Source organism: Salinigranum salinum, assembly GCF_009176545.1.
GTDB lineage: Archaea > Halobacteriota > Halobacteria > Halobacteriales > Haloferacaceae > Salinigranum > Salinigranum salinum.
Map to the genome: position 1 here is coordinate 734861 of NZ_VTOJ01000001.1, position 112945 is coordinate 847805.

At 67.8% G+C, this 112945-nt stretch carries 108 protein-coding genes, 5 tRNA genes and 1 pseudogene (2 of these 114 cut by a window edge); 48 read left to right on the forward strand and 66 right to left on the reverse strand.

Annotated elements, in window-relative coordinates; genetic code table 11:
- Positions 1-378: the end of a type II glyceraldehyde-3-phosphate dehydrogenase gene (locus FZP69_RS03450; protein ID WP_152039975.1), read on the forward strand. Its footprint begins 687 nt before the window's first position; only the last 378 of its 1065 coding nucleotides appear in the window; the start codon falls outside the window, past its left edge; it ends in the stop codon at positions 376-378.
- 76 nt (positions 379-454) lie between these two features.
- On the opposite strand, the gene FZP69_RS03455 is transcribed toward FZP69_RS03450, so the two are convergent.
- Positions 455-634: a hypothetical protein gene (locus FZP69_RS03455; protein ID WP_152039976.1), complete on the reverse strand. Its 180-nt coding sequence runs from the start codon at positions 632-634 to the stop codon at positions 455-457.
- 63 nt (positions 635-697) lie between these two features.
- Positions 698-1903 (reverse strand): phosphoglycerate kinase, encoded by a 1206-nt coding sequence (locus tag FZP69_RS03460; RefSeq protein ID WP_152039977.1) that lies wholly within the window; start codon positions 1901-1903, stop codon positions 698-700.
- Between the two features lie 309 nt (positions 1904-2212).
- On the opposite strand from FZP69_RS03460, the gene FZP69_RS03465 reads away from it, so the two are divergent.
- Positions 2213-2500, forward strand: coding sequence for an amphi-Trp domain-containing protein (locus tag FZP69_RS03465; protein ID WP_152039978.1), 288 nt, complete (start codon positions 2213-2215; stop codon positions 2498-2500).
- A 178-nt stretch (positions 2501-2678) separates the two neighbouring features.
- On the opposite strand, the gene FZP69_RS03470 is transcribed toward FZP69_RS03465, so the two are convergent.
- Together FZP69_RS03470 and gap are read right to left on the reverse strand one after the other, a co-directional pair.
- Positions 2679-2975: a hypothetical protein gene (locus tag FZP69_RS03470; protein ID WP_152039979.1), complete on the reverse strand. Its 297-nt coding sequence runs from the start codon at positions 2973-2975 to the stop codon at positions 2679-2681.
- Between the two features lie 214 nt (positions 2976-3189).
- The gene (gene gap, locus FZP69_RS03475; RefSeq protein ID WP_152039980.1) at positions 3190-4239 is read right to left on the reverse strand and encodes a type I glyceraldehyde-3-phosphate dehydrogenase; all 1050 of its coding nucleotides are present in this window, start codon (positions 4237-4239) and stop codon (positions 3190-3192) included.
- A 191-nt stretch (positions 4240-4430) separates the two neighbouring features.
- On the opposite strand from gap, the gene FZP69_RS03480 reads away from it, so the two are divergent.
- The gene (locus tag FZP69_RS03480) at positions 4431-4796 is read left to right on the forward strand and encodes an Hsp20/alpha crystallin family protein (protein WP_152039981.1); all 366 of its coding nucleotides are present in this window, start codon (positions 4431-4433) and stop codon (positions 4794-4796) included.
- A gap of 19 nt (positions 4797-4815) precedes the next feature.
- On the opposite strand, the gene FZP69_RS03485 is transcribed toward FZP69_RS03480, so the two are convergent.
- The 3 genes from FZP69_RS03485 to FZP69_RS22340 form a co-directional block, all read right to left on the reverse strand.
- Positions 4816-5694: an ATP-grasp domain-containing protein gene (locus FZP69_RS03485; protein WP_152039982.1), complete on the reverse strand. Its 879-nt coding sequence runs from the start codon at positions 5692-5694 to the stop codon at positions 4816-4818.
- Between the two features lie 73 nt (positions 5695-5767).
- Complete coding sequence (locus FZP69_RS03490) at positions 5768-6298, reverse strand: 50S ribosomal protein L16 (protein WP_152039983.1); 531 nt, start codon at positions 6296-6298, stop codon at positions 5768-5770.
- A gap of 247 nt (positions 6299-6545) precedes the next feature.
- Positions 6546-6704 carry a hypothetical protein gene (locus tag FZP69_RS22340; protein ID WP_192918444.1) on the reverse strand — a complete coding sequence of 53 codons (159 nt, stop codon included), beginning with the start codon at positions 6702-6704 and terminating at the stop codon, positions 6546-6548.
- 208 nt (positions 6705-6912) lie between these two features.
- On the opposite strand from FZP69_RS22340, the gene FZP69_RS03495 reads away from it, so the two are divergent.
- Positions 6913-7554, forward strand: a complete 642-nt coding sequence (locus FZP69_RS03495; protein WP_152039984.1) for a type 1 glutamine amidotransferase — start codon at positions 6913-6915, stop codon at positions 7552-7554.
- 83 nt (positions 7555-7637) lie between these two features.
- Positions 7638-8012: a hypothetical protein gene (locus tag FZP69_RS03500; protein ID WP_152039985.1), complete on the forward strand. Its 375-nt coding sequence runs from the start codon at positions 7638-7640 to the stop codon at positions 8010-8012.
- A gap of 107 nt (positions 8013-8119) precedes the next feature.
- Here the strand turns inward: FZP69_RS03500 and nucS are convergent, their stop codons facing one another.
- Positions 8120-8875: an endonuclease NucS gene (gene nucS, locus FZP69_RS03505; RefSeq protein WP_152039986.1), complete on the reverse strand. Its 756-nt coding sequence runs from the start codon at positions 8873-8875 to the stop codon at positions 8120-8122.
- A 119-nt stretch (positions 8876-8994) separates the two neighbouring features.
- On the opposite strand from nucS, the gene FZP69_RS03510 reads away from it, so the two are divergent.
- Positions 8995-10251 (forward strand): MFS transporter, encoded by a 1257-nt coding sequence (locus tag FZP69_RS03510; RefSeq protein ID WP_152039987.1) that lies wholly within the window; start codon positions 8995-8997, stop codon positions 10249-10251.
- Between the two features lie 46 nt (positions 10252-10297).
- Here the strand turns inward: FZP69_RS03510 and FZP69_RS03515 are convergent, their stop codons facing one another.
- On the reverse strand, positions 10298-11212 hold the full coding sequence (locus tag FZP69_RS03515) for a hypothetical protein (protein WP_152039988.1): 915 nt from the start codon (positions 11210-11212) through the stop codon (positions 10298-10300).
- A gap of 267 nt (positions 11213-11479) precedes the next feature.
- On the opposite strand from FZP69_RS03515, the gene FZP69_RS03520 reads away from it, so the two are divergent.
- Positions 11480-11935, forward strand: a complete 456-nt coding sequence (locus FZP69_RS03520) for a pyridoxamine 5'-phosphate oxidase family protein (protein WP_240137438.1) — start codon at positions 11480-11482, stop codon at positions 11933-11935.
- Between the two features lie 46 nt (positions 11936-11981).
- On the opposite strand, the gene FZP69_RS03525 is transcribed toward FZP69_RS03520, so the two are convergent.
- On the reverse strand, positions 11982-13622 hold the full coding sequence (locus FZP69_RS03525; RefSeq protein WP_152039989.1) for a hypothetical protein: 1641 nt from the start codon (positions 13620-13622) through the stop codon (positions 11982-11984).
- A gap of 135 nt (positions 13623-13757) precedes the next feature.
- Between FZP69_RS03525 and FZP69_RS22345 the strand changes: the two genes are divergently transcribed.
- Positions 13758-13925, forward strand: a complete 168-nt coding sequence (locus FZP69_RS22345; RefSeq protein WP_192918445.1) for a hypothetical protein — start codon at positions 13758-13760, stop codon at positions 13923-13925.
- A gap of 149 nt (positions 13926-14074) precedes the next feature.
- Here FZP69_RS22345 and FZP69_RS03530 read toward each other — a convergent pair whose 3' ends face one another.
- Positions 14075-14269: a cold-shock protein gene (locus tag FZP69_RS03530; protein ID WP_136590639.1), complete on the reverse strand. Its 195-nt coding sequence runs from the start codon at positions 14267-14269 to the stop codon at positions 14075-14077.
- A gap of 157 nt (positions 14270-14426) precedes the next feature.
- Between FZP69_RS03530 and FZP69_RS03535 the strand changes: the two genes are divergently transcribed.
- Positions 14427-15311, forward strand: a complete 885-nt coding sequence (locus tag FZP69_RS03535; protein ID WP_152039990.1) for a DUF5995 family protein — start codon at positions 14427-14429, stop codon at positions 15309-15311.
- 14 nt (positions 15312-15325) lie between these two features.
- On the opposite strand, the gene FZP69_RS03540 is transcribed toward FZP69_RS03535, so the two are convergent.
- On the reverse strand, positions 15326-16309 hold the full coding sequence (locus FZP69_RS03540; protein WP_152039991.1) for a Gfo/Idh/MocA family protein: 984 nt from the start codon (positions 16307-16309) through the stop codon (positions 15326-15328).
- Positions 16310-16418: 109 nt separating this feature from the next.
- Here FZP69_RS03540 and FZP69_RS03545 point away from each other — a divergent pair, with 109 nt between their 5' ends.
- On the forward strand, positions 16419-17159 hold the full coding sequence (locus FZP69_RS03545; RefSeq protein ID WP_152039992.1) for a DUF429 domain-containing protein: 741 nt from the start codon (positions 16419-16421) through the stop codon (positions 17157-17159).
- A 97-nt stretch (positions 17160-17256) separates the two neighbouring features.
- Here FZP69_RS03545 and FZP69_RS03550 read toward each other — a convergent pair whose 3' ends face one another.
- Positions 17257-18441, reverse strand: a complete 1185-nt coding sequence (locus tag FZP69_RS03550) for a DUF3179 domain-containing protein (protein WP_152039993.1) — start codon at positions 18439-18441, stop codon at positions 17257-17259.
- A 172-nt stretch (positions 18442-18613) separates the two neighbouring features.
- Here FZP69_RS03550 and FZP69_RS03555 point away from each other — a divergent pair, with 172 nt between their 5' ends.
- The 5 genes from FZP69_RS03555 (at position 18614) to FZP69_RS03575 (ending at position 23237) form a co-directional block, all read left to right on the forward strand.
- Positions 18614-19480 carry a class I SAM-dependent methyltransferase gene (locus FZP69_RS03555; RefSeq protein WP_152039994.1) on the forward strand — a complete coding sequence of 289 codons (867 nt, stop codon included), beginning with the start codon at positions 18614-18616 and terminating at the stop codon, positions 19478-19480.
- Positions 19481-19623: 143 nt separating this feature from the next.
- Positions 19624-20478 carry a DUF7537 family lipoprotein gene (locus tag FZP69_RS03560; protein WP_152039995.1) on the forward strand — a complete coding sequence of 285 codons (855 nt, stop codon included), beginning with the start codon at positions 19624-19626 and terminating at the stop codon, positions 20476-20478.
- A 352-nt stretch (positions 20479-20830) separates the two neighbouring features.
- A complete protein-coding gene (locus FZP69_RS03565) occupies positions 20831-21292 on the forward strand; it encodes a hypothetical protein (RefSeq protein ID WP_152039996.1) in 462 nt (153 codons plus the stop codon).
- A gap of 54 nt (positions 21293-21346) precedes the next feature.
- On the forward strand, positions 21347-21868 hold the full coding sequence (locus FZP69_RS03570; RefSeq protein WP_192918446.1) for an HXXEE domain-containing protein: 522 nt from the start codon (positions 21347-21349) through the stop codon (positions 21866-21868).
- Between the two features lie 694 nt (positions 21869-22562).
- Positions 22563-23237 carry a hypothetical protein gene (locus FZP69_RS03575; RefSeq protein WP_152039998.1) on the forward strand — a complete coding sequence of 225 codons (675 nt, stop codon included), beginning with the start codon at positions 22563-22565 and terminating at the stop codon, positions 23235-23237.
- Between the two features lie 35 nt (positions 23238-23272).
- Here FZP69_RS03575 and FZP69_RS03580 read toward each other — a convergent pair whose 3' ends face one another.
- The gene (locus FZP69_RS03580) at positions 23273-23974 is read right to left on the reverse strand and encodes a hypothetical protein (RefSeq protein WP_204959895.1); all 702 of its coding nucleotides are present in this window, start codon (positions 23972-23974) and stop codon (positions 23273-23275) included.
- A gap of 147 nt (positions 23975-24121) precedes the next feature.
- On the reverse strand, positions 24122-24757 hold the full coding sequence (locus FZP69_RS03585) for a V-type ATP synthase subunit D (protein WP_240137439.1): 636 nt from the start codon (positions 24755-24757) through the stop codon (positions 24122-24124).
- A 244-nt stretch (positions 24758-25001) separates the two neighbouring features.
- On the opposite strand from FZP69_RS03585, the gene FZP69_RS03590 reads away from it, so the two are divergent.
- A complete protein-coding gene (locus tag FZP69_RS03590; protein WP_152040000.1) occupies positions 25002-27053 on the forward strand; it encodes a glycoside hydrolase family 15 protein in 2052 nt (683 codons plus the stop codon).
- A gap of 146 nt (positions 27054-27199) precedes the next feature.
- Here the strand turns inward: FZP69_RS03590 and FZP69_RS03595 are convergent, their stop codons facing one another.
- Positions 27200-27994, reverse strand: a complete 795-nt coding sequence (locus tag FZP69_RS03595) for a hypothetical protein (protein ID WP_204959897.1) — start codon at positions 27992-27994, stop codon at positions 27200-27202.
- 453 nt (positions 27995-28447) lie between these two features.
- On the opposite strand from FZP69_RS03595, the gene FZP69_RS03600 reads away from it, so the two are divergent.
- A complete protein-coding gene (locus FZP69_RS03600; RefSeq protein WP_152040001.1) occupies positions 28448-28879 on the forward strand; it encodes an ester cyclase in 432 nt (143 codons plus the stop codon).
- Positions 28880-29057: 178 nt separating this feature from the next.
- Here FZP69_RS03600 and FZP69_RS22960 read toward each other — a convergent pair whose 3' ends face one another.
- Both FZP69_RS22960 and FZP69_RS03610 read right to left on the reverse strand, forming a co-directional pair.
- A complete protein-coding gene (locus FZP69_RS22960) occupies positions 29058-29462 on the reverse strand; it encodes a CPBP family intramembrane glutamic endopeptidase (RefSeq protein WP_240137440.1) in 405 nt (134 codons plus the stop codon).
- A gap of 1113 nt (positions 29463-30575) precedes the next feature.
- Positions 30576-30649 (reverse strand) — tRNA-Phe (locus tag FZP69_RS03610).
- A 148-nt stretch (positions 30650-30797) separates the two neighbouring features.
- On the opposite strand from FZP69_RS03610, the gene FZP69_RS03615 reads away from it, so the two are divergent.
- Entirely contained in the window at positions 30798-31133 is a 336-nt protein-coding gene (locus FZP69_RS03615) for a cupin domain-containing protein (RefSeq protein ID WP_204959898.1), read from the forward strand.
- A gap of 273 nt (positions 31134-31406) precedes the next feature.
- On the opposite strand, the gene FZP69_RS03620 is transcribed toward FZP69_RS03615, so the two are convergent.
- A tRNA-Val gene (locus FZP69_RS03620) sits at positions 31407-31480 on the reverse strand.
- A 91-nt stretch (positions 31481-31571) separates the two neighbouring features.
- On the opposite strand from FZP69_RS03620, the gene FZP69_RS03625 reads away from it, so the two are divergent.
- The 3 genes from FZP69_RS03625 to FZP69_RS03635 all read left to right on the forward strand — a co-directional run bounded on the left by FZP69_RS03625 (position 31572) and on the right by FZP69_RS03635 (position 34445).
- Complete coding sequence (locus FZP69_RS03625) at positions 31572-32090, forward strand: DUF192 domain-containing protein (RefSeq protein ID WP_152040002.1); 519 nt, start codon at positions 31572-31574, stop codon at positions 32088-32090.
- A 60-nt stretch (positions 32091-32150) separates the two neighbouring features.
- Entirely contained in the window at positions 32151-32441 is a 291-nt protein-coding gene (locus tag FZP69_RS03630; RefSeq protein ID WP_152040003.1) for a DUF7538 family protein, read from the forward strand.
- A gap of 72 nt (positions 32442-32513) precedes the next feature.
- Positions 32514-34445 (forward strand): ABC transporter ATP-binding protein, encoded by a 1932-nt coding sequence (locus tag FZP69_RS03635; protein WP_152040004.1) that lies wholly within the window; start codon positions 32514-32516, stop codon positions 34443-34445.
- 172 nt (positions 34446-34617) lie between these two features.
- Here FZP69_RS03635 and FZP69_RS03640 read toward each other — a convergent pair whose 3' ends face one another.
- Together FZP69_RS03640 and FZP69_RS03645 are read right to left on the reverse strand one after the other, a co-directional pair.
- Complete coding sequence (locus FZP69_RS03640; RefSeq protein WP_152040005.1) at positions 34618-35085, reverse strand: DUF5790 family protein; 468 nt, start codon at positions 35083-35085, stop codon at positions 34618-34620.
- A 102-nt stretch (positions 35086-35187) separates the two neighbouring features.
- The gene (locus FZP69_RS03645; protein ID WP_152040006.1) at positions 35188-35526 is read right to left on the reverse strand and encodes a dihydroneopterin aldolase family protein; all 339 of its coding nucleotides are present in this window, start codon (positions 35524-35526) and stop codon (positions 35188-35190) included.
- A 272-nt stretch (positions 35527-35798) separates the two neighbouring features.
- Between FZP69_RS03645 and azf the strand changes: the two genes are divergently transcribed.
- Positions 35799-36593, forward strand: coding sequence for an NAD-dependent glucose-6-phosphate dehydrogenase Azf (azf, locus tag FZP69_RS03650; protein WP_152040007.1), 795 nt, complete (start codon positions 35799-35801; stop codon positions 36591-36593).
- 485 nt (positions 36594-37078) lie between these two features.
- On the opposite strand, the gene FZP69_RS03655 is transcribed toward azf, so the two are convergent.
- Positions 37079-37696, reverse strand: coding sequence for a DUF309 domain-containing protein (locus FZP69_RS03655; protein ID WP_152041500.1), 618 nt, complete (start codon positions 37694-37696; stop codon positions 37079-37081).
- 78 nt (positions 37697-37774) lie between these two features.
- On the opposite strand from FZP69_RS03655, the gene FZP69_RS03660 reads away from it, so the two are divergent.
- The 3 genes from FZP69_RS03660 to FZP69_RS03670 all read left to right on the forward strand — a co-directional run bounded on the left by FZP69_RS03660 (position 37775) and on the right by FZP69_RS03670 (position 41494).
- Positions 37775-38020, forward strand: coding sequence for a DUF7564 family protein (locus FZP69_RS03660; protein ID WP_152040008.1), 246 nt, complete (start codon positions 37775-37777; stop codon positions 38018-38020).
- 140 nt (positions 38021-38160) lie between these two features.
- Complete coding sequence (locus tag FZP69_RS03665) at positions 38161-38760, forward strand: AsnC family transcriptional regulator (RefSeq protein ID WP_152040009.1); 600 nt, start codon at positions 38161-38163, stop codon at positions 38758-38760.
- A gap of 103 nt (positions 38761-38863) precedes the next feature.
- Entirely contained in the window at positions 38864-41494 is a 2631-nt protein-coding gene (locus tag FZP69_RS03670) for a heavy metal translocating P-type ATPase (RefSeq protein WP_152040010.1), read from the forward strand.
- A gap of 147 nt (positions 41495-41641) precedes the next feature.
- On the opposite strand, the gene FZP69_RS03675 is transcribed toward FZP69_RS03670, so the two are convergent.
- The 5 genes from FZP69_RS03675 to FZP69_RS03695 form a co-directional block, all read right to left on the reverse strand.
- Complete coding sequence (locus tag FZP69_RS03675; protein WP_152040011.1) at positions 41642-42328, reverse strand: sugar phosphate isomerase/epimerase family protein; 687 nt, start codon at positions 42326-42328, stop codon at positions 41642-41644.
- A 304-nt stretch (positions 42329-42632) separates the two neighbouring features.
- Entirely contained in the window at positions 42633-42917 is a 285-nt protein-coding gene (locus FZP69_RS03680) for a hypothetical protein (RefSeq protein ID WP_152040012.1), read from the reverse strand.
- A 27-nt stretch (positions 42918-42944) separates the two neighbouring features.
- Positions 42945-43187, reverse strand: a complete 243-nt coding sequence (locus tag FZP69_RS03685) for a hypothetical protein (protein WP_240137442.1) — start codon at positions 43185-43187, stop codon at positions 42945-42947.
- Between the two features lie 154 nt (positions 43188-43341).
- Positions 43342-43414: transfer RNA gene (locus FZP69_RS03690), tRNA-Ile, on the reverse strand.
- A gap of 133 nt (positions 43415-43547) precedes the next feature.
- Positions 43548-43620: transfer RNA gene (locus tag FZP69_RS03695), tRNA-Asn, on the reverse strand.
- A 148-nt stretch (positions 43621-43768) separates the two neighbouring features.
- On the opposite strand from FZP69_RS03695, the gene cca reads away from it, so the two are divergent.
- Entirely contained in the window at positions 43769-45142 is a 1374-nt protein-coding gene (gene cca, locus FZP69_RS03700) for a CCA tRNA nucleotidyltransferase (protein ID WP_152040013.1), read from the forward strand.
- Here cca and FZP69_RS03705 read toward each other — a convergent pair.
- The 4 genes from FZP69_RS03705 to FZP69_RS03720 all read right to left on the reverse strand — a co-directional run bounded on the left by FZP69_RS03705 (position 45139) and on the right by FZP69_RS03720 (position 48890).
- Positions 45139-46152, reverse strand: coding sequence for a histone deacetylase family protein (locus FZP69_RS03705; RefSeq protein WP_152040014.1), 1014 nt, complete (start codon positions 46150-46152; stop codon positions 45139-45141). The genes cca and FZP69_RS03705 overlap by 4 nt on opposite strands.
- Before the next feature lie 2 nt (positions 46153-46154).
- Positions 46155-46586 (reverse strand): histone family protein, encoded by a 432-nt coding sequence (locus FZP69_RS03710; protein WP_152040015.1) that lies wholly within the window; start codon positions 46584-46586, stop codon positions 46155-46157.
- Between the two features lie 81 nt (positions 46587-46667).
- Positions 46668-48158 (reverse strand): single-stranded DNA binding protein, encoded by a 1491-nt coding sequence (locus FZP69_RS03715; protein ID WP_152040016.1) that lies wholly within the window; start codon positions 48156-48158, stop codon positions 46668-46670.
- 219 nt (positions 48159-48377) lie between these two features.
- Positions 48378-48890: a hypothetical protein gene (locus FZP69_RS03720; protein ID WP_152040017.1), complete on the reverse strand. Its 513-nt coding sequence runs from the start codon at positions 48888-48890 to the stop codon at positions 48378-48380.
- Positions 48891-49028: 138 nt separating this feature from the next.
- On the opposite strand from FZP69_RS03720, the gene FZP69_RS03725 reads away from it, so the two are divergent.
- Positions 49029-49101 (forward strand) — tRNA-Arg (locus tag FZP69_RS03725).
- Between the two features lie 265 nt (positions 49102-49366).
- Here the strand turns inward: FZP69_RS03725 and FZP69_RS03730 are convergent.
- Positions 49367-49843: a hypothetical protein gene (locus FZP69_RS03730; protein ID WP_152040018.1), complete on the reverse strand. Its 477-nt coding sequence runs from the start codon at positions 49841-49843 to the stop codon at positions 49367-49369.
- A gap of 102 nt (positions 49844-49945) precedes the next feature.
- The gene (locus tag FZP69_RS03735) at positions 49946-50455 is read right to left on the reverse strand and encodes a hypothetical protein (protein ID WP_192918447.1); all 510 of its coding nucleotides are present in this window, start codon (positions 50453-50455) and stop codon (positions 49946-49948) included.
- A gap of 162 nt (positions 50456-50617) precedes the next feature.
- Between FZP69_RS03735 and FZP69_RS03740 the strand changes: the two genes are divergently transcribed.
- Complete coding sequence (locus FZP69_RS03740) at positions 50618-51742, forward strand: putative sulfate/molybdate transporter (protein ID WP_152040020.1); 1125 nt, start codon at positions 50618-50620, stop codon at positions 51740-51742.
- A 293-nt stretch (positions 51743-52035) separates the two neighbouring features.
- On the opposite strand, the gene FZP69_RS03745 is transcribed toward FZP69_RS03740, so the two are convergent.
- From FZP69_RS03745 to FZP69_RS03775, 7 genes are all read right to left on the reverse strand, one after another.
- Positions 52036-52410, reverse strand: a complete 375-nt coding sequence (locus FZP69_RS03745; RefSeq protein ID WP_152040021.1) for a hypothetical protein — start codon at positions 52408-52410, stop codon at positions 52036-52038.
- Positions 52411-52495: 85 nt separating this feature from the next.
- The gene (gene malQ, locus FZP69_RS03750; protein ID WP_152040022.1) at positions 52496-54019 is read right to left on the reverse strand and encodes a 4-alpha-glucanotransferase; all 1524 of its coding nucleotides are present in this window, start codon (positions 54017-54019) and stop codon (positions 52496-52498) included.
- A 58-nt stretch (positions 54020-54077) separates the two neighbouring features.
- Positions 54078-54785: an SDR family oxidoreductase gene (locus FZP69_RS03755; RefSeq protein ID WP_152040023.1), complete on the reverse strand. Its 708-nt coding sequence runs from the start codon at positions 54783-54785 to the stop codon at positions 54078-54080.
- 178 nt (positions 54786-54963) lie between these two features.
- Positions 54964-56133 carry a patatin-like phospholipase family protein gene (locus tag FZP69_RS03760; RefSeq protein ID WP_152040024.1) on the reverse strand — a complete coding sequence of 390 codons (1170 nt, stop codon included), beginning with the start codon at positions 56131-56133 and terminating at the stop codon, positions 54964-54966.
- Positions 56134-57039: an SDR family oxidoreductase gene (locus FZP69_RS03765; protein ID WP_152040025.1), complete on the reverse strand. Its 906-nt coding sequence runs from the start codon at positions 57037-57039 to the stop codon at positions 56134-56136.
- 105 nt (positions 57040-57144) lie between these two features.
- Complete coding sequence (locus FZP69_RS22350) at positions 57145-57441, reverse strand: DUF6360 family protein (protein WP_192918448.1); 297 nt, start codon at positions 57439-57441, stop codon at positions 57145-57147.
- 1 nt (position 57442) lies between these two features.
- A complete protein-coding gene (locus FZP69_RS03775; RefSeq protein ID WP_152040027.1) occupies positions 57443-59212 on the reverse strand; it encodes a nitrite/sulfite reductase in 1770 nt (589 codons plus the stop codon).
- A 488-nt stretch (positions 59213-59700) separates the two neighbouring features.
- Here FZP69_RS03775 and nasA (FZP69_RS03780) point away from each other — a divergent pair, with 488 nt between their 5' ends.
- From nasA (FZP69_RS03780) to FZP69_RS03790, 3 genes are all read left to right on the forward strand, one after another.
- Complete coding sequence (gene nasA, locus FZP69_RS03780; protein WP_152040028.1) at positions 59701-61815, forward strand: assimilatory nitrate reductase NasA; 2115 nt, start codon at positions 59701-59703, stop codon at positions 61813-61815.
- Positions 61816-62005: 190 nt separating this feature from the next.
- Entirely contained in the window at positions 62006-64087 is a 2082-nt protein-coding gene (gene nasA / locus FZP69_RS03785; protein ID WP_152040029.1) for an assimilatory nitrate reductase NasA, read from the forward strand.
- 461 nt (positions 64088-64548) lie between these two features.
- A complete protein-coding gene (locus tag FZP69_RS03790) occupies positions 64549-65847 on the forward strand; it encodes an MFS transporter (RefSeq protein ID WP_152041501.1) in 1299 nt (432 codons plus the stop codon).
- A gap of 75 nt (positions 65848-65922) precedes the next feature.
- Here the strand turns inward: FZP69_RS03790 and FZP69_RS03795 are convergent, their stop codons facing one another.
- Entirely contained in the window at positions 65923-66843 is a 921-nt protein-coding gene (locus FZP69_RS03795; protein ID WP_192918449.1) for a CBS domain-containing protein, read from the reverse strand.
- 131 nt (positions 66844-66974) lie between these two features.
- On the opposite strand from FZP69_RS03795, the gene FZP69_RS03800 reads away from it, so the two are divergent.
- Entirely contained in the window at positions 66975-67229 is a 255-nt protein-coding gene (locus tag FZP69_RS03800; RefSeq protein WP_204959900.1) for a DUF7511 domain-containing protein, read from the forward strand.
- Positions 67230-67245: 16 nt separating this feature from the next.
- Here the strand turns inward: FZP69_RS03800 and FZP69_RS03805 are convergent, their stop codons facing one another.
- Positions 67246-67695 carry a CopG family ribbon-helix-helix protein gene (locus FZP69_RS03805; RefSeq protein ID WP_152040031.1) on the reverse strand — a complete coding sequence of 150 codons (450 nt, stop codon included), beginning with the start codon at positions 67693-67695 and terminating at the stop codon, positions 67246-67248.
- A 401-nt stretch (positions 67696-68096) separates the two neighbouring features.
- On the opposite strand from FZP69_RS03805, the gene FZP69_RS03810 reads away from it, so the two are divergent.
- Both FZP69_RS03810 and FZP69_RS03815 read left to right on the forward strand, forming a co-directional pair.
- Entirely contained in the window at positions 68097-69503 is a 1407-nt protein-coding gene (locus FZP69_RS03810; protein ID WP_152040032.1) for a hemolysin family protein, read from the forward strand.
- Between the two features lie 132 nt (positions 69504-69635).
- Complete coding sequence (locus FZP69_RS03815) at positions 69636-70097, forward strand: phosphate-starvation-inducible PsiE family protein (protein ID WP_192918450.1); 462 nt, start codon at positions 69636-69638, stop codon at positions 70095-70097.
- Between the two features lie 105 nt (positions 70098-70202).
- Here the strand turns inward: FZP69_RS03815 and FZP69_RS03820 are convergent, their stop codons facing one another.
- The 4 genes from FZP69_RS03820 to FZP69_RS03835 all read right to left on the reverse strand — a co-directional run bounded on the left by FZP69_RS03820 (position 70203) and on the right by FZP69_RS03835 (position 73938).
- Positions 70203-71615 carry a dihydrolipoyl dehydrogenase family protein gene (locus FZP69_RS03820; RefSeq protein WP_152040033.1) on the reverse strand — a complete coding sequence of 471 codons (1413 nt, stop codon included), beginning with the start codon at positions 71613-71615 and terminating at the stop codon, positions 70203-70205.
- Positions 71616-71717: 102 nt separating this feature from the next.
- Positions 71718-72677, reverse strand: coding sequence for a bifunctional 2-dehydro-3-deoxygluconokinase/2-dehydro-3-deoxygalactonokinase (gene kdgK1 / locus FZP69_RS03825; protein ID WP_152040034.1), 960 nt, complete (start codon positions 72675-72677; stop codon positions 71718-71720).
- A gap of 123 nt (positions 72678-72800) precedes the next feature.
- Positions 72801-73319 (reverse strand): hypothetical protein, encoded by a 519-nt coding sequence (locus FZP69_RS03830; RefSeq protein WP_152040035.1) that lies wholly within the window; start codon positions 73317-73319, stop codon positions 72801-72803.
- A 1-nt stretch (position 73320) separates the two neighbouring features.
- On the reverse strand, positions 73321-73938 hold the full coding sequence (locus FZP69_RS03835; RefSeq protein WP_152040036.1) for a DUF7344 domain-containing protein: 618 nt from the start codon (positions 73936-73938) through the stop codon (positions 73321-73323).
- 323 nt (positions 73939-74261) lie between these two features.
- On the opposite strand from FZP69_RS03835, the gene FZP69_RS03840 reads away from it, so the two are divergent.
- The 3 genes from FZP69_RS03840 to FZP69_RS03850 all read left to right on the forward strand — a co-directional run bounded on the left by FZP69_RS03840 (position 74262) and on the right by FZP69_RS03850 (position 77296).
- A complete protein-coding gene (locus FZP69_RS03840; protein ID WP_152040037.1) occupies positions 74262-74825 on the forward strand; it encodes a hypothetical protein in 564 nt (187 codons plus the stop codon).
- Between the two features lie 487 nt (positions 74826-75312).
- Entirely contained in the window at positions 75313-75984 is a 672-nt protein-coding gene (locus tag FZP69_RS03845) for a hypothetical protein (protein ID WP_152040038.1), read from the forward strand.
- A gap of 160 nt (positions 75985-76144) precedes the next feature.
- Positions 76145-77296, forward strand: a complete 1152-nt coding sequence (locus FZP69_RS03850; RefSeq protein WP_152040039.1) for a signal peptidase I — start codon at positions 76145-76147, stop codon at positions 77294-77296.
- 26 nt (positions 77297-77322) lie between these two features.
- Here FZP69_RS03850 and mutL read toward each other — a convergent pair whose 3' ends face one another.
- Both mutL and FZP69_RS03860 read right to left on the reverse strand, forming a co-directional pair.
- On the reverse strand, positions 77323-79698 hold the full coding sequence (mutL, locus tag FZP69_RS03855) for a DNA mismatch repair endonuclease MutL (protein ID WP_152041504.1): 2376 nt from the start codon (positions 79696-79698) through the stop codon (positions 77323-77325).
- Between the two features lie 116 nt (positions 79699-79814).
- Positions 79815-80303 carry an NUDIX domain-containing protein gene (locus tag FZP69_RS03860; RefSeq protein WP_152040040.1) on the reverse strand — a complete coding sequence of 163 codons (489 nt, stop codon included), beginning with the start codon at positions 80301-80303 and terminating at the stop codon, positions 79815-79817.
- A 611-nt stretch (positions 80304-80914) separates the two neighbouring features.
- Here FZP69_RS03860 and FZP69_RS03865 point away from each other — a divergent pair.
- A complete protein-coding gene (locus FZP69_RS03865; RefSeq protein ID WP_152040041.1) occupies positions 80915-82429 on the forward strand; it encodes an aldehyde dehydrogenase family protein in 1515 nt (504 codons plus the stop codon).
- 110 nt (positions 82430-82539) lie between these two features.
- Here the strand turns inward: FZP69_RS03865 and FZP69_RS03870 are convergent, their stop codons facing one another.
- Both FZP69_RS03870 and FZP69_RS03875 read right to left on the reverse strand, forming a co-directional pair.
- Positions 82540-82968: an ester cyclase gene (locus FZP69_RS03870; protein WP_152040042.1), complete on the reverse strand. Its 429-nt coding sequence runs from the start codon at positions 82966-82968 to the stop codon at positions 82540-82542.
- A 196-nt stretch (positions 82969-83164) separates the two neighbouring features.
- Positions 83165-83938 carry a helix-turn-helix transcriptional regulator gene (locus tag FZP69_RS03875; protein WP_152040043.1) on the reverse strand — a complete coding sequence of 258 codons (774 nt, stop codon included), beginning with the start codon at positions 83936-83938 and terminating at the stop codon, positions 83165-83167.
- Between the two features lie 315 nt (positions 83939-84253).
- Between FZP69_RS03875 and FZP69_RS03880 the strand changes: the two genes are divergently transcribed.
- On the forward strand, positions 84254-85972 hold the full coding sequence (locus FZP69_RS03880; protein ID WP_152040044.1) for an acyl-CoA synthetase: 1719 nt from the start codon (positions 84254-84256) through the stop codon (positions 85970-85972).
- Between the two features lie 289 nt (positions 85973-86261).
- On the opposite strand, the gene FZP69_RS03885 is transcribed toward FZP69_RS03880, so the two are convergent.
- The gene (locus FZP69_RS03885) at positions 86262-87275 is read right to left on the reverse strand and encodes a DMT family transporter (RefSeq protein WP_152040045.1); all 1014 of its coding nucleotides are present in this window, start codon (positions 87273-87275) and stop codon (positions 86262-86264) included.
- A gap of 283 nt (positions 87276-87558) precedes the next feature.
- Positions 87559-90246: a DNA mismatch repair protein MutS gene (gene mutS, locus FZP69_RS03890; RefSeq protein ID WP_152040046.1), complete on the reverse strand. Its 2688-nt coding sequence runs from the start codon at positions 90244-90246 to the stop codon at positions 87559-87561.
- Positions 90247-90358: 112 nt separating this feature from the next.
- Between mutS and FZP69_RS03895 the strand changes: the two genes are divergently transcribed.
- On the forward strand, positions 90359-90991 hold the full coding sequence (locus FZP69_RS03895) for a DsbA family oxidoreductase (RefSeq protein ID WP_152040047.1): 633 nt from the start codon (positions 90359-90361) through the stop codon (positions 90989-90991).
- Positions 90992-91040: 49 nt separating this feature from the next.
- Here FZP69_RS03895 and FZP69_RS03900 read toward each other — a convergent pair whose 3' ends face one another.
- Complete coding sequence (locus FZP69_RS03900) at positions 91041-91847, reverse strand: HAD-IIA family hydrolase (protein ID WP_240137446.1); 807 nt, start codon at positions 91845-91847, stop codon at positions 91041-91043.
- A gap of 173 nt (positions 91848-92020) precedes the next feature.
- Here FZP69_RS03900 and FZP69_RS03905 point away from each other — a divergent pair, with 173 nt between their 5' ends.
- Positions 92021-93328, forward strand: a complete 1308-nt coding sequence (locus FZP69_RS03905; protein ID WP_152040048.1) for an acetamidase/formamidase family protein — start codon at positions 92021-92023, stop codon at positions 93326-93328.
- Between the two features lie 36 nt (positions 93329-93364).
- Here the strand turns inward: FZP69_RS03905 and FZP69_RS03910 are convergent, their stop codons facing one another.
- The 3 genes from FZP69_RS03910 to FZP69_RS03920 form a co-directional block, all read right to left on the reverse strand.
- Positions 93365-94384: a hypothetical protein gene (locus tag FZP69_RS03910; protein ID WP_152040049.1), complete on the reverse strand. Its 1020-nt coding sequence runs from the start codon at positions 94382-94384 to the stop codon at positions 93365-93367.
- A gap of 75 nt (positions 94385-94459) precedes the next feature.
- Positions 94460-94753, reverse strand: coding sequence for a MoaD/ThiS family protein (locus FZP69_RS03915; RefSeq protein WP_152040050.1), 294 nt, complete (start codon positions 94751-94753; stop codon positions 94460-94462).
- A 97-nt stretch (positions 94754-94850) separates the two neighbouring features.
- Positions 94851-95999, reverse strand: a complete 1149-nt coding sequence (locus FZP69_RS03920; protein WP_152040051.1) for a guanosine monophosphate reductase — start codon at positions 95997-95999, stop codon at positions 94851-94853.
- A 189-nt stretch (positions 96000-96188) separates the two neighbouring features.
- Here FZP69_RS03920 and FZP69_RS03925 point away from each other — a divergent pair, with 189 nt between their 5' ends.
- Positions 96189-97814: a methyl-accepting chemotaxis protein gene (locus FZP69_RS03925; protein ID WP_152040052.1), complete on the forward strand. Its 1626-nt coding sequence runs from the start codon at positions 96189-96191 to the stop codon at positions 97812-97814.
- A gap of 42 nt (positions 97815-97856) precedes the next feature.
- Here FZP69_RS03925 and ubaA read toward each other — a convergent pair whose 3' ends face one another.
- The 5 genes from ubaA to FZP69_RS03950 form a co-directional block, all read right to left on the reverse strand.
- The gene (gene ubaA / locus FZP69_RS03930; protein WP_152040053.1) at positions 97857-98666 is read right to left on the reverse strand and encodes an SAMP-activating enzyme E1; all 810 of its coding nucleotides are present in this window, start codon (positions 98664-98666) and stop codon (positions 97857-97859) included.
- Positions 98667-98786: 120 nt separating this feature from the next.
- Complete coding sequence (locus tag FZP69_RS03935; protein WP_152040054.1) at positions 98787-99524, reverse strand: CPBP family glutamic-type intramembrane protease; 738 nt, start codon at positions 99522-99524, stop codon at positions 98787-98789.
- Positions 99525-99614: 90 nt separating this feature from the next.
- A complete protein-coding gene (locus FZP69_RS03940; protein ID WP_152040055.1) occupies positions 99615-100205 on the reverse strand; it encodes a 50S ribosomal protein L15e in 591 nt (196 codons plus the stop codon).
- 284 nt (positions 100206-100489) lie between these two features.
- The gene (locus FZP69_RS03945; protein ID WP_152040056.1) at positions 100490-100819 is read right to left on the reverse strand and encodes a hypothetical protein; all 330 of its coding nucleotides are present in this window, start codon (positions 100817-100819) and stop codon (positions 100490-100492) included.
- Positions 100820-100880: 61 nt separating this feature from the next.
- Entirely contained in the window at positions 100881-103424 is a 2544-nt protein-coding gene (locus FZP69_RS03950; protein WP_152040057.1) for a bacterio-opsin activator domain-containing protein, read from the reverse strand.
- Between the two features lie 104 nt (positions 103425-103528).
- Between FZP69_RS03950 and FZP69_RS03955 the strand changes: the two genes are divergently transcribed.
- Entirely contained in the window at positions 103529-104503 is a 975-nt protein-coding gene (locus FZP69_RS03955) for a DNA methyltransferase (protein WP_192918451.1), read from the forward strand.
- 12 nt (positions 104504-104515) lie between these two features.
- Here FZP69_RS03955 and FZP69_RS03960 read toward each other — a convergent pair whose 3' ends face one another.
- On the reverse strand, positions 104516-105487 hold the full coding sequence (locus FZP69_RS03960; protein ID WP_152040059.1) for an L-lactate dehydrogenase: 972 nt from the start codon (positions 105485-105487) through the stop codon (positions 104516-104518).
- Positions 105488-105716: 229 nt separating this feature from the next.
- Between FZP69_RS03960 and FZP69_RS03965 the strand changes: the two genes are divergently transcribed.
- Positions 105717-106532 (forward strand): arylamine N-acetyltransferase family protein, encoded by an 816-nt coding sequence (locus FZP69_RS03965; protein WP_240137448.1) that lies wholly within the window; start codon positions 105717-105719, stop codon positions 106530-106532.
- A 158-nt stretch (positions 106533-106690) separates the two neighbouring features.
- Here FZP69_RS03965 and FZP69_RS03970 read toward each other — a convergent pair whose 3' ends face one another.
- Positions 106691-107596, reverse strand: coding sequence for a serine/threonine-protein kinase RIO2 (locus tag FZP69_RS03970; protein ID WP_152040060.1), 906 nt, complete (start codon positions 107594-107596; stop codon positions 106691-106693).
- 1106 nt (positions 107597-108702) lie between these two features.
- On the opposite strand from FZP69_RS03970, the gene FZP69_RS22965 reads away from it, so the two are divergent.
- Positions 108703-108966: a hypothetical protein gene (locus FZP69_RS22965; RefSeq protein ID WP_240137450.1), complete on the forward strand. Its 264-nt coding sequence runs from the start codon at positions 108703-108705 to the stop codon at positions 108964-108966.
- A gap of 81 nt (positions 108967-109047) precedes the next feature.
- Here FZP69_RS22965 and FZP69_RS03980 read toward each other — a convergent pair whose 3' ends face one another.
- Positions 109048-109533: a peroxiredoxin family protein gene (locus FZP69_RS03980; RefSeq protein ID WP_152040062.1), complete on the reverse strand. Its 486-nt coding sequence runs from the start codon at positions 109531-109533 to the stop codon at positions 109048-109050.
- A gap of 234 nt (positions 109534-109767) precedes the next feature.
- Between FZP69_RS03980 and FZP69_RS03985 the strand changes: the two genes are divergently transcribed.
- Positions 109768-110421, forward strand: a complete 654-nt coding sequence (locus tag FZP69_RS03985) for a CDGSH iron-sulfur domain-containing protein (protein WP_152040063.1) — start codon at positions 109768-109770, stop codon at positions 110419-110421.
- A 61-nt stretch (positions 110422-110482) separates the two neighbouring features.
- On the opposite strand, the pseudogene FZP69_RS03990 reads toward FZP69_RS03985, so the two are convergent.
- Positions 110483-111144, reverse strand: a pseudogene (locus tag FZP69_RS03990) (AIM24 family protein).
- Between the two features lie 258 nt (positions 111145-111402).
- Between FZP69_RS03990 and FZP69_RS03995 the strand changes: the two are divergent.
- Positions 111403-112239, forward strand: coding sequence for a lipoate--protein ligase family protein (locus FZP69_RS03995; RefSeq protein ID WP_152040064.1), 837 nt, complete (start codon positions 111403-111405; stop codon positions 112237-112239).
- Here the strand turns inward: FZP69_RS03995 and FZP69_RS04000 are convergent, their stop codons facing one another.
- Positions 112240-112821, reverse strand: coding sequence for a redoxin domain-containing protein (locus tag FZP69_RS04000; RefSeq protein ID WP_152040065.1), 582 nt, complete (start codon positions 112819-112821; stop codon positions 112240-112242).
- A gap of 122 nt (positions 112822-112943) precedes the next feature.
- Here FZP69_RS04000 and FZP69_RS04005 point away from each other — a divergent pair, with 122 nt between their 5' ends.
- Positions 112944-112945, forward strand: partial view of a deoxyribonuclease IV gene (locus FZP69_RS04005; RefSeq protein WP_152040066.1) — a 2-nt sliver only. 868 nt of this gene lie beyond the right edge of the window; a 2-nt sliver of its 870-nt coding sequence is all that appears in the window; the start codon is cut by the window's right edge — 2 of its three bases fall inside, at positions 112944-112945; the stop codon falls past the right edge of the window.

The following is a 112945-nucleotide window of genomic DNA, read 5'->3' on the forward strand; positions in this document are numbered from 1 at the left end:
GAGCGCGTCACCGCCGCCCACGTCCAGGCCCTCCTCGAGGAGGAGAACCGCCTCTACGTCATCCCCGCGGGGATGGGGATCGACGGTGTCGGCAAGCTCAAGAACTTCGCGCTCGACGCGGGTCGGCCGCGCGGCGACCTCTGGGAGAACTGTATCTGGGGCGAGTCGATCGCCGTTCGCGGCAGGGATCTGTACCTCTTCCAGGCCATCCACCAGGAGTCCGATGTCGTCCCCGAGAACGTCGACGCCATCCGCGCCGTGACGGGGCTGGAACCGCAGGACGCGTCGATGCGGCTCACCGACGACCGCCTCGGCGTCGGCATCAGCGGTGACCCGGCGGGGTTTAGCGACCAGCGCGTCAGCCACGCCGACGACTGAGTCGTTCGCCGCCGTCGACCGCCGACCCCGGTCCCAGCCCAGTCTCGATTTCGGACCTCGTTGCCGCCCGCGGGAGCTACCGGTTCTCGATCACGGTTCCGCCGGTCTCGACGGCGACCGCGGGATCCGCGCGGACGACCGCCTCCAGGTTCGCGCCGGTCGGCGTCGGCTCCTGCGACCAGCCCCCCTCCGAGAGCCGGAACACGGCGCCGCCGCCACCGACGGTCAGCCGTGCGTGGATCCCGTCGGCGGTCACGGACGTTCGCTCCGTCCGGGGTAATCGGCGTCCAGCGTAAGTGCCTTGTGACGCCCGCGACCCTCACTCCGTCTTCAACAGCTCCACCGCGACGAGTGGATCGCCAGTGAGTGCCCGGATGTACGCCCCGCCGGCGATGGAGACGTGCGAGAAGTCCTGCTCGCTCAGCCCGTACAGCTCGATGGCGCGGGAGGTGTCGCCGCCGCCCACTACCGAAAAGCAGTCGGTGTCGGCGATGGCCTCGAGCACGCCAACCGTTCCCGTCGCGAAGCGCTCGTCCTCGAACAGCCCCAGCGCGCCCTTGACGAAGACGGCCTCGGAGTCGTGGATGATGGGCTCGTACTGTGCGACCGTCTCGGAGCCGACGTCGAGATACGGGCGGTCCTTCTCGGTGATCGCGGCGACCTCGATCTCCCCGCGTTCGTCGTTCTCGTCCTCGTACGCGAGGTCGACGGCGAGTTCGATCCCGTCGCCACGCTCGTCGAGGAGCGATTCGATGGTCTCGTGGTTCTTCTCCCACTGGTCGTCGAAGAGGTCCATGTCGCCGACGTCCTCGCCCACCGGGTGGCCGGCCGCGCGGAGGAACAGCTCGCCCGCGATGCCGCCCAGACAGAACGTGTCGACCTTGTCCCCGATGGCGTTCATCACCGAGATGACGTCCGTCGCCTTCGTCCCGCCGACCACCATCGTCACGTTCCCGTCGAACTCCCGGGTGGCGATGGCGGAGTTGGCCTCGTACTCCGCGACCATCACGCGGCCGGCGTACGCCGGGAGCACGAGGGGAAAGCCGACGAGCGAGGCGTGGGCGCGGTGGGCCGCCGAGTACGCGTCGTTGACGTACGCGTCGAACTCCGGCGCCAGCGTCCGGACGAACTCGCTGTCGGCGTGTGCCTCGGGCTCCTTCTCGGGGAGCTCGTCGTCGGTCATTCGGGTGTTCTCCAGGAGGAGGACGTCGCCCGACTCGAGGCCGCGGATCGCCTCCAGCGCGGGAGAACCGAACGTCGAGTCGACGAAGTCGACGTCGACACCCGCGTGGTCGGCGAGGACGTCGGCGTGCTGTTCGAGAGAGACGAAGTCGTCGTCGCCCGGGCGACCCTGGTGGGCCATCAGTGCGACCCGGTGGCCCGCGTCGGCGAGGTCACGAACCGTTTCGGCGTGCCGTTCGAACCGGCGGTTGTCCTGGACGACGCCGTCCTCGACGGGGGAGTTCAGGTCGAGGCGGACGAGCACGCGCTGGTCGGGGTCGAGATCGTCGAGTGTCCTGAACATGTAGGTCGGTAGATGCGTGACGGGTACTTAGTCGTGTACGGATCGGCCGCACCGACCGAACCGCACCGTCGAGCGTGACCCGGCAGGTCGCCGACGCTCGACTCGCGACTCGGGACGCTCGACACTTGCCGCTCGGCTCATAGGGATTAGCAGAGCAATCCATAGTTTTCCAGCAGAACTGCTTTGGGGCTGTCAGAAAGGGCGTGTGAGATACACCGCGCGTATCTCGCACAGAACATCTGCCGATTCAGTCAAATCGGTCAGCTGGACTGCCGCATTTATCAGTGCAGGCTGTGTATTATCTCTCGTATGCCTGAAGAAGTCCTGTTCAAATCAGAAAGCGACCAGAGTCGAGAAGAAATTGCAGCGTACCTTCGAAAAGTCGCGGATAATCTTGAAAATGGTGATGCGATTACCCTGAAAGCAGGCTCCGAGTCTGTAACGCTGAATCCCCCTGCCCGACCGACATTTGAAGTCAAAGCTGAACGCGAAGGCCCAGCTGGCAACATGACTGAGCGAAGTATCGAATTCGAGCTGGAATGGGACGAGAACGACGGTGAGAAGGGTGGCGGAGGTGGTAAGCTAGAAATTGAGTAGTTACTCCCGACACACGCTCAGAACTATATTCAAAAGCATTTAGCTAAGACAAACGAAACCGATGTGCTGAACTCACCCTCTCTATCTTGCACGTCCTTTTCAATCAATATGTAATCTGTCACGTGAGAAGGTATGGACTCTTACGCCGATCCCTATCAGGACTCGCCGAGGTCGACCGTCACCGTCGACTTCGCTGCGCGCCCGCCAGCTCGAGCCGCGCGTCGACGGTCAGCGACGTCGCGCCCGCGAGCAGGAAGTCCAGCGTGAGCGTGCTCCGCTCCTGCTCGCCGAGGTCGGGGATCGAGAGCGTCGTGTCCGACCCGTCGTTCGTCCGGCCGAACTCGATGGACGGGAACGGGGCCCCCGTGGGCCGACGCAGGGACACCTCCGGCGGGACGCCACGTGGGGTCTCGTCGGTCGTGAACCACAGACGCACGGCGTCGAGTCGAGTGCCGGTGGCGTGGGGGACGCTCACACCGAACGGGCGGGCGTGCGGTCGGGACGAGCGCGACGCCACGCGGAGGCGGCGTCGACGCTGGTAGACTGTCGGTCTCGGCGTCGGTCGGGCGTGCGAGCGAGACCGTCCGCTCGGGCGGACGGGAGAGACGAAAACGAACCTGGTGGTGACGGTGCCGGCTCGATCGACGCGTCGGCGACGACGCGACCGGGAGCGGTCGACTCCCTCGTCTTCAGTAGTCGTAGACGTAGGCGGCGACGTCGAGCATCCGGTTGGAGAACCCGTACTCGTTGTCGTACCACGTCAGGATCTTCGCCTGCTTCCCGTCGGCGACGACGTTCGTCGACTGGAGGTCGACGTACGACGAGTGCGGGTTGCCGAGGATGTCGCGGGAGACGATCTGGTCGTCGGTGACGCCGAGGACGCCCGCCATCTCGCCGGCCGCGTAGTCCATGAACGCGTCGTTGATCTCCTCGGCGCTCGGCTCGCTCTCGAGGTTGACGACCAGCTCCGTGATCGAGCCGTTCACGGTGGGGACGCGGATCGCCATCCCGTCGAGTTTCCCCTCGAGCTGCGGCAGGATCTCGGTCGTCGCCTGCGCGGCGCCCGTGGAGGTCGGCACCATGTTCTCGGCCGCGGCACGGCCACGCCGCCGTTTCGACTGCGGCGCGTCGATGATGCTCTGGCTCCCCGTGTACGAGTGGACCGTCGTGAGCTGGCCGGCGACGATGCCGAACTCGTCGTCGAGCACCTTCGCGACGGGCGTGACGGAGTTCGTCGTACAGGAGGCGTTGGAGACGACGTCCTCACCCTCGTACTCGTCGTGGTTGACGCCGTAGACGATCTGCTTGACCGGCGTCTCGCCCTTCGGCGGCGCGCTGATGACGACTGTGTCCGCGCCCGCGTCGACGTGTGCGCCGGCGTCCTCGTACGTGCGGAAGATGCCCGTACACTCGAGCGCGACGTCGACGTCGAGGTCGTCCCACGGGAGCTCCGCGGGCGACTGGACGTTGAACAGGTCGACCGACGTCCCGCCGATCGTGAGCTGGTCGTCCTCGAGTTCGACGCCGTCGAGACGCGGCATGACGGAGTCGTACTTCGCGAGGTACGCCATGTCGTCGAACGCCATCACGTCGTTGATGCCGACGAGGGCGACGCGCGGGCTCTCCAACACCGCGCGGAAGATGTTGCGACCGATGCGCCCGAAGCCGTTGAGTCCCACCCTGACGACCTCCTCCGCGGGGACGTCGTCACCGGCACTCAGGTACGATTTTTCACTCATAATCGAGTTAGTTACGGTAGTGTATGCACGACCGTGGACTAAATCTGTTTCGGAACCTCGATTACTCTTTGGGTGTTCTGTCGCTCGACTGCCGGAACGTCCGCGGCCGCTCGGTTTCGTCCGCCTGGGTTGTTCTCGCAGATGATTCGTGTTACAGAAGGCTTTTGGTACGAAAAACCATACCTCCGTCCATGCGAAGAGATGACCGTGACGATCCGTTCGACTCCATCTTCGGCGAGATCGAGCGGATGATGAGCGAAATGACTGGCGGCGACACCACCGGGTTCGCCTCCGAGACCCACGTCGACGTCTTCGACGAGGGCGACACGATCCGCCTCGTGGCGGATCTCCCCGGTGTCGAGAAGGACGCGATCGATCTCAAATGTGACGGCGAGACGCTCACGGTCTCTGCGGCCTCGAACCGACGCGAGTACGACGAACGCATCCGTCTCCCCGCGCGCGTCGACGAGCACTCCGCCGCCGCGTCGTTCAACAACGGCGTCCTCCAGGTGACGCTCGAGAAGGTCGAGGACTCCGCGGCGATCGACGTCGAGTAACTCCCCCACTCGCCCGCTCTTATTCGGCCGCTCGCGACTCCACGAGCCCCGCCAGCGTGTCGTAGAAACCGTCGTCGTACTTCGCGGCGTCGTCGATGGTCGGCCGCGCGTTGGTCTCACCGACGACGACCCGTTCGCCCGAGACGAGCAGATCCACGCCGAGGTAACCGATGCCGAGCGCTTCGGCCACCGACTCGGCGAGGCGCCTGTGTTCGGGTGAGAGATCGACCCGTTCGGCCTCGGCGCCCCGGTGGACGTTGTGTTTCCACCGGCCGCGCTCCCGCGCGTCGGGCGGGAGGCGTCGTTCGACGCCGCCGTAGCAGTCGCCGTCGACGACCATCACCCGGTAGTCGCGCGCGTCGGGGAGGAACTCCTGGACGAGGTAGGACTTGTCGCCCGTCGCGCGGTAGTCGTGGACGAGGTCGAGGTAGTCGGCGACGCCGAGGAGCGAGTCCTCGTCCTCGACCCTCGTGACGCCGACGCCGCGGGTCGCGGAGTTCGGCTTCACGACCAGCGGATACGCCATACCCGAGACCGCGTCGACGAGGTCGGCCTCGGACAGAGGGTTCGAGAGCATGACGGTCTCCGGCACCGGGAACCCCGCCCGCGAGAGTTCGGCGACGACGCCGGCCTTGTTCCGCGAGGTCAACACGGCCTCGCGGTCGTTCACCCACGGCACGCCGAGGAGCGCGTCCAGCGCGCCGCCCTCCATGGTCCGCGAGGGGTAGACGAACCCGACGTCGACGTCGGGAACCACGTCGCCGGCGGGATCGTCGGCGGTGAGCCGGATGGATCGCTCTTTCGACTGGACGCCGACGACCTCGATCCCCCGATCGGCGAGCGGGTCGCGCATCCGCTCGAACGTCTCCTCCTGCGTGGTGACCGCCAGTCGGAGCATGCCCTACCCGAGGGACGACGGGAGAAAAACGGTTCGACGGCGGCCGTACGTGCGTCTCGTCCGCGACGGAGGCTCAGGCGACGAGCAGCTCTTCGCCCTTCTCGACCACGACGCGACACGGCGGCGACATCTTGTTGTACGAGCGCCGGAGCGCGTCCTTGGCGATCTCGGCGTGTTCGGGCTGGCAGTAGATGCTGAAGACGATCTCGCCGTTCTGGACGCGTGCGGCGGTGCCGACGGGCTTGCCGAACGCCTGGCGCATCCCGTCGGAGACGCGGTCCGCACCCGCGCCCGTCGCCTGTTTGTTCTCGCGGATGACGTGGTGGGGGTGTTTGTGGAGGATCATCTTGTAGTTCTCCTGCCCCACCTGCTTCAGCATGCGGCGGTTCGCCGACAGGCGCGCCGACTCGAGCGAGCCGTGGCGGATCTGGCACTCCTCCTCCACGCGGAGGCTGATGTGGACCGGGTAGTCGTCGGGGCCGGTCTGGAGGTTGCCCATGTTGAACTGTGCGATCTTCGAACCGGGGACGCCCGTGATGTACTCCCGTCGGGTGTACGCCGACGTGTCGATCTCCCGGTACATCGAGGCCGGTTTGTCTGCCATGGTTACTTGCGTTGGCGAACGTCCACGCGGGCTAAAAGGGCTTCGAAGCGTCTCCTCCGCCGTGTGGCTGTTTCGGCGGCCGACTCCGAGCGAATCGGGATCTCCTCGAAGACGACCGGTGGCTCGACGCAGCGCACGATCGTCGCGTTCCGTCGTGGCACCTCGGTTTCGCGTCCGTCCGGCTCACGGTCTCCGGGGACGTGTCACTGCGCCGATCCTGTCCCCTCCCTCTCTCCCCCGACCCCGCTCAGAGGACGAAGACGCCGAACTCGTGGCCGCAGTCACGACAGACGAGGTCGCGTCCGCGGAGCCGCTCGCCACCGCCGTCCGGGAGGATCGCGTCGAGATCGGTTCGGACGGGCTCCCCACACGACGGACACGAGAGTTCGAGCTGTTCGTACGACATACCAGACACTCACGCGCTTATGAAAGTTAGCTATGACACGACTAATCGTGTTAATCACATCCAAACACCACGCTCCCCGTGTCCGGTGACGCGCCCTCGCCGCGACGTCGCGACCGACTCGAGCCCCGACGGTGCTCGAACGTTTCCTCGCGCGACCGGGAACCGAACGTGATTTCTCCGTCGGCACGCCTCCTGTCGTCGAGAACCGATGTTCCTCGTCTGCGACACCGAGGTCGACCACGACGTGTACGGTTACCTTCCGCGCGCGCTCCGTGGACTCCTGCCCGACCACGAGCAGTACCACGTCCCGACACGGGATGAGACGCCGCCGCTCGACGGCGTCGACGCGGTCGTCGTCACCGGCAGCACGGCCGGGGTGTACGAGGCCGACGACCGCCCGTGGATCCACCGGGCGGCCGCGTTCGTCCGGCAGGTCGTCGACCGGGAGATCCCGACGCTCGGCGTCTGCTTCGGTCACCAGCTCGTCAACGACGCGCTCGGGGGTCGCGTCGGACACCGAGGGCTGACGGCGCGACTCGTCGAGGCCGACCTCGCCGACGACCCGCTCTTCAGGGGGGTCTCGCCGACGCTTCCGATGGTCCACGGCGACCACGTCACGCACACGGGAGACGGGATGGAGCCCATCGCCAGCGCGGGGTACTACCCGTACCTGGCGACGCGCCACGTCGACGCACCCGTCTGGACGACCCAGTACCACCCGGAGTTCACCGCCGACCTCCTCCCACGGATCGAGCGCGACTTCGGCTGGGAGGGGACGCGCGACTTCGCCGACGTCACGACCGAGCGGACGGTGGCGAACTTCTGTCGGCTCGCCGGTGTCGATTCGTGAGGTGACGGTCGACCAGTCCTCCCTCTCGGGCTCGTCGGTGACGGAACGATTATCCCGAATCGAGTTGTATGATAACATACACCATGGAATTCGCGTGGCAATCCTTCGTCGAACCCGACCCGGAATCCGAACTCCAGGGAGTCGTCGGGTATCTGCAGCCTTCGCGGTACCGGACAGTGCCGAGAGTGCTCTGGCATACCCGCGAGATAGAAGCACAGCTCGCAGAGTCGGGCGGGCTGGTCGGCTACGCCCTGCGCGCCAAACTACCCCAGAAGAAGTTCTGGGCAGTCGCTGCCTGGGAGAGCGACGAGTCGCTCCAGCGCTTCGTGGAGAGCGATCCGCACGCCGAGATCAGAACGACGCTCGAACGAGCGATGAAAGAGAGTTGGTTCCAGAGGTTCGACGTGAGTGGCGAGGAGGTCCCGCTGAACGTTGACGAGGCTCTCGAGCGGGTCTGATTCGCAGAGGACACTCCGCTCGGACCACTGTAACCGGAGAGATCGAACTGCCGAACACGTGCGGTGTACTCGGCAGGCCGTCTCCACCCACTCGTCGAGTGAGCGGTTCACCGACCGTCGCCGTCCTCACTCGCCTCGTCGTCTTCTCCCTCGTCCGGCTCCAGCGCCACGAAGCCGAACCCCCGTTCGTCGAGCAGCGCCGCGGCCCGGTCGGTGACCGAGGGGGCGACGAGCACCCCGCGGACGCCGACCGCGTCGTCCTCGCGGCTCACGGCGTCGACGTATCCCTGCAGTTGGCGGACTGCCGACGGCCCGACCCGCCGGCGTTTCAACTCGACGACGACGGGATGTCCCTCGGCGTCGCAGCCGAACACGTCGACCGGGCCGGCGGTCGTCTCCCGCTCTGTGTCGAGCGGTTCGAAGCCCGCCTCGACCAGCGACGGCTCCGCGAGCACTCGCTCTCTGAGGTCCTCCTCGCTCCCCACGAGCGAGAGATCGGCGCGCTCCGCGACCGAAAAGGCCGACAGTTGGTCGACGCGCTCGAACCGGACGTCGAGCACCTCCTCGGGCGTCGACCGGCGCGACTGCACCCGGAGGCGGCCGTCGCGGACGCTCGCGCGGTGTTCACTCCCCGGTGGCTGCCAGTTGACCGGCGTTCGCTTCTCGTCGGTGTGGACCAGCGCCGAGCCGTCGGGTTTCAGGAGCACGAGTCGGTCGCCCGGCCCGAGCGAACTCGACGCACGACCGTCGTACTCGACGCTGCAGCGGCCGAAGACGACGACGAGGTCGCCCCGCTCGAACGCCCCCTCCAGCGCGACGAGGGCGTCGCGGTGGGTGGGCCGGTGGAGAGTCTCGACGCTCACACCGGCGGTTGGCAGTCGGCGGGCAAAAACCGCGCGACCTCACAGCGGTTTCTGGAGCCGTGCGTCCCCGCCGCACGACTACGTGTCGGTTTAGGTTCGATCTCCCCTCGGTTCGAGCGATGACGGACCACGTTGCCGCCGACACGGGGCTCGGAGAGCGCTTCGCGGTGACGACGAAGTGGCGGGCGCTGTTCGTGCTCTCGATCGCCGAACTGTTCGCCATGGCGCTGTGGTTCTCTGCGTCGGCGGTCGCCCCCGAACTCGCCGTCGCGTGGAACCTCACCCCGGCGCAGACCGGCTTCCTCACGAGCGCCGTCCAGATCGGTTTCGTCGTCGGTGCGCTCCTCTCGGCCGTGCTGACGCTCTCGGACACGATCCCGCCGCGCTACCTCTTCGCGGGATCGGCGCTCGCGGGTGCCGCGATCACCGCACTCCTCGCGAGCGTGGTCGAGAGCGCCCTCCCGGCCGTCTTCCTCCGCTTTCTCACCGGTGTCGCGCTCGCCGGCGTCTACCCGCCGGGAATGAAGGTCATGGCCGGCTGGTTCGAGCGGGGTCGTGGCCTCGCTATCGGGGCGCTCATCGGCGCACTCACGGTCGGCTCGGCCCTCCCACACCTCATCCGTGGGGTTGGCGGGATCGGTCGGCCGGACGTCGTCCTCTTCGTCGCTGCCGGCCTCGCGGCCCTCGGCGGCGTGCTCGTGCTCCTCGTCCGCCCCGGCCCACACCAGGCACCGGCCGCCCCGTTCGACCCCCGCGCCGTGCGACGCATTCTCTCCGACAGGGGCACCCTCCTCGCCAACCTGGGGTACTTCGGACACATGTGGGAGCTGTACGCCGTCTGGACGTGGATCCCGGCGTTCCTGGCCGCGTCGTTCGCGGTCACCGGCGATCCGCTCGCCACTCCACAGGTCGCGGCGTTCGTCGCGTTCGCCACGATCGCCGTCGGCGGCCTCGGCGCGCTCGTCGCCGGCGTCGGCGCGGACCGGCTCGGTCGCACCACGGTCACGAGCGCGTCGATGATCACGAGCGGAGCCGCCTCACTGCTCGCCGGCGTCGTCTTCGGCGCGCCGCTCGTCGTGCTCGTCCCGTTCGTCCTCGTGTGGGGCTTTACCATCGTCGCCGACTCGGCGCAGTTCTCCGCCGCCGTCACCGAACTCGCCGAGGGGAGCTACGTCGGGAGCGCGCTCACGCTCCAGACCGCGCTCGGCTTCCTCCTGACCATCGTCTCCATCCAGCTCGTCCCTCGCCTGGTCGAGCTGGTCGGCTGGCAGTGGGCGTTCGCCCCCCTTGCAGTCGGCCCCGCGCTCGGGACGCTCGCGATGCTCCGCCTCCGGACGCTCCCCGAGGCGCGTCGACTCGCCGGTGGCCGCGGGTGAGTGCGACACTGGCGTAGACGCCACGAACGGAGCTCTCCGAAAGGACTCAGCTCCAAGCGCGTGCGAGCCAATGAAACGTGTACTCCGAAAGGAGCAGGGCAGCCCCACTGAGGGTCGCTGTGATCAGTACGACAGCCAGGCTCAATAGATAGATCCACCCTAATTCCGAGAACATCAATGTGTTGACTGCGAACGCTCGGCTCTCGTCCAGACTAACGGCGAGTCCAATCGTCCCGCCGGTTCCAAGTCCGATCTCGAGAGAGGACTTCAGCGTCTCCGATTCGTAGATCTTCGAACCACGGAGGTTGAAGATCGAGAGCCCTGTCAGGAGAAAGGCCCCCACGAGGCTCCCAGTGAACAGTGCCGCGATGCCGAACGACCGGAAGAGGTTGACGAGGCTGTCCCTGTCTTGATCTGGTGGAGAGGGAGTAGTGGTGCCCGGAGACGGCGTCACGGTTGACGGTGTGAGGGTCGGCCCCCCCTCGGTCCGGTCTGCTCCCCCGTGGACGACTTCTCTTCTGACGAGCCGTTTGTGATCCGTGTCACCAACAGTCACGTATCCTCTCATGTCATAGGCGGTATCGGGATCGACCTCGGTGCTGTTGAATCGAACGAGACAGGTGTCGTAACTGTTCGGCTCCAGTGTGACGTTTCTCACGAGTACGTCAGTGTCTGTCGGCAGATCGGTTTCGACCGAGCAGTTGGCGGGCAGACGCGAGTCGTTGTAGTTGATGATGGTGAACTCGACCACCACCGATTCGTTGGTCCCGATCCGTGTCGGTGGTTCGACCTCCATGAAGACGTCCTGCTCCGGTAACTCTTCGTCTGGTGGTGGAGGTGAATAGTCCATCGAGGGAGAACCCATCAGGAGAGAGCCCGTCAGGAGGAGCATGGACGAGACGATGAGACTGCCAATAGCGACTAACACGAAGAGTATCGACCACTCTACTCTCTTCTTCATTCCCTCCACCCCCTCCTATGTAGGGACCGAGAGAACATATAGAACGTGTGCCACTTACTACGTGCCCGGAGCGTCCGCTCGCGGCACGGTGAGACGATTCAGACGGGCGTCTCCACTCTGGGGCAGGTCGAGAACGAATGGACAGAGGTGGCACGTCGCCTCGCCGGTGGCCGTGGCTGAGACCCCGTCGCTCCCGTTCCCGTGATCGCTCTCGTGATTCGGGAACTGTCAGCATTCCTTATATGGGCTGGTGTGCTACCAATCCACATGAAGACGTTTGCCAACATCCAGGGGAACGAGATGGACGACGAAACCGCCCGGACGTTCCTCCACGACCAGGGGTTCGGCGTGCTCTCGCTTGCGTCGGATAGCGATGCGTACGGGATCCCGATCTCGTACGGCTACGACCGCGAGACGGAGCGACTGTACTTCGTCTTCCTCCGCCCCGGCGAGACGAGCAAGAAGGCGCGGTTCGGCGCGTCGACCGAGCTCGCCTCGTTCCTCACGTTCGATGTCCCCTCGCGCGAGGAGTGGCGGACGGTCGTCGTCACCGGTCGGCTCCGGATCGTCGACGACGACGAGTGGCCCGCCGTCCGCGACGCGCTCGACGACAACGCCTGGTTCCCGACGCTGTTCTCCGAGACAGAACCCATGCAGGACATCGTCGGCTGGGCGCTCGACATCGACGACGTGACCGGAATGCACAGCCGGGCCGCCCGGTAGGACGGTTCGCCCTCGTTCGGTTCGTCCTCGTTCGACTCGGTTCGGTTCAGCGTCGGAGCCGGAGGAGCGACCGAAGCGAGGGAAGCGAGGGAAGCGACGGAAGCGATGGACGGGTGTCGTCGAGGTCGACGTACTTCTCGATCGGCACCTCGACGGTCGCGTCCCGCAGTCGGGCGACGGAAAGGACGACGACGAGTAGTGCGGCGACGGCGAACGCACCGAAGCCGCCGTCTTCGACGGCCGTCGCGGTGTTCGTCGCGTCCGATTCGGCGGCGTCGGCCGTGGTCGCCTCACCCGCGTCACCGTCGGTCGCTCCGTCGCCTCCGCTCCCGTCGGTCGCACCCGTCTCCTCGTGCTGGTCGGTCGTCTCCACCGCGTCGGACTGCGTCGACCTCGGCACGACGTACCGTGTCACGTGTTCGGTCCCATCGGCGTCGACCGCCCGCACCACGACCGTCGTCTCTCCCTCGTCGGCGAGCGCCAACTCCTCCTCGAACGAGACGTCGTCCCACACTTCGCCGCCGTCGTACACCTGTTCGAAGTCGACGACCGTCCCGTCGCCGTCGACCGTCTCGACGGAGAGCGAACTCACGCGGCCGTCGCGTGCCGCGCCGTAGACGTGGACCGCCTCGTCGGCCACGAGGTGCGTCCGTTCCTCGTCGACGGCCACCGTCGGGACCACGTTCCGCACGTAGTCGACGACGACGAGCTGCTTGACCTCGTTCCCGCTGGTGTCTTTGGTCCAGACCGTGATCCGGTTGGGGCCCGGCACGAGGTCGACCTCCCGACTGAACGCCATCCGCTCGCGCTCGGGGTCGGCCTCCCGACCCTGGCTGACGACGATCGATCGGCGCGCGACCTCGCCGAAGACGGCGTACGACACCGAGTCGATCTGGACGTTGTCGCTGACGGTTCCGTTGACGAACACGGTCGACGACGTCGTCCGCTCCGGGACCGGGTCGAGCGATATCGACGGATCCGTGACGTCGGTGATGACGACGGAGATGTCGTAACTCCGGCTGTTTCCGAACCGGTCCTGCACGACGACGGTCAGGTCGTTCTCCCCGGGGCCGAAGAACAGCTCCTGCGAGAACTCCGTGCCGGGGTCGCGGATGACGTGCGACTCGGAGACGACCTCGTAGCCGGTCGCCCCCTCGACCTTGTGATCCCTGATAATCCGAACGTACTCGGTACCGACCGAGTCCTCGATCCGGCCGGTGAGCGTCACGCGCGCCCCCGAGACGCGGATATCCGACGGCGCCTGTCCGCGGAGGTCGCTCTCGAACGGACTGGTGAACCCGACGAACGGCGCGACGGCGTCCTTCTCGACGGTGATCCGTGTCGACGTGACGCTCCCGTCCGAGGCGGTGACCACGACCTGGATCGTCTGCGGTTCGTTCGCGAGGTCGAGTCGAACCCGTTCCGACACCCGTTCGGTGCCCGGTGCCCACGTCCGCACGGTCGCGCCGTCGACGCGGACGGTGACGCGTTCGACGGTGGTCCGTGCGCTCGCGTTCACTGCGAGGAGGGGATCCTCGGGGACGATCAGGCTGTCCCCGGCGGCCATCGGCGTCCCGTCGACGGCGAGAGAGACGGTCGGCTCCGCCGCCGCGGCCGGCCCCGCGACTGCCCCGACGACGACCGCGGCGAGGACGACGACGGCCACCGCGAACAGACCTCGCTGCATTGCTCGACTGTTGGCCGAACCGCACGTAAGCGTTGTGCGACGATTATCCGGGCTGATAACCGGGTCGGTGTCGGGGACGGAGCAGTCGGATCGAGCACCGAGGGGTTTACTCGCGCGCCGGCCCGAACGACGGCGATGGTGCGCCCCGACAGTCTCCACTGCGATACCTGTGGCGCGACCGTCAGTGTCGACGAGGCCCACCGGAGCGAGACGTACGGCGACCTCGACCCCAGCAGGTGGCAGACGCTCTGCTGTCCGGGCTGCGGGTCGCGGCTCGAGACCGTGTTCGTCGGCGACGAGTGATCGCGCGACGGCACGCCTGCCGTGACACCCGACCTCGACCGTCTGTGGCACCCGGCGCGGGAGCCGACGGCTGTTGCACTGTGTGGCGTGAAATTGGTGAGAAGTTGACTGTCGAACGCCGATTCGTCAGGTGTGCGGTCGAAACCGGTTTACAGGCGAGTCAGGTTCTTCGCGCGCGGGCCCTTCGGGGCCTGCTCGATCTCGAACTCGACTTCCTGTCCCTCCTCCAGATCCGGACCGCCGACGTCTTCCATGTGGAAGAAGACGTCTTCGTCTGCATCCTCGGTGGAGATGAAACCGTAACCGCCAGTGTCGTTGAAGAAATCAACCTTACCGGTCGCCATTGCACGTCGAGAGAGACGACGGGTGGTAATAACGCTTGCGACATGGCCGTCCGCTCGGTCACGCCGGCACTCGGTTCGCCGTGACCGGCCCGCCCCGCCCTTCGAGACGGCACGGCGCGAAGGTATTTGAGCCGCCGTGACGTACCAGATCGACGTAATGTCGACGCCTCCCCGGACGCCGTCGCGCGTGGCGGTTCGCGGCGCGCTGACGGGCGTCCGCCGTGGACGCCCACCGACCGACGGTAGCCCCGACTACGGTCGCTCCCCCGACCCCGCCGTCTTCGAACTCGTCGCCGATCCCTTCGACAGCGTCGACGACGCCCACGGCCGCCTCTGCGAACTCGAACGGCTCTTCTACGAGCGTGGCGACCGGCGCGGACCGTTCCTCGTCATCTACAGCCGGGTGACGGCCGAGGTCGGCCGCGCCATCGAGGCGGGGACGTTCGCGGACCCCGCGTGGGTCGAAGCGTACCTCGTCACGTTCGCCGACCTCTACCGACAGGCGCTGTTGAGCTTCGAGACGGGATCGCTCGACACGCTCGCCGACCCCTGGCAGGTGGCGTTCGAGTCAGCCACGCGCGGGGAGTGTCTGATCGTCCAGGACGCCGTCCTCGGGATCAACGCCCACGTCAACTACGACCTGGCGCTCGCACTGTCGCTCGTCGGCGTCGACGCCGACCGCGAGCGGAAGTACGCCGACCACTGCGCCGTCAACGCGATCCTCCGGCGGCTCGTCGACGAGGTGCAGGACCGTCTCGCCGAGCGGTACGCCCCGGGAGTCGCGCGGATCGACGAGTCGCTCGGACGGCTCGACGAGGCGCTGTCGTTCGTCGCACTCGCCGAGGGCCGCGACACCGCCTGGCGGGCCGCCGTCGCGCTCGCGGACTCCCGCTTCGGGGTCCGGCGGACAGCGGCGCTGTGGTTCCTCCGCGTCTCCTCGACCGGCGTCGCCTACCTGTTGTTGAGCCCGACCGTCAGCGACCGGCTCCGTGACCGTCTCCGCGACGTCGAACGGGGCGTCGGTGCCGCCGCCGCCGAGTGAGTCGGTGACGCTCGTCAACCCTCTCCGCCCGCGACTTCTACCGCTCGCCCCGTCGCCGCGCTCTCGGCGATCGCGTCGATGGTCCGCATATTTCCGACCGACTCCGCCCGCGTCACCCGCGGTTCGCGTCCCGTCGCGACCGCGTCGGCGAATCCGTCGATCTGGTGCCGGTACTGATCGACCGGCTCGAACGCCTCGACGACGGTCCGACCGTCGACGCACCACTCCAGTGTGACCCGCTCGTCGGGATCGACGCCGAACGCCGGTTCGGCGTGGAGCCAGCCGTCGGTCGTCTCGACCCGGTAGTACTGGCTCTCGGTCCGATCGAAGCCCGCGGCGATCCGTGCGGTCGCCCCGTCGTACGCCAGCGTCGCGGCGACGCCGGTGTCGACGCCACACCCCTGCGTGTCCGTCGTGTGTGCCGACACCTCCTCGGGGCCACCCAGGAACAGCCGCGTCGCGTTGACCGCGTAGCTGCCGACGTCCATGAGGCTCCCCCCCGCGAGGTCGGGGTCGTACCGGATGTCGTCCGTGTCCTCGAACAGGATCGAGAACGCGGCGTCGACGCTCCGGACCGTGCCGAGCTCCCGCTCGACGATCTCGACGGCGCGCACGGTTCGAGGGTGGTACCGGTACATGAACGCCTCCATCAGCGTCACGCCCCGGTCCTCGCAGTGGTCGAACAGCGCCCGCGCCTCCGCCGCGTCCGCGGTCAGCGGCTTCTCGCAGAGCACGTGCTTCCCGTGGTCGGCCGCACGCATCGACCACTCCGCGTGGAGGCTGTTCGGCAACGGGTTGTACACCGCGTCGATCTCGTCGTCCGCGAGGAGCTCCTCGTAGCTCCCGTACGCCCGCGGGACGTCGTGTTCTCGGGCCACCCGTTCGGCGGTGGTCGCATCGCGCGACGCGATCCCGAGAACGGTGTGCTCGCTCGTCTCGACGGCGGGGAGCACGGCGTCGAGACCGATGGCGGCCGTGCTGATGATGCCGAAGCGCATGGCGGTACTGTCCCCCGAGGGGGAGAAAAGTCGTCCGGGCGGCGAGCGTCCCCTCTCGGGCCCCGGGTTCCAATCACGCTTTTCACCGTGCGTCGCCGACGCTCTCACGATGACCGACGACCGGCTGTTCGTGGGGGCTGTCTGGTGTTCCGGACCGTGGCTCGCCGTCGTGTTCGAGGGGGAGACGTTCGACCACGCGGGCGTCTTCGACGGCATCGGCGACGTCTGGCTCCGATACGAGGAGACGGTCGAACGGCTCCTCGTCGACGTCCCGATCGGCCTGGTGGAGGAGGGGAGCGAGGGACGGCAGTGTGACTCGCTGGCCCGGGACGTCCTCGGAGAGCGACGGGAGACGGTGTTCCGCCCCCCGGTCCGCGAGGCGACGCTGAAGCGCCGCTTCCCCGCCGCCAGCCGGACCCACGAACGCAAGACCGGACGCGACCTCTCGCGGGCGGCGTTCGAGACGAGCGAGGCAATCGCCGCCGTCGACGAACTCCTCCAGGAACTCCCCGAGGCGCGCGACGCCGTCGCCGAATCCCACCCGGAGGTCTGCTTCCGGGCGTTCGCGGGAGAGCCGATGGCGCACCCGCGCGACATCGCCGGCGGCTACGCCGAACGTCTCCGGACGCTCGCCGAGTACGATCCGGACGGCCCGGTGACGGTCCAGGCCGTCGCCGAGGCGACCGACGGTGCCGACGTCGCTGTCGCGGACGTCCTCGACGCGGTGGTGCTCGCCTACACCGCCCGGCCCGGTCCCGGGACGCTCCGCTCGCTCCCGTCGGACCCGCCGACGGATGCCGAGGGGTTCCCGATGTGTATGTGGTACCGGGCGTCGGAACCGCTCGTGTAATCTCCCCGTCAGCCGAACGTCCCCGTCCGGCACTCAGCCGAGCGTCTCACTCCGGCGTTTCGCAACCGCGGCGACCGCAGGGACCGCCGTGACCGGGCTACTCGACCCCGTAGACGGTCGTCTCCGGGTGGAACTTCGACCAGCCGAGCCAGAACAGCGGCGGCAGGTCGTTCGCCCGCCTGAGCGTCGTGCCCTCGAAGGGGCCGTCGACGGCGACGCCCGTGCTCCGCTGCCAGCGCGATCCGCCCGCTCGCAGGTGGCTGTCGCCGTCGCCGACGAACTCGCGGACCTTCCCGTCGATCCGGCGGTCGTACGCCACGAGCGTGTCACCCGGCGCGGTCGCCACGACCACGGGACGCCCCCCGACCGTGTCGGTGACGACACCGGTCGCTTCGTCGGTGCCGTCGGGGTCCCTGCCCGTCCCCGCCGCGGCGACCACCCGCGCCGGATACGCACGCGCCACCCCGCCGTGTTCGACCCCCACGACGAGCTCCTGCGGGTGGAGTCGGTCGCCGTCACCCGTGTACCCGATGAGCACCGCGTCGTCGTAGTCGTACTTCGGGCTGAAGTAGTCGTACTGCGCGTTGCGGCCGCGGACGGTGTTCGACGCCGGCGGCGGGAGCAACACGCTCGTCGTGGGGTGGTCCGTCCGCCACTGTTTCCAGGTCGTCAGCGTCGACGGCAGGACCCGCAGGCGCTCGCCGGTCGCCGGGCCGTTGATCGCCGTCGCCAGCAACTGACTCCAGAGGCTGTCGGTCTCGCCGTCGTAGAGCACGGGATCCGAGCGCCAGAGGTAGCCCGAGACGCCGAATCGTGTGGGGCACCCGCCGACCGTCCGCTCGGCGACGACCGCGCTCCCGCACTGGACGCAGTACGTCACGAGCAACGGGCCGTCGAACGTGTCGTTGACGACCTCGTGCCAGTCGAGGATCCGGAGGGGGTACGCGCGCGCCTCGCCACCGCGCTCGACGCCGACGACCGGGGCGTCGTCGGGCAGTCGGGTCGTCTCCGCCGCGGACTCGGTCGGAAGGGACAGGTCGCCCCAGTCGGCGGCGAACGCCGGGTCGGTGATCGCGGGGATGTGGTCGCGGTGGACCGCCGCGAGCATGTCGGTCGTCGGCACCGGGAGCGTGACGTCGCCGACGCGGGTCGGTCGCGGCGTCCGCGTCGCCGTGGCGGTCGCCGAGCGCTCGCTCCCGTCGTCCCGACCGGCGCGGCCGAGACAGCCGGCGACCGCGCCCCCGGCGATCGCGAGCGCCTCCAGGTACCGTCGCCGTTCCATATGCTTCGGAGTGGGCGCACACGCAAAACGTGGCCGGCCGAGTGGTCGAGCCCGTGCACGACCGCGACGGTTACGTTGAGGGAGTCGCCCCGTGTCCGCTCGCCGAGGACCTCGCCCCGTGTCCAGGCTGCCCGCCCCAACAGTCATCGCGGCGGCTCTCCACGGGGCAGGCATGCAGATACCCACGGCCGACGACTTCGACGCGCTGACCGAGTGGGGACTCGTCGACGACCCGTGTGCGGCGCTGGACGACTACTCCACAGAGCGCGCGGCGCGGCGCGCGTCGAACGACCGTCACCGACGCGCGCGCCGCGAACAGGTGGAGAACGCCGCCCCCGCGTTCGTCGAGGACAGCCAGTCGTACTACCGGACGATGGACCGTCCCATCGACCGGACCAAGTGGACGTACCTGAAACGGCGGAAGGCCTGGTTCCAGCCCCCGGTCGGCTGGGGTACGTTCGCCGCCCCCGGCACGTCGCGGATCCTCGATCTCGGCTGTGGCGACGGCGACCAGACGCAGCGCGTGGCCGACTTCGTCGCCGGGCGGTGGCTGAGTGCCGACTACGACGGCTACCCGCTGGAGATCGTCGGCGTCGACCTCTCCGCGTCGCGCGTCGAGAACGCCCGGCGGCACGCCCGCTCGCCCCACGAGAAGATCACGCTCCGCTTCGAGACCGGCGACGCGGTCGACGGTCTCGACTACGGCGACGACTTCTTCGATCACACCCTCGCGATCGGGCTGTTCGAGGTGCTCCGTGACGAGCACGCCGAGACGGTGCTCGACGAACTGACACGCCTCACGGCCCACGGCGTCTACCTCCGTGACCTGCTCGACGACTACCCCGGTCTCACGCCACGACCGGACCTCGCCGACCGGCTAGCGACCCGCGGGTTCGACCCCGTCGAGCGGCACGAGCTGTTCGAGGAACCGTTCGTCGACGAGGGGACGCGCGATCCGCTCGGTGTCTGGCCGATGAACGTCCACCAGGTGGTGTTCGCCGCCGCGTCCGACCCGCCCACCCACGCGGATCGGTACTGAACGGCCCGCTCGCCTGTCGGATGCTCCCGCCAGACAGGTCTGTCGGAGTGAACGGGCTGGATCGTCCCCGCAGACCCCCCACGCGTGAGCCACGTTACCGTGGGACCGTCTTACTTTATATCCGTACGTAACATACAGTTGTCATGCTAGGGAGCAGATTCCTCGTTCTGACGATCGCGTTGCTGATGGTGACCGCTGGCTGTGTCGGCGGTGGGGGTGGCGACGCCGAGGCGGACGCCAGCGGGGGGACGGCCGGAGGGAGTCAGTCGGGCGACGGTGGTGATGGCGGCAGCGATGTCGGCGCGGACAGTGCAGGCAACGCCGGGAGCGACGATCTAGAACTGGCCGACACCGAGGCGGCGCTCCGCGAGGCCGGCAGCTTCACCGTCGTCTGGAGGTACAGCGGCGTCGACCAGAGCGGCTCCGAGACCGACGTCAGCCGCGAGTTCTACGCGGACCTCGAGTCCGGACGCACGCTCACGGTCATCTCGTCGATGCAGGACGGACAGAGCGACAGCGGGACCATGCAACAGTTCTTCGCCGACGGCGTCACTCACGTCCGATCGGGCTCGGAGGAGTCGCCCACGTACTTCTCGTACGAACAGGAGTCCACCGACGTCGTCGCCACCGCGATCGCCTTCTCCCAGGCGCGTGCGTACGGGTCCGACGAGAACATGGCGTTCGAGGGGACCGAGACGTTCGACGGCGTCTCCGTCCAGCGCTACGAACTCACCAGAGCCGACTCCCAACTCATCCGCGCCGGTTCCGCGGCGGGCGTCGCCGCCGGCTCGAGCAACGTCGAGATCACCGACTTCCGTTACGTCGTCCTCGTCGACGAGGACGGCCTCTCGCGCTTCGAGTCGTGGTCGTTCTCGGGAGAGACGACGGACGGACAGACCGTCCGCGGCGAGTGGGAGTACTCGCTCACGAAGGTCGGTTCGACCACCGTCGACGATCCCGAGTGGCTGGCCGAGGCCGAGGCCCAGTCGCAGGGATAGCCAGGATACCCCGTCGACGGTCGCTCGACCGTCAATGCGTCGTCGACGCCCACTCGCACACTCGGGTCGCGCCCGGCTCTCGACGAGTCGCCCGGATCGCGGGCGTGATCGGCGAGAGGTCGCCGACTCGACGAACGGCTCCATGCCCTCCCCGTAACACCGGTCGAACGTCTCGTGAGTCCGTGTCATCGCCGGCCACCCCGTCGTGCGCTGTTCGAGAGATACCGTCTGCCCGCGGACAGTTCCTTCTCGCGGTCTCTCGACGCCGGAGCACGGGCGACGGGGACGAGGGCTATATCTGTCCGATCCCCGCTCACTAACGTATTTCTCACCGGTGACACAACCGCACGACATGGACACCCACGCGGTCAGCGGGGGCGGAGGAACCGGGCTACAGGTCGCCGCGGTTGGTCCGACCGCCGTTGCGTCGGTCGTCCTCGTTCGCGGCTACTCGCAGTCACGACTCCCCTGGCGCACGCCGTTCGAGAGCGACCCGCCCGACGACCTACGGCTGGTCGCGTCCGACCTGCGCGGGGACGGTGAATCGGAGGCGCCGGTCGGTAGTGAGCCGTACCATGACCCGACTCTGTGGGCCGTGGACGCGGATTTCCGGGCAAGGGCCGACGCGCTTACCGACGGCGATCCGGTGCTCGTCCACGGCTTCGTGCCGTCTCTCGGACGGCTCTCGGCGTTCGGGCTCTCCGGTGGGCTCGAACCGGTGGTCCTCTCTCTCGTCACGTTCTCGTTGCTAGCGCTCGTAACGGTCGGTATCGCCCTCTGGCGACGGCGCGATACGACAGAGCCGTTCGGCTGAACGAGTCCGTGTCGTGAGAGACGGCTACCCACCAACCACCTGATGACGACTTCGATGAACGTACTGGTGCTGTGGCTGCTCCCCGTGAGCTGGCTGACCCACGATCTCGAAGAAATCGCTACGATCGAGGGGTGGTCTCGTCGATGGGAGCCACGAGGGAACGACGACCTGACACCAGTGCAGCGTCGGCTCGTCGGGGTGGTCGCATCGACACGACGGCGGTTCACTATCGCCGTCACGCTCGTCGGCTGTGTCGTCGTCGGCGCGACCGTTGCCGGAGTGTCAGACCCGACCGGTCTCGGGATCCGGATCTACACCACGATACTCGGCGGCTACTTCCTCCACGCGTTCGTCCACGTCGGGCAGTCGGTCGTGTTCCGTGGCTACACGCCCGGACTCGTCACCGCCGGTCTCGTCGTGATTCCAGTGTCTCTCTCCCTCTACTGGCGACTCCTCTCCGTCCAGTTCGTCGACGCCGGGACCGTCGTCGCGACAGGGCTCCTCGGACTCGTACTCTTCGTTCCGATCGTCGTCGGCGCGAGCGAGCTTTCAAAACGGATCGACCGATGGCTCTGATAACTGGTTAGTGCGATTTCGACTGGAGAAACACGTTTCAGCTCCGTCCAACGAACGACGACCGACGACGGCAGCCGAACGCCGTGGCTCGATTGACACGCCCGTCATCGTCTTCGTCCACGGTGCGGGCATCTCGCGGAGGACGTGACTCCCGCAGCTCGAGCCACTCTCGGATAGCTATCGGACTGTCGCTCCCGACCCTCCTGAGCACGGAACGAGGGCCGACGAACCGTTCCGTTTCAGGGTGGCTGTCGACTCGGTTCTGAACGCGAGTCTCTCGTTCGACGCGTAGGGCCAGGTTGGGCTGGCATTCGTCGAGAGGGACGCTCAGGAACGGCTCGTGGCGTACCCGGGTCCAGTACTCCTGGTGAACAGCGAGAACGACCGCATCAACAGGCCGGCAGCGGTCGAATGGAGCGCCGAGTTGTCCGACGTCTCTGTGGTCGTAATCAGTAACGCCGGATACCCGGTGAACCTCGAACGGCCGGGCACCTATACGAGAGTCGTTCGTGAGTTCGCCGCCGATCGGTGCACCGAGGCGTCACCCGACGTCGAACCTGACAACCGACCACCGGGGACAGTAAGCCGTCGACCGATTCAGCCAGTGAGCGCAGCGTTCGCGTGTCGCACACGACCGTCCGAGCGGTCTCGAGATACGCTTATTGAGTTATGTGCAGGCATCCTGACCGTTGTGATGACAACTCCGCTTCCGTTCGACCGACTGTTTCACACGTGGAGTCGAGACCCGATCAACCGGCTCGGATTCTGGTCGGCACTACTCGCAGCAGTGAGCGCCACCGTCTTCTCGGTCGCGACATTGCTGGAGTTGGTGGATGCGATCCCGCAGCTGCTCGGCGTTCGGTTGATCTACGCATCGTCGCTGATGCTCGCCGTTACCGTCGTGGTCATGATGAGTAGCATCCACCACACGGTGTCCGGGAACCAGCGAGTCTGGAGTTTCACGGGAGTGGCGTTCGCGGTCCTCTACGCGTCGCAGGTGTCGATCATGTACGTCGTCCAGCTGTTTGTCTACCTCCCGAAAGCCCGGCGCGGAACGTTGAGTGAGAGCGAGACGGTGCTACTCGCAGATACCTTCGGGACGTTCCTTCAGGCCGTCGACGGCCTGGGGTACCTGTTTCTGGGGCTGGCGACGCTGGCCGTTGCTCCGGTGTTTACTGGTGGTGGACTGCCACGGTGGATCCGTCGGTTCTTCGTCGCCAACGGCATCGTCACGATCCCCGTCTTTCTCACGTACTTCGTCGATCCGGGATTTCTCCCACTGGCGGGGCTGTGGGTCGTCGCCGTCCCCGTCTCGACGTTCCTCGTCGCCGTGCACTTCCGACGGCAACGCGGCACTGTCGAAGGATGAGGAGACCTCCTCCGGATCGAAGAGTGAGGAACCCCTCACTCCGAAACGGCGTCCCCGACGTGACCGGGGCGTTCGGCCCGCGCTTTGATCCCGCGCATCATGCCGCGTTCCATGACGAAGTGCGGAAGCTCGTACACGAGATACCGAACAACACGGTCGACGAACGACTGGTTCTCTGGTGTTCGTCCGCGCACGACGAACCGGGTCGTCTCCGCGTCGATCGGATCGAGGTGGAACGTCCACGTCCCACCGTCGTACCCTTGGAGGACGAGCGTTCGGCCCGGATCGATGCGTTCGACGGTCATCGTCGTGAGCGAACTCTGGAGCCAGTAGTCCTCCGTGGTCATCCGGATCGTGTCGCCCACCTCCAGCCCCTGTAACTCGGGGACGATCCGGTCGACGTTGTGGATGTCCGCTCCGGCCAGGTTCTCCAGCCAACTGTAGCTGTAGAACCCACCCCGACCCTGGCCGAGTTGTACGAGCCACGGCCACACCTCCTCGCAGGGGGCTTCGACCGTGACTGCACGGGTCGTCTCGCTGCTCGCGGTCGGCACGATGTCGTCTCCCGGCAGTCGTCGCTCGATCTCTTCGTCCGTGGCTCCCCACTCGAGATGCCACGGACGGACGAAGCGGTGATAGACCAGCAAGAGCGCTCCTGTCGTCAGAGCGGCGAGCCGGACACCCTCTCGCCGACTGGTCGATTCGGTCGGGCTGTCCGCGCTCTTCGTCTCACTCACTGCGGTGTCCTCCTGCGTGGTCCATCGCGGCCTGTCGGAATAATATCTGCTCTCTCATCGACGGAACGGCTGGCAGGGGCCGACGTCTCGCTATCGCTCTCCGTCGCGACAGTCGGGTCCCCGGAAAGGAGCGCGACGAACTGCTCGTCACCGTCGGTGTTGGTCCTTCCGTTTCTCTCTCAGTCTCTTTACGCGCAGCTGTCGGTACCGTTCCTCTCGCTCCCGCTCTGCGAGGTACCGCTGGACGTAGTCTCGGTCCGATTCGAGATCAGGTATGAGACGATGAGTGAGGTAGTTGACACGGATGCGAAGGCGGCGAACCTCCGCGAGGAGTTGCGACAGGACCGCTCGTATCTCGGCGATCCGGACGACCAGTTCGAGGAGCGCTTCGTACGACGAGACGAGTTCGTCGTCGAGAGCACTCGTCCCGACAACGCCGTACCCACGCTCGACGACTGGCGTCGTGATGTACGCCGAGAGAATGCGGGGAATGTCCATGCCGAGCAGTTTCGTCTCACCGACGATGAGTTCGGGACGGGTCGCTCTCACGTTGGCCAGTTCTCGCAGACCGATATCCCCCTCTCGTTCCATCGCCGTGACGTGGAGCTCGTTCGCCTCCCGGAACTGTTCGTCGAGCCGCGATTGGAGGACCCGCCATCGATCGATCAGGTCGAGGAGGACGAAGACGAGACCGTCACGGCGGCGTTCCAGAACGTGTTCGCCCTTCCGGGCGACGTCGAGCTGCTCCCTGATCGAGATCAGTTCGTGGTGCGTCGGTACCACGCGACTGTGCCGCCGGTGTGACATCGTATGCGTTGCCATCGGCGGGTGACTGGAAATACGTTGGTCTCGACAATCGGAGTTGATGAACTGCGTTGCGACGTGGTCCCAGCGTGTTCAGGTCCCACGCCGGGTAGAGTCTCGACGGGCGTCCGCTTTCACTGTTCGTTACCTTCGCCGGGACGTGTCCCGCGCCGGCGAGCGACGCGCGAACTGTTATGCCACTGTCGGGTGTTGGCCCGTCCGAATGAGTATCGAGGAGTTCGTCGCCCTTCGACCGAGCGACAAAGACGCCATCGTCAGCGCACCACTCGGGAACGGGACCGAAGTCCTGGCGACGGTCAACAAGTATCCCAGTGTGGGACGGCTCGGCTGGAACGGCGCGCTCATCGAGGAGACCTCGGCCTTCCGGCTCGACGTCGAGCAGTTCTACGACATGCACACGCTGTTGTGGGACGCCGGCGTCGGCCAGACCCTCGACGTGCGGAACGACGCCGTCGAGAGCGACGTCACCTACGAGTCCAGTCGCGTCCCGGAGATTCAACTCCACAACGCGTTCGAGTTCTCGGACGGCTCGACCGCGACACTCGACCAAGACGTCCTCGTGAGCGTCGACACGGCCGCACTCTTCGTCCGCAACCGTGCGCAGTTCTCCGCGCCGTCGACGCGGACGGTCTACACGCTGTTCGGTCTCGGCATCGTCGACGGTGCCGGAAGCGACGACGTCGACGAGGCGTACGTCGTTCACGACCACGGCTACGATTTCGTCGTGGCTCACGACGCCGACCGGTACCTCGCCATCGCCCAGCGCCGCCCTTCGACCGGGCAGACCACGTTCGACGGCCGGCGCGTCGGACAGCAGGGCGTCACGACCGGTCCCGACAGGAGCGCCTGGCAGGACATCTACGTCGAGAGCGACGGGTACATCGACGACAACGATCACCTCCGGGGAAAGGTCGACGCCGGGTTCGGACTCTTCGTCGACGACGCGACCGACGTGACCTGGTTCACCGCCGTGGGGTTCGGTGAGAGCGAACTGGAGGCGGTCGAACACGCGTTGCGGACGCTGTGGAACGGCTATCGCGCGGAGCAGTCGATGTTTTCGGCCGTCTGGGAGAGCTGGCACGACAACTGCACGGGCTGTCCGGTCGACGATGCGTTCGCCACCGAAACGTACGAGCTCTCGCTGACGAGTATGAAGTGCGCCCAAGACCGTCGAGGCGGCATCGTCGCCGGGGCGTTCAAACCTCAGCAGTTCGCCTACCGGTTCGTCTGGCCGCGCGACCTCGTCGTCATCATCCAGGCGTTCCTCTCGGTCGGGGCGCACGTCGAAGCACGGGAGGCGCTCGACTGGCTCTCCCACGCACAGATCACCGAGGACGTGACTGACAGTCGGGGGATCGACCGCCACGGGACGTGGTGGCAGAACTACTACGCGAACTGGGAACCACACTGGCGTGCGCTCCAGCTCGACCAGGTCGGTGGCCCCATCTACGCCCACTGGCTCTGCTGGCGTGAGACCGGCGACGACTCGCTCCTCGACGCCTACTACGACATGAGTCGGCGTGCGGCCGACTTCCTCCTCGCGTGGGACGACGACGGCTTCCCGAAACGGCATCAGGACCCCTGGGAGGAGATCTGGGGCTATTCGACTGAAGGCAGTGCCGCAGCCATCGCCGGCCTGCGGTCGATGGCCGAACTGGCTGATGCGGTGGGAGACACCGCGTACGCCGCCGACTGTCGCGACCTGGCGGCGACGTGGGCCGACAACTTCGACGAGTACTGTTTCGTCCGCGGTGGCTTCCTGGGTGATCACTACGTTACCGCCACGAGTCCCGAGTGGGCGGACAACCCTCCTGCCGACGAGCGACCGGACGCGGCGGCGTTCATGGCGTACTGGCCGTGGAACGTCGTCGACGCCGACAGCGAGGCGATGTGTTCGACGGTCGCGCACGCCGACGACCCTTCGTGGCGCGCAGACAGAAGCCCCTGTGTCGGTCGCTATCCTGGCGACGATTACACCCCAACGGGAGCGGTCGAAGACGGCGGCTGGCCGCTCTGCGAGGCGTACGCGGACGTGGTGCGCTGGCAGGCAGGCGTCGACGAGACCGCGGTCGCAGACCACGTCTTCGACCACAGCCAGACGTGGCGAACGACCGCAGGACTGCTCCCCGAACGTGTGGACGGCGGCGGGGCGGTGCGGTGGAACTCGAACCTCCAGTGGAGTCAGGCGACGTACGTCCTCCTCGTCGAGAGTCACGCTCGTGGTGAGCCGTTCGGTTTCGCGCCGCGTGGTTGAATCCCGTCCGCCCCGAAAGCCGAGGAGTCCCGACTGTGGGGCGCAGCGGACCACAGCCACGGTCTCTCTACACACCGGCTGTCTGTTCCATCCGGGTCTACACGGTAGTCGGTTCGGCGGGAACGGTTCGGGCGCTGCTGCGTCTCCTACGCGGAGGTGGCAGTCCCAGTATCGGTCGTGACCGGCGGCTCCTCGGCGGGGAGCGCGACGAGCTGCTCGTACGCCGCGGCGAGCGTCGCGAGCGTGAAGACCGTCGTCAGTGCACTCCCGATCTGGGTGACGACGACGCCGACGACGCCGCCGACGATCCCTGCAACGCCGAAGATGGCGCTCACGACGATGGCGACGACCGCGACGGCGACCCCGAGGAGGAAGAGCCGCAGGCGGTGCCCGCGGGTCAGTCCCCAGCTGTCCTGCATGGCCGCGACGAAGTTCTCGTCCTCGACGGCGACGTAGACCGTCCAGAACGCGAGCGCGACGAGCAAGAAGACCCCTGGGATGACGAGGAAGACGAAGCCGAGCGCGACAACGAGTCCAAAGACGATGGTGCCGACGAGGAAGTTCAGCCCCGGCCACACCACGTTCTGTGTGAAGTGTTCTCGTGGCAGGCGCTCGGTCTCGTCGCTCACGAAGGTGCGGAGCGCACCGATGGAGAGTACGATGGTTGCCAGGCCCGCGAGGAGGGAGACGACGGCGCCCACGCTCGGAGGGATGGCGAAGAGCGCAGCGCCCATCTCCCGTGAGATCTCAGCGTCCATCCCTCTCGAGAACGGGACGCCCATCGGGAACACACCACGGTTCGCTACCCACTGCTGGACGCCGAGGCCGACGATCGCGTTGACTGTCGAGACGACGTAGAGGACGGCCGCGAGCAGCAGCCCGTTCCGGGCGACGGTGCGGTTGATACCCTTTTTCAGAACGGTTTCGATGTTGATCGGCATAGCGTGTATAGATGAGTTGACAGGAAACTAATAACAGTATTCTGGTTCCACATTGGCGGGAATATTGTGGGCGAACGTAGTCTCGGACCAGCCGACCGTTCCACTCGACCAACGAGATGCACGGGACTCACGGTCGAGTCCAGAGAGAACCCCTCCGGTAGGGAGCGGCCATGCTGACCCAGGGCGCAGATCAGTGAGAGACACCTGGGTTCACCGTGTCTTCCCGAACGTCAATCCCCGACGAGAAACCGTTGGCCCCGTCGAAATATATTCATTTCTGATCTTCTCTCGAGACCATGCTGAATATCGAGCGCGAGTCGGTCAGTAGTTGGGGCAGATCTCACACTGTAGTAATATTTTTAATGGAAAAAGAGCAACAACTCGGGTAGCGTTCCTTCCGTGGAGACGACGGTCAGTCGTCTGCTTCCGGAGGGAGCGCTACGGGGTGTAAACATGAGTGAACACCATACATCGGGACAGAAGGACCTCGTTCGCGAACTCTATCGAACGATTTACGAACAGAAGGCGTTCGACGCAGTGCCGGACTTCTATGCGCCGGATGCAGTCAGACACGGCGGCCTGCGGGGGAGTGTCGAGGGTCACGAGGCGCTCCAGGGATACTTGGCGGCAACCCTCGGGGGTCTCTCCGAGATCGAAGTGACGGAACTGCACTGTCTCGCAGAGGACGACCTGATAGCGTACGACTTCGAGATGGCCGCGACTCACTCGGGAGAACTGCTGGGCGTCCCAGCGACGGGGAACCGTATCGAGATGACCAACACGGCGTGGTTCCGTATCGAGAACGGACAGGTCACCGACGAATGGCCCCGAACGGACATGCTGGGACTGGTCAAGGGACTCGATCTCGTCGAACTCCCGTTCTGAAGACCGAGTTCTGCCCACGTTTTTGACTGTCCCATCCGACATCTTCGAGAGCTATCCTTCCCCTCGTCACGATTGTCTTCGCGTTGCTGACCACACCCTCCGTATCTCGCACGCCACACTTGTCACGGTCTGAGGGTTTCAACGGAGACAAATAGTTCCAAGGCGAACACGTCGTCGTTCAGCCACGGGACGTATCGGTCGGCAGGAGTGGACGTGGTACGTCGCCGGTCTTTCTCAGGGTCTTCGCCCCCCAGATCACCGTGATGAGGACTGCAGTCAGGACCCAGGCCGGGTAGTAGTATTCGTCCGCGACCTCGACGGTGTTGGACACGAAGTTCACCCACCCGTGCAGGATGATGATGCCGAGGATACTCCGCGAGGTATGGTTGTACACCCACGTGAAGATGACCGACAGCGCGACGATGCCGATCATGAACAGCCAGAAGCCCCGCGTCGCGAACCCGACGAACTCGCGTTGAAACGACCCTTCGACGAAGAACAACGGGAGGTGCCAGACCGCCCAGACGACGCCCAACAGTACACTGGCGCCGAGCGCCGAGCGGTCCATCTGGAGCCGGTCCAACCGTACCCACGCCAGCCGAACTCTTCGAGGATCGGCGGGAGCGTCGCGAAGAACAGCGTCGGCAGGATCACCAGTGGATTACGACTCAGATCTCGAACGGCCTCACCCCAGGCAGCTCCCGAACCGCCCAGCAGTGACGCACCCACGGCAGCCACGATCATCACTCCGACCGGGATTAGCAGGATGATCAGGAACCACCGTACGCCGATTCGGCGGGGCTGTTTGATTCGATTCCAGAAGTCCGCGCGTCCCCGGTCATCGTAGACGAGATAGACGAATCCGATACCGGCAGCCCCGGGGCCGAGCAGTGCCAGCAACTGCAATACCACGCCCTCGGCACTCTGAAAACTCACGTCCAGAGCGATCGCCAGCAGCAAGAAAGTCCACGTAACGGCGTAGGTCACCCCGAAGAATATCCACGGGTTCCCGATCGAGATCGACATCCCACCGAGTGATATGTGCCCCGGTTCTCGCATATCTCACCCACAATTGTCGGATATTTAATGATATCGCCAGTTCCCACGTCGTTGCAAGCAGACCGCATCCGGGTGGAACTCACGTGGGCTGGGTCCGCCTGTCGGTCGCCGGTGGGCCCGAACTAGGTATCGCGAGCAGATACGTGACGGCACGCACCGTCGCGGTAGCCGCTGGAAGGACGGTGAAGGCGAGCGCGACGGGAGGAAAGCCATCGATTCACCGACCAACGACGCGACCGTCGTCCCCGCCATCTTCGGAGCGAGTAATGCGCTGAACACCAGCGCAACCCCGGCGAAGACGTACCCCCATGGGTGTCGGCACCAGAGTCACCCCCGGCAACGATCAGCGCCGATACGACGACACCGAGGTCGACGAAGTGCGACAGCAGTGCCTGTGGACCGATCGCCTCGACGAACAGTGGTGGGACCCCACTGGGGACCGCCGATTTGAACCGAGCGGCGACGAGTCGTCGCTCGTCTTCTCGGGTTCAACTCGGTCGTGGACATCTTCACTGCACACGTCGTTCGCGGGAGAAGTGTCGCCTCCGGATTATGAACCACGGTCGCTCACTGCGTTCGCTCCCTGATTCAAATCCGCTCGTGAGCGTTTTCACTGCTCACGTCGTTCGCAGGAAAATGCCGCCTCCCGGATTTGAACCGGGGACAGCTCGATCTTCAGTCGAGTGCTCTCCCAGTCTGAGCTAAGGCGGCGCGTATGGGACGAAGCCCATCGGAGAAAAAAGGATTTCGGATTGACCCGACCGTTCTCGCCGGCTTTCCGGCGTCGTCCCCGAATCAACGGAGCCGCGTTCCGCACGGGACCCGTGCACGCTACGTTCTGACGGAGCGACTGACGTCCATGGACCACACTGCCGTCCCCGAACTCCTCGACTCCATGGCCGACGATGTCGACGACCCACACTACCACGAGTTCCTGCGCCGCGACTCGCTGAGCGTCGGCGTCTACCGTCTCCCCGCGGGTGCCGTCGACCCACAGGAACCACACACGGAGGACGAAGTGTACTACGTCGTGTCGGGCCGGGCGACCATCGAGGTCGCCGACGAATCGACAGGCGTCGAGGCCGGCGACGTCGTCTTCGTCGAACGTGGCGTCGACCACCGATTCGTCGACATCGAGACGGAGCTGGTGGTGCTGGTGTTCTTCGCGCCCGCGGAGGGGATGGGGGCCGAGTGAGTCCGCCGTCCCGCTTCGGTGTCGGCTCGGGCGGATTCGAACCGAGCCGAGACCTCACTTCGTTCGGCCTCGCCGGGTTCGGAATCCCCGTCACCCACGCACTACGGATTTCAGGCGTGGCTCGCACACGCTCCGCGGTGCTCGCCGTGCGATCCGCGTAGAAGTGGGCTCGGGCGGATTCGAACCACTAGGACTTCGCTTCGCTCGTCCTCTGGGTTCAGAATCCTCCCTCGGTTCACGACTTCGTGCTCGCTGTCGCTCGCACAGAAGTAGTGGGCTCGGGCGGATTCGAACCACCGATTTCGGCCTTGTAAAGGCCGCGTCATAACCAGCTAGACCACGAGCCCGTACCCCGACGAACACGATGCGACCGAATAACGGTTTCCCATTCTGTCGAACGACGGAACCCTTACACCCGACCCCGCCCTGCCTCTGCGCATGGCTGTCGACACCCGACAACTGCTCGCCGTCGCCGTCCTCTTCATCGTCCTGACGGCCGGCGTCGTCGTTGTCCAGTCGGGCCTGTTCGCGACCGTCGACCCGCCCGAGGACGACGAGTACGACCGGACGACGGTCGAACTCGTCGACGCCTCGGGGGAGCCACTGGCTGAGATTCGGGTCCGGATCGCCGACACCCCCGAGAAGCGCTACCTCGGTCTCTCGGCGACCGAGTCGCTCGACGCACGCGAGGGGATGTTGTTCGTCCACGAGGAGGAGGGACAGTACGCGTACGTCATGCGCGACATGGACTTCCCGCTCGACATCGTCTTCGTCGCGCCGAACGGGACGGTCACGACGATCCACCACGCAACGCTCCCACCGGAGGGGACGAGCGAGTCGGATCTCACGCGCTACCGTGGCCGGGGGCGCTACGTTCTCGAACTCCCCCTGGGCACCGCCAACGAGACGGGTCTCGACGCGGGTGATCGTGTCGTCGTCCCCGAGTCGGTCGGGTGACGCGGGGGCCGAAGCCCAGACCGAAACGCTCTGGTCGTGGCACCCGTAGCTGGGTGTGTCATGACCGACGCCGATCCCTCGGTCGACGACGCCGTCGACGCGCTCGACGCACAGGAGGGCTGGCAGGCAGAGGGGTTCGCCGCCCGCGTCCACTACCGCGGTGCCGGCGACCGCTACAGCGTCGAGTACTACGCACCCTCCGACTGCGTCCTCTACTGGAAGGTGAACGGTGACGAAGAGATCGCCGTCCCCGTGGGGCGCGAGAGCGTCCCGGACCCGCTCCGCGAACGCGTCCGTCTCGATCTCGACGAGGCGGGCATCGACCCGTCGATCGAGGCGCGCGTCGTCTGACCGCGCTCCGTCCGATCTCGCCCCGAGACGGCGGCTGAAACCCTTTTACTCGCGGCCCCCTGATGAGCGGTAATGGACGTCGGTCTCGACGACGACGACCCGTTCGAGCAACAGCGGGACAACGTGCAGAACCCGATGCGCCGGCTGTTCCTCGACTACGGTCGCGAGCGCGCGGGTTCGTTCACGCTCGGGCTCTCGGCTAGCGTCGGTGCCCGCCTCCTCGACCTCCTCCCACCGCTCCTCCTGGGAGTGGCCATCGACGCGGTCTTCCTCGACAACAAAGCGTACGACCTGCCGCTCGTTCCCGCCGCGTGGCTCCCGCAGGACGCCGAGACGCAGTTCTGGCTCACGATCGGTCTCGTCGCGTTCGCCTTCTTCGGCGGGGCGGTGCTCCACTACGTCCGAAATTGGGGGTGGAACCGCTTCGCGCAGCACGTTCAGCACGCGGTGCGGGTCGACACGTACGAGTCGATGCAGCGGCTCAACATGGCCTTTTTCGCCGACAAGCAGACCGGCGAGATGATGTCGATCCTCTCGAACGACGTGAACCGGCTGGAAAGCTTCCTCAACGACGGCATGAACTCCGCCTTCCGGCTGGGGATCATGGTGCTCGGCATCGCCGGCGTCCTCTTCTGGCTCAATCCGCAGTTGGCGGTCGTCGCGCTCTTTCCCGTCCCGCTCATCGCGGTGTTCACCTACCTCTTCATCAGGATCATCCAGCCGAAGTACGCCGCCGTGCGCTCCGCGGTCGGGACGGTGAACTCCCGGCTGGAGAACAACCTGGGTGGCATCTCGGTGATCAAGGCCGCCAACACCGAGTCGTACGAGTCCGACCGCGTCGAGAGCGTCTCGCTCGACTACTACGACGCCAACTGGGACGCCATCGAGACGCGCATCGTCTTCTTCCCCGGCCTGCGGGTGCTGGCTGGCATCGGTTTCCTCCTCACCTTCACCGTCGGTGGCTTCTGGGTCTTCCAAGGGACGGGGCCGTGGATATTCACCGGGACGCTCTCTCCCGGTGACTTCGTCGTGTTCGTCCTCTTCACCCAGCGGTTCGTCTGGCCGCTGGCCCAGTTCGGGCAGATAATCAACATGTACCAGCGGGCCTACGCCAGCGCCGAGCGCGTCTTCGGTCTCATGGATGAACCCGCCCGCATCCCCGAACGTGAGGACGCCCCCGACCTCGTCGTGGAGGAGGGTCGCGTCGTGTACGACGACGTCACCTTCGGCTACGACACCGACGAGACGCCCGTGGTCGAAGACGTCTCGTTCACCGTCGAGGGCGGCGACACGCTCGCGCTCGTCGGCCCGACGGGTGCGGGCAAGTCGACGCTCCTCAAACTCCTCCTCCGACTGTACGACGTCGACGAGGGTGCGGTCGAGATCGACGGGCAGGACCTGCGCGACGTCTCCGTGTCGAGTCTCAGACGGTCGATGGGCTACGTCAGCCAGGACACCTTCCTCTTCCACGGCACCGTGAGGGAGAACATCGCCTACGGCACGTTCGACGCCTCGGACGAGGAGATCGTGTCGGCGGCGAAAGCCGCCGAGGCACACGAGTTCGTCGAGAACCTCCCCGACGGCTACGACACGATGGTCGGCGAGCGCGGGGTCAAACTCTCCGGCGGGCAGCGCCAGCGCGTCGCGATCGCTCGCGCCGTGCTCCGTGACCCCGCGATCCTCGTCCTCGACGAGGCGACCTCGGACGTCGACACCGAGACCGAGATGCTCATCCAGCGGTCGCTCGACAGATTGACCGAGGATCGGACGACGTTCGCCATCGCCCACCGCCTGTCGACGATCAAGGACGCCGATCGGATCGTCGTCGTCGAAGACGGGCGGGTCGTCGAACGCGGCACGCACGAGGAACTGCTCGCGGACGAGGGTCTCTACGCACACCTCTGGGGCGTCCAGGCGGGCGAGATCGAAGACCTGCCACAGGAGTTCGTCGAACGGGCACGTGGGCGAGGTGCCCGGGTGGAAGTCGACGGCGACGACGACTGAGCCGTCTGTCGTCCGTCACGGCCGACGCTACGCTCGAAACGACGCCACGACGGGGAGCCACCGGCGCGGATCGTTCCCTCGTGCTCGCCCCCGAGTTCGGTTCGCCCCCGATCGACGGTTCGACTCCGTCGCATCCGTCACTGTCGGGCGCTCCGCACCGGCTGTGACGGTGCTACTCTTCTTCCTCTTCCTCCTCTTCCTCCTCTTCCTCCTCTTCCTCCTCTTCCTCCTCTTCGGCTTCTTCTGCTTCCGACGCATCCTGGAGCGCGCTCCGTAGCTGTGGCATCACGCTGGTCAGGTCGGTGACCTGTTCGCGCGCCTCGGTGATCGTCTCGACCAGCTCCTCGAGCTCTTCGATCTCCGCCGCGAGGTCGTCCGCGTCCTCGAACGCGTCGGCACGGGAGCCGATGACGTACCACTTCTTCGCCTGGTGGAGCTGCTCCGTCGCGTCGCCGACGTCGAGCGACGACTTCAGCCCGTTGAGGACGCCGAGGACGTTGTCGGCGTCGGTCTCCCAGACGTCGTCGGGGGCGGGCAGCTCCGCCCGTGCCGCCTCGAGGTGGTCCTCGACGTCGGCGCGGATCTCCGCCGCCGCCTCACCGAACAGCTCGTCGTCACCGAGTGTGGCCTGGCTACTCATACCCCGAATTGGACGCCGTTCGAGTTAAACGCCTGCCGCGAAGTGAAAGTGAAGGGCGAGACATAGAGCCCGCTCTCGTGGGTTTACGACCGACCCGCTGGTTCACTCGACGCCAACGAGTTTCATCAGCGGGTAGCCGTCCTCCATCGCCATCCGTGTTCGGACGACCTGCTCGCGAAACTCGATCCGCATCTCGACCTCCATCAGGCTCCCCGTGAGTTCGGTGTAGCCGTTCTCGTGATCGATGGCGTCGGCGACGCGGTCGTCGAAGATCGTGACCGACACCGACGCGCAGTGCGGCTGGTTCTCGATCGCCTCCTCCATCGCCCGTTCGAGACTCCGCGTACTTCGAGGGGAGACGGGCGTCCCGGCGAACTGGTGGTAGAGCGACCCGAACTTGATACCCGCCTCGAAACACGCCTGCTCGACGTCTGTCGCCATGAGTACGTCCACGGTCGGATGCGGCAAGAGTTCACGGGCTTCTCCTCGTCCCCCGGCGGACCGTCGCGTTCGTCCGGTCGGCTCCAACGTCGTCTCCTCGTTCTCGTGCCCGCCTCCTACCGTCTCTGCCTCTCCTCGCTCTCGTGCCTCCCTCCTGTCGTCTCCGCCCCGCCACTCGCTCGGCGGTCCGGTGTCTCACCCCGATGCGGGGACGCGGACGCGACCACTCGAACCGTACCTTACTTACGGCCTCCACGCACACGACCACCCGAATGGACAAGCCGGTTCTCTTGACGGGGGCGGGCGGCCGCGTCGGGCAGGCCATTCTGGGCCACCTCGGCGACCGCTACGACTGGCGACTCCTCGACCGCGAACCCCTGTCGAGCGACAAGATACCCGACAACGTACCGGACGACGCCGTCTACATCGCCGACGTGACCGACGATTACGCCGTCAGAAACGCCATCAACGGCGTCGGTGCGGTCGTCCACCTCGCCGGTGACCCCCGACCCGAAGCACCCTGGGACTCCGTCCTGCGGAACAACATCGACGGCACGCAGACGATGCTGGCGGAGGCAGCGGCGGCTGGCGTCGAGAAGTTCGCGTTCGCCTCGTCGAACCACGCGGTCGGTGCCTACGAGACGGAGGACCGAACGCCCGCGATGTACCGGACTGACGACCAGTTCCGACTCGACGGAACCGAACTCCCCCGTCCGGGCAACCTCTACGGCGTCTCGAAGGCCGCCGGCGAGACGCTCGGTCGTTTCTACCACGACGACTCCGGGATGAGCGTCGTCTGCGTCCGCATCGGCAACCTCACCCGGGGGCATCCGCCGCGAAACTACGAGCGTGGCCAGGCCATGTGGCTCTCGTACCGCGACTGTGCGCACCTGTTCGACTGCTGTCTCCAGGCCGACTACGAATACGAGGTCGTCTACGGCATCTCCGACAACGACCGGAAGTACTACTCGATCGACCGCGCTCGCGAAGTCCTGGGCTACGATCCGCAGGACAACTCCGCCGACTACCACGCCGACGGCACGCCCAAGGACGCCGCGGCGGAGTAGTGGCTCTCGACACGATCCCCATTCCTCGCTCTCACGCTCCACGTGCGACTGCGCTCCCGTGCGTGCTGGGCATCCGATCGCGCCCGACGGGGGAGACATACGCACGAGGTCGGCGTCGCCACTGCGTGTCCCTGGCGGTCGGCGCGTGGGAGCGAACGCCGTGAGCGACTCGCGCGAGGGGCGACCGAACGAGCGGTGCGCGGCGCTCGCGCCGCGAGACGGCGAACGGCGGAGGCCGTGAGCCGGGCGAGTGAGGGAGCCGGCTGGGGAGGACGAGGCCCCTCGCTGCGCCCCGCGTCCGCGCGGTCGCCCTGGTCTCGCGGTGAGTTCCGTTTCGGCTCAATGCTAGCTCGATTCCCGGTTTCCCTGTCGGTTCAGCTCCCGACCGTCGGTCTCCGCCTTCCCAGTCGCTGTCGGAGCTGGATTCCGATTCGCTCTCGGCACTCGACTGCCGGCCGTTCCCTCGAAGGTACGCCGCGCGCGTGTCACTCGAACAGCCCGTCGACGTCCTCCTCTTCCCGCCGCCGCCTGCGCACGTGGTCCCGGAGACGGTCGTAGACGAGGGCCCGTCGGTCCGCGTCGTCGACGAAGTCACAGAGCAGGGCTCGAAACCGCGACCGTGCGGTGTCCGCCTCTTCGCGGGCGTATCCGACCGCCTGCTCGACGACGGCCTCGTCGAACTCCGCTCCGTGCTCCTCGACGACGACCCCGGCGGCGACGCCGAGCGCGTCGATTTCGAGGTCGACGGCGGCGAGCACCCGGCCGTCGTACCGTAACTCGAGCGGGCGCGCTCGCTCGGCGTACTCGGGGTCGTCCCCGAGCCGTCGGAGGTAGTCGCGGACCGACGCGAGGTCGACGCCGCGGTAGTCCCGGTCGAGACCGGCGAGGTACTCCCGCGCCGACCGCGCCAGCTTGCGCGCACCGCTCCAGTTCCGCCGCCGTCCGTGGTACACCGCCGCGGTGAACTGGATCAGTCCGTGGAGGAACCGCTCGTCGTCGGTCCCCGCGTCGAGTGCGAGCCACTCGTCCTCCCAGGCGTCGTGTGCCGCGTGGTGTTCACCCGCGTTGTGGACCACGATGCCGGCGGCGAGTGCCTCCTCGATAGTCGACATCGTGGTAGTTATTATCCTACTGGGTCGTTCGCCGGATATACTTATGTGTGTGCGTCGCCTCCTCGTAGTGTGGTAGCACGTCACGACCAGCAGGACCGCGGGCGACCCACCGCCGCTCGCACCTGTCTCGACTGCGGGACCCGCTACTCGTTCACGGCCACGTACAAGGGCAACTACTGTCCGGACTGTCACGAGACGTGGATCGCCCGACAGCGTGGCGAGGAATCCCCCCCACGAACGCCCTCCCGACTCCCCCCGACCCGGCCGTCGTCGACGGACGACGAGACGCCGGCCGATCCGTACGACGACGAGTGACATCCGGTCACCGCTCTGCGGGACTCACGACCGCGTTCGTCGGCCCGATGTGGTTCGACCCCCCACGGACCGCCTGGCCTCGAGGCGATTTAGTCGTCCGGTTCCGAGGCGATTTAGTCGTCCGGTGTCGATACGCCTCTATGCGCGACCTCGACGAAACCGACCTCGAAATCCTCCAGCTCCTGCTGTCGAACGCGCGTCGGCCCTACAGCGAGATCGCCGACGCCGTCGGTCTCTCGGCACCAGCCGTCTCGGATCGAGTGACCAGACTCCAGGAGATCGGCATCATCGACCGATTCACGCTCGACATCGACCGCTCGCAGCTCCGGAAGGGCCTCCCCGTGCTGATCACGCTCGACGTCGCCGCACACGAGTCGGCCCTCCCGTCGGTCAGAGAGTCCCTCCTTGAGGCGGGCGCGGTCGAACACGTGTTCACCACCGCTGAAGCCGACCTGGTCGTCGTCGCCCGTGTTCCGGACAACGACGTGGCGAGTTGGCTGACCGACACCGTCGGACGGGAGGCCGTCGACGAGTTCAGCGTGACGCTCCTCGCAGGGACCGAGTGGTCGCCGGACCTGGGTGGCACGGAGTTCGCGCTCAGCTGTGCGCAGTGCGGGAACACGGTCGACAGCGAGGGAACCGCGAGTCGCATCGATGGCACGCTCTACCAGTTCTGCTGCCCGTCGTGTGAGTCCCGATTCGCGGAGAAGTACGAACAGTTCCGGCAGGGAGCCGAGTAACCCCGCTCCCGTCGGCTGTCTTTGTTTTCGAAGGTTAGAGTCGCTATCTACCGAACGATCGAAAGGGAAACCCGGTTGAGTGTGGGGAGCGTAGTAACAGCCAATGAGCCACCGTCGAAGTCGGATCGACATCCAGGGGATGAGTTGCGCGAACTGTTCGCAAACCATCGCCGACGCCGTCGGCTCCCTCGACGGGGTCGTGGACGCGAGCATCAACTTCGCGACCGACGAGGGGAGCGTCGAGTACGACCCGGATACGGTTTCGCTCGGGCGAATCTTCGAGGCCATCAAAGACGCCGGCTACACGCCGGTCACGGAGTCGGTGACCGTCGCCATCACCGACATGTCGTGTGCGAACTGTTCGGAGACCGTCCAGGCGGCACTCGAACGAACCCCCGGGGTCGTCGCAGCCGACGTCAACTACGCCACCGACGAGGCGCAGATCACGTACAACCCAGCCGACGCGGACCGCACCGACTTCTACGGTGCCATCGAGGACGCCGGCTACTCGCCGGTCCGCGAGGACGACGGGGCCGAGGACGGTGCGGGAGGGGACGCTCGGGACGCCGCCCGGCAGGCAGAGATCCGCCGACAGCGCCGACTCACTCTGTTCGGCGCAGCCCTCTCCACGCCGCTGCTGTTCTTCCTCGTCGAAAAGCTCCTCCTCGGTGGAAGCGTCCTTCCGGAGACCGTCTTCGGCGTCACGTTCGGCTGGACGGAGTTCCTGCTGGCGACGCCCGTTCAGGTGGTGCTCGGGTGGCCGTTCTACCGGAACTCCTACAAGGCGCTCGTCAGGAACGGCCGCGCCAACATGGACGTGCTGATCGCGCTGGGTTCGACCACCGCGTACGTCTACTCCGCCGCGGTTCTCTTCGGGCTGATCGCCGGGGGACTGTACTTCGACACGGCAGCGCTCATCCTCGTGTTCATCACGCTCGGGAACTACCTCGAAGCCCGTTCCAAGGGCCAGGCGGGCGAGGCGCTCCGGAAACTCCTCGAGATGGAGGCCGAGACGGCCACCGTCGTCGACGAGGACGGGACCGAGCGGGAGATTCCGCTGGAAGACGTCGAGGTCGGCGACCGGATGAAGATCCGACCCGGCGAGCAGATCCCGACCGACGGCGTCGTCGTCGACGGACAGTCCGCCGTCGACGAGTCGATGGTCACCGGCGAATCCGTCCCCGTCGAGAAGAGCGACGGTGACGAGGTGGTCGGCTCGACGATCAACGAGAACGGCGTGCTCGTCGTGGAGGCGACGAAGGTCGGCAAAGACACGGCGCTCCAGCAGATCGTCCGGACGGTCAAGGAGGCACAGTCCCGCCAGCCCGACATTCAGAACCTCGCCGACCGGATCTCGGCGTACTTCGTCCCCGCGGTCGTCGTCAACGCCGTGTTCTGGGCGACCGTCTGGTACCTGTTCCCCGGCGTTCTCGCGGGCGTCGTGGCGTGGCTCCCGACGTGGGGGCTCGTCGCAGGCGGTCCCGTCGTGGCCGGTGGCGGCGTCTCCGTCTTCGAGTTCGCCGTCATCGTGTTCGCGTCGTCCGTGCTCATCGCCTGCCCCTGTGCGCTGGGGCTGGCGACGCCCGCCGCGACGATGGTCGGAACGACCATCGGCGCACAGCACGGCGTCCTGTTCAAAGGTGGCGACGTCCTCGAACGGGCGAAGGACGTCGACACGGTCGTCTTCGACAAGACGGGGACCCTCACGAGAGGGGAGATGTCACTGACGGACGTCGTCGTCTTCGACCGCGACGGCCACGTCGTCGGCGACGGCGGCGACGCCGCGGCCGACGGTGGGCAGCTGACGGCTCCCGATCGGCGTTCTGAGGAGTTCGTGCTCCGGCTCGCTGCGATCGCGGAGCACGGCAGCGAACATCCGCTCGCCCGTGCCATCGTCGAGGGTGCCGAAGCCCGTGGCATCGACGTCACTGCTCCCGACGCGTTCGAGAACGTGCCCGGCCACGGCGTCAGAGCCACGGTCGACGGGAGTGACGTCCTCGTCGGGAACCGGAAACTGCTCCGGGACAACGGCGTTGACCCCGCACCCGCCGCCGAGACGATGGAGCGCCTCGAGAACGAGGGGAAGACGGCGATGCTCGTCGCCCGCCTGCCCGCTGGCACGGACGGCGGCGGCCTCGTCGGCGTCGTCGCCGACGCCGATACGGTCAAGCCGACTGCGGCGGACGCCGTCGGTCAGCTCCGCGAGCGTGGCATCGACGTGATGATGATCACGGGCGACAACGAGCGGACCGCGCGCTCCGTCGCCGAACAGGTCGGCATCGACCCCGACAACGTCCGTGCAGAGGTGCTGCCCGAAGACAAGTCCGACGCCGTCGAAGCGATCCAGGCCGAGGGCCGGAAGGCGATGATGGTGGGTGACGGCGTCAACGACGCACCCGCGCTCGCGGTCGCCTACGTCGGCACCGCCATCGGGAGCGGGACCGACGTCGCGATCGAAGCCGCGGACGTCACACTGATGCGCGACGATCCGCTCGACGTCGTGAAAGCCATCCGGATCTCCGATGCGACGCTCCAGAAGATCAAACAGAACCTCGTGTGGGCGCTCGGCTACAACACCGCGATGATTCCGCTGGCGTCGCTCGGACTCCTCCAGCCGGTGCTCGCGGCCGGGGCGATGGCGTTCTCCAGCGTGTCGGTGCTGACGAACAGCCTGCTGTTCCGCCGGTACAGCCCCGACCGCGACTACGAGTTGCTCGGGCGCGTCCGCCGCTAACACGAGAGGGGGCACCCCGACAGACCGACAGCCGCAACCTCCCCGCGTCCGGTGCCGGAACGTCTGTCCTGGGCCTCCGATGCCGATCCGAGCGTGACCGACGCGGACGCTTCGATCACCGACCCGTGCTCGTCGCGACCGATTTCCTCAGGCGGTTCCTCCGTCGATTTCGCCGCCGACGCAGCGGTCGATGTCCGCGAGGGATTTCATCTCGAGCACGTTGTAGGGTGCGCCGACGCTGGCCGCGACCTCGCGGAACGAGGGGAGCGGATCGTGGTCGTCGCCGGTGCCGTCGTTGTCGTGGAGGTGGGCGACGTGGATGCGCGCTTCGAACCGGTCGACGAACGCCTCGTAGTCGACTCCGGTCGCCTTCGCGTGGCCGACGTCGAGGGTGAGCCGGAGATACTCCGCGCCGAACCCGACGTCGTCGAGGAACGACTCGAGACGGTCGGGTGTCGCCGTGTGCCGCCGCTTTCCGTCCCTGTCGCGCTGGTTCTCCACGCACAGGGGGACGTCGACCTCCTCCGCGTACCGAGCACACTCCCGCAGGGACGAGACGGCCTGTTCGCGGCTGTGTCGATTGACGCGATCCGGGTACTGCGTACGAATCGCTCCCCCGTGGACGACGACGCCGCTGGCGTCGATCGACGACGCGAGCTCCAGCGAGGACCTGACGCCCGAGACGAACGCCTTCCGATGTGTCTCGTTGAGGTTCCCGGGCGTGCAGTCGACGTGGGGCGCGTGGACCGTGTCCGTCAGCTCGTGGCGGTCGGCGAGTGCCTGCAGCGCCGCCGTCTGAGCGCTGACCTGAGGCCGCCCACTGGACCGTCGCAACCTTCCGGTGAGCGGTCATCTGTCTCCCGCTCGCTCGCGCGGTCGCCGGCGTCGCCGAGCGAACGACCGTCGTCGCCATCCGGCGGACAGGTCGCGGGGGATCGACGGGGTGAACGTCGACGTCGTCCGGGCGGACTGCCGCGGTGATGTCGTCGAAGCTCGACGGGACGGACGAGACGGAAGAGTACGCGGACTACGATTCCCCGCTCCGAGCGTCCGACGAGCCCGGGCGTTTTTTTGACTCGTGGGGCGTCGCCCGGTCGCGGGTCGAATCCGTCCGATCGGATGCCTCCGTCCAGCAGGCTCACAGCACGTCGACGATCGAGAGCCCACCGACGAAGAGGAGACACGCACCGACCGCGAGACCGACCAGTGCGCTTCGATTCGACGCGACACCGCCGAACAGAGCGGCACAGGAGAGCACGAGGATGCCGACGCCAACACCTGCGAGCGGGACGTCGAAGCCGTCGTCGCTCGGTTCGAGTGGCGTCGACGAATGTCCGACGTGTGCGGTCGCGAACCCACTGAGAGCGAGCGCGACGCCAACGAGGACCACGCCGGCGAGTAGCGCCCGTTCCTTACCTCTCATGCGCCGACCCCTCGCTGTCGCGTCGAATCATCGGACGAACTCATCGTGGAGCCACGGGAGCAGTCCCGAGAGGAAACGGTCGGTCGCCGGCATGAAGTACGAGCCGTAGTGGTACGTCGGGTCGAGGGTCGTGACGAGCGTATCTCCGGCCCACGTCGAATCGTCGGTGTACAGGACGGCACCGCCCGCGTCGTCCTCGATGAGCACGTGCGCGTCGGCTGGCGGGTCGAACGACCCGTGGAAGTGCCATCGGCAGTCGTCCGGTGGCACGTGTTCGAAGAACTCGTGGTCCGGCCGCGGAAACCGGAGACCGCTATCCCCGTCGGGTTCGAGCCACGGTCGTTTCGCTCACTGCGTTCGCTCCACTCCCTGATTCGACCCCCGCGGACAGATCTCACCGCTCACTGACGGTCGCAGGAGATCATGGGCCCTGTGGGGTTCGAACCCACGACCACCCGGTTATGAGCCGAGCGCTCTGACCACTGAGCTAAGGGCCCCGTATGCGGGCAAACACAGCGCCGGTAATAGAACTAGCGGCTCGCCGTCTCCGACTCGAGGCAGCGACTCGACTTCGGCGGTCGGTCCACGCGACGGACGCTCGGCTCCCGTTCGCAGTACCTCCGAAGAGAGCGCCATCGCCAGGACTCGAACCTGGGACCACCTCGTTAACAGCGAGGCGCTCTACCAGCTGAGCTACGATGGCTCGCGTCTCGGCTGACGCACTCTCAGCTACCGGAGGTGATTTCATAGGGCTTTCGTTTTCACCCGCCCGCGGCACGACGACACATACGCCGTGCGGACCGCCTGGAGCGATCGACACGCTTTCGCACCACGGCGAACAAGCGGAGCCGATGACCGAACTCGCGGCCGTCGTCGCCGCCGTCGACGAGGAGGTCCGCCCGGACGCGGCGGAGCGAGCGCGTCTCGCCAGCGCCGTCGATGCGCTCCGCGAGCGGATCGAGCGCGCCGTCGCGGAACGTGACATCCCGCCAGTGGTCGCCGACGCCGTCGACGTCCTCCAGGTAGGGTCGACCGCCCGCGGGACGTGGCTCTCGGGCGACCGCGACATCGACCTGTTCGTGCGCTTTCCGACGGACCTCGACCGCGCGGAGCTGGAGCGCTACGGGCTCGTGATCGGACGCGCCGTTTTCCCCGACGGGCACGAGGAGTACGCCGAGCACCCGTACGTCACCGGCACGTACGACGGGTTCGACGTCGATCTCGTGCCGTGTTACGACGTCGACAGCGCCGCCGAGATCAGATCCGCCGTCGACCGCACGCCGTTCCACAACGCCTACCTCGCCGAACGGATCGACGTCGATCTCGCCCGCGACGTGCGGGTGTTCAAACGGTTCCTCAAATCCGTCGGCGCGTACGGATCGAACCTGCGGACGCGGGGCTTCTCGGGCTATCTGACCGAACTGCTCGTCCTCGTTCACGACGGCGTCGTCCCGCTCCTCGAGGCGGCCACCGACTGGCAGCCGCCGGTCCGGTTCGACCCCGAAGCGCACGGCACGCGCGAGCACGACGACCCGCTCGTCGTCGTCGACCCGACCGACCCCGCCCGCAACGTCGCCGCCGTCTGTTCGGCCGCGAACGTCGCCCGACTCCAGCACCACGCCCGCGACCTCGTCGCCGACCCCCGGGCGGACCGCTTCCACGAGTCCACGCTCGACCCGCTCTCGGAGGCGGCAGTGGCCGATCACGTCGCCCGCCGGGGGACGACGCCCGTCGCGATCCGGTTCGACGCGCCGGATCTCGTCGACGACCAGCTCTACCCACAGCTGGAGAAGTCGCTCGGCGGCGTCGTGACCGAACTCGACCGGCGCGGCTTCCGCGTCCTCCGGAGCGAGACGTTCGCCGACGGGCACGCGGTCCTCCTCGTCGAACTCGCGACGCCGACGCTCCCTGCCGTCGAACGACACGCGGGACCCCCCGTGCACGTCCGGGAGCACGCCGAGGCGTTCTTCGCGACGTACGTCGACGACGACGACGTGTACGGTCCCTTCATCGAGGACGACAGATACGTGGTCGAGCGGCCGCGGCAGTGGACCGACGCCCGCGCCCTCCTCGCGAGCGACGCGCTGTTCGACGTCGCGCTCGGCACGGGCGTCGAGTCGACGCTCCGCGAGGAGGGGTACCAGGTGCTCGTCGGTGAGGAACTCGCGTCGCTGGCCGACTCGTTCGGCGTGGAACTGGCGCGGTACTTCCGACCGGTTCCCTAGCGCTCGTCGAGGCCGACCGCCTCGCGGACGTCCGAGATCAGGAGTTCCGTCTTCTCGTTCGGTCCCTCGTCGGGTTCGATGGGTCGGCGACCGTCGAACGTCTCGTGGACGATCGACACCCCGTCGGAGAGCGTGTCGAGCCCGTAGCCGCCCTCGAGGACGAACGCGAGCCCCGCGTCGGTCTCCCTGGCGATGTCGCGGACCCGGTCGGTCAGCACCGCGTACCCCTCGGTCGAGACGCGCATCCGCGAGATGGGGTCGTGCCGGTGGGCGTCGAAGCCGGCACTCACCAGGAAGAGGTCGGGATCGAACCGCTCGATCGCGGGCGCGAGCGTCTCGTCGACCGCGTAGGTGTAGTCGCCGTCGCCCGCGCCGGCGGCGAGCGGCACGTTGAGCGTCGTCCCCTCGCCCTCGCCCTCGCCGGTCTCGGCGACCTTCCCGGTGCCGGGGTAGAGCCCGTCCTCGTGGAACGAGGCGTAGAAGACGTCCCCACGGTCGTAGAAGATGTCCTGTGTCCCGTTGCCGTGGTGGACGTCCCAGTCGAAGATAGCGACGCGGTCGGCGTCGCCGTCGTCGATGAGCGTCTGTGCGGCGACCGCGGCGTTGTTGACGAAACAGAAGCCCATCGCGTCGTCCGCGACGGCGTGGTGTCCCGGCGGCCGGCCGAGGGCGAACGTCGTCTCGCGGCCGCTCGCGCCGGACGTCGCCTCGCGGGCGGCCCACTCGGCGAGGCCGGCGCTCGCGAGCGTCGCGTCCCACGTCGCGGCGCTGGCGACCGTGTCGGGGTCCCAGTTTCCCCCACCGTTCTCACAGAACTGCTTGATCTCGGAGACGTAGTCGGGGTCGTGGACCGCCTCGACGCGCGTCTGCTCGACGGGGTCGCTCTCGACGTATTCGACGCCGTGGCGCTTGGCGAGGGCGCGACGGATCGCCCGCAGGCGGTCCGGCGTCTCGGGGTGACGCGAGCCCGTGTCGTGTTCGAGACAGGTCTCGCTGTAGCCGAACTGCATGGCTACGCGAAGAGGGCGAAGTACGTCTCGATGTCCTCCGCCTGGATGGTGCGACGGTCGGCGTGGCGAGCCAGGGTCGCCGCGGCGCTCGCGACGTTGTCGGCGTAGTCCTCCAGGACGTCGGCGAGGGCGACGCGTGCCTCCATCGACACCCGGTATCGGTCGTCGATGCGGAGCCGGGCGATCCGGTCGACCGGTGCGACTGGCAGTTCGAGTTCGCCCCGGTCGATCACCTGTTCGACGTCGAAGTCGGCAGCCATCAACGTCTTCCGTCCGTCGGCGGTCGCGCGTTCGGCCGCGTCGACGGCCAGCGCCGATCCGTGCTGTTGGATGCGCCGAGCGAGTTCCTCCGCGGCGTCGGCGCTTACCCGGAGCTCACCCGCGTTGCGTCGGATGATGGAGTCGACCGGGGCGAACGGGAGCTCGACACTCATATACAATTATCCACGTTAGCCGGGGTATAATCCTTTCCGTCGGCTCCCGGCCGAGGCGTGCCGACGCCGCTCAAGAGACGCTCAAAAGACGTCCTCGGCGTCGATCCGACCGTCGTGGACGCGCCCGCGGACCGTCACCTCCTCGCCGAGTCGGAGACTCGCGTCGGTCTCGACGCTGTACGTCTCCGTCCCGTCGTCGAGCACGACGGGGCTTCCGGCCTGGACGACCGTCCCGGTGAACTCGATCTCGTCGGGGCCGTCGCTCGTCGCCGTCTCGGCCGCCGCCCCGCCAGACGTGGACGACCCCGCCGTGGCGGTCGCCGATGCCGACTCCGACGCCGAACTCGACTCCGACGACGTGTCGAACGACGCGAGACTCCCCTGTCCGTCCGCCCCGCCGGACGCCGACCCGGCGGCCGGGGCGGAGGCCGAGGCCGACTCGTGCGTCGGCGCGTTCTCGGGGCGCTCGTCGAGGACCGAGACGGTCGAGCGCCAGTTCACCGAACACTCGAGCGCTTCCTGCCAGCCGTCTTTCACCTGGACGTCGGTGAGCACGACGTACTGCCCCAGGTCGACGTCGATGTCGGCCTTGTCGCCCCAGAGCGCCACACGAATATCGCCCGTGTCGTCCTTGACGCGGATGTTCCTGACCTGCCCCTGCGAGCCGTCGTCGCGGTCGAACGTTCGCTTCTCGTCGAGTTCGATCACGCCGCCGCCGACGTCGGCCGTCTGCCCGATCTCCAGGTCCGAGATGGCGTCCGTCTCGGGGACGTACTCGATCGACTCGTCGATCCGCTCGACGCTCCCCCGGTCGCCGACGTGCAGTTCGAGGTCGCCGTCGCGTTCGCGGACGTAGCCGTCGACGACCTCGACCGACTCGCCCACCGCGAACTCGTCGGCGAGGTCCGCCCGCTCGTCCCAGAGCGTGATCCGGACCCTGCCGGTGGGATCGCCGAGGACGAGGTTGGCGACCCGCCCTTCGGAGCCGTCGTCGCGGTCGAACGTCCGGACGGCGTCGGTGGCCAGCACGCTCCCCCGGAGGTTCACGTCCGAGAGGCCGAGCGAGAGGTCCTCGACGCGGTAGGTGTCGAGCACCTGGACGTCGACCTCCGTGTCCGAATCGGGTTCGACGCGGTCGATGTTCACCTCGACGCCGTTGTACCCGTCCTTGGGACGACCGGCGATGCGGAGCACCTGCCCGACGTCGAGTTCCTCGACGGCGGCCTCGGCCGCCTCGTCCCAGAGCGCAGCCCGGATCCGGCCGGTCTCGTCGGCGACCTCGACGTTCACGACCTTCCCGTCCTCGTCGTCGCCGTCGCGCTCGAACGTCCGGATTTCACCGACGCTGACCACCTTGGCGACGAACTTCACCTCGTCCATCCCGGGCTCGATGTCGGCGATCCCCGACACCTCCCCGCCGGCGTCCGCCAGCTCGTGCGCGACGAGCATCGCGGCCGTCTCCTCGTCCGCGAGGCCACCCATCTGTTCGACCTTCTCCTCGACGGCGGCCTCGAACGCCTCGAAGTCGACGTCGGGCGCGGCGTCCTCGTAGACGTCCTCGATGACACCCATAATTTCGTTCACGTCCAGGGCAGAGCCGCGCTTAAGGCTTGTTGTTGCTCGCCGAGAACGGCGACGATAGCGCTTCCGTCTCTCGATTTCGACTGTTTCGGTCGGCTCGGCATCGACCGGAGGTGGGGGCGGCTTCGTACTTGAACGTCCGCCCGCCTGAAGCCGCCGTTCGCCGCTCCGACGCCACCCGATCGGTTCGACCGACCGACGGCAGTCGCGTCACCGGCTCGTTCGAGCGACCTCGCGCCGTCCGTCGACGTCGTCGTGAACGACGCGCACGTTCGGCGGAACCATCCCGTCCATCTCGACCCGGACCTCGTAGCCCAGCGGCAACAGCGCCTCCGTACACATCTCGTCCTCGCCGCGCTCGACCTCGCTGGCGACGACGACGGTGAGGAGGTCCTCCTCGACGGCGTACGACACGTCGTCGAGGACGGCGACCGCACAGCCGTTTCGCCCGTGTGCGCAGCCGGTGACGGTGACTCCCGCGTCGTCGAACTGGACCGAAGCCGTCCCGGGGTTCTCACACCGACCCGTGCTGGTGAGCGACGTTTCGGTGAACCGGGGGTGAGTTCCCCCGCCGCCTGCGGCCCCGTCGCCGTCGTCGCCATCGTCCGGGCCGTCGCCGTCGCCGTCGCCACCGTCGCCAGTGCCGGGTGCCCCGCCGAGACAGCCGGCGACCGTCACCGCCAGTGCGATACCGAGACCGGAGAGGAGGGTGCGTCTGTGCATGGCAGATACTCGTCGTGTCGACCCATATTCTTTGGCTAGGCACAAGGCGGCGTTTGTGTCACGAACGGTGTGGGACTCCCTGCCGTCGACCGGGTGAACCGTAACCGTCTTAACCCGGACGGGCCTCTCCTGATACGAGTCCTGGTAGGGTAGTGGACTATCCTCTTGGCTTGCGGAGCCAGGGACCGGAGTTCAAATCTCCGTCAGGACGCTCACTTCGTCACCGGAAGCGACGCTTCCGGTTGCTCGCGGGACCGGAGGTCCCGCGCTGTTCGCGCCCTGACGTGCCCCCGCTCGCTTCGTCACCGGCGCTCCGCCGCCGGTTGCAAGCGGGATCGAAGATCCCGCCCTGCTCGCGTGGGACTCCGTCAGGACGTCATTCTCACGAGGCAACGCAGCGAGCGACCGCCGTGTCGCTCGCTCCTGCCGAGTGTGCTGACTCTCGGACGTGATCTGCCCGGGGCGGACGCGCTCGTTCAGGCGTCGAACAGCTTGTGCGCGATCTTCGTGGCCATGCTCGACTCGGTCTCCGACTCCCACTCCGTCGTGACGCGCAGTTCGAGCGACTCGCACACCTGCCGCACGTCCCTGAGGACGGTCCCGAACCGACCCGCCTGGCCGACCGACTCCTCTCCCTGGAGGACGCGTCGCATCGAGACCTCCTCCAGTTTGAACGGTCCGCGCCCGCCGCCGCCGACGAACACGACGACGTTGCCCGTGTGGTCGTCGACCTGTTCGACGAGGATCGAGACCATCACCCACGACGGGTCGTGCGCCGATCCCCGCTCGTACGCAACCTCGGTGAACTCGCCGTCCGTTCCGGCGTACGTGTGGATGTTCCGGACACCGCGTTTGTTGAGCGATCGCTTGCTCTGCTCCGCCTTGGACTCGACGAACGCCGTCGCGAACCGATCGACACGTTCGCCACTGATTCCGAGCCGTGTCGCCTCCATGACTCCGTGCACGGCGTCCCGACACAAAGGCGTTCCACGCCGACGCGTCGGGACGGAACGACGGCACACCGCTCTCTCGCCCGCCGCCGTCGCCACTGCAGATCACTCGACTTCCTCACGGACGACGCTGTTCTCGTCGAGGTAGTAGCGGACCGTCCACGGCGGGAGATCGGCGTGCTGGGTCCGTGTCGTGTTCCCCGGTGCGGGCTCGTTCACGTAGGCCGTACACCGGACCGTGACGAGATAGCCGCTCGCCTCCCGCGTCGTCGACTGGACGCCACAGGACGCCTCGGACATCCCGACCTCGGTCTCCGGACCGTCCCAGAGGCGGTTGTAGCTGTACCGGTACTCGTGGGTGATCGCGTACTCGCCGGCCGTCTCGGCCGTTATCTCTCCCGGTAGAGCCGGACGCGACTTCGGCCCGTCGGGGAACGCCGCCGTCGAGTTCGGATAGGGAGTGGTCGTCGCGGTTGTCGTCGCGGTCGCCGTCGCTGTCGCCGTGGGCTGCCGATCGGTCGGCGTCGATGCCGGAGACGCCCCGGGACCACCGCCAGTACACCCGGAGAGCACGACGAGGGCGATGATCAGTACGAGCCCGTAACGCATAGCCACGGCTTCACGCCCACGTGAAAAAGAGACCCGGGAGACTACAGCCGTCGTTTGATCGACGACCGCGAGCAGTGAGATAACCAATATAAGTTATCGCTCGTGGTCCGCGTATCCGTCCAGGGTTGCTCCGAAGATTGATGTAGGTCGAGGTTTAGACTTCTCTGAGTGGCGTTTTCGACGGAAAATCCACACGACTGGTCTATCCGAATCTCGGTCGACGAGCTGACCGGCGCGATAGGTGATTCGGTTACTGTGCTCCCGATCGTCGTCGCGGTCACCGCGTTGACCCCGCTGTCGCTTCCACGCGTCCTCCTCGGCTTCGCCCTCTTTCAGGCCGTCTGGGGCCTCCACTACCGCCTCCCGCTGTCGGTCGAGCCGATGAAGGCGCTCGCCGCGCTTGTCATCGCCGGATCGCTCACGGTCGACGAACTCGCCGCGGCGGGACTGCTCGCCGGCGTCGCCCTGCTCGTCGTCGGGCGGACGGACGGGCTCGCACGCGTCCAGCGGTTCGTCTCCCGTCCCGTCGTCCGCGGCGTCCAGCTCGCCGTGGCGCTCGTCCTCCTCCGGACCGCGTTCGACCTCTCGTTCGGTGCGCCCGCGCTCGCCGTCGCCGCGGTGGTCGTGGCGTGTGCGACTGCGCTGGTCGTCTCGGGCAACGCGAGCACGCTCGTCGTCCTCGGTCTCGGCGTCGTGCTCGCGTTCAGCCGCGCGGGTCCGACGGCGCTCTCCTTCGCGGTGCCGTCCCTCGCGCCGACACTCCCGCCCGCGTCGGCGCTCACCGGCGCGACCGCCGACGGCGTCGTCGGCCAGCTGGCCATGACGGTCGGCAACGCCGCCGTCGCGACCTCGCTTCTGCTCTCGGAGTACTTCGACGCCGAGGTGAGCCCGGACGACCTCGCGACGAGCATGGGCGTGATGAACCTCGTCGCCGTCCCGCTCGGCGCGCTTCCGATGTGTCACGGGAGCGGCGGCGTGGCCGGGAAGTACGCGTTCGGTGCTCGAACGGCCGGCGCGAACCTGCTTCTGGCCGCAGGCTACGCGCTCGTGGCGGTGTTCGCGGTCGGGATCTTCCCGTCGTTCCCCATGGCGGTCCTCGGCGTGCTCCTGGCGCTGGTCGCGGTCGAACTCGGCCGCAGCGCGCTCCGGACGGAGCGGCTCTGGCTCACGGTGGCCGTCGGACTCTGTGGGCTCGTCACGAACGTCGGCGTCGCGTTCGTCGCCGGCGCCGCTCTCTCGCTGTTCCTCCGCCGGCTCCGTCCCATCGACGGCGTCTCCGTTGCCGGGTCGTGATCTGTCGATCGGTCACACGCGCCGGAAGCCGAGGTACCCGCGGACGCGACGACCCCGGCCGCTGCGTGGCTGGTCTCGTTCCGACCGATCACCGTCCCCTGTCTCCGCCGTCCGTTGGTCGCCCAGTCTATCGTCGTCCGCCGCAGAGCGTCCCCCGTGCCGGTCGATCCCGTGGCGTCTCACCGCCCACCGATCCGATCGGACGGGGACGGGTCGCTCGCTCGAAACGTATCCGTCCGGTTGACCGCACGCGTGGATTATCGGTGGCGACGGGCGGAACGGAGGTGACCTGATCAGCCCGCGCAGACCGTCCTAACGTGCTCGATCAGCGCCGAGAGCCTCGCGTCCTCTTCGAACGTCTCACACACCGCGTCGGTGCCCATCGGGAGCACGTACGCCGGCCGACCCTTGCCAACCGCCGAGGTGTCGCCGACGTCGGCCCGTTCGACCAGACCGGCGTCTTCGAGCTCGTTGAGCGCCCGCGCGACGTCGGCCTCGGAGACCTTCCCGAGGACGTCGCCTCCGATCTCGTCGACGTGGTCGATACAGACGCTCACGACCTCGCCCGCGTGGGCGGGGACGTCGTCACGGCCGCTCAGCTCCGCGACGCCGAGCAACACGACCCGATGGGTGAGCGTCGTCGACTCCAGCCCGGACAGACTACTCATACCCGTTCCGTTGCAAAGGTGTGACAAAACGGTTGTGAAACCCGGCTCTCGTGCTCGTCGCGGGCCCCGAACCGTCGCGCGTCGTTCACCGGCCGGCCGCCCGCGTGACGTCGGCCAGCCAGTCGGCACGCTCGTCGGTCAACGCCGCCGCGCGGACGCGCCACGCCCAGTTGTCCTCGGTCGTCCCCGGGACGTTGAACCGTGCCTCGCTCCCGAGCCCGAGCACGTCCTGCAGTTGCGCGAGCACCAGCGACGCGTCCGACCGCCACGCCGCCTCGACGAAGACCTCGTGGACCGTCTCGGCGATCGCCGGGTCACCGCCCGCGTCGACGCCGACGTAGTCGTGGAGACACGCCCGCTCCTCGGGCGAGAGCGACTCGTACGTCCCGCGTGCGGTGTCGGAGTCGTGCGTCGAGGTGTAGCCGACGGTCGCGTCGGTCCAGCGGTGGGGCATGTGCGGGTGGTCGTCGTCGCACCAGCCGACGAACGGGAGGAGCTTCAGCGACGCCAGTCCGTACCGGCCTCGAAGCTCGTCGACCGCGTCGGTGAGGTGGCCGATGTCCTCGGCGAACGCACGGGTCGAGAGGTCGCCGAACTCGTGTTCGAGGCGGTCGAAGAACGCCTCGCTCGGCACGTCGCGCCACTCGCCCACGTTCGGGTCCGGCTCGTCGGCCGGGATCGCCCAGTACTGCTCCAGCCCGCGGAAGTGGTCGATCCGCACGAGGTCGCAGCGGTCGAACAGTCGGTCGAGCCGCCCGACCCACCACTCGAACCCCGTTCGCTCCAACTCGTCCCAGTCGAACAGCGGCATCCCCCACCGCTGGGCCGAGAACACCTCGTCCGGCGCGTCGGGGACGCCCGCGACCGCCGTGGGCCGCCCCTCGGCATCGAGCTGGAACACCGCGCGGTTGGCCCAGACGTCCGCGCTGTCGCCCGCGACGTAGATCGGGACGTCGCCGACCAGCGACACGCCCCGCTCGTGGGCGTACGAGCGCAGCGCGTCCCACTGCTGGGCGAAACAGAACTGGCAGAACTCCCGGAACGCGATCTCGTCGGCGAGGTCGGCCCGGGCGGCGGCGAGCGCGTCCGGGTCGCGGTCCCTGTGTTCGGCGGGCCACTCGGTCCACGCCACGCCGTCGTGGTCGCGCTTGAGCGCCCTGAACAGCGTGTAGTCGTCGAGCCAGTCGTCCGCGTTCGCCTCGCGGAAGGCGGTAAACGCCCGGCGTTCGGCGGCGGTGGCGTCAGTCTCGAATCCCGCGTGAGCCTGCCGGAGGTGGCGCTCGACGTGGGTAGTGACGCGACCGTACGCGACGCGGTCGGGATCGGCGTCGACCCCGGCGTCGTCGACGTCGTCCAGCCAGCCCCGCTCGCGGAGGTCGGCGAGGTCGACGAACAGTGGGTTGCCGGCGGCCGCCGACAGGGCCGAGTACGGCGAGTTACCGTACTCGACGGTGGTGGGACCGATCGGACAGAACTGCCACGCCGACTGGTCGGCCCGTGAGAGGAAGTCCACGAAGCGCCGGGCCGGATCACCGAGGCTCCCGATCCCCTGTGGGCCCGGCAGTGAGGCGATGTGGAGAAAGAGACCGCTCCCTCGCTCGAGTGTCATGCGAACACTCACTCCGCCGACACACAAGAAGTCGCGGGTCCGTGCTCCCGCCCCGGCCTCAGGCCTCGCCGTACACCGGCACTGCCGCGCCGCTCGTCACGCCAGCGCCGTCGCTACAGAGGAACAGCACCACCTCGGCGATCTCCGCGGGGGTCGGCCACGCGTCGTGGTCGGCGTCCGGCATCATCTCGCGGTTCATCTCCGTGTCGATGACGCTCGGCATGATGGCGTTGGCGCGTACCTCTCCCAGGTTCTCCTCGGCGACGCTCTCGGTGACGATGCGGACGCCCGCCTTCGTCGCCCGGTAGACGCTGTCGCCCTCGCCGCCCTCCAGCGACGAGCGCGCCGAGACGGAGACGACAGCTCCCTGATCGGCGGCGGAGTCGCGGAGGTGCGGGAGGGCGTGTTTCGACGCGAGGAACATCGTCTTGAGGTTCACGTCGAACAGGAAGTCGAACGTCTCCACGTCGGTCTCGTCGACCGGCGTCCCGCCCCGCCAGGTGCCGGCGATGTTGGCGAGGAAGTCGATACCGCCGTGGTCGGCGACGACCGCCTCGACGGTGTCGGCGACGGCCTCCTCGTCCGTGAAGTCGCCCTGGTAGTAGGTCGCGCCGTCGGGGAGGTCGACCTCGTCGGGGTCGACGAGGTCCGCCGCGGCGACGGTCGCGCCCGCGTCGACGAACGCCGCGACGACCCCGCCGCCGAGCGCGCCCGCCGCGCCAGTCACCAGTGCCACCCGTCCCTCGAAGTCGTACTCGACTGACATACTCTCACCTGGGCCCCGACGAGTATAAACGATGTGCGGGTGCGGGCACGTCTCGCTGTCCACGGGGACGACTCCCGGTCGCCCGCGGACGACGCGAGCGGACGGAGCGACTGGCGGATCCGAGGAGACCGACGGGATCGATGTGACCGACGACACCGACCGCAGTCGACCGTCTTTCTCAGTCGACCGACGTCGCGTCGGTCTCTCGTTCGGCGTCGTGTCCGCTCTCACGCTCCCCCTCGCGCTCGGCGTCGGCGTCGAGCGAGGCCAGGAACGCCGCCGCCTGCTCCTCTCCGAGGTCGATCAGCGACCGGACGAACGACGGCGTCCGATCGAGTTTCGTCGAGTAGTGGTACTGCTCGCGCATCTCGATCTTTCTGATCTCGGTTCGCGAGTAGCTGTCGGCGGGCAGGTGACCGGCGTCGATCCAGTCGTTGACCCACCCGATGAACCGCAGCTCCTGGTTGAGCGAGAGGTTCCCCGAGAGTTCGTTGCGACGGTCGGCGATCTCTTCGAGGGTACGGGGGTTCTCCGCGCGCTCCTGTGGGTTGATCTGGATCACCCAGAGTTCGTCGGGTTTGCGGCTCGCGGCGACGGTCATGAGGTCCATCACCGGTGGATTCTGCGAGAAGAGGCCGTCCCAGTGGAGGTGACCGTGGAGTTCGACACCCCGAAACAGGTCCGGCACGGCCGCCGACGCGAGGACCGCCTCCGCGGTGACGTCCTCGTTCGTGAACGTCTCGAACACCCCGCCGTTGACGTCGACGGTCCCGACGACGAGCTCGGGGTGTTCGTGCTCGCACAGCTCGGGGATGGCGTCGAAGTCGATGTGCCGCTCTAAGATCCGTGCGATGCGACGCTGTCCGTACTCGGCTCCCGGCACGTCGTACGGACTCACCCGGGGTGTCGGCATCCCCGCCTCCCGCAGCCGCGTCGTCCAGACGCCCAGATCGTTGAGCCACCGATCGGTCGGGTCGGTCGCTGCGAGATCCGCCCAGAGGGCGTCGAGCGTCTCGCAGGCCGTCTCCGCGTCGCCGGTCACCAGTCCGTACCACGCCGCGAGCGCGTTGAACGCGCCGCCGGAGGTGCCGCTGATCCCGACCAGTTCGTGCGTCTCCCGGTCCCACGCGCCGAGGAGCCGCTTCAGGACGCCGGCCGTGAAGGCGGTGTGGCTCCCCCCTCCCTGGCAGGCGATGGCTACCTTGATCCGGTCGCCGTCGCCGAGATGGTAGTGGTCGTGATCGTGATCGTGATCGTGATCGTGATCGTGATCGTGACGGTGGTCTCGCCCGTCGTGACCGACTCCTCCACCGTCGGTGCGTTCGCCCGCGTGGTCGTACGGGCTCATCTACTCGTACGTCGTCGTGTAGCCGCCGTCCCAGAGCATGTCGCCGCCGTTGAGGTGCTTGCCGTGGCGGGAGAAGCCGAAGGTGAAGAGGTTCGCCACCTCGGCGGGCGTCATCATCTCCTTCGTGCGCGCCTGTCCGAGGAACCGCTTCTCGATCACTTCCTCGGGGCTCATCCCGAGCTCCGCCGCGGTGTCCTCGATCTGGTTCACCATCAGCGGCGTCAGCACGTAACCGACGCTGACCGAGAAGCCACGGAGCGTTCCTCCTCCCTCGGCCGCGATGGCTTGCGTCAGCCCCCGCAGGGCGAACTTCGCCGTGATGTACGCGGGCTTGGCCTGCGTCGCGTAGTGGCCGTGGACCGAGGACATGTTGCCGATCGCGCCGACGCCGTCACCGGATCGCGTCCGGTCGCCCGACGTGCCGGAAGACGCCTCGCTGTCGCCCGCCCTGATGTGTGGGATCGCGTGTTTCGTCACGAGGAACGGGGCCCGGACCATGATGCGCTGCATGAGGTCGTACGTCTCCATCGGGAACTCGTCGATGGGATCGATGTGCTGGAGGCCCGCGATGTTGGCGACGTACCGCAGCTGGCCGCGGTCGGCCGCGGCCTCGACCATCGCCGCGACGTCGTCGTCGTCCGTCAGATCCGCGACGACGCTCTCGACCGTTCCCGGCGCGTCGAGCTCCGTGGCGATCTCCTGGGTCTCGGCCAGCCCCGCCTCGTCGACGTCGGTCGCCACGACGGTCAGGCCGTTGAGCGCGAGGCCGACGGCGGTCGCCTGGCCGATGCCGCTCGCACCGCCGGTCACGATCGCGACCGACTCGGTCGAGAAGCGGGGGTCGTCGACGGTGAGGAAGGCGTCACGGCTCGGTTCGGGGGTCGAGAGGTCGAAGTCGCTCGTCATCGTCGAGTGGAGGGACGCGCCCGGAGAAAATAACATAGCCGTCGTGACACGAGGACGCACGACCGCGGCGATCGGCCCCGGAAGTGCCGTCCTGCGACGATCCGCTTACCTCGACAGTCGACGTGGCCGACCGCTGCCGTCCGAGTCGATCGCCTCGTCCAGCGCGTCTCGCAACTCGCGTGCCTGCTCGCACGACAACCGCACCTCGTCGGCGTGCGACGCGACCCGATCGGTCGCCGTGGGATCGACTTCGAACTCGACGACGACCCGCTCCGGGGCGTCCTTCGGCGTGTAGACGTCGAGCACCCCGGCTCCCTCGTCTTCCCAGTCCCCCCCTCGGATCGCGGCTTCGACGTACCCCAGCGTCGTGTGCGACGTCACGTCGAGCACTCTCCCGGCCATCTCAATCACCCGAGGCCGACGTCTCCTCTGCCTCGGCCTCTGCCACTGCGGGATTCTCTCCGTCGTCGAAGGGGTACCACGACTGCTTGGCGTCGTAGAGACAGGGGTCGTCGTATCCGTCGACTTCCTCGGGTTCGGCCAGTTCGACGATCGTCTCGTGACCCGTCGCGTCCACCCACTCGCGGAACGTCTGGCCCTCCTCGCGGAGCGCGGCGAACGCCTCGACGAGGTTGCGGATCATCCCGGGTACCTCGTCGGCGGGCACGCGCTGGCGGACCCACTCGATGAACGACGGGTCTTCGCCGATGCCACCACCGACGCCGATATCCAGCGCCTCGACCATCTCACCGTCCTTGCGGCCCCGCATTCCCTGGATGCCGATGTCCGCGGTCATCGCCTGGCCACAGTCCGCGGTACACCCCGAGTAGTGCAGCTTGATCCGCGAGACGTCGTCGGGGAGGTCGACGTTCGCGCCGAGCCAGCGGAGCATCCTGGCGGTCCGTGCCTTCGTCTCGGTGAGCGCGAGCGAGCAGAACTCCGTGCCCGTACAGGCCATCGCGCCCTGGACGAAGGGGTTGGGTTCGGGCTGGTACGTCTCCAGGAGCGGCTCGTTCAGCAGGTTCGAGAGGTTTCCATCGGGAACGTCCATGATCAGCGGGTTCTGTCGACGGCTCAGCCGAATCTCGCCGGAGCCGTACGCCGCCGCTAGGTCGGCGAGGTCGATTGCGTCCGTGGCGGGCATCCGCCCCACGGGGACTGAGAGCCCGACGTAGTTCGTGCCGTCCTGCTGGTCGTAGACGCCGACGTGGTCGTGGGGACCCTGTTCGGTCGGTTTGCCCGCGTTGTACGTGTACTCCCGCCGAAAGTCGGTTCCAGCACGTTCGAGCTCGAAGTCGAGGCGCTCGTCCATCTCCTCGCGGATCGCGTCGGTCCCCCACTCGTCGACGAAGAAGCGGGCCCGGTTCTTCGAGCGGTTCTCCCGGTTGCCCTCCTCGTGGTAGAGTTCGACGAACGCCCGCACCGTGTCGTACGCCTGCTCGCGGGTCACGAACAGGTCGAGTGACCGTGCCCGCCGGGGTTCCCGTCCGCCGAGACCGCCACCGACCCGGACGTTGAACCCTTTCACCTCCTCGCCGTCGACGAACTTGTGAGCGGGTTCGAGCCCGATGTCGTTGATGGAGTCCTGTGCACAGCCCTGCCGACAGCCCGTGACCGAGATGTTGAACTTCCGGGGCATGTTGCACAGGTCGTCGTCGCCGCGGATCCCCGCTTGAATCTCGTCGAGCAGCGTGCGGCTCTCGACGTACTCTCTCGCCTTCCCGGCGACGGGACACCCCGAGATGTTGCGCATCGTATCGCCCCCGGCAGAGCGCGACGAGACGCCGACGCCCTCGAGCTTGTCCCAGATCTCGGGGATGTCTTCGAGCCTGAGCCAGTGCAGCTGGATCGACTGCCGGGTCGTGAAGTCGATCCAGGCGTCGCCGAACTCGGGGTTCTCGACCGGTCCCGTGGCATAGTCGCGGGCGACCTCACCGATCGCCTTCAACTGACCGGGTTCGAGCACCCCACCGCAGTTGGTGAGGCGCATCATGAAGTACGACTCCTGCCCGCTGCGGTGGTGGAACACCCCCCAGAACTTGAACCGAGAGAACCACTCGTCGCGCTCCGCCTCGGGGATCGAGTCGAAGCCACGTTCGGCGAACTCCTCGATCTTCTCGCGGACCGCATCGCCGTACAGTTCCCCTTTCCACGCCTCCTTCTTGTGTGGCATCGGTCACCACCCCCACGTCCCGAGCGTGGATTCGAGACCGCACCTGGTGTTCGATTGATTCGTTTGCATGGTCAGAAGTTTTCATAGCGACATAAAGATGTTCTCATTTGAGAAATACGGAAATTCGAGGGGAGAACCGAACGGACACGCACCCGGGTCCCACGCGGTGGGTATATTGCACCAGTGACGTCCTGAATTTATCATCCTCTCGCGACGGCACCGACAACTGGACGATTCTCGCATCGTTCACGAGAGTTCGCCGCACGCCGTCCTCCTGCGCGCCACGCGTGTACGAACGCACATATGTATGTTATATCTCGGAAAAACTGTGCATAGTCGCTATCGAAACGGTTATAGTTCTCTTTATTAAACCATATGTCCAGAATGAGAGCGTATACGTCCGGTCGACTCGACTCGCCGACGGTGGCGTCGGGTGCGTCGTCGGCAGGCGGACCGTGCACGTCGCAGGAACCGGTGGTGGCAGGGAGATGAGCGAGTGGACGCCGACGACGTGTATGCGGTGTGCGGTCGGCTGTGGGCACCTCCAGCAGGGCGTCGATAGCGGCTACGGGCTCGACACCGTGCGTGGTGACGCGACCCACCCCGTCAACCAGGGTCTCGCCTGTCAGCGTGGGGTCGACGAGACCGCCGATCCGAACGGCGAGTGGCTGACTCGTCCCCTCGTTCGAGAGGGCGGTGAGCTGGTCGCGACGAGCTGGGACACGGCGCTCGACGTCGTCGCCACTCGGTTCCATGAGGCGCTCGCCGAGACGCGAGACGGCGTCGCGGTGCTCGGGAGTGGCCAGCAGACGAACGAGGCGGCGTACGCGCTGGGAAAGGTCGCCCGTGGTGGGTTCGGGACCCGGTACTACGACGCGAACACGACGCTGTGTATGGCGTCGGCCGTCACGGCGTACTACCAGGCGTTCGGGAGCGACGCCCCACCGCCGACGTACGACGACATCCCCCAAGCACAGACCCACCTCGTGTGGGGGGCGAACCCGGCCGTCGCCCACCCGGTCATGTACCGCTGGATCGTCGACAGCGCCAACGATTCCGACGCCGAACTGATCGTCGTCGACCCGGTCGAGAGCGAGACGGTCGACGACGCCGACTGCCACGTCCAGCTCGATCCCGGAACCGACCTCGCGCTCGCACGGGCCGTCCTGGCGGCCCTCGTCGAACGCGACGCGCTTGACCGTGCCTTCGTCGAGGCGGCGACGACGGGGGTCGATGCGTTGCTCGCCGCGCTCCCGTCGGTGGCGGCGGCCGCCGACGTCGCCGGCGTGTCCAGGGAGACCGTCGAACACGTCGCGGACGCGTTCGCCGCCCCGACGCTCGTGTACTGGGGGATGGGCGTCAACCAGAGCGTCCAGGGCACGGCGACGGCACGCGCACTCATCGACCTCTGTCTGGCGACGGGGAACATGGGGCCCGGAACGGGGCCGTTCTCGCTGACCGGACAGGCCAACTCGATGGGAACCCGCGTCTGTTCGTCGAAGGGCACGTGGCCCGGTCACCGGGAGTTCACCGACCCCGAACACCGTCGGACGGTCGCGGAGACGTGGGGCGTCCCCACAGAGCGGCTCCCCGACGACCCGGGTCCCGGCCCCGTCGGGATCGTCGACGCGATCGCGGACGGGACGGTCGAGGCGTGCTGGACGGTCGCGACCAACCCGGTCGCGGGGATGCCCGACGCCGACCGGGTGCGAGAGACGCTCGCGGACACCTTCCTCGTCGTGCAAGACACGTTCCGGACCGAGACTGCCGAGGTGGCCGACGTGGTGCTGCCGGCGGCGACGTGGGGTGAGTCGGCGGGCACGGTGATGAACATGGAGCGGACGGTGTCGCGAGTCCGGGCGGCGACCGACGTCCCGCCGAAGATACGACAGGACATCGATATCGTCGCCACCGTCGGGAACCGGATCGAACCAGGCCTGTTCGGGCGGCCCCCGCTCGATCCCGAAGCGGTGTTCGACGAACTCCGCGGGCTGACGGCCGGCACGGCGGCGGATCTCTCGGGCATCTCCTACGACCGGCTCGAGACCGAGTTGGCAGTCAGGTGGCCCGCACCCGACGAGGAGAGCCAGGGCGGCTACCGCTACGACGACGACGGCGACTGGTCGTTCCCGACGCCGTCGGGCCGGGCGCGGTTCTCGACGGGCACGCACGGCGGCCTCGCCGAACCGACCGACGACGCGTACCCGCTCACGCTGACGACCGCCCGTCAGCCCGACGCGTACAACACGGGCGTGCGGAGCCGTGGTGGCGAGGCCGGGGAGTACCCGGTCGCGCGGATCCACCCGGAGACGACGCTCGACCACATCGAGGCGCTCGACCGCGGCCGGACCGTCGTCGCCTCGCGGCGTGCCGCGGTCACCGTGCAGGTCCAGCCGGACGACGGCGTCCCGCGAGGGATGCTCTGGCTCTCCATCCACCACCCGGCGGTCAACGCGCTCACCCTCCCGGCCGTCGACCCCGAGTCCGCCGAGCCAAACGTCAAGCAGTGTGCCGTCGCCCTGCGGGCACCCGATCCAGAGAACCCCCTGCGGTACCGGGGGATGACGGCCCCCGAGGACACAGTCCCAGTCGACGGCGACTGACGCCCGCGCCGACCTAAAGCAATATTATCGGCTTTCAGGAAGGGTGATGGATATTATAACAGTAGTTATGGGGACGAAGCGGCATCGACACGACACGTGTGGCCCCCCGTTCCGATCCCGTCGAATCGACTGAGGCGTCAGCGCACGCCGACGACCGGCCCGACGAGTACACCCTCCGTTCGAGTCCGCGATGACTGAGTGGACCCCGACGACGTGTATGCGGTGTGCAGTCGGCTGTGGCTACCGCCAGCGGCGTGCGGAGGGCGAGCGCGGGGTCGCGGAGGTTCGCGGCGACCCCGATCACCCGACGAACAGCGGCCTCGAGTGCCGACGCGGCGTCAGCGAGACGGTCGACCCCGACGGCGAGCGGCTGACAGAGCCGTTGATCCGCCGGGGTGGGCGACTCCAGCCGACGGACTGGGACACCGCACTCGGCGTCGTGACCACGCGGCTCATCGAGGCGCTCCGTGCCAGCAACGACAACGTGGCCGTGCTCGGGAGCGGCCAGCAGACGAACGAGGCGGCGTACGCGCTGGGGAAGGTCGCCCGCGGCGGGTTCGGCACCCGGTACTACGACGCGAACACGACGCTGTGTATGGCGTCGGCCGTCGCGGCGTACTCCCAGGCGTTCGGGAGCGACGCCCCGCCGCCGACGTACGACGACATCCCCCAGGCACAGACCCACCTCGTGTGGGGGGCGAACCCAGCGGTCGCCCACCCCGTGTTGCACCACTGGATCTCCGACAGCGTGGACGACGAGGCGGGGCGACTGGTGGTCGTGGACCCGGTCGAGACGAAGACCGCCAGGGCCGCCGACGTCCACGTCCAGCCCGAACCGGGGACCGACCTCGCGCTCGCCCGGGCGGTGCTGGCCGCCGTCGTCGAGGCCGGCGACGTCGACACCGCGTTCGTCGAGGCGCACACGGCGGGCTTCGAGGAGACGGTCGAGTCCCTCCCGAGCGTCGAGGCGGCGGCGGATACGGCGGACGTGTCGGTCGAACGGGTCGAAACGCTGGCGGCGATGCTCGACGCTCCCACGCTCGTGTACTGGGGGATGGGCGTCAACCAGAGCGTCCAGGGGACCGGCACGGCACGGGCACTCATCGACCTCTGTCTGGCGACGGGCAACCTCGGTCCCGGGACCGGCCCGTTCTCCCTGACGGGGCAGGCCAACTCGATGGGGAACCGTGTGTGTGCCTCGAAAGGGACCTGGCCCGGCTATCGAGCGTTCGCCGATCCGCCCACCCGCGAGGAGATCGCGGCGACGTGGGACGTCCCGCTCGGTCGCCTGCCGCGGTCGCCAGGCCCCGGGTTCGTCCGTATCGTCGACGAACTCGCCAGGGGCGACATCGACGTCTGCTGGACGGTCGCGACCAACCCGGTCGCGGGGATGCCCGACGCGAGTTACGTCGAGCGCGCCCTCGACGACGCGTTCCTCGTGGTGCAGGACGCCTTCTACTCCGATACGGTCGAGTGTGCCGACGTGGTGCTGCCGGCGGCGACGTGGGGAGAGTCGGCGGGCACGACGATGAACATGGAGCGGCGGGTCTCCAGGATCACTGCGGCGAGCGATCCGCCCGCGGCGGTCCGACAGGACGTCGACATCATCGCGGCGGTCGGGAACCGGATCGCCCCCGACCTGTTCGCCGCCCCGCCACTGGACCCCGAAGCGGTGTTCGACGAACTCCGCGGGCTGACGGCCGGCACGACGGCGGATCTCTCGGGCATCTCCTACGACCGGCTCGAGACCGAGTTGGCGGTCCGCTGGCCCGCGCCCGACGAGGAGAGCCAGGGCGGCTACCGCTACTACGACGGTGACTGGTCGTTCCACACCGACTCCGGACGGGCTCACTTCTCCACCGTCGCCCACCGGCGCGTCCCCGAACCGATCGACGAGGAGTACCCGCTCACGCTGACGACCGGCCGGCTCGCCGGCGTGTACAACACGGGTGTCCGGACGCGGGGCGACGACACGGGGCGACCGACCGCACGGATACACCCCGAGACGATCGCGGCGTACCTCGACGCCCTCGACCGCGGCCGGACCGTGCTCGAATCCCGTCGGTCCCGCGTGACGGTCGACGTCGCGCCGACCGACGGCGTCCCGCCCGGCGTCGTCTGGCTCCCGATCCACAACGCGGCAGCCAACGAACTGACGCTGTCGGCGGTCGACCCCGAGTCCGCCGAACCCAACTTCAAGCAGTGTGCCGTCGGACTCCGGCCCCCCGCACGGCCCCGATCCGAGGGCGACGAACTCGTTCTGTCGAGGTAGCCGGCCGGCGACCGTTCGGCGTCGTGGCCGACTCCGACAGCGACCCGTGTCGACAGCGACCGGTCCTGGCGGACGAATCTATAATTATTTATCGTCTTACTCGCCGTAGCTTGCTGTTCTTACACCGCAAAGCTGAAACGTGCCTGTATTTTTATTTCTTTCTCTCACCAATGAAAACATCGTGCTCAGAGAAATCTCTGGCCAAAACGAAACCACACTGACTGAAATATGCGATTTTGTCAATCACATGGCTTATTAACTACCAGAATACACGCCCAAAGCGTGTTAGAATTCAACACTGCGGAACAAGAACTTCGCGGAGTGTGGGAAACGAACTGTGAGTCGTCCGGGGAGTGTTCGAGGCGGACGTCGTCGGCCGACGACGCGCACGACGTCGTCTCACACACCGGGTGTCGACTGTCTCCGACGGGGGGTGTCCGGTCGTGAACAGTCCGATCCGGATGACGAAGTATCGGACGCTCCTGTTGGCGACGGTCGGGTTCAACTTCTCGTTCCTCATCTGGTTCTCGTTCGCGCCCTTCACGGGGCCGATGGCCGAGGAGTTCGGCCTCTCGATCGCCGAAATCGGCGTGCTGGCGAGCGCCGCCATCTGGCTCGCGCCGTTCGGGCGGATACTGACCGGGTGGCTCTCCGACAAGTTCGGGGCTCCCGTGGTGTTCGCCATCGTGCTCACGTACGTCGGCGTGTTCTCCATCTGGAGCGCGTTCGCCGAGTCGTACGCCGTCTTCTTCGGGACGCGGCTCATCGTCGCGACGGCAGGCATCACCTTCGTCATCGGCATCCAGCACGTCTCCGAGTGGTTCGAGGAGGAGGAACTCGGGACGGCCGAGGGCATCTACGCCGGCATCGGGAACGCAGGTGCGGCGGGTGGTGCACTCGTCCTCCCGCGCGTGTTCGGCACCGACTGGAGCGGGCCGCTGTTCCAGACGAACTGGCGGGCCGCGTTCTTCTACACCGGCGTCGTTGCCATCGGACTCGCCGTCGTCTACTACGTCTTCGGCGAGGCCGCGAAGTCGGCCGAGAAGCGGCAGGCGACCAAAGAGAGCGCGACCGCAAAGGAGTGGTTCTTCACCGCCACGCGGTACGGAACGGTGCTCCTCGCGCTCGGGTACGTGATGACCTTCGGACTCGAACTGTCGATGAACAGCTGGCTGGCCACCTACTACCGCGCAGGGTTCAACACGCAGAATCTCGTGCTCGCCTCGACGTTCGCGGCGACGTTCTCCATCGCGGCCGGCCTCTTACGACCGATCGGCGGCTACGTCAGCGACTTCCTCGCGCGGAAAGAGAAAGACATCCTGCCGGTGTTCACCGGCCGCTACCGCGAACAGTGGACGTTCGTCTCGCTGTGTTTCGTCGTCCTGACGATGCTGGGGATGACCCTGGCGGGACTGAGCGGACAGGTGCTGCTCGCCGTCGGCGTCGGATTCCTCGTCGGCATGGGGTGTGCGTTCGCCGAGGGTGCGATCTTCGCGCAGGTGCCGGCCATGTTTCCGAACAGTTCCGGCGCAGTCGCCGGCGTCGTCGGCGGTGTCGGGACGATCGGCGGGATCGTCTACCCGCTGGTGTACGCCGCACCGTTCCTGCCGAACCTCCACGTGGGCTACTCGGTCGTGGCCGTCTCGATGATCCCGATCGTCCTGCTGGCCGCCTGGGTCTTCCAGCCGCACGTCGCCGAACGGGCGACCGACGACGGGTTCGTCACGCCGGAGGATTCGACGGCGATCGCCGACGACTGAGGATCACCCGAGCGTTCGATCTCTCCCTCGGTTGCGGCGCGCGGGTTCGGCCGGGTTCCGTCGAGCGCGGTACGGTCAGTCGTGGCCCGTCGTCTCCGTCGTCTCGGGCTCCGTCTCCCGGTCGTCGATCAGCACGACGGCCTCGCCGTCGACGACGGTCCCGCCGTCGCCGTCGCGGACCGTCGTGCGCAGTCGGAAGCGGCCGCCGCCGAGCGCGTCGACCACCTCACAGACCGCCGTCACGCGGTCGCCCACGTCGACGGGACCGACGAACCGGACGCTCTGCGAGAGGTAGATGACGAGCCCCGGGAGCCGCGCGAGCGCCGCGCTCACGATCCCGAGCGTCAGGACGCCGTGGGCGATCCGGCCGCCGAATCGGGTCGTCGCGGCGAACGCGTCGTCGAGGTGGAGCGGGTTCTCGTCGCCGGTGGCGCGGGCGAACGCGCGGACGTCGCCGTCCGTGAGTCGTTTCGAGAAGCGAACCACGTCGCCGACGTCGACGCCGGGTGCCGCACGGTCCTCGTACGCGTACTCACCGTCGCCGGCCGTCGTCACGTCCGACAGCGACAGCCCCGGCAGGTAGTACGAGAGTTCGCGGATGGAGACGACGCCGACGAGGTGGCCGTCGTCGAGTACGGGAACCTGATCGATGCCGTGGTCCCTGAGCGTCTCGGCCGCGGCTTCGATCCCGTCGTCGACGGCGACCGTCACCAGCGGCGCGGACATGCAGTCGGCGGCGGTCGTCTCGTCGAGCGGCCGATCGGCGACGACGAGCGCGAGCACGTCCGAGTCGGTGACGATGCCGACCGGCTCGTCTCCCTCGACGACGACGATCGACCCGACGTCGGCCTCGTGGAGGTGGCGGACCACCGCCCGTGCCGGCGTCGTCGGTGCGACCGTCTCGACGGTCGGGCGCATCACCTCCCGGACGACGACGTCGAACACGTTCTCCCGGTCGTCCACGCTCCGTCCACCCCTGTCCGAGTCGGAGGGCATGGCCGTCGGTTCGACGGTCTGGTACTTAATGTACGGCGGCGAGCACCCTCCTTCCCCCCCGTCCCTCTCCGAGCCGTCGATAGAAAAACCCATTAACGACCGTGATCAATCTACTCGCGGGGAAACTATCCATGTCTGATACCTCCGACTGCGACACCGACGCCGCCGGGGGAGCGGCGCGGGACGCAGATCCGTTCGGCATCGACCTCGGTCCCACTTCGACCGAGGATGCCGGCTTCGCCCTCCTCGGACACGTCGAGCAGTACGAGGACGCTCCGGACGAGTGCACCATCTTCCCGCGGGCCGCCTCGCCGGAGTTCCCGCGGACGACGAGCTGGGTGACCGCGAAGGAAGGATCGTACTGCTCGCTCGAAGACGTCCGGTGACGGCCCGGCGACCCGCTCAGGCGGCGTCGTCGGCTCCCGAACCCGCGTCCGGAACAGAGACGAAGTCGTCGACCGGCATCACGGAGTAGTCGACGCTCAGGGTGTCCCTCGTGGCCCGGATCCGCCCGACGAACGTCGAGATCTCGTCCAGTCGCCCCTCGAGCACGAACAGTTCCATGCAGAAGTGGCCGCCGACGTGGCTGTGGAAGTTCGAGGCGACCAGCCCCTCGTACTGGTGACGGAGGCTCATCATCCGCTCTTCGACGCTCGTCGTCTCGTAGTCGAAGACGACCGTCACCACGGCCATCAGTTCGCGGTCCTCCAGTCGCCGGTCCTCGAACTCGCCGAGCAGGTTCCGTGACGCCTCGCGGATGACTTCGCTCCGTCCCGTGTAGCCGTGTTCGTCGGCGAACGTGTCGATCCGCTGGAGGAGCTCTTCGGGCATCGAGACACTGACGACGGTCATATATTAACTCAAGGAGGACAAAGTATTAAGGATTAGTATATTCCGGGAACGGTCCCGTCACGACGCGGTCGCCGACGGTCTCGTCGTGGCGCGGTCGCCGGGTTCCGCCGCGATCCCCGTCTGTCTGTGTGTCTGTGTGTCTGACTGTCGAGTCGCTCTCGGTCAGCGTTCCCTGTCGTGTGTGTCGGTCCCGGTTCGCCGGCGACAGAGCCGCGACGACCCAGTGGAACTAACCGCTCGTCGGTCTATCGTCCGGTCATGATACCCCGTCGCTCGCGATTCGTGCCGTCTTCGCTTCCCACCCGCTCCCGACAGTGTCGTTCACGGCGTCGCTCTCGCTCACACCCTCGCTCACGGCGTCGTCCCCGACAGTGTCGCTCCGTCGACGACGGTCTCCAGCGATGACTGCCGCGTTCCTCACCGGTACCACGATCGCGCTCGGGGTCGTGGCCATCGCCGTGTTGCTCGTCGTCTCGGCGTTCTTCTCCGGGAGCGAGATCGCCATCTTCTCGCTCGAACGCCACCAGCTCTCGGCGCTCTTGGAGACCGACGACGCCCCCGACCCGCGGGCGGCGGTACTCCAGCGCCTCCGCGAGGACCCCCACCGGCTCCTGGTGACGATCCTCGTGGGCAACAACATGGTCAACATCGCGATGGCGAGCATCGCCTCCGTCCTCCTCGCCGCGGCGCTCTCGCCCGAGGTGGCGATCGTCGCGACGACGCTCGGGATGAGCGCGCTCGTCCTCGTCTTCGGCGAGATCACGCCGAAGTCGTACGGCGTCGCCAACGCCGAACGCCTCGCGCTCCGGGTCGCCGGCCCGCTCGTGGCCGTCGAGCGACTGCTGTTCCCGCTCGTCTTCTTCTTCGACGTCGTCTCGCGCGGGCTCAACCGGGTGACGGGCGGCGGCGAGGACATCGAACGCCCGTACGTCACTCGCGAGGAGATCGCGGCGCTGTTGAAGACGGGCGAGCGGGTCGGCGTCATCGACGAGGCCGAACACGAGATGGTCGAGGGCGTCTTCGAGCTCGGGTCGACGACGGCGCGGGAGGTGATGGTCCCCCGCGTGAACCTCGTCGCGGTCGACGTGGAGACGCCGCTCGACGAGGTCATCGAGGTGTGTGCCACGAACCGGCTCACCCGGGTCCCCGTCTACCAGGGGACGCTCGACACCGTCGTCGGGATCGCGGACATCCGCGACGCCGAACGCGCGCTCCGCGAGGGGAGGGGCCTCGACGAGGTGCTCCTCCCCACGCTCCAGGTGCCGGAGGGACGGGAGATCGACGACCTCCTCGCGGAGATGCAGTCCAAGCGCGTCACGATGGTCATCGTCCGCGACGAGTTCGGCGAGACCGAGGGCATCCTCACCGTCGAGGACATCCTCGAGGAGATTGTCGGCGAGATCTTCGAGGTCGGCGAGGAGCGGTTCATCCGACCGACGACCGACGGGCTCGTCGTCAAGGGTGAGGTCACCGTCGGCGAGGTGAGCGACGTGCTCGGCGTCGACCTCCCGACCGAGGGCGAGTTCGAGACCGTCGCCGGCCTCATCAATGCGGAACTGGGTCGCATCGGCGACGTCGGCGACAGCGTCGTCGTCGACGACGTCGCCCTCGACGTCGAACGTGTCGACGGCCACCGCATCCGCCGGGTGCGTGTCCGCCCGCTCACCGACGCGGACGACGGCAGTGACGGGATCGGTGAGGGCGGTGATGGGACCGGCGACGCCGGCGAGGACGAGGACGATCACGGTGGGACGGCGGGTCCCGACGGGACGGACGACGAGCACGGGGCCGACACCGTCGATCGGTGAGTTGACTCCGCTTCGACAGCCACGACGGGGGTCGGCCACCACTGCCGGCACCACGGCGCGTTCGACTCCCGTGTCGCCGTCCGTCCGCCGGTCTGCCACAAGGCTTTGGCTCGTGTGGTCCGTCTACCGTACGTGGCATTCGAACTCGAGGACTTCGCGGCGAACTCCGAGCGGATCATGCGGTGGCTGGAGATGGGGGCCGCGTACTTCCTGGTCGCGCTGTTCGCCATCGGCGTCTTCGATCTCGGCCTCTCGCTGTACCAGCTCCTGGTGTCGGGACGGTTCACGGACCCCGACGCCGTGATCGACCTCATCGACACGGTTCTCCTGCTGTTGATCATCGTCGAGGTGTTCCAGACGGTCGTCGCCTTCAGCCGGAACGAACCCGTCATCCGTATCGTGATCAACGCCGCGCTCATCGCCATCGCGCGGAAGGTGATCAGCTACCGTCCGGGCGAGTACCAGAACATCGAGGAGGCGTTCGTCGCCGCCGGCTCCTTCACCCTCCTCCTGGCCGTCCTCGTCTTCGCCTTCTTCGTCATCCGTCGCGTCGACATCGAGCCGCTCGAACCCGACCCCGGCGAACTCGAGTGACCATCGGCCCGACACGTGGCCCGCGAGACGGCACACGTCACCGGGACCGGCCCGGCCTTCGGTCGCCGCCCCTACTCGGTTCCGTTTCGCGCTCGGTCGTCCCACTCAGCTCCGTCCCGCGAGTTCGTCCGCCGCCGCGCGGAACAGCCCGTCGAGGATCTCGGGCGTGGTCGGGTGGTACGCCCGATCCGGGATCTCTGCGACGTCGAGTCCCATCTCGACGGCCAGTTGCATCGTCTTCGCCATCACGTCGGCGTGGTAGTGCAGCCCCTGGTAGCCGAGTACCCGTCCATCCGTGCCGACGACGAGCGTCGCCAGCCCTCTGGGGGTGGCCTTCGTCTTGAACACGCCGTCGTCGCTGGCGTGCCGCGTCACGGCGACGTGGTCGACGCCCGCTGTCGTCGCGGAGGCGACCGAGTGACCCACGCGGGCGTACGGGTAGACGCCCGCCGCCGAGAAGACGACGTGGTGGTGGACGTTCTCGTACTCGGCCAGGTCGTCGCCGGCCGCGTGCGCGAGAACGTTCCGGGCGGCGACGAACCCCTGTTCCTTGGCGACGTGCAGGATGGGCTCCTTCCGGTTGACGTCCCCGACGACGAACGTGTGGGGGTCGTCGCGTGCCTGCATCGTATCGTCGACCCACCCCGGCTCGGGCGTCAGCGCCGTGTTCTCCAGCCCGAGCCCGTCGAGGTTCGGGCGGCGACCGGTGAAGACGAAGAGTCGCTCGGCCTCGCGCGTCACCTCTACCCCGTCGTGTTCGAGGTGCATCCGTACGCCCCCTTCGACAGATTCGATCCGCTGTTCGTACGCGTTCGTGAGGATCTCGACGCCGAACTCCTCGCGGTAGATGTCGAGCAGTTCGTCGCCGAAGTCGGGGTCGGCCTCGTCGAGCGGCCGGGCGTCGTGTTCGACCACGGTGAGGTCCACACCGGCCTCGGCGAGGTACGGCACCATCTCCATGCCGACGTAACCGAACCCCATCACGATCCCCGACTCGGGGAGCGACGTCGCGTCGAGCACGTCCGCGCTCGTCAGCGGGTCGACCGCGTCGATGCCGGGGAGGTCGGGGACGTTCACGACCGAACCCGTGGCGACGACCACGTAGTCGGCTTCGATTTCGTCGCCGCTCGGTTCTAGGTGAAGCGTGTGGTCGTCGACGAACGTCGCCCGCTCGTGACGGAACTCGACCTCCTCTCGCTCCGCCATCCCGTGGACGGCGGTGCGGCGGTGACGCGCGAAGTCGTGGATGTGTTCGTCTTTGGTGTCGACGATCCGGTCGAGGTCCATCTCGGGCAGATCGCCGACGAGTCGGTCGTCGTGTCGGGCGCTGTACCGGTGGCCCGCCGCGGAGATGACTTCCTTCGACGGCATGCACCCCCGGAGGATGCAGAGCCCACCGCCGGGCTCGCCGTCGTCGACGAGCGTCAGTCGCGAGACCGCTCCGCCGACGTGTTCCGCGAGTCGCTCCGCGACGGCGACCCCGGCGCTGCCGTACGCTCCGATGATTGCGACGTGCATACCCGGCTTCCACCGGGTGCGGGGAAAGCCGTTGGGGCGGTCGTGCGAACGGATCGCCCAACCGCGATCCCGTACGCGACCTCGCCGTCCGACCCCGGCGCGTCAGCGGGAGATCTCGTCGTCGTCCTCGGCAATGACGGTCTCGACCTCCGCGGGCGTGATCACGGCGAGGTCGCCGTCGATCGTCCGTTTCAGCGAGGCGGTCGCCGCACCGTAGGTGAGACAGTGTTCCACGTCGCCGCCGCCCGCACGTGCGGTGAGGAAGCCGCCGACGAAGGCGTCGCCCGTCCCGATGGCGTCGAACGTCTCCGCCTCGTACACCGGCTGTTCGAACACCTCGCCGCCGTGGATGCCGACTGCGCCCTTGTCGCCGCGCGTGACGACGACCGTGTCGGCTTCGGAGTCGGTCGCCAGCCCGTGAGCGATCTGGATGGCTTCCCCGTCGCGGCCGAGCACCTCGCGGGCGTCGCGCTCGGCGGCGAACAGCACGTCGACGTGGGGGAGCAGCGCCTCGTACGTCTCCTTCGCCCGCGCCTCGGACCACAGCTTCGACCGGTAGTTCAGGTCGAACGCGATCGTCGTCCCGCCCTCCTTGGCGACCTCGAACAGCGCTGCCGTCGTCTGCCGGAGCGTGTCGGAGAGGGCCGGCGTGATCCCGCTCGTGAAGAACGTGTCGGCCTCGGCGACGACGCCCGTCGCGAGTTCGTCGGGCGTCGCCGTCGTCACCGAGGCGTCGGCCCGGTCGTAGATGACCTCGGTCCCCCGTGGCGGCCCCCCGTGTTCGAGGTAGTAGGTGCCGAGGCGTCCGTCGGTCGAGGTGTCCCACTTGACGCCCGTCCGAACGCCGTGGCCACGGAGTTCGCGGACGAGTCGCCGACCGAGCGCCGAGTCGGGGAGCTTCGAGAGCCACACGGCGTCGAGACCGAGCAGGGAGGCCGCGACGGCGACGTTGCTCTCGGAGCCACCCGCCTGCACGTCGAGCGTGCGGGTCCGCTCGAGCCGCTCTCCACGTGGCGGCGAGAGTCGCAACATGGTCTCGCCGAACGTTACGAGATCTGTCATCGTCCCGGATTCGGCGCACCCGTACAAAAGTCCGGCCGGTCGCGAACGGAATCCGCGGAGAGCCCTGCTCACCTGTCGTGCGGGACTGCCGGCGACGGTGGACCGACTGCGACCGCCGTGGTGTCAGGCGTCCGACTGCCCGGCGGACGGGCTCGAGACCGGGTCGGGACACACGACGCTCGCGTCGTACCGGATCGTGCTCTCGAACCTCCCGTCCGGCGTCGTCGCCTCCACCGTGAGCAGTGCGTCGACCCGACCGTGGTGATCGTTGCAGTCGACGTCGGCCATCACCGGCGTCATCTCGCCGCTCGCGAGGCCGTCGTAGCTCCCGTCGACCTCGATCGGACTGTCGGGTCGTTCCATCACCCGCAGGTCGAGGGCCCGGTCGGAAACGCGGTTCTCGACGACCAGGAGCTTGACGCGCGTCTCGGTCCGCGTGACAGGGTCTTCGCCCGGATACTGCGGCGGCTCCGGGCTCGATCCGCCGGGATCCCAGATCGAAATCAGCGCGCGCTCGTGGTCCGACACCACCAGCGAGATGCCCCGGTCCACCACGGCCGTGTCGAACCCACCAGTGCCGGCCACCAACGCCGACAGCGACACGACGGCGAGCAACAGCCACGCGATCCGTCGACGGCGCATCTCAGTTCCCCCGCAGTTCGGGTGGCTTGTCCGTCCCCCCGATGAGGTTCTCGTGCTGGTAGTAGTAGTTCGCGACCGCCGACAGCACGAAGGCGACCGAGAGGAACGCGCCCGCCGCGATGTCGGGGAGCGTTCCGAACGGGCCGACGTTCAGCCACGCCACGGCGACCACCGCGATCCCGACACCGCCGAGCGCGAGGTAGTACTCGCTCCACGGGATGTCCTCGCCCGGAACGACCTCGAGGTAGATGTCGAGATCGGCGGCCCGTTCGGTGAGTTCGACCTCCCGACGGTCGACTTCGACGATGCCCGTCTCCTCCAGCTCCGGCACGTGCGTCTGCTGGAGGCCGTTGTAGACGCGGCGGCGCTGTGTCGAGGTCACCGCCTCGACGGGGACCTCGTTCTCCCACGCGGCCACCTGCGTCGCCAGCTCACCGATGTCGACCGGTCCGGACGTGCGCTTGAGGTGCTGGATCGCGAACCGCCGGCGCTGGTTCCGCAGGACGTGAAACAACTGATCCCGTGTCGGTCCCTCGCTGCGGTCCCACTCGGAGGGCTCGGACCGTGACTCGAGATCGGGTCCTCTCGACCCCGACGGCTGCTGTGAAGCGGTCCCCATTGTACTTTACAAGACTTTCATAGAGTAGATAATTTATTAAAACTTGTCATAGTTTGCTGCACCGCTCCGGATGGTGAATCGAACGCCTCGGCCGTTATGCGGTTCGTACCGCCCGTAGCGACCGGTTAAGACCACGTACGCTGGGCCTTCCACGCCGTCATGAGCCGCCTGTGGCGTCGCAGGCGGTTCGAGTGGTCGGCTCAGTCTGCTCATGTAAACGTGGGTCTCGGCCCTCGGGTCGGGTAAGCACGTCCGGTCGGACCGGACCCGGGATCGGCCCGAGTTCGTCTCCGAGGGCGTGCGAAACACGAGGTAATACGACAATGGTCAAACGACGCAAATTCGTGATCGGACTCGGCGCACTGGTCGCCGGCTCGGGTGCTGCACTGGGAACTGGCGCGTACACGAGCGCATCGCTCGAACGCGACTCGAACATCGACATCGTCTCGGACTCGAGCGGTGTGCTCGCGCTCAAAGACGAACTCCCCAGCGACATCGTGCACACGGACGGCAGCGGTCAACTCCACATCGACTTCGGGATGGGCTCCGGCAAGGGCGTGGCCCCGGGTTCGGTGTACAACCTCGACCCCGCGTTCAGCATCACCAACTACGACACCGTCTCCCACGACGTCACTCTGACGTACGACCTGGACGACTACAGCGGCGGCTCGCCGGCGTGGGCGAACATCTTCTTCACCGTCACGGACGGTGAGGGGAACAGCTACTCCTTCGGGGCGAAGGAGCAGAACTCGGGCGACGCCAACACGGTCACGATCCCCGACGTTGGCTCCGGTGAGACGCTGCTGGTGACGATGCGCGTCGACGTCAAGGACGACGCCAGCACCAGCGACAACCTGAACGGCACGATCGAGGTCTCGGCGAACTGACCCTGCCGGCGACGTCGGCACGACTCGGACTTTTTTGTTTGTCGTCCCCTCCGTTCGTAGCCAGCACGACACAGCGGTCGCACGTCGCGACCGTCGGTCGTTGCCGAACGGGACGCGGGACCGACGAACGCTTCGCCATCGTCGCGTGGACCGCGGAGTGCCCCAGCTGACGCTCTCGGGGACGCCGACCGGCGACCGTCTGTCGTCACTCGGCTTCGACGACAGGCACGCGGTGAGAGAGGGCTGTCTTTCCGGTGCTGGGTGGTACCCACGGCCGCGTAGTGACTGGTTAACCCCGGTATGCAGTGTTCGTTGCAGGCCACAACCGTCGCGTGTGGCCGTCAATGGCCCTCCCATCGGCCGGCGCAGTCGGCTCATGTAAACGTGGGTCTCGGCCCTCGGGTCGGGTAAGCGCGTCCGGTCGGACCCCGGTTCGGGACGACCCGTGCGGGGCTCCGAGGGCGTGCGGACAAGAGGTAATACGACAATGGTCAAACGACGCAAATTCGTGATCGGACTCGGCGCACTGGTCGCCGGCTCGGGTGCCGCCCTCGGGACGGGCGCGTACACGAGCGCATCGCTCGAACGCGACTCGAACATCGACGTGGTCAACGACGCCAGCGGGGTGCTGGCGCTCGTCAGCGACACCGACAGCGACGTGATCCGTGAGACGAGCGGGGGACAGCTCGCCATCGACTTCACGGCCGGTGGGAACGCCGGAGGCGTCAACGTCGACTCCCGGTACCAGGTCGGACAGTTCAGTCACTTCCCGCCGGGGGAGGTCGACGCGCTCCAGGACGAGACGTTCGGGGGCTGGGGAGATCCGTACGACGACGCGGCGTTCTTCGTCCAGAACAACGACACCGTCCCCCACGACGTGACGCTCACGTACACGGTCGAGGGGACGATCAGCGGGTCGCAGATCTACTTCCAGCTGCAGGACGCGGACGACGACGCGAGCAACGACGTGACGGACGAGATCCTCATCCCGAACGTGGCGGGACGGGACAACACAGCCTTGGTCACGCTCGACCCGGGCGAGAAGGTCGGCGTGTCGTTCCAGGTCGACACGGGCGACGGCGACCCCGGCTTCGGTGCCGGCACCGACGGCTCGACGTCGGAGGACCTCTCGGGACGACTGACGATCAGCAGCAACTGACTCGCGGGGTCGTCCCCACGGGCAACCGTTCCGATTTTTACTTTCGATACTCCGTCCGAAAAGTCGATACCGTCGGTGCCGCAACGAGCGAGCGTACGCGACCGGTTCTCGACGACTGATACCCGATGACCACACCACTCTCCCCGTCACCCACGTTCGTATGACCCGCCGAGCACGGACCGTCCAGGCGGTCGAACTCCTCGTCCTCCTCGCGGTCGTCGCGCTCGTCGTCGGCCAGTTCCTCGGCCAGCCGATCCTCCTGAGCTACGTCACGACGGGGAGCATGGAGCCGACGCTCGATCCCGGTGACGGCTTCGTCGCGGTGCCGGCGGCCGTGGCTGGTCCCGTCGAGGAGGGCGACGTCGTCGTGTTCCGTGCGGAACACGTCGGTGGCGGCGGACTGACCACCCACCGCGTCGTCGGGGAGACGTCCGAGGGGTTCGTCACACGGGGCGACGCCAACCCCTCGACCGACCAGGCAGCCGACGAACCACCGGTACAGCGGCCGCAGATCGTCGCGAAGGCGGTCCAGGTCGACGGCGCGGTGGTCGTCGTCCCCCACGTGGGGACTGTCGTCGAAGGGACGCGTGGGTCGGTCGAGACGGTCCAGCGCCGCCTCGCAGCGCTGCTCGGGACCGACGCCGTTCTCGGTCCCCGGGGGTTCGCGACCCTCCTGTTCGGGCTCTCGGTCGTCGCCTACGTCGTCGACTCGCTCCGCGAGTCGGCACGGGGTGAGCGCCGTTCGCGCGACCGCTCCCGCGACACCGGGACCAGCACGCACCTCGTCGTCGGCGCGATGACGCTTGTGCTGGTCGCGACTGCGACCACGGCGATGGTCGCTCCCGCGGGACCGTTCGAGTTCGGCGTCGTGAGCTCCTCGGTGGATTCGCCCGGTCCCGGCGTCATCGAACGGGGCTCGACGGAGAACGCGACGTACGTCGTCAGCAACGGCGGCGTCGTCCCCGTCGTCGTCTTCCTCGATCCGGCGTCCGAGGGGGTGGCGGTCTCGCCACGGGAGGTTCGCCTCGGGGCCCGCGACCGGGTGAACGCCACGGTCGCCCTCTCGGCCCCGCCGGAGACAGGGTACTATCGGCTGTTCCTCGTGGAACACCGTTACCTCGCCGTGCTCCCACACTCGACCATCGCGTCGCTGTACGCCGTGCACCCGTGGCTCCCGATCGTGGCGATCGACGCCCTCCTCGGTGGGTTGTTCTACCTCCTCGGCGTCGGCCTCCTCGGGACCGGCCGCGTCCGGTCGCGGTCGCGCGAGACGTCGGCCGCGAGCAGGCGATTCCTGAGTCGGCTCCTGTAGAGCGGTCGGAGGAGCCGACCGCGAGCTCACTCCTCGCGCCGCCGGCCCGTGTGTCCCGGATAGTCCCGTTCGAACCGGTCTTCGATCTCGTCGCGGTCGATCCGGATGATCGTCGGTCGGCCGTGCGGGCAGGCGTAGGGGTTGTCACACGCGTCGAGCGCCTCCAGCAACTCGAGGACGCTCCCCTCCGTGAGCGACGTGTTGCCCGTCACCGACGGGTAGCACGCGAGGTCGGCGACGAGCGACTCGGCCGCGGCGTCGACCGTCTCGCGGCCGCCGTCTCCGTCCGGGTCGCCGTCGCCCGAGACGAACCCCGCCAGCGCGTCGCGGAGCCGGTCGGGGTCGAGCGTCGCGTCGAACACGGCCGGCACCGTCCGCACCTCGACACGGCGGTCGTCGACGCGGCCGGCGTGAAACCCCACCCGTGCGAGCGCCTCGCGGTAGTCGTCGAACAGCGTCGCCTCCCGCGCGGTGAGTTCGAGTTCGACGGGTTCGGCCAGCGCCTGCGTCGGCGTCTCTCCCTCGAGCTCGGCCAGGAGCCGCTCGTAGTTCACCCGTTCGTCCGCCGCGTGCTGGTCGACGAGCACCAGCCCCGCCTCGGTCGCCGCGACGACGTACGTCTCGTGCACCTGTCCGAGCACCCGGAGTCGGGGCAGGCGGTCGAACGTCCGGTCGAGGTCGACGGCGTCGCCGGCGAGAGTTCGCTGTTCTGCCGGACCGACGACGCCGCCTCCCCGGTGTGGTGGCTCCGTCGCCGCCGCCTCCGTCGGCTCGCTCGCCGTCTCCCCGTCCGTGGATTCGGCGTCTCCCGCGTCAGCGCCGGCGTTCGTGGGCTGGTGCGGCCCAAGATCCGTCTGCCCGGTCGCCGTCGCGTTCGACGGAGTCGTTCTGCGGTCGGTGGTGTCTCCGACCCTGCTGTCGCTCCCGTGGGGATCACCGATCTCCGCGTCCTCTCGCTGACGCCACGGTGTGGTCGTCTCGGGGTCGCTCTCGGCGGTGTCAGACTCACTCCCGGCGGTGTCCGACTCACTCTCGGCGGTCTCCGGACCCTCGGACGGCTCTGACTCCGACCCCTCCTCGTCCATCGGCCCCTTCTCGTCCGCCGACCCCTCGGATCTGGTCGGCTGCGACGCTCGCCGGTCGTCGCTGCTTCCTTCCTCGACGCCGGTGTCGGCCCCACCCGCGCCGGTCGCCTCCGATCGCGACGCCGCCGTCGCCTCCGATCGTGACCGCGTCTCCGACCGCCGTCCGTCCGTCCGTCCCTGGCGGCGCTCCGGCTCCGCGACGGTGTCGGCCGTGGGCGACTCCGGTTTGATCTCCGTCTCGCTCGCCCGTGACCGTCCACGCGGGGCCGACGAACGGATCAGTCCGTGGTCGACGAGCGCCGACTCGACCCTGTTCCGGACCGCCCGCCGCACGCCCGACTCGTCGTCGAAACGGACCTCCATCTTGCGGGGGTGAACGTTCACGTCGACTGTGCCCGGATCGACGTCGACGAACAGCACGGCGAACGGGTAGCGGTCCGGGGCGAGCTGGCCGCCGTAGGCGTCGAGCACCGCCTCTCTGAGCACCGCACTCGTGACGTACCGCCCGTTGACGAACGTCGAGAGGTAGTCTCGCGTGCTCCGGGTGGTCTCGGGGTCGGAGACGAGTCCCTTGACCGCGACGTTGCCCCCTGCCCCGACCGCGCCGTCGCCGTCGGTCTCGTCCCCGTCTTCCCCTCCTTCCCGTCCCGCGACGCGGATCATCGACTCGGCGACCTCCCGTCCGTACACCGAGAGGACGGCCGACTCGTGGCTCCCACGACCCTCGGTAGCGAACACCTCGCGGTCGTCGTGTTCGAGCGCGACCGCCACGTCGGGGTTCGCGAGCGCGTACTGCGTGACGACGGTGTTGACGTGGTCGAACTCCGTGGCCTCGGTCTTGAGGAACTTCCGGCGCGCGGGCGTGTTGTAGAAGAGGTCGCGTACCTCGACGACGGTCCCTTCGGGACAGCCCGCCGGCCGAACCTCCCCCAGTTCGCCCCCCTCGTAGACGAGCTCGTTCCCCCGGTCGCCGCCGCGGGGCTTCGACCGGATCGTCAGCCGCGAGACCGCACCGATGGTGTGCAGCGCCTCCCCGCGGAAGCCGAGCGTGCCGACCCCCGACTCGAGGTCGGCGATGTCGCGGATCTTCGAGGTGGTGTGCTCCTCCACGGCGGCCCGGAGCGCCGACGCCGTCATCCCGACGCCGTTGTCTCTGACCCTGATCTCCTCGGTGCCGTCACCCGTGACCGCGACCGAGACGCGCGAGGCGTCGGCGTCGAGGCTGTTCTCGACGAGCTCTTTGACGACCGACGCGGGCCGTTCGACCACCTCGCCGGCGGCGATGCGCTGGACCGTCTGCGCGTCCAGTGCGCGGATGCCGTGGTCGGGGTCCGCGCCGTCGGTCGTGTCGGGGTCGTTTCCTGTGCTCGTCTCGCGTCCGTCTCCCGGCGAACCCGACCCGGATCCGGCGTCGGGTTCGCGGTTCGCGTCTCTCACTGTCCCTCCCCGTTCCCCGTCGGTCCGACCCCGTGCCCGTCGACCGCCTCTCGACCCTGCCGGGCGGTCCGGTCCGGCTCCGCCAGCACCCGTCGCAGGCTCCGGTACTCGTCGACCTCCTTGATCGTCGTCTCGCCGACGCGCTCGCGGTCGAGCCACGCGAAGTCGACGTGCTCGTCGCTGATCTCGACGGCGTCCCCCTCGAAGCCACACCGGTAGACGACGGCGAACTTCCCGCGGCGTTTCTTCTTCTTGACTTTGCGCACCGTGGTCGCGACCGGTTCGGCGTCGGTGACCGCCAGACCGGTCTCCTCTTCGACCTCTCGCTCGAGGCTCTCCACGGCGGCGTCGCCGTGTTCGATCTTCCCGCCGGGCAGTTCCCACGTCCCGTTCGGGTTCCTGAGCAGGAGCGCCTCGGGCGTTCCCTCGCTCTCACGGACGAGGATCCCCCGCTGGACCACCTTCGCCCACATGTCCGCGCCCATCAGTCGCCCTCCACTCGTCGGTCGTCTCGCGACCACGGGATGGCGTGTCCTCGACTACCGGTACGACGCGGGTCGCTCCCGACGGCACCAGTGCGGGAGCGCCCACGACGGCTGTGACTCATTGCTCCACCCGATGGCGTAGAGACGTATCAATCCAGTGCCCCTCCTGCGTAGTGACGCGTGGCGTCGTGGCTGGCGTGTTGCGTATCCTCGCACGAGGACTCCGCGGGTGAACGAGAGACGGTTCGCCGCGACGTCGCTTCGCTTGACACTCATCACCCGAGCGGAGCGGGACGGTGAAGGAGTCTCGGGTCGGCCGTAGCGGGCACGGGGTCCAGAGCGACGGAGCGTCTGCCTCACGCCCTGACTCGTCGACTCTCGCTCGTGGTGTAGGCCTCTTCTCATGGGGTGAGTATCTTCCCACCAGGTAATGGTATGACATCTCATGACATATCCTCCCGTGGAGGGCCGAGGAAGCCGATGTCAGACCCAAAGACCCGCGCGAACCGGCGTCCGACGAATCGTGCCCCACGGGAGCCCGAACTCGTCGACGGGTGCCCAAAGCCGACCACTGGAACGGTCCGACGACGCGACTGCTCTCTGGTGGACCCATGACTGACGCGTGCACGTCCCACGGGGAGCGTCCCGTCGACGATCCACCAGGGGTTCGCTCCGTCGCCGACGTCGTCGCGGACGCACGCGCAGCACAGGACTCCCTGGCGTCGGGCTCGCAGGAGACCGTGGACGAGCTCACCGAGGCGGTCCACCGGTTGGTCTGTCGGACGCCGGGTATCTCGGAGCGGTGGGCCCGCACGGCCGTCGCGGAGACCGGTCAGGGGAACGTCGGCGACAAGGTAGAGAAGCTCGAGCAGGTGGTCGGCCTGATGTACGAGGAGATGACCGGTGAACGATCGGTCGGCCTCGTCAGCGACCGGTCCGAGGATCGGCTGAACGTCCGCAAACCGGTCGGCGTCGTCGGAGCACACACTCCTTCGACCAACTGCGCGTCGACTCCCGTCGCGCTCGCACTGGCGGCGTTCAAAGGCGGGAACGCACTCGTCGTCTCGCCGTCGCCTCGAGCCGTCGAGACGTGCGACACGATCGTCGACGACGTACAGGACGCGCTCGAAGCACGGGGGTTCCCGCGTCGACTCGTCCAGTCGCTCTCGACACCGATCCGGAAGGACCGGACAGAGGAGCTGTTGACGCGTGTCGACGTGATCCAGGTCACCGGCTCACCTGCACAGGTGGAGATGGGGGAAACCTGCGGGACGCCGAACTACTGCGTCGGAGCCGGAAACACGGTTGGAGTCGTCGATCCGACGGCGAACCTCGGAGTCACGGCCGAACAGATCGCCCACAGCGCGGGGTTCGACAACGGCCTCGTGTGCCTCTGTATGAGCAACGTACTCGTCCCACCCACACTCGCCGACGAACTGGTGGCCGAACTCGCGGCCGCCGGTGGCTACGTCTGCTCCACCGCAGAAGTCGGTCCGCTGCGAGAGACGCTCTACGACGGGGGGCGCATCGATCCTGCCTGTATCGGTCAGCCCGCGGAGACGATCGCGTCGATGACTGGATTCGGCGATGAACTCGACGGGAAGTCGTTCATCGTCGCCCCGCTCGGTGGCGTCGATCTCGACGACCCCCTCGTCGGCGAGGACCTCTCGCCGGTCACGGCGCTCTACGAGGTGCCACCCGAGGCTGCCGCGGCGACGACGAATCGCATAACGCGTCACCAGGGCCGCGGCCACTCGTGTGCCGTCTACGGCGATCGAGACCGGGCCATCGAACTGGCGACGCGGATCGACGTCTGTCGGATCTCCCTGAACCAGTCGAGCATCGCCCTCTCGATCGGGGAGCACAACCGCGCCGACACGTCGCTCTCGCTCGGCTGTGGAACGTGGGGCGGGAACCAGACGGACGGCAACATCACCTACGAGCAGTTCACGAACGTGACGACGCTCTACGACCGGGTCGACTCCGCTTCACGGTCCTCCCGACACACGTCCCGCCGTGAGCGCCGCCATCCCGTCCCGGACTCGAACTCCGCGTCCGAGTCCGACCCGCGGTCGGAGTCCGGGGTCATCCGACAGCTCCTCTCCCGCCTCGGTGTGGGCGACTGACCCAGTCACGAGCCCGTGATACGACGGACGCCGGTCTCTCCCGCTGGTCGGTGAGCGAACCGTCCTCGACGAAGCGGTGACCGGTAGCCGTCCCTCGTGACTCACCTCGCTCACCCCTCTGTGTGTCCCAGCTGCTCGGACATCTCCCGGGAATCGTAGTATATCCGATCCTCTTGCACCCGGCCGTCCGCGATCAGCGTCTTCGACATCCCGCTGACCGCCATCTCGTGGTCGGTCGGCGGGATGCCGTAGAACTCGCCCTCGTGAGTACCCGTCACCGTCGACTCCCACATGACGACCTCGTCGCCGGCGAGTACGTCCTCGACGTGCACGGCGAAGTCGGGAAACCCCGCGCAGAGCTCGCGGAGGAACGACTCGAACGCGTCCCGCCCGTGGAGTTCGCCGCCGGGTACACCAGGATCGTAGAGGTCGACCGACTCCGCGAGCACGTCGAGCTTTGAGAAGTCACCCTGCCACAGGCCGACGTAGTCCGCGATCACCTGTTCGTGTCCGCCGAGGTCGGATTCTATTTCGACCATCGCTGGACTCACCCGTTCGTACTGGGTCGTGGGACGACGTAACACTACGCCGTGAGAGCCTGTGCACTCTCTGAACAGGCTCGTGCGGTCGGATTCGGCGTTCACGCGGCCCCCGTGCCGTCTCCCGTCTCCTGGATCCTACCCGCTGCCAGTCGCTTCCGCCCGGAAGACGACGACGGAGGTCGTCACGACGACGTCACTCCAGTTCACCGAGGGGCTCGGCGTCGGTCCGATACTCCTCGTAGAGCGATTCGGCCCACGACAGTACGGCGGGGTCCTCGCTCACCAGCAGACCGACCACTTCCCCTCGGTTCTCGCCCAGCCAGACCAGCACCCTGCCGTCGACGATGTGGAGGTTGATTGGGACCACGCCGTCGTACGCCCGGACCGAGTCCTCGAGCGCCGTCCACACGGCCGTTCGATCCGGGTCGGCACGGATCGTGTCGATGAAGCCGCTCTCGAGTACCTGCGTGAACTCGAGGTGTCCCGCCTCGACTCGATCACGGAGCACGCGCACGTGGTCCGGGAGACCGGCGTTGTTGAGTCCCCGGTACTCGGTCGCGTCCCTGAACAGCTCGAGCGACCTGGTGAACGGAGCCGCGGGGTTCTCGGCCGTCACTTCGACGATCTCGGCGTCGCGGAGGTGATGGACGTCGAGTGAGAAGACGGGCGGTGGGAAGTGGTTGACAAGGTCGCCGAGCTGGTGGTAGGCGTCGACGGTCTCGACGTACGAGCGGAAGTCCGTCACCATCGCTTCTCCCAGTGGGGTGAGCCAGTACTGGCTCCCCTCGGAGTCGACCCACTCCCGTGACTGTGCTTCGTTGAGGATCCGGGCGACGGTCGACCGCGAGCAGTCTACCTCCTCCTGAAGTTCCCGTCGGGTGGCTTTTCGATCGACGAGTGCGGTGAGTACCCGCACCCGGTTCGCCGAACTGGCGAGAAAGCGCACGGCCTCCAGTGAGGACTCCATCCCGGGACCGACCGACTCGTTCCACCATGAAAAGTGTTCACTCGCCCGTTCTCGGTAGTGTGGGCCGCCAGTCGCGGCTTCGAGCGGACGACTCGGCTGGGGAGTCGCGGTCGGGATGCTCGTTGTACACCGTGGGAACCGTCTTACACCGCACCCGATTCCTATCAGGTAAGAAAATAATGGTGCGTGTTAACGTTCTACTCACAGGAGCATCGAATCGGGACGGACCGACCGCCGTGGTCGGCTGACGTCGACCACGAGTGACCCGACCGCACGAACCACTGTTCCCTGCGCGAGACCCCTCCGTGATCGACCATGGCACAGAAGGAGACGGACCCGATCCTCGATCCGACGCTCGAGATGTACCGCTTCTACGAACAGGACTGGGCGGACTACGACACGCTGTCCGAGGCGTTCGAGTGGGAAGTGCCCGAACGGTTCAACATCGCCACGTACCTCTGTGACCGGTGGGCCGAGGCCGACCCCGACCGCGTCGCGGTGTACGCTGTCGAGCCCGATGGGACCGAGACCGAGCACACGTACGGCGAACTGTATCGAGACGCGAACCGATTCGCGAACTACCTCGCGAGTCAGGGGGTCGAGCGGGGCGACCGGATCGGCGTCACCGGTGCCCAGAGGGTCGAGACGCTGCTCGCACACATCGCCACGTGGAAACTCGGCGCCGTGTCGGTGCCGTTGAGCCTCCTGTTCGGACCGGACGGCTTGCGGTACCGGCTCGACGACTGCGGCGCGACCGCGTTCGTGGCCGACGAGACGAGCCTCCCGGCTCTCCGGGAGATCCGCGACGACCTCGAGGCCCTCGACACGGTGCTCACCGTCGGCGACGCGTCGACCGGAGCCGACGAACTGCCCGTCAGAGAGGCCATCGAGGGTCACTCGGCCGACGCCGAAACCACGACCACGGACGCGGAGACGACCGCGATGCTCCTGTACACGAGCGGGACGACCGGGCCGCCGAAAGGGGTCGTCCACGCGCACCGGAGCCTGCTGGGTATCCTGCCCGCGTTCGTCACCATGGTGGGCAACATGGAGCTCCGGTCGGACGACGTCGTTCGGATGACCGTCGAGTGGTCGTGGGCCGGCTCGTTCAACAACGGGATACTGCCCCCGCTGTACTACGGCGTCCCCGTGGTCGCGGACGCCGATCCACGGTTCGATCCCGAACGGGAGTTCGAACTCGTCGACCGGTTCGGCGTCTCCCTCCTCGCTCCCGGGCCGGCGACCGGCTATCGCATGATGATGCAAGTCGACGACCCGACGGCGCGCTACGACCTCTCCAGCCTCCGGGTCGCCATGCAGGGGGGCGAGGCGCTCGGGCAGACGATCGTCGAGTGGTTCGAGGAGACCGTCGGCGGCGTCACTGTCCACGAGGGGTACGGGCAGTCGGAGGCGTCGGCGTTCGTCGGCGACTGTGCGGCACTCGGGATCGAGCACCGCTCGGGGTTCATGGGGAAACCCGCACTCGGTCACGAGGTTCGCGTCCTCGATCCCGAGAGCCTCGATCCCGTCGCACCCGGCGAGATCGGCGAACTCGCGCTCCGCTACGACGGGAACCCGCTGTGTTTCAAGACGTTCTGGAACGCCCCGGAACGGACGCGACGACGGATCCAGGATGGCTGGTTACGAACCGGGGATCTGGTGTCGATGGACGAGGAGGGCTACGTCTCGTTCCACAGTCGGACGGACGACGTGATCGTCTCCTCGGGCTACCGGATCGGGCCCGACGAGATCGAGGAGTGTCTCGCCGAACACGAGGCAGTCGCCAACGCCGGCGTGATCGGCGTCCCCCACGAGCTGCGCGGCGAAGTTCCGAAGGCGTTCGTCGTCTCGACGGAGGGGGTGGCCGAGAGCGACGAACTCGGGGCGGAACTCCAGGCGTACGTGAAAGACCGCCTCGCCAAGTACGAGTACCCCCGAGAACTCGCGTTCGTGGACGAACTCCCGAAGACGACGACCGGGAAGGTTCGTCGGCGCGACCTCCGCGAGCGGGAGGGGCTGCTCGAAGCGGACTGACGACGGGCACGCAGCTCCCAGGTCTATCCCGCCGCTCGATACTCCCACGGCTCGCACTCTGTCGACATCCGATCCCGTCGTCGTTCGTCTGGACGCGCCGATGCCCTCGAACGTCAGTCCCCGTCGAGCTGCTGCCACTGTCGTACCCTCGGCTCCTGCGGAGACGTCTCGTCGACGTCGGTTCCACGTACCTCGTCGAGGACGGTCTCGACTGCGACGTCGTCCGGAGACAGGAGGGCCGGTCCACGGCGAACGGGGCGACGCGCACCGGGCACGAGAGAGAGTGGCGTCAGTCGTCGCAGGGCGGCGCTGCCGTCGGCGAGGCCGCCGTGCCACGTGCTCGACGGCGGAGCCGACCGATCTCCTCGCGGACGGTGTCGCGTTCGACCAGCGCGAAGCCCACCACGACGACGAGGAAGCCGACGACGGTCCACGGCGACGCCGTCGAGCCGAGCACCAGCCAGCCCAGGAGCGCTGCGAACACGGGCACCGCGTACGCGACCAGGTTCGCACGGACCGGACCGACCCGGTCGATGAGGCCGAAGTAGATCGCGTACGCGACCGCGGTCGAGGGGATTCCGACGACGAGGAGGCTCGCGACCGTCGCGGGGCCGATGCCGACGACGCTCCCGGGCGACTCCCCGACCGCGAGGCTGGCCCCGTGGAGCAGGACCGCCCCGCCGACCATCGCCCACGCCGTCAGCGGAACGCTGCCCATCCGGGGCTCGACGCGCTGGAGCAGGACGCTCCCGAACGCGACGGCCGCTGCAGCGCCGAGCACGAGCACCTGTCCGACGGCACCCGCGTCGGCGACCGTCGCCGGCGACGGCTGGACGATGAGGACCACACCGCCCAGCGCGACTCCGATGCCGACCGCGCCGATCCGGGAGAGTCGCTCGCCGACGAGCCACCACGCGAACACGGGTGCCAGGACCGGGTTCAGCCCGTACATGACGGACGCCGCCGCGGGTGTGGTCGTCCCCTGTCCGAGGAACAGCAGGCCGTTGTTGAGGAACACGAGGAACCCGGCCGCGGTGGCGATCCCCAGCAGATCCCCGCGGGTACGGGGGAGCCACGCTGTCCGGGGGTGTGTGAGGCCGACGTATGCCAGTAGCACGACCGCTGCCAGGTCGAACCGGAGGCCGGCGAACAGCACCGGCGGGAGTTCGCGGAGCCCGGTCTTGATCGCGACGAACGAGCCGCCGAACAGGGCGGCGAGGAGGACGAACAGTCCGGCGTCGCGGTAGCGCGCGGGGACCGACGGCGTGGTCGGAAGCGCCGGGAGGAGGGCGTGCCAGTTCACCGGTACCACCGGTCGAGGGATGTCTCACTGGGGGGCGTGTAACGCACTATCCGCTGTAGGGTACGGATCGTGAAGAGGGCTGCGCGAGACGTGCTGGCACGAACCGGAGCGTCGCCTCACACTGTCGAATTCCAGGGGTTCGTCCGGTCTCGTCGGTCCCCGGATGGATCCGATCACGTGGCAGTTCACGTCAGAGAGCGCTCGACCTCGGCGTGAACGTCTCCCGACTCTGCACCTCCCGTCTCGTGGCGACTCGGCGGTCGATTCGTTCGGACTCCTGCCGCTACTCGGTGTCGAGCCGCCGCTGCCACTCCTGGACGCGACCCATCAGTTCGAGTGGAGAGGTGTCGTTGACGTCGGTGTCGCGCAACTCGTCGAGGACGGCTTCGATCTCGGGGTCGACCTCGCCGCCGTCGCTGGCGGGTTCCGCTGTCGTAGTTTCGGTCGTCGTCTCCGTCCCACCGCCTGCTGCGAACTGGCCGCTGCCGAGGTCGAACACCGCCTGCACCGGCCCCGACCCCTCGCTCGAACTCCCCTTCGCCTCGATGGCCTTCTCCTCGCGGAGACGGTCGAGCACTTCGGAGGCTCGGGAGACGACTGGCCCCGGCACGCCCGCGAGGTCGGCGACGTGAATCCCGTAGGAGCGGTCGGTCGCGCCCTCCTCCACGGTTCGAAGGAACGTCACGCTTCCATCACGTTCCTCCGCCGCGACGTGGACGTTCGCCACCCTGGGCAGGTGTTCGGCCAGCGACGTGAGCTCGTGGTAGTGCGTCGCGAACAGCGTTTTGCATCCGATCTCGTTGTGGAGGTACTCCGTCGCGGCCCAGGCGATGGAGATCCCGTCGTACGTCGCCGTTCCCCGCCCCACCTCGTCGAGGACCACCAGCGACTCCTCGGTGGCGGAGTGGAGGATGTTCGACAGCTCCTGCATCTCGACCATGAACGTCGACCGGCCCTGGGCGAGTTCGTCGAGCGCACCCACTCTGGTAAAGATGCCGTCGACGACGCCGATCTCGGCGCTCGCGGCGGGCACGAAACTCCCGACCTGCGCGAGCAACGTGATCAGCGCCGCCTGCCGCATGTACGTCGACTTCCCCGACATGTTCGGGCCGGTGACGATGAGGAAGTCGCGCTCGTCGCTCGCGTGCCCGCTGGCACGGTCTTGTTCGGCGGCAGCCGCCCCGCCCATGTGCAGGTCGTTCGGGACGAACTCGGTCGTCGTCTCGACGACGGGGTGTCTGCCGGCCTCGATGTGGAGGTCGCCAGACTCCGTCAGGGTGGGGCGCGTCCAGTCACGACCCGCGGCGTGCGTCGCGAGCGACGCGAGCGCGTCAACCTCCGCCAGCGTCCGGCCCACGTCCTGCAACAGTTCGGCCCGTGCGCCGACCCGGTCGCGCAGGTCGCAGAACAGCTCGTACTCGAGGTCGGCGCGCGCCTCCTCGATCCGGAGGATCTCCCGTTCTTTCTCCGTGAGTTCGTCCGTGACGAACCGTTTGGAGTTCTTCAGCGTCTTGATCTCGCGGTAGTGCTCGGGGACGCGATCGGCGACCGACTTCCCCACCTGGATGTAGTAGCCGTCGGTCCGATTCCGGTCGACGGTGACGTGACTGAGGCCGTGCTCGCGCTTCTCCCGCTCGGCCAGCGAGTCGAGCCACCCCTCGATCGCCTCTTGCCGCTCGATGTGGTCGTCGAGTTCGTCGTCGTACCCCTTCCTGAGGAGCTCCCCCTGCGTTACCGTCTTCGGTGGGTCGTCCGCGAGCGCGTTCTCGAGTTCGGCGTGGAGGTCGCCGGCGGCCTCGCGGTCGGGACGGTCGACGACCGCCGCGAGCGGAGAGTCGGCGAGCGCACTCTCCTCGACGGCCTCCGCGAGCGCCGGGAGGAGCGCGAGCGTGTCGCGGATCGCGAGGAGGTCCGCGGCACCGGCTCGCCCGCCGACAGCGCGCGAGGCCAGCCGTTCGAGGTCGTACGCGCCGTCGAGCGCGTCGCGGAGGCGTTCGCGCGCGAGCGCCTCGGTGGCGAGTGCCTCGACGCAGTCCAGCCGGCGACCGATCTCCGTGCGGTCGCGCCGTGGGCGCGTCACCCACTCCCTGAGGAGGCGACCGCCGGCGCTCGTCACCGTGTGGTCGATGGTGTCGACGAGCGATCCCGTCCGGTCGCCGTGCATCGTCTCCGTGAGTTCGAGGTTCCGCTGGGTGGTGGCGTCGAGCGTCAGGTGGTCGGTCGGCTCGTACCGTCGCAGCCGAGTCATCGACGCCAGCACGCCCGTGTTCGTCTCCGCGACGTACGCGAGGATCGCGCCGGCCGCCCTGATCGCCACCTCGTCGTCGAGGCCGACGCTCGAGGCGGCGTCGCCGAACCGCTCGCCCAGCGCGTGCCGTGCCCGGCCCGGCGCGAACGCCTCCGTCTCGAACGTGGTGAGCGTCACGCCGTTATCGCGCACCCGTCGGAGGAACGCGTCGTCCCCACGGACGCCGGGTCCGGGCAGGAGCTCCACGGGGTCGAATCGGTACACCTCCGAGTGGGCATCGTCCACGTCGTCGACGGCTGTGACGAGGAACTGCCCGGTGGTGACGTCCGCGAACGCCAGCCCGTACCGGTCTCCCTCGGAGACCACGCTCGCGAGGTACTGCGCGTCCTCGCGGGAGGTCTCGAGCAGGGTGCCGGGCGTGACGACGCGCGTCACCTCGCGGGCGTGGCCCTCGGACGTCTCGTACTGGTCGGCGACCGCGACGCGGTAGCCTCGTTCGACGAGCGCCTTCAGATAGGGGGTGAGGTCGTCCAGCGGGACGCCCGCCATCGGGTACGACGATCCGTGCGAGGACTTCTGGGAGACCTTCAGGTCCAGCTCCCGTCCCACGGTCTCGGCGTCGTCGGCGAAGAACTCGTAGAAGTCGCCACACTGCATCGCCAGCAGATCCGCGTCCGTCTCCTCCTTGAGCGAGAGAAACTCTCCGACGATCCCTTGCGGCATTGTGGATATCTCCGGCGCTGGCGTGGTAAAACGCTGTGGGTCGACGGACGGTTGCGACCCACACACACACGAGCACAACCCTCTTTTCGGGCGTCGACCAGTATCTCCACACATGAACCAGCACGACCCTGACCGGATCACGGTCTACTCGGATTACGTCTGCCCGTTCTGTTACCTGGGACGCGAGTCGCTTCGCCGGTATCTGGACACCCGCGACGACGAACTCGAGATCGACTGGCATCCATTCGATCTTCGAAGTGGGAAGCGAAACCCCGACGGAAGCATCGATAACTCGGTCGACGACGGCAAGGACGACGACTACTACGAACAGGCGAAGCAGAACGTTCGCCGCCTGCAGGAGAAGTACGACGTCGAGATGACGCTCGACATCGCGACCGACGTCGACTCCCTGCCCGCACAGGTCGCCTCGTACTACGTCAAACAGCACTACCCGTACGAGACGTGGCTCGAGTTCGATAGTTCGATCTTCGAATCGTTGTGGAAACGGGGCGAAGACATCGGCGACGAGGCGCTGCTCGTCGACCTCGCCGACGACGTGGGAATCGACGGCGACGAGATCCGCGCGGCGCTCTCGGACGAGGCCCTGCGCGAGGAGGTGCGCGCGCGGTTCACCGAGGCCCAGCAACACGGGGTGACCGGTGTCCCCACCTTCGCCTACGATGGGTACGCGGCACGCGGTGCCGTCCCGCCGGAACACCTCGAACGACTCGTCGAGGGCACCTGACGCGGCGGTCGTCGACTCCTCACCCCTGATCGGGATTCTCGGCCCGTGCTCACCCGTCGCCGTCGCTCCCGAGCACGGTGCCGATCTCGGCGATGGAGTCGAGGACGTAGTCGGGCTCGATCTCCGACCCGTCGAGCGTGGCGGCGTCGGTGACACCCGTCCGGACCAGCACGGTCGTCGCGCCGACCGCGATGCCCATCTGAACGTCCGTGTCGAGGCGGTCGCCGACGAGGAGGCAGTCGCTCGCGTCGACGCCGAGTCGATCGAGTGCGAACCGCCCCGCCACGACGGAGGGTTTGCCGGCGACGGTATCTGGCTCGCGCCCGGTCATCCCCTCGACGGCACCGATGACCAGCCCCGCGCTCGGGACGATGCCGTCCGTGCCGGGTTTGGTCCGGTCGGGGTTCGTCGCGATGATGGGTGTCCTCGGGGTGATCGCCCGGAGCAGGCGCGTGAAACGGTCGTAGTCGAGGCCGGTATCGAGCGACAGCACGACGACGTCCGTCCTCATCGGATCCTCGGTGACCGTGACGCCCCTGTCCGTGAGCACCTCGCGGAGCGACGGTTCGCCGAACACGTACGCGCGGTCGTCGGGGTACTCGCGGGCGAGGTAGTCGGCGGTGACGACGCCGGCCGTCACGACCTCGTCGGGCGTGGCGTCGATCCCCATCCCGGCCAGTTTCCGGACGTACTCCGCCGGGGACTTCGTCGCGTTGTTCGTGAGGAACTGGACGGCGACGCCGGCGTCGCGGAGCGTGTCGATCGCCTCTCTCGCCCCCGGGATCGGCACGTCGCCGCGGTACAGGGTGCCGTCCATGTCGACCAGTGCGCCCTCGATCCTCGTTCTCGCGTGCACGTCGTGGGGTACGGGGTCGAGGACATTACCTCTGGGGGCACCGGCGTGGCAGTGAACGGATTCCCGAGGGTACGATCCGACGACGGGCCGGGCACCGAGCGCCACGGCGTCGACCGGCACCCGATCCTCTCGATGGCACGACAGTTAATACCACGCACGCCCGTACCTCGAACATGGCACAACGAGAGGTCCAACAGGTACTCGACGTCGACCAGTACACCCTCGGCCTCGTCGGGCCGGAGCAGGAGTGGGCGGGGACTGTCGCCGACGGCGGGACGATCCGCACACACACGCCACCGGCGTGCTGGGGACCGATGATCACGCCCTCGTTCCGCGGCGGCCACGAGGTGACGAACCCGATCCGCGTCGAGGGAGCGGCGGTCGGCGACGCCATCGCGCTCCACATCCGCGACGTCGAGGTGACGTCGATCGCCACGTCGACGGGGAGCATGGTCGAACGCGAGGGGGCGTTCGGCGACGACCCGTTCGTCGACCACAGGTGTCCGGAGTGCGGCACGTCGTGGCCCGAGAGCGTCGTCGAGGGGACCGGCGAGGACGCCGTCAGGTGCGCGGAGTGTGGTGCCAACGCCTCCTCGTTCGGCTTCGAGTACGGCTACACGGTCGTCTTCGACGACGACCGGACCGTGGGACTCACCGTCGGCCCGGAGGGAGCGGACGACCTCGCCAACAGAGCCGACGAGGCGATGGCCCTCCCCGAGAACTCCCGGCAGCACCCCATCCTCCTCTACAAGCCGTCGGAGATGCCGGGCACGCTCGGCCACCTCCGACCGTTCATCGGCAACATCGGCACCACCCCCTCGATCGAGCTTCCCGACTCGCACAACGCCGGCGATTTCGGGCAGTTCCTCGTCGGTGCCGGGCACGACTGGGGGCTGGCGAGCGAAGCGGAACTCGAGCACAGGACGGACGGCCACATGGACATCAACGCGGTCCGCGAGGGATCCATACTGATCTGTCCCGTCAAGGTCGACGGCGGCGGCGTCTACGTCGGCGACATGCACGCCAACCAGGGCGACGGCGAGCTCTCCCTGCACACGACCGACGTCAGCGGGCGGGCGACGATCGACGTCGAGGTGGTGAAAGGGCTCGACATCGACGGCCCGCTCCTCCTCCCCAACCGGGAGGACCTCCCGCACATCGCCCAGCCGTACAGCGACGCCGAGCGAGAGGCGGGCCGCGCGCTCGCCGCCGAGTACGGCGTCGACCTCGTCGAGGACGTCGGGCCGATCCAGGTGATCGGGACGGGCGCGACGATCAACGATGCCACCGACAACGCGTTCGACCGCGCCGCCCACCTGCTCGACATGTCGGAGGGGGAGATCCGCGCCCGGTGTACGTTCACGGGCGGTGTCGAGATCGGTCGCCTCCCGGGCGTCGTCCAGCTCACGATGCTCGCGCCGCTCGACCGACTCGACGACCGGGGGATCGCACACCTCGTCCGCGACCAGTACGGGCTCTGAGCGGGCGGCTGGCTCCGACGCCGATCGCCCCGCAGACTACGCGCCGACCTGGTTGGTGAACGGGTACATCGACGCGGTACGCCTCGCGACGGTCGCGAGTCGGAGGATGTACGCCGTGAGCAGGAGGATCGGGGCGAAGCCGGCGGTCACGATCGTCGGGATGATCAGCCGGAGCGTCGCCGGCGCGGTCGTCCAGCCACTTGAGTCGGTGAACAGCAGCATCAACACCACCGAGACGATCTGCACGGGGACGCCGATGGCGAGGAGGGTGCGCGAGAGCGAGGCGAGTTCCGACTGGATGAAGACGGTCTTGAACACGCGTCTGGCGACGTCGATCTGTTCGAGGCACTCGACGAGCTCGTCGAGCGCGTCGGTCGTCTCCGCCGGCAGGCTCTCGGCGTGTTCGGTGCGGAGCCGCCACGCGTCGTAGATGTCCTGCTCGTAGCTCGCGTTCAGCGTCGCGAACAGCGCGTAGTTGAGTCCGGTTGTCGGGCGAGTGAGGAGCGCGATGACGTACTCGACGTGCTCGCCCAGTCCCGTCACGAGCGCCTCGAGTTCGGCGACGACCGCGTCGTCGACCTCCTCACCGGCCACGCTCCCCGTCGTCAGCTCCGCCGAGAGCGCGTCGAGCCGGCGGGCGATCGTGCGAAACAGCAGGAGGACGAACTCCGAGGGACTGACCGGGACGACGCGTCGGCCGGTCGTCGCGCCGACCTCCCGTCGGTACCCCACCATCTCGTCCATCTTCCCGCGGATCTCACCCGGCGACTCGAGGTGTCGCGCCAGCACGAACTGGCTGATCGAGACCACGATGGTGATGAGCGTGAAGTTCCCGCTGATCAGTGCGAACAGCAGAAAGAGGATCGGCGTCTCCTCTTCGAGCGGGACGAGCCCCGCCGCGACGGCGGTCCAGATCGTCGCGGAGACCACGAGCAGCCCGACGCCGGTGACGGCCAGTCGGCTGCCGCTCAACAGGAACCACTCCCCCGGTCGTCGTTTCAGGACGTACCACTCGACGGCGAACTCGAACCGGACGTCGTCCCAGCGGGTCGACATTCGCCCGTCGATTGCGGTCGGAGTGGTAAGTGCGTTCGTGCCTGGGACGACCGGGCGGCGCGTGCGGTCCGCCGCTCACCCGCCCCGCATCGCGGGGAACAGCGACAGCTCGCCGCTCGCTGGCTCCGACCGTTCCCGTTTCTCGCCGTCGCACAGCACCCGGACGCTCGGCCGGATCTCGCCGTCCTCCGTGAGGAGCTGGTCACGCGAGCGCGGATACCGGTCGGCGAACGCCCGGACGACGTCGCCGACCGTCGGCGGTGTGTTCGATTCGCTCCCCTCCTCGTCGCCCGGTGTGAGCGTCAACTCGACCGTCTTCGTCCCCGTCGCGCCCCGGAGCGGCCCGTAGAGGGTCACACGTACGTTCACGTGTGGACGTGGGTGCGAGGCCTCTTGTCGGTTGAGTTCGCTCTCGTCGGTTCGAGTTCACGCGCGCGACCTCGTCGCCGCCGAGTCCGACGCCCGATCAGTCGTCGTTCGTCGCCGCGAGGGTTTCCCCGGTCACGCTCTCGTCCCCCGCGTTCTCGTCGGGGCCGGTCACGCCGTCGTGTTCGCGCCCCCGGGAGCCGTCGCGCCCCTGCGCGTCGTCGACGTGGACGCCGTGGGCACCCTCGCGCTCGGCGGCACTGGGGGAGACACGGACGAACTCGGCGTTCGCGCGCGCCTCGGCGAGGGTGTGACCGCCGCAGTACGACAGCCCCGAGCGGATCCCCCAGAGGAACTCCTCGGTTTCGGGACCGAGCGCTCCGGCGTAGGGCGTCAACCCTTCGACGCCCTCGTCGGCACCGGGTTCGGTCCCCTGCTTGTCCGTCCGGGCCTCGTTGGCCGCCGTCGTCGACATCCCCCGGGACCGCTTGTACCGCTCGCCGTCGACCGTGACGACCTCGCCGGGTGCCTCGTCGGTGCCGGCGAAGAAGCTCCCGAGCATCACGGTGTCGGCACCCGCCACGAGCGCCTTCACCGCGTCGCCCGACATCCGGATTCCCCCGTCGGCGACGATGCAGACGCCGACGTCCGCGGCGGCCGAAGCACAGTCGTCCACGGCGGTCAACTGGGGCATCCCGGCTCCCGTGACCTTCCGCGTGGTGCAGTGTGAGCCGGGTCCGACGCCGACCTTGACGGCGTCGGCACCGGCCGCGGCGAGATCCGTGACGCCGGCGGGCGTGACGACGTTGCCCGCGACGATCTCGGCGCCGAACTCATCGTCGATGCGTGCGACCGCGTCCAGACATCGCTCCATGTGGCCGTGGGCGACGTCCACGACCACACAGTCCGCCCCGGCGGCGAGGACGGCTTCGGCCCGCGCGAGGTAGTCCTCGTCGATGCCGACGGCCGCACCGACCTGCGCGCCCGCCTCGTGTGCGCGACGGACCATCCGTGCCTGTTCGTCGACGCCCGCGAACCGGTGGATCACCCCGAAGCCGCCGACGGCGTCGAGTTCGACCGCCGTCTCGGTCTCGGTGACGGTGTCCATCGGTGCCGACAGCACCGGCGTCTCGAGTTCGATGCCGGGCGTGAGGTTCGTCGTCAGGTCGACGTCGCTCCGGCTGTCGACCGCCGATCGCTGCGGAACCACGAGCACGTCGCCGTACGAGAGTCCCTCTCTGACCTCCATCTTGTAACCTCGGAGAGCGAGGTGTTCGTCACACATATATCTGTTGGCTCGGTATCGATATCTGATCGGATACTCTGACCCGTAACTCTCATGCAACCTGGCTCTGTACTGCGGTTTTCGAAATACGAAGTTATCACAATCGATTCTTCGCGACGAAGACTTATGCCGCGGATCGGTGTGGCCACGGGTATGTTCGAAGGACTCCTGGGGTGGCTCCCGTCACCGTGGGGGCGCTCTCCCGACGCCAGAGCCGACGGTGGGCTCGAGACGACCGCTGCGAGCTCGCTCGCGGCCGGGGCGCACGCGCTCGACCTCGCCCAGCTGTTCGACGGGGTCGGTGCCCCGCTGTTCGCCCTCGACGCCGAGGGACACGTCGTCGTCTGGAACTCGGCGATCGAGGAACTCACCGGGGTGCCCGCCACCGAGGCGCTCGGGCTGGCACACGCCAGCGAGGCCTTCTACCCCGACGGCCGCCGGGCGAGGACGCTCGCGGACAAGGTGCTCGACCACCCCGAGGACGCCGACCGCGAGTTCGACATCGACCGGATGGACCACGACTCGCGGCTCTACGTCGACGAGAGCGTCATGACCGACCGCCACGGGGTCGACCGTCACATCCGGTTCAACGCGATGCCGATCTACGACGACGACGAACTGGCGGGCGTCGTCGAGGTGGTCCACGACCGGACGGACGCCGTGCGCAAGAGTCGCGCGACGCAGGCGCTCGTCGACGAACTCGGGCGGACCATCCGATCGGTCGCCGACGGCAACCTCGGGGACCGCGCGCGGTTCGAAGACGAACACGGCGTCCTCTCCGACGAGTTGCTCGTCGTCCTCGACGAGTTCAACGGGATGGCCGAACGGTTCCAGTCGCTCACCGCAGAGGTCGACGAGACGGCCCACACCCTGGGTGACGCCATCGACCACACCGTCGACGCTGCCGGCGAGATCGAATCACAGGTCCACGACCAGAACGACCTCCTCGCCCGTGGTGCCGAGGAGATGCAGGACCTCTCGGCGTCGATGGAGGAGATCGCCGCCACGTCCGACGAGGTCGCCTCGGCGGCCGAACAGGCGCGCACCGCCGCCGCTGCCGGACAGGAAGCCGGCGAGGGTGTCCGCGAAGCCACCGACAACGTCATCGACATCTCCGACGACCTGCTCGACAGCGTCGTCGAACTCCAAGAACGGATGGGTGCCATCGAGGAGGTCGTCGAGGTCATCGCCGAGGTCGCCGACCGGACGAACCTGCTGGCGCTCAACGCCAACATCGAGGCCGCACGGGCGGGCGACGCCGGCGAGGGTTTCTCGGTGGTGGCCGACGAGGTGAAACAGCTGGCGAACCAGACGCACGATCACACCGAGGAGATCGCCACGAGCATCGAGGAGATCCAGGCCCAGGCCGACGAGACGGTCGCGGCGAGCGAGGCCTCCCACGAGCAGATCGAGGTCGCCTCCGGCGAGATCAGCGAGGTACTCGACGCGCTGACCGAGATCGGCGACGCGGCCGACGCCGCGGCCAACGGCGTCCAGGAGGTCGCCCGTGCGACCGACGGACAGGCGACCAACATCGAAGAGGTGACGACGACGATCCAGACCGTCCGCGAACGGGCCGACGAGACGGAGGCCGCGAGCACGCGGATCACCGACGCGGCCAGCCACCAGTCGGTCGCACTGGACGACCTCCTGGAGCAGGTCGACCGGCTCTGTGGCCGCGTCGAGGCGGCGTCGGCGGACGCCGAGCGTTCCACGGCGGCACGGTCGGACGGCGGCGCCCGCCGCGACCGGCGGTCCGGGTTCGAATTCGACCGCTGATCCGGTCGGTGTCCCGGATCTCCCCGACGGGAACCGGGTCGATCAGTGGCTCCCGACCGCGCACCCGCCGCTGTACTCCACTTCCGCGACGCTCCCGATGGGGTCGTCGCCACAGACGGGACAGTCAGGGTTCCGCTGGTAGGGCACCGTCTCGAACGTCATGTCCATGGCGTCGTAGAACAGCAGCCTCCCCTCGAGCGTCTCGCCGGCCCCGAGGAGGAGTTTGACCGCCTCCGTCGCCTGGATACAGCCGACCGTCCCCGGGAGTACACCCAGGACGCCGGTCGTCGCGCAGTCGGGGACCGTCCCCGGCTCGGGTGCCTCGGGGAACAGACAACGGTAACACGGTCCCCCTGGCGTGATGGTCGTCACCTGTCCCTCGAACTTGTAGATCGCGCCGTGGGCGAGCGGCGTCTCCGTGAGCTGCGTGTAGTCGTTCAGCAGGTAGCGCGTCGGGAAGTTGTCGGAGGCGTCGACGACGAGGTCGTAGTCGTCGACCACCGCGACCGACTCGCGGTCGAGCCGGGTCTCGTGCGTCTCGACCGTGACGTCGGGGTTGAGTCGCTCGACGAACCGGCGTGCGCTCTCCGTCTTCGGGACGCCCACGTCCTCGTCGGCGTGGATCACCTGCCGCTGGAGGTTCGACCGCTCGACCACGTCGTCGTCGACGACGCCCAGCCGACCGACACCCGCCGCGGCGAGGTACTGGATGACCGGCGCGCCGAGGCCCCCTGCGCCGACGACGAGGACGCTCCCGTCGAGCAGCCGCTTCTGTCCCTCCGGCCCCACCTCGTCCATGATGATGTGCCGGGAGTAACGGTCCAGCTGCGTCGCGTCGAGAGAGAGGCTCATACATCCGGTTCGCGGCGTGCGGACATAAGTCCCCGCCGGTCGCGGTTCGTGTGGACGCACCCCACCGGACGGATCGGTGAATCGAGCGAGTTCGCGTGCCGGACCCCCGTGGGCCGACGATCAGACCGACGCGACGAGCGCTCGCAGGAGCCCCGCGACGCCGTGTGCGATCACCGCGGCGGCCAGATCGTACCGCCAGTAGAGGTATCCGAACACCACACCACCGCCGAACGTGACGAGGGCGGCGACGCCGACGGTGACTGGATCGAAGCCGCCGACGGCCGCCGCCGGAGCCGCCGCGCAGCCACCCAGCGCGGCGGCAGTCACGATGCCGGCCCAGGCGCTCGTCCGCGTCACCCCCAGATCGATCGCCGGTCGGTACGTCCAGGCGGTCCAGACCACGAGCGTCATGAAGCCGAACCGGAGGACGAGCTCCGTGACGACGCCGCCGGCGACGCTCGCGACCATCCCGAGCGACCCGCCGCCCGTCCACCGATTCGGCGGAGCGGGGTCGCCGCCGAGCGCGGCCACGAGGGCGTGGATCCCGAGCGTGGCCAGCGCCACGCCGACGCCGGCGACGGCCGGGAGTCGGTAGGTACCGGCCCCGTCACCGGAGAGGCGACCGGGAGCGAACGCCTGCAGGCCGACGTCACCGGCCAGCATCGCGCCGACGGCGGCCGCAACCCCGACCGCGACGACGCCGGTACCGATGACGGCGACCACTACCACCCACCGCGGCACGCCGGCCAGCGGCTCGAGCGTCGTGACGACTGGCAGCGTTCCGAGCACTGCCAGGACGCCGACGGCGAACGGCGGCCCGATCCGGCGTGGGTCGACGAGCGTCGTCTCCGGAGCCATGTGGCTCTCCACGTCGTGGCGAGTAAAGAACCCTCTCACGGGCTTCGTCCTGGCGGTCCCACGACAGACGAGAAAACGGCGTTCGTGTGTTTACTTGCCGCGACGCCTGCTCGCGCCCTGGCTCGGACGGACGTGTTCCGTGCCCTTGCCGCGGTTGTTCAGCCCACGGTTGGATTTGCCGGCGTTGGTCAGTCCACGGAAGGCGCGGCCCTTGTGTTTGTCCGAGCAGATCCAGTTGAGCTCCGAATCGTTCCGGATCGCGGGGTGCTCGGGATCGACGAGGATGATCTCGTGCCACTTCTGCGAGCCGTCTTCCCCGACCCAGTAGGAGTTGAGCACGCGCATGTTGGGGTGTTTGCGCGCGGCGCGCTCCTCGGCGATGCGCTGGATGTTCTTGCGGCGACCGATCCGGTTGATGCCCTGGCGCTTCGAGCGGCGGCCCGCCTTGAACCGCTGCTTGCGGGCGTTCCCCTTGCGGACGGCGACCCGAACCACGGTGATGCCCTGCTTGGCCTTGTAGCCGAGTTCGCGCGCCTTGTCCAGACGGGTGGGACGGTCGATGCGGACGATGGCGCCCTGGTCGCGCCACTCCTGCTTGCGCTGCCACTGCAGTTCGGCGAGTTTCCCCTCCTTCGGGGAGCGCCAGGCTTCCTTGATGTGTGAGTAGAAGCTTCGTGCCATGTTTTCACCGCGGGCGCTTGCGATTCGACGTCGGCGACGATGTCGCCTCCCGGAGACGCGACATCGCGCCTCCCCCGTCACATGTCGTCCCGTGCCGCCCGTCGGGTTCGGCCCCGGGAGCGGTCGCGGGTGCCCGCTGGCGTGCCCGCGTGCCAGCGAGTTACCTCCAGTTCCCTCGTGGCGCTGTTAAGGACTTCGAATCAGCACGCGTGTCGGGGGTGACCGGTAGAGGGCCGACGCGTCGGCGTCGACGGGGACCGAGGCTGTTCGTGACGATCGGGGCGTCAGGACCAGCCGTCGGTGACCGTCTCGAGCCACGTGGCGACCGCCCGCCCGCCGTCGGTCAGAGTGACGGTTCCGTCGTCGCCGAGGTCGACGAGACCGGTTCCTTCGAGCCTGGGGAGCACCAGGTGGTGTAGCTCGACGGCGGTCATGTCACGTTCGGTGCCATCGAGCGCCCTCGCTAGCGGTTCATGATCGGTTTCACCCTGGCGACGGAGGACGTGGAGCACGTCACGGCGGCGTCGTGCGGTGAGCACCCCGAACAGTTCGTCGGTCGTCAGGCCGCTCTCGGCGGTCGGGAGTGTATCACGGGGGGCTGGTGTGGAGGACATTGCTGACGGTTCTCTCTCAAACGGTAGCGTCCACGTCGAAATGAGCTGACGGGCAAATTGATTAGCCCTCCGGCTCCCGGTACAGCGCGTCGAGCACCTTTCGTTCCGCGAGCCGGAGGTGTTTGTGGAACGTCGGTGGCGTGATCCCCATCGTCGTCGACAGCGCTTCGCCGTCGGTCGTCCGCGGCCACTCGAAGTAGCCACCGAAGTACGCCAGTTCGAGCGCGGTCCGCTGGCGTTCGGTGAGGCGGTCTTCGACCGCCGAGTGGAACGTCGCCGAGGTACGAACCCGGCGGTCGTTCGTTCGTTGTGCCCGCAGCTCGAGGTCCGGATACGTCGCCGTGACTGTCTCGACGATCTCGCGGACGTTCCCCGGTGGCACGTCGACCGTACACTGCAGCTCCCGGTCGTCGAGGGTGAACGACCGGACCCGTCCGTCGAACCGTCTGAACTGCGTCACGAGCGCCCCGCCCGTCGTCTGTAGTTCCACGCGACGGCCCCCGTCGTGGCTGTCGAGTACCCGTGCGCGCTCGACCGTGGGGAACGACTCCGTCGCCTCGACGAACGCCTCCGGCGAGATTCCCCCGACGCTGTAGTGGCTGACGTATGTGTCGTCACCCACGGGGACGATCCTGTCGGCGAGGAACTCGAACGACGCGTCCGCACCAACGACGTCGGTGAACGGCTCGGCGAGGGCCGTCGAGCCGAACTCGAGCGTCGTCACGCTGTCGTTGACGAGGACGTCCTTGCGCTCGACGGCGCTGATCCCGAGACCGACCGCGCTCCCGAGTTCGACGAGCAACGAGCGCTCGCGCTCGTCGAAGCCGTCGTCGCGCTCGGTTCGGAGCACGAGCAGCCCGAACTGCCGCTCGTCGTAGGTCAGCTCGACGGCGACGGTGTCCGCTTCGACGGCGACGCCACGCTCGTGTTCGGTCGCCTCGGCGATCAGTGGCGGGACGACTCCCTGCCACGCGTCGCTCGGCCACTCGTCACCCACGGACGTCGTGACCCTGTCGTCGTCCCAGTTCACCGGCCCGACCGCTGCCCCCCGATACGGTCCACCGTCGACGAGTCGGTCACACACGGTCTGTTCGATGTCGGCTCGTGTCTCGGCACGAATGACGCCCCGGATGGCGTCGAAGACGCGGAGCGCCGTGTCGGTGACGCGCTCGAAGCGGTCGCGCTGCTCCTGGATCGCTTCCTCGTGTCGCCTCCGTTCCGTCGTGTCGCGAACGACGCCGATCCGTTCGTAGCCGTCGGCGCTCTCCTGGATGGAGAACGTCGCCTCGGCGGGGAACGTCTCGCCGCTGGCGTCCGTGAGTTCAGCTTCCAGCGTGGCCGTCTCACGGCGACCGCTCACGAGCTCCCCCTCGAGTCCCTTCGCGGCAGCACGGACGTCCTCGTCGACGAGCCGAGAGACGTGCGACCCGACCAGCTCTTCTCGCGGGACGCCGGTCATCCGGACGTACGCCTCGTTCACGAGCGTGAACCGGCCGTCGGAGTCGACCGCGTAGACGCCGTCGCTGAGCGCCTCGAACACCGTCTCGTACCGCGCGAGTTCCCGCTCGTGCTCGTGTCGGTCGACGGCGCTGGCGAGCAGGGTGGCGACGCTCTGGACGAAGTCCGCGTCCTGCTCAGTGAACGACCGCGCGGCCGTGTCGTGCGTCCCCAGAATCCCCCACGGCTCCCCTGGCGAGCCGATGACGACGCTCACGCCGCTCTCGACGCCGTGGTCCGTGAGGAGGTCCGGTCCGGTAAAACGCCGCTCGGTCGACAGCGCCTCGACGCGGACCGGTTCGCGCCGCTGGAGGGTGTAGCCCGCCTGTGAGTTCGCGTCCGCCGGGACGGTCGCCGTCCCGACGACACCGTCGTCCCAGCCGACGCCCGCCCGCAGGTGGAGCCGTCTCGTTCCCGCGTCGAGTTCGAGAACCTTGGAGTACGCCGTGTCGAGGATCTCCGACACGACCTCACAGACGTGCGTCATGAACTCGTCCACGTCCGTGGCCGTCAGTGCCCGTCTCCCGAGTCGTGCCACGGTCCGTTGCTGGTGCACTCGCGCGTGTAGCTCACGTTCCCGACGGACGCGGTCGGTGACGTCCCGGAAGTACACCGACAGCCCCGTCGGGGAGGGGTACGCCTCGACGGCGAACGTCGTCTCCAGCGGCGGGTATCGTTCCTCGAACGAGACCGCGTCCTGGGTCTCCATCGCGCGGCGATACTCCGACTCGAAGGCGGTGTCGACCGCGTCCGGGAACGCCTCCCAGAGCGTTCGTCCGACGAGTGCGTCGGCCGTCTGACCGAGCAACTGTTCGGCCTGGTCGTTGAGGTAGGTGAACTCCCAGTCGGTGTCGACGGCGAAGAAGGCGTCCGTGATCCGGCCGAACACCCCGTCGCTCGGCTGCGCGTCGGCGGACCACCACACGCGCGCCCGTGAGCCGACCTTCTTCGTTTCGACGGCTCCCCCGTCCGCGAGTCGCGTGAGGTGCTTGTGGGCCGTCCGGCGCACACAGCCGACCGCCTCCGCGACTTCGCTCGCGGTGACCGGTTCCCCCGCGGCCGCCCGCACGAACCGTTCGATGGCGTCGTCAGTGCGCTCATCCTCCATACCACGCGCTCGGGGAGCACCTACCTAAGCGTTCCCTCGAAGGAACGCTCTCCTGTTCCGCCCGGCCCGTGGTGCTTATCGGGTTCGCCGCGGTAGTCGATCGGGTGACAGACGATCCGGCCGACCCGGACGGTCCCCACGAACGCGACGATCTCAAACCGCACCAGCGGCACGTCCCCGGACGGGGGATCTACGACGAACGTAACCGGGTCAACGACCTCACGGGTCGCGAGTGGAAGTACGCCACCAAATCCGTCATCGCCGATCCGTACCCGCCCGACCTCCAGCACGAGCTGCGGAGCGAACACGGCGGGCAGAAGCCGCCCCGACTGTGTCTGGACCTCGTCGAGCGGTTCAGCAAGGCGGGCGAGCGCGTCCTCGACCCCTACGCCGGCGTCGGCGGGACGCTCCTCGGCGCGAGTCTCGCCGCACACGAGGGCACGGGTCGCCGCGAGGCGCTCGGCTTCGAGCGCACGGCGCGGTGGGTCGACCTGTACGAGGAGGTCCTCGCCCGGGAGAACCGCGCTCGCCGAGAACGCGGGGAGCCACCCCTCGCTCCCCAGCAGCTGCGTCACGGCGACTGTGCCGTCCTCGTCGACGACGTCGAGACCGACAGCGTCGACCTCCTCCTCACCGACATCCCGTACTGGTCGATGGACGCGGTCGCTCAGACGCGAAATCCCCGCCGAACGAGAGCTAGCAAACTCGGACGGTTCGACGACGCCGACGCCAGTGACACGACGGCTGCCGCTGCGGACCCGGACGCCGCCGGTTCGAGCGTCGACGACCCCGCCTCGAAGGAGGAGTGGCTCTCGACGATGACCACGACGTTCGACGCGTTCCGCCGCACCCTCCGCGACGGCGCGTACGTCGTCGTCTTCATCGGTGACATGTACCGTGACTCGTCGTTTCACTTCCTCTCGGCCGACCTCGCCCGAGCTCTCGAGTCGATCGGACTCACGCTGAAGGCGGATCTGATCTGGTACGATCCCGCGAAGGACCTCCACGTGTACGGCTACCCGTTCGCGTTCGTGCCGTCGATGGTTCACCAGCACGTGCTCGTTCTCCGCGAGGAGTGAGCGTCGCTCGCGTTACTCGCCCGACTCGCGCACCCCGAGGTCCGCGAGGTTCTCGGCGAGGATCCCCGCGGAGCGTTCGAGCGCCGCCTGCTCGTCGGCCGGGAGGTCGCGCTCGACGACGTTCCGGATGCCGTCGCGGTTCACCACGCACGGCACGCTCGTGTAGACGTCCTCGATGCCGTACTCCCCCTCGAGGAGGGTCGAGACGGTGAGGATCGAGTTCTCGTCGCGGAGGATCGTCTCGACGATCTCTGTGGTGGCGAGCGCGATGGCGTGGTTGGTCGCCCCCTTCCGCTCGATGATCTCGTAGGCGGCCTCCCTGACCTCCTGCTCCAGTTCGTCCTTGCCGTCCTCGTCGATCCCGCCGCAGTGTGCCGCGGCGTAGGTGTCGAACGGGACGCCCGCGACGTTGGTCGAACTCCAGAGCATCACCTCGCTGTCACCGTGTTCGCCGACGACGTAGCCGTGCACGTTCTTCGGGTCGACGTCGCACTCCCGGCTGAGAACGTGTCTGAACCGCGACGTGTCGAGGACGGTGCCCGACCCGACGACGCGCTCGGCGGGGAGATCCGACAGCGTCCACGAGACGTACGAGAGCACGTCGACCGGGTTGGTCACCACGAGGAGGATTGCGTCGTCGGCGAGCCCCGCCGTGAGCTGTGGGATCAGCTCCTCGAAGATGCTCACGTTGCGCTCGCGGAGCTCCAGACGGCTCTCGCCCGGTCGCTGGTTGGTGCCCGCCGTGACGACCACCACGTCGGCGTCCCAGCAGTCCTCGTACCCACCCGTGGTGATGTCGACGGGCGGGGTGAAGTACGCGCCGTGGCTGAGATCCATCCGCTCGCCCTCCGCCTTCTCCTCGTCGATGTCGACGAGCACGAGTTCGCTCGCGACGCCGCTCGACGTCAGCGCGAAGGCGGTCGCGGCCCCGACGCTCCCGACGCCGACGACGGCGACCTTCCCCCGCGTGCGTGTACTCGACATAACGTTTACTCGAAACGGAGTGAGGATATACCTTGGGTACTCTCGCCACGTGCCGCGTGGCGTTTCCGACCGATCCATCGCAGTCTGTCGTCTCACGACCGATTTCGTATCGCAGCATGCGGTTTATAAGCGTGGATCGCTGGCGATGGCCCGGACGGACGCGATCCGATCCCGGAAAGCTCCGCTGGCCAGGCGGCACACACTACTGACTGCGACGAGTACGTCTCCTGTGACCCGATCGCCCTCCCCGTCCGACGGATCGACGCCCGACGCCCCGATGATGAACCCCGAGCGGTACCTCTCACGCATCGGCGTGTCGCCGGAGACCGTCTCCGAGGTCGATCTGACGACGCTCGAACGCCTCCAGCGCGCGCACGTCACGACCGTCCCGTTCGAGACGCTGTCGATCACCGGCGACCCGTTCGGCGAGCGCGACGGCGAGGGCGTCGTCCTGTCGCTCCCGGCCCTCTACGAGAAGATCGTCGTCGGCGAGCGCGGCGGCTTCTGCTTCGAGCTCGGCTGGCTGCTCGCCGACCGCGGCTTCGACGTGACTCGGCTGGCCGCTCGCGTCGTCAGCGCGATCGAGGTGCCGGCGAACCACCACCCGCTGCTCGTCACGCTCGACCGCCCCTACCTGGTCGACGTGGGGATGGGGCCGCCGATGCTCCGCCGACCACTCGCGCTCGGCGACCGAGCGGATCCCGACGGGGCCGGGGTCGAGTGGCGGACCGTCGAGAGCGACCGTCCGGACGCCGAGTTCTGCCTCCAGTACCGGACGAGCGGGGAGTGGACCGATCGGTACGTGTTCGACACCACCCCCCGCGACCTGCGTTACTTCGAGGCGACCTGCGACTACCTCCAGCACGCCCCCGAGTCGGGGTTCACGGGTGATACTGTCGTCCTCCGGGCGACCGAAACTGGCTTCGTGAAACTCGACCCGGACGCGTTCACGCGCGTCAGTGGGGACGACACCGATGAACGGTCGATCGATCCGGACGCGTACGCTCGGCTCCTCCGAACCGAGTTCGGCATCGACCCTCCGTAGTGCTCTCTCGTCGCGAGCACGGCTTCCGTGTCGACCGTCGACCATCCTCGCGACGATTCGCTATCGCGGAGTACGGTGTATCGGTCGCGAGCGGCGTCGGTGCCGTCCACGAACTGGTCGTTCGGAGACACAGAGCGAAACGGCCGAGAACCGACGTATCAGGCGTTCTGTCGGACGGACTCGAACTCGCCGGCCACGATCCGGTCGACCACGCTCCCGACGTCGACGTCGGGCGTCGGGCGCGGATACTTCCGCCGGAAGAAGCTCACCACGTTTCGGACGTCCCGTTCGAGGAGGTCGCGCGCGTTGTCGTGGTCGATCGACACGGCCTGCGGCCAGTCGAACACCGTGACCCCCTGTTCGCTCACGGCGACGTTGTACTCCGACATGTCCGCGTGGACGTAGCCCGCCTCGTACGCCGTCGACAGCTCGCGCAGGACGAGATCGAGCACGCCGACGGCCTGTGAGGAGTCGAGTTTCGATCGGCCGAGCTCGACGCCCGCGAACTTCTCCATCACGATGGCGTGGCGGTTGTGGTCGACCGGACGGGGGACCGAGACGTCGGGGTACAGCTCGGTGAGTACCTCGTGCTCGCGCTCGGCCGCCTTCCGTGCGGTGTAGAGCCACGACACGTGGTGGTGGTCGGCGGTGTACTCCCGCTCTCGCTTGACCTCCCGGAAGTTCGTGTACCCCTCGCGGTGGAACTTGAGCGCGAGGGGTCTGTACGACTGCACCTCGAGCACGTCGCTCTCCTTGCCCACACCCAGGGGCGCGCCAACGCCCTGGATGGTGTCCCGCTGGGCGAACGTCCGGAGGGCGAGCGCGTCGTACCCCTCGAACGTGAGCTGGTACCCCTCGTACTGGATCGTCTTCCGCTGGATCAGGTCGCGGCTCATACACCGGTCTAGCCGGTAGTCGACGTTTTCGGCCGTGAGATTGGCGAGATCGGGGAGTTTGCCGCGGTTGACCCACTCCGAGAACCGCATCCCCTGCTCGACGCCCGAGAGCAGATAGAAGTCCTCGGGTTCGAGCTCGGTCATCAGTCCAGCCACGTTCCGCACCATGTGTGTGTGAGAGCGACGACGCGGTAAAAGCCCCGCGTGTCGGGCGCGCTGCTCTGGTTCTCTGGGGCGACGGCCGAGCGTCGTGTGCGCCGGGTTCCGACCGCGAACGTACCGACGTCGGTCGATTCCGCCCGAACGCCGAGCGTGGCCCGTTCCCGGGAGTAAACCGTATACTGCGATACAGAATCTGCCGACGTCACCGACCGCGTGCTCTCCCGCTCGGTCCGGACGTCCGCCGCGATCTCTCGGCGGGCGTCACGATCCGCAGTCGCTCTCATCCGTCAACGGTTTCCAGGCGGACACCGGTCCCGGCGGCAGTCGTCGCGTACACGAACGGTGCCGGCCGACGGCACTCCGCCTTTTCCCGTCGTGTTCGACTCCGTCGCCGGCCGTTGTAGACAGCGTTCGGACACGATTGATATCACCCCAGATATTCGGGAAAAAACGCTTATCACGGGTGGTTCGGTGTACTCGTCATGGACGCCCGAGCATCAGCTGTCGCACACGGACTCGTCGTCGTCCTCGCCGTCGTGGTCGTCGGAGCTGTCGGCGTCCCGGCAGTGGTGGGCGCACACGGCCCGGGTCCCACCGACGACGTCGTCCACGCCTGTGTGAACGACAACAGCGGGACGATCAAGATCGTCGGCTCGGACGATCGCTGCAAGAACAACTGGACAGCGCTCGACTGGAACCAGGTCGGTCCACAGGGACCGCAAGGTCCGGCCGGTCCGCGGGGTCTGGTCGGTCCGCAGGGGCCGCGAGGCCCAATCGGTCCACAGGGACCGCAGGGTGAGGTCGGTCCGCGGGGTCCGGCGGGGCCACAAGGTGAGGTCGGTCCGCAGGGACCGCAAGGTCCAGTTGGTCCGGCGGGTCCGGAGGGGCCACGAGGACCGGCGGGACCGAAAGGCGATCAAGGTGAGCCCGGCCCGCAGGGACCGGAGGGTCCAGCAGGACCGCAAGGGCCAGAGGGACCCGCGGGTCCGAAAGGCGATCAGGGTGAACCCGGGCCACAGGGACCGGAGGGTCCAGCAGGACCACAGGGTCCGGAAGGGCCGAAAGGCGATCAGGGTGAACCCGGTCCGAAGGGTGAGCCTGGCGAGGACGGCGTGTCGGGGTACGTCGTCGTCGAGTCGCTGAAGACCGACGTGACTCTCCCACCCACGGACCCCGTCACGCTCTCGGCTTCCTGTCCCGTGGGGAAGAACGTGATCGGAGGCGGGGTCGAACTGCTCACCCCGAGCCGGAACATCCTCCTGCAGGACAGTCACCCCCACGGGGGGACGGCGTGGCGCGTGACGCTCGTCAACCGCGTCAACAATCCCGCGACGGCGGACTTCCGGGTAACGGCCATCTGTGCGACGCTCGACTGAACGACGACGAGGGGTGGTTCTGCCGGCCAGAACGCGCTCGCCCCCTGGGTCGCTCGGGCTCGACCGCCGCCGGTACCGGCTCTACGCGTCGCCGAAGGGATCCGCGAAGCCGCCGCGAATGAAGTAGCGAACGAAGTTCCCGTGGGTCCGGTCGCCGGGATGGTCGGCCACCTGTTCGTACTGGACCGTTCCGTCGTCGTCGACGACGTACGTCGCGGCGATCCCCGTGAGCCCGTGGCTCGTCTCCTCGACGCCGCTGTACCGGTCTGCGACCTCGCCGTCGGGGTCGGCGAGCAGCTGGATGTCGAGGTCGTACCGGTCGCGCATCTCGGTCACGGGTCCGATGGGGTCGGTCACCACGGGCAGGATGTCGACCCCGTCGTTGAACCACAGGTCGTACGAGACCGCGCTGAACGTCTGGAGCTGTTCGGCACAGAAGCTACACCAGTGCCCTCGGTTGATGAGGACGACCGTCGGTCCGTCGTCGAGCGTGTCGGACAACGTCAGTTCCTCACCGGCGGTACTCTCGAGCGTGAAGTCGGGGGCTGCAGAGTGTTCGAGACTCACGCGTCGGTCTCGGCACCGTCGGCACTTACCTCTCGGGCGGTGTGACTGGACGCGGACACAATCGTCATGCTGTCACGTACCACCGAGGGACTGACCTGTTCGACGCTCCCGGGGACCGGACGACTCCGTGCCGCTTCGTCCCGTCCGGTCAGTCCGATCCGGTCCGTCCCGTCACCGTGACGACCCGCGGAGTGAGAGAAACGTTGAGGCACGGTGACCGCGTATCTCGCTCGGATGGACCAGAAAATCCACGAGTACGAGGGCGAGGCGGTCGACGTCACCTGGGACCAGCTGCGCTGTATCCACGCCGCCGAGTGCGTCCGTGGGCTCCCGGCCGTGTTCGACACGGACCGGCGTCCCTGGGTCGACCCCGACGAGGCCGCCGCCGACGCAGTCGCCGAGGTCGTCGGCCGCTGTCCGACCGGTGCGCTCCACGTCGAGCGCCACGACGGTGGCCCCGCCGAGTCGGTCCCCGAGCGGAACACGGTGACTGTCGCGACGGATGGGCCACTGTACGTTCACGGCGACGTCACACTCGTCGACGCCGACGGCGACACCCTGTTGCGGGACACCCGCGTTGCGCTCTGCCGGTGCGGGGCCTCCGCGAACAAACCCCTCTGCGACGGGAGCCACGCGGACGTCGACTTCGAGGCCGCCGGGCGGGTCGAACGCGGCGGCGACCCGGTCGAGGAGACGGGTGACCTGACGATCACGGGATCACGGAACGGCCCGCTTCTCCTCGACGGCCCGTTCGAACTCGGCGGCGACGAGGACGGGACCGGGTTCGAGGGCTCGGACGCCGCGCTCTGTCGGTGCGGAGCCTCGTCGACCAAACCGTTCTGCGACGGCACGCACGGGTCGATCGGGTTCACGACCGGGGACGAGTGACCGCTCTCCGAGGGACGCGAGCTCGCCCGCCGAACCTCCGTCGCGGTCGGTCAGCCGCCACTCACTGGCCGGGTGTCGCCTCCTCGAACGGCTGGACGATCACGAACCCGCCCTCCTGGGAGAAGTCGAGCTGGAACGTCTCGCCGGACGAGCGCCCGAGGAAGCTCTTGATGTTGAGGTCGCGGTTCGTCCCGGGCGAGACGTTGCCGCTCCAGGCGACCGTCGCCGCCGGGTCCGTCCGGACGGGCGTCGGGACGACGAGCGGTTCGCCGTGGGTCGTGATCGCGATGTACCCCGGCCCCTCGAGGTAGACGTTGAACATCCCACCGGTCGAGGTGCCCGCGATGCTGTCCATCATCTTGATGTCCCAGTCGACGCTGCTCTCGAACGCGAGAATGTCGTTGCCGTTGACGCTGACCTGCTCGCCCGCGTCCAGTTCGATGATCTGCACCTCCTTCCCCTGATCGGCGAGATAGAGGTGTCCGGTGCCGGACGCCTGCATCATCACGCTCCCCTCGCCCGTCACCTTCTTCTTCAACAGGCCCGTCACGCCGCCCTCGGTCTTCCGCTCGAAGGAGATGTCGCCCGTGTAGGCGACCATCGAGCCGGCTTTGGCCATGGCTGTGCCGTCGAGGGCGACGTCGAGCATCTTCGAGTTCTCGAGCTGGAACCCCTCGCACCTTCTTTCGGTGCCTTCTCGCTGACGAACTGATCGAGATCCATCTGTGTATCCTGAGTCCGCGATGCGACTCGGCTGGAGATGTGCGGCCAGTGGTATAACCCTACGTTCCGAATAGTTGTCGACCAGCTACGGGCGTCTTCGACCAGCGTCGCGGTATCTCCTCGAGTCCTCTCGGACGCGACCGTCCCGTTCCCCTGGATTTCCCCGCCTCCGAGGCTCGTCCGGGCGATTCGGACGCGGCACGCCCGTTCCGTGGGACGAGACGTAACGGATTTGCGTCGCTCTCCCCTCTGACGCGTATGACCACGGACGTGGACCCCGCCGACCGGACGTGGCGTCTGATCCGCGAGGAGTCGCGCCCCGGACCGATGCAGATGGCGCTCGACGAGGTTGCCGCCGAGACCGCCGCGGCCGGGGGTCCCCGGACCGTCCGGCTCTACCGCTGGGAGCCGTCGTGTCTCTCGCTCGGCTACCACCAGGATCCCGACACGGTCGACTGGGAGTGGTGTGCGACCGAGGGAGTGGACGTCACCCGGCGTCCCACGGGCGGCGGCGGCATCTACCACGATTCGGTCGGCGACGTCTCCTACTCGATCACGGCACCCCGTGACGAACTCCCGGGGGACCTCATGGACTGCTACCACGCGTTGCTCGAGCCGGTGCTCGACGGGTTCTCGCGCCTCGGGGTGCCGGTCGACTTCGTCGAGCGCGAGGTGCCCGCGCTGTACGAGCCGGCGTGTTACCTCCGGGCGCTGAACCCCGCCCACGACCTCGTGGTTCCCGACGCAGCGGACGGCCCCGGGCGGAAAGTGAGCGGCAACGCGCAGTACCGCCAGCGCGACGCCGTCGTCCAGCACGGCTCGATCACCTACTCGGTCGTCGCCGATCGGCACCTCGCGTCGTTCGTCGATCCCGGTGTTACCCCCGAGTCGTTCGGCTCGCGCGTCACCGGCGTCGACGAACACACGGACGCCCCGCGGGAGACGGTCGTCACCGCGTTCGAGGACGCCCTCGCGTCGTGGTGCGACGCCGACGACGGCGCGTGGACCGACGAGGAACTGGTTCGCGCGCACGAGCGCGCGACCGAGAAGTACGCGGCCGACGAGTGGGTTCGCCGGCGATCGCGTGCCCGGTGATCAGCCGTCGGTTCGGAAGCCGAAGTCGTCGACCTCGGGGCCGACTTCGCTCACGACGGCCTCGTGGATCTCCGACACTGGCGGGAGGTCGCGCGTCGGATCGAGCCAGTGGTCGGCGAGCCACCGGTACCGGACCTCGCGCGACGCGTCGAGCAGGAAACACGACCGCCGCGAGCGTTTCGTCACCCCGAGCGTCCGGTAGGTGACGCCGAACGCGTCGGAGATGTCGAGATCCGGGTCGGCGTACAACGGGAAGCCGAGGTCGAACCGGCTGATGAACTCGCGGTGGAGCCGCACCCCGGACCGACTCACGCCGACGACCTGGACGTGGTCGCCGCTGGCGAACCAGTCGAAGTCCCGGAACGCACACCACTGCTTGACGCAGTCGGGGCTGAAGTCCATCGTGTAGAAACAGAGCAGGACGGGTCGATCGTCGGCGAGCGCCGACAGGGAGACCGTCGAGACGGAGCCGTCCGTGTCGACCAGGTCGGCGCAAGCCTCGGGGACGCGGCTCCCGACTGCGATCGGACCCTCCCCCACGCGCTCGGAGACCGGGTCCTGACTGTGCTGTTCTCCGGACATACGTCGTTGGCTCGTAGCGGCGGTAATAATCCTGTTCGCCGGAGTATCAGAACTGACAACGGGCGTCACTCCCCCGACGACGTGTCGAAGCGTCTTTGCCCGGTGGTCACCTGTCCCCGGATAT

Coding starts and splice junctions, on each gene's coding strand:
- FZP69_RS03550 (WP_152039993.1), bottom strand. CDS start 18,441: ATGGAACGGCGACGGTACCTGGAGGCGCTCGCGATCGCCGGGGGCGCG.
- FZP69_RS03515 (WP_152039988.1), bottom strand. CDS start 11,212: ATGAAGAAGAGAGTAGAGTGGTCGATACTCTTCGTGTTAGTCGCTATT.
- FZP69_RS03530 (WP_136590639.1), bottom strand. CDS start 14,269: ATGGCGACCGGTAAGGTTGATTTCTTCAACGACACTGGCGGTTACGGT.
- FZP69_RS03830 (WP_152040035.1), bottom strand. CDS start 73,319: ATGCGCCGTCGACGGATCGCGTGGCTGTTGCTCGCCGTCGTGTCGCTG.
- FZP69_RS03640 (WP_152040005.1), bottom strand. CDS start 35,085: ATGAGTAGCCAGGCCACACTCGGTGACGACGAGCTGTTCGGTGAGGCG.
- FZP69_RS03960 (WP_152040059.1), bottom strand. CDS start 105,487: ATGTCGAGTACACGCACGCGGGGGAAGGTCGCCGTCGTCGGCGTCGGG.
- FZP69_RS03480 (WP_152039981.1), top strand. CDS start 4,431: ATGCGAAGAGATGACCGTGACGATCCGTTCGACTCCATCTTCGGCGAG.
- FZP69_RS03670 (WP_152040010.1), top strand. CDS start 38,864: ATGAGCCACCGTCGAAGTCGGATCGACATCCAGGGGATGAGTTGCGCG.
- nasA (WP_152040028.1), top strand. CDS start 59,701: ATGAGCGAGTGGACGCCGACGACGTGTATGCGGTGTGCGGTCGGCTGT.
- FZP69_RS03510 (WP_152039987.1), top strand. CDS start 8,995: ATGACGGACCACGTTGCCGCCGACACGGGGCTCGGAGAGCGCTTCGCG.
- FZP69_RS03495 (WP_152039984.1), top strand. CDS start 6,913: ATGTTCCTCGTCTGCGACACCGAGGTCGACCACGACGTGTACGGTTAC.
- FZP69_RS03850 (WP_152040039.1), top strand. CDS start 76,145: ATGACCCGCCGAGCACGGACCGTCCAGGCGGTCGAACTCCTCGTCCTC.
- FZP69_RS03800 (WP_204959900.1), top strand. CDS start 66,975: ATGTCTGATACCTCCGACTGCGACACCGACGCCGCCGGGGGAGCGGCG.
- FZP69_RS03540 (WP_152039991.1), bottom strand. CDS start 16,309: ATGCGCTTCGGCATCATCAGCACGGCCGCCATCGGTCTCGACGCCGTG.
- FZP69_RS03950 (WP_152040057.1), bottom strand. CDS start 103,424: ATGGAGGATGAGCGCACTGACGACGCCATCGAACGGTTCGTGCGGGCG.
- FZP69_RS03865 (WP_152040041.1), top strand. CDS start 80,915: ATGACTGACGCGTGCACGTCCCACGGGGAGCGTCCCGTCGACGATCCA.
- FZP69_RS03555 (WP_152039994.1), top strand. CDS start 18,614: ATGCAGATACCCACGGCCGACGACTTCGACGCGCTGACCGAGTGGGGA.
- FZP69_RS03545 (WP_152039992.1), top strand. CDS start 16,419: ATGACCGACGACCGGCTGTTCGTGGGGGCTGTCTGGTGTTCCGGACCG.
- FZP69_RS03755 (WP_152040023.1), bottom strand. CDS start 54,785: ATGTCAGTCGAGTACGACTTCGAGGGACGGGTGGCACTGGTGACTGGC.
- FZP69_RS03870 (WP_152040042.1), bottom strand. CDS start 82,968: ATGGTCGAAATAGAATCCGACCTCGGCGGACACGAACAGGTGATCGCG.
- FZP69_RS03520 (WP_240137438.1), top strand. CDS start 11,480: ATGAAGACGTTTGCCAACATCCAGGGGAACGAGATGGACGACGAAACC.
- FZP69_RS03560 (WP_152039995.1), top strand. CDS start 19,624: ATGCTAGGGAGCAGATTCCTCGTTCTGACGATCGCGTTGCTGATGGTG.
- FZP69_RS03730 (WP_152040018.1), bottom strand. CDS start 49,843: ATGGAGGCGACACGGCTCGGAATCAGTGGCGAACGTGTCGATCGGTTC.
- FZP69_RS03775 (WP_152040027.1), bottom strand. CDS start 59,212: ATGCCACACAAGAAGGAGGCGTGGAAAGGGGAACTGTACGGCGATGCG.
- FZP69_RS03535 (WP_152039990.1), top strand. CDS start 14,427: ATGTCGACGCCTCCCCGGACGCCGTCGCGCGTGGCGGTTCGCGGCGCG.
- FZP69_RS03925 (WP_152040052.1), top strand. CDS start 96,189: ATGTTCGAAGGACTCCTGGGGTGGCTCCCGTCACCGTGGGGGCGCTCT.
- FZP69_RS03525 (WP_152039989.1), bottom strand. CDS start 13,622: ATGCAGCGAGGTCTGTTCGCGGTGGCCGTCGTCGTCCTCGCCGCGGTC.
- FZP69_RS03880 (WP_152040044.1), top strand. CDS start 84,254: ATGGCACAGAAGGAGACGGACCCGATCCTCGATCCGACGCTCGAGATG.
- FZP69_RS03790 (WP_152041501.1), top strand. CDS start 64,549: ATGACGAAGTATCGGACGCTCCTGTTGGCGACGGTCGGGTTCAACTTC.
- FZP69_RS03720 (WP_152040017.1), bottom strand. CDS start 48,890: ATGCACAGACGCACCCTCCTCTCCGGTCTCGGTATCGCACTGGCGGTG.
- FZP69_RS03920 (WP_152040051.1), bottom strand. CDS start 95,999: ATGGAGGTCAGAGAGGGACTCTCGTACGGCGACGTGCTCGTGGTTCCG.
- FZP69_RS03600 (WP_152040001.1), top strand. CDS start 28,448: ATGAGTGAACACCATACATCGGGACAGAAGGACCTCGTTCGCGAACTC.
- FZP69_RS03875 (WP_152040043.1), bottom strand. CDS start 83,938: ATGGAGTCCTCACTGGAGGCCGTGCGCTTTCTCGCCAGTTCGGCGAAC.
- cca (WP_152040013.1), top strand. CDS start 43,769: ATGACCGAACTCGCGGCCGTCGTCGCCGCCGTCGACGAGGAGGTCCGC.
- FZP69_RS03500 (WP_152039985.1), top strand. CDS start 7,638: ATGGAATTCGCGTGGCAATCCTTCGTCGAACCCGACCCGGAATCCGAA.
- FZP69_RS03465 (WP_152039978.1), top strand. CDS start 2,213: ATGCCTGAAGAAGTCCTGTTCAAATCAGAAAGCGACCAGAGTCGAGAA.
- malQ (WP_152040022.1), bottom strand. CDS start 54,019: ATGACACTCGAGCGAGGGAGCGGTCTCTTTCTCCACATCGCCTCACTG.
- FZP69_RS03575 (WP_152039998.1), top strand. CDS start 22,563: ATGACAACTCCGCTTCCGTTCGACCGACTGTTTCACACGTGGAGTCGA.
- FZP69_RS03595 (WP_204959897.1), bottom strand. CDS start 27,994: ATGCCGATCAACATCGAAACCGTTCTGAAAAAGGGTATCAACCGCACC.
- FZP69_RS22345 (WP_192918445.1), top strand. CDS start 13,758: ATGGTGCGCCCCGACAGTCTCCACTGCGATACCTGTGGCGCGACCGTC.
- FZP69_RS03995 (WP_152040064.1), top strand. CDS start 111,403: ATGACCACGGACGTGGACCCCGCCGACCGGACGTGGCGTCTGATCCGC.
- FZP69_RS03985 (WP_152040063.1), top strand. CDS start 109,768: ATGGACCAGAAAATCCACGAGTACGAGGGCGAGGCGGTCGACGTCACC.
- FZP69_RS03765 (WP_152040025.1), bottom strand. CDS start 57,039: ATGACGAGCGACTTCGACCTCTCGACCCCCGAACCGAGCCGTGACGCC.
- FZP69_RS03485 (WP_152039982.1), bottom strand. CDS start 5,694: ATGCTCCGACTGGCGGTCACCACGCAGGAGGAGACGTTCGAGCGGATG.
- FZP69_RS03970 (WP_152040060.1), bottom strand. CDS start 107,596: ATGGTGCGGAACGTGGCTGGACTGATGACCGAGCTCGAACCCGAGGAC.
- FZP69_RS03940 (WP_152040055.1), bottom strand. CDS start 100,205: ATGGCACGAAGCTTCTACTCACACATCAAGGAAGCCTGGCGCTCCCCG.
- FZP69_RS03860 (WP_152040040.1), bottom strand. CDS start 80,303: ATGGGCGCGGACATGTGGGCGAAGGTGGTCCAGCGGGGGATCCTCGTC.
- FZP69_RS03635 (WP_152040004.1), top strand. CDS start 32,514: ATGGACGTCGGTCTCGACGACGACGACCCGTTCGAGCAACAGCGGGAC.
- azf (WP_152040007.1), top strand. CDS start 35,799: ATGGACAAGCCGGTTCTCTTGACGGGGGCGGGCGGCCGCGTCGGGCAG.
- FZP69_RS03840 (WP_152040037.1), top strand. CDS start 74,262: ATGGTCAAACGACGCAAATTCGTGATCGGACTCGGCGCACTGGTCGCC.
- FZP69_RS03565 (WP_152039996.1), top strand. CDS start 20,831: ATGGACACCCACGCGGTCAGCGGGGGCGGAGGAACCGGGCTACAGGTC.
- FZP69_RS03490 (WP_152039983.1), bottom strand. CDS start 6,298: ATGGCAGACAAACCGGCCTCGATGTACCGGGAGATCGACACGTCGGCG.
- FZP69_RS03935 (WP_152040054.1), bottom strand. CDS start 99,524: ATGGCTCCGGAGACGACGCTCGTCGACCCACGCCGGATCGGGCCGCCG.
- ubaA (WP_152040053.1), bottom strand. CDS start 98,666: ATGAGCCTCTCTCTCGACGCGACGCAGCTGGACCGTTACTCCCGGCAC.
- FZP69_RS03810 (WP_152040032.1), top strand. CDS start 68,097: ATGACTGCCGCGTTCCTCACCGGTACCACGATCGCGCTCGGGGTCGTG.
- nasA (WP_152040029.1), top strand. CDS start 62,006: ATGACTGAGTGGACCCCGACGACGTGTATGCGGTGTGCAGTCGGCTGT.
- FZP69_RS03630 (WP_152040003.1), top strand. CDS start 32,151: ATGACCGACGCCGATCCCTCGGTCGACGACGCCGTCGACGCGCTCGAC.
- FZP69_RS03805 (WP_152040031.1), bottom strand. CDS start 67,695: ATGACCGTCGTCAGTGTCTCGATGCCCGAAGAGCTCCTCCAGCGGATC.
- FZP69_RS03795 (WP_192918449.1), bottom strand. CDS start 66,843: ATGCCCTCCGACTCGGACAGGGGTGGACGGAGCGTGGACGACCGGGAG.
- FZP69_RS03460 (WP_152039977.1), bottom strand. CDS start 1,903: ATGTTCAGGACACTCGACGATCTCGACCCCGACCAGCGCGTGCTCGTC.
- FZP69_RS03845 (WP_152040038.1), top strand. CDS start 75,313: ATGGTCAAACGACGCAAATTCGTGATCGGACTCGGCGCACTGGTCGCC.
- FZP69_RS04000 (WP_152040065.1), bottom strand. CDS start 112,821: ATGTCCGGAGAACAGCACAGTCAGGACCCGGTCTCCGAGCGCGTGGGG.
- mutS (WP_152040046.1), bottom strand. CDS start 90,246: ATGCCGCAAGGGATCGTCGGAGAGTTTCTCTCGCTCAAGGAGGAGACG.
- FZP69_RS03945 (WP_152040056.1), bottom strand. CDS start 100,819: ATGTCCTCCACACCAGCCCCCCGTGATACACTCCCGACCGCCGAGAGC.
- FZP69_RS03590 (WP_152040000.1), top strand. CDS start 25,002: ATGAGTATCGAGGAGTTCGTCGCCCTTCGACCGAGCGACAAAGACGCC.
- gap (WP_152039980.1), bottom strand. CDS start 4,239: ATGAGTGAAAAATCGTACCTGAGTGCCGGTGACGACGTCCCCGCGGAG.
- FZP69_RS03745 (WP_152040021.1), bottom strand. CDS start 52,410: ATGAGTAGTCTGTCCGGGCTGGAGTCGACGACGCTCACCCATCGGGTC.
- FZP69_RS03715 (WP_152040016.1), bottom strand. CDS start 48,158: ATGGGTGTCATCGAGGACGTCTACGAGGACGCCGCGCCCGACGTCGAC.
- FZP69_RS22340 (WP_192918444.1), bottom strand. CDS start 6,704: ATGTCGTACGAACAGCTCGAACTCTCGTGTCCGTCGTGTGGGGAGCCC.
- FZP69_RS03820 (WP_152040033.1), bottom strand. CDS start 71,615: ATGCACGTCGCAATCATCGGAGCGTACGGCAGCGCCGGGGTCGCCGTC.
- FZP69_RS03760 (WP_152040024.1), bottom strand. CDS start 56,133: ATGAGCCCGTACGACCACGCGGGCGAACGCACCGACGGTGGAGGAGTC.
- FZP69_RS03710 (WP_152040015.1), bottom strand. CDS start 46,586: ATGAGTGTCGAGCTCCCGTTCGCCCCGGTCGACTCCATCATCCGACGC.
- FZP69_RS03905 (WP_152040048.1), top strand. CDS start 92,021: ATGGCACAACGAGAGGTCCAACAGGTACTCGACGTCGACCAGTACACC.
- FZP69_RS03625 (WP_152040002.1), top strand. CDS start 31,572: ATGGCTGTCGACACCCGACAACTGCTCGCCGTCGCCGTCCTCTTCATC.
- FZP69_RS03665 (WP_152040009.1), top strand. CDS start 38,161: ATGCGCGACCTCGACGAAACCGACCTCGAAATCCTCCAGCTCCTGCTG.
- FZP69_RS03680 (WP_152040012.1), bottom strand. CDS start 42,917: ATGAGAGGTAAGGAACGGGCGCTACTCGCCGGCGTGGTCCTCGTTGGC.
- FZP69_RS03705 (WP_152040014.1), bottom strand. CDS start 46,152: ATGCAGTTCGGCTACAGCGAGACCTGTCTCGAACACGACACGGGCTCG.
- FZP69_RS22350 (WP_192918448.1), bottom strand. CDS start 57,441: ATGGCCGGGAGAGTGCTCGACGTGACGTCGCACACGACGCTGGGGTAC.
- FZP69_RS03645 (WP_152040006.1), bottom strand. CDS start 35,526: ATGGCGACAGACGTCGAGCAGGCGTGTTTCGAGGCGGGTATCAAGTTC.
- FZP69_RS03910 (WP_152040049.1), bottom strand. CDS start 94,384: ATGTCGACCCGCTGGGACGACGTCCGGTTCGAGTTCGCCGTCGAGTGG.
- FZP69_RS03615 (WP_204959898.1), top strand. CDS start 30,798: ATGGACCACACTGCCGTCCCCGAACTCCTCGACTCCATGGCCGACGAT.
- FZP69_RS03835 (WP_152040036.1), bottom strand. CDS start 73,938: ATGGGGACCGCTTCACAGCAGCCGTCGGGGTCGAGAGGACCCGATCTC.
- kdgK1 (WP_152040034.1), bottom strand. CDS start 72,677: ATGACAGATCTCGTAACGTTCGGCGAGACCATGTTGCGACTCTCGCCG.
- FZP69_RS03570 (WP_192918446.1), top strand. CDS start 21,347: ATGAACGTACTGGTGCTGTGGCTGCTCCCCGTGAGCTGGCTGACCCAC.
- FZP69_RS03895 (WP_152040047.1), top strand. CDS start 90,359: ATGAACCAGCACGACCCTGACCGGATCACGGTCTACTCGGATTACGTC.